The organism is Sphingomonas sp. Leaf231 (genome assembly GCF_001421995.1).
Taxonomy (GTDB): Bacteria; Pseudomonadota; Alphaproteobacteria; order Sphingomonadales; family Sphingomonadaceae; genus Sphingomonas.
Genome location: NZ_LMLS01000002.1, coordinates 331,764 through 446,351, shown reverse-complemented (window position 1 = coordinate 446,351; position 114,588 = coordinate 331,764). Strand labels below are relative to the sequence as shown.

Genomic DNA, 114,588 nt, shown 5'->3' with positions numbered 1-114,588 from the left:
GCGCCATGACGGCACGCTGCGGATGGCGTTCGTCGACCCGCATGATGCGCACGTCTTCGGCACCACCGGTCCGGGCGGAGTGATGCAGACCGTCAAGCACCTGCACAGCCTCGCGCTGGCCGGCTGGATGGGCAATTGGCTGATCGAGATAGCGGCGGGCTGGTCGATCATCCTGGTGGTGAGCGGGCTGTATCTGTGGTGGGGACGCGGGCGAACGGTGGCCGTGCGCGGACGTCCGGGCGGACGCATGTTCTGGCGCGACCTGCACGCCACCACCGGGCTGTTCGCTGGCGGGCTGATCCTGTTCCTTGCGATCAGCGGCATGCCATGGAGCGCGGTCTGGGGACGCAACGTGCAGGCGGGGGTTGCGGGCGCGGGCTGGGGCCGCCCCGCCCCGCCGGCCGGCGACGGCCATCCCGGACATGACCTGCCGTGGTCCATGCAGCAACATGCGATGCCGATGGGCGGCGCCACGCGCATTTCCGCCGACGCCGCACTGACGGCGGCGCAGGCGCGCGGGATGGCGGCGGACTGGACGCTGACCTGGCCGGCGACACCGGGCGCGCCGTATCTGGTCAGCGCGACGCTGGGGCCGTCCGGAGCGGCGCACGTCGTCTATGTCGATGCCGGTGACGGACGGGTGATGCAGGATGCGCGCTTCGGTGATTTCGGTCGTCCGGCGCAGGCGATCGAGTGGAGCGCGGCGGTTCACCAAGGCAAGGAATATGGCGAAGTGAACCGGCTGGTCATGCTGTTCGCGTGCGCCGCGCTGGCGTTGCTGACGATCGCCGCGCCGGTGATGTGGTGGAAGCGCGGGCCGCGGGGCCGCAGCAACCTGCCCGATGCGCGCACCGGAGCGGGGTTGCTGGCGATCATGGCGGTGGCGGGGGTAATCTTCCCGCTGACCGGGCTGACGATGCTGGTCGCGCTCGGCTATGGGCGGATCAGGACGATGCTGGCGACGGCTCAGGCAAGCCGCGCGCGGAACAGCTGCCCCTCCTCCACGATATAGACGATGACGAACGTCGCGACGCCGATCGCCAGATACCCCAGTGTCAGCGGCAGCGTGGTGCCGGCATAGGATTGGCCGATCGCCGATCCGACCAGCACCGCGCCGACGCTGGTGATGAAGCCCTGCACCGACGATGCGGTGCCCGCGATCCGCCCGACCGGCTCCATCGCCATCGCGCCGAAATTGGAGCCGCACAGGCCGATGCACGTCATGCTGAGCGACTGGAAGACCATGTAACTGACCAGCGTTTCCCACCCCAGCCACACCACCGACAGGTGCAACACCGACAACACGATCAGCGCCAGCACGCCGACCTGCGAGATCAGCCGCGTTCCCAGCCGCTCGACCAGCCGGCTGTTAAGGAACGAGGCGACGCCCATCGCCCCGGCGCAGATCGCGAACAGCAAGGTGAAGCGGTCGCCCGCACCGAATTCGTCGACGAACACCTGCTGCGCCGACGATACGAAGGCGATGATGCCGCCGAACGTCAGCGAAGCGGCCAGCGCATAGCCGAGCGAGTAACGGTTGGTCAGCGTCAACCGATAGCTGTCGCCGAGATTGGCCAGCGAGATCGCGGTGCGCCGCTCGACCGGCAGGGTTTCCGGCAGGCGCATCAAGGTCCACAGCAGCACCAGCGCGGCGAACCCGCCAAGCGCGTAGAAGACGAAGCGCCACGGCCCGATCACCAGCAACCCCTGCCCGATCGTCGGTGCGAGGATCGGCACGAGGAAGAAGATCATCTGCGCCACCGACATCGTTCGCGCCATCTGTCGCCCGGAGGCATTGTCGCGCACCACCGCCACCGCGATGACGCGCGTCGAGGCGGACATCAGCCCCTGGAGCACCCGTGCGCCCAGCAGCGCGGTGAAGGTGGTGGAGGCGGCGGCGAACACGCTGGCCGCGACGAACCCGATCAACGTGGCGATCAGCACCGGCTTGCGCCCGTACCGATCGGCCAGCGGGCCATAAAGCAGCTGTCCGACGCCGAAGCCCAGCACATAGGCGGTGACCACCCATTGCCGGTGGTTGGCCGCGCCCACCGACAGGTCGCGCCCGATGTCGGCCAGCGCCGGGAGCATCAGGTCGACGCCCAGCGCGTTGACCGCCATCACCGCCGCGACGAAGACGACGAACTCGCCGGAGCGCATGCCCGCAGGCGCGGCGTGAGGTTTCATGACGTCATGTCCGTGTTCAGTCGAAAGGGCGGTCGATGCTCGATTGCGGCGGGGTGAACCATGCCGCCCCAGCGTCCGTGACGTGAAAATGATCCTCCAGCCGGATACCGAATCGCCCCGGCACGACGATCATCGGCTCGTTGGAGAAACACATGCCGGGCGCGAGCGGGGTGCGGTCGCCGCGGACGAGATATGCGGGTTCGTGGATCGAAAGGCCGATGCCGTGCCCGGTCCGATGCGGCAGGCCGGGCAGGCGATAATCAGGACCAAGGCCTTCACGCACCAGAACGTCGCGCGCAGCGGCGTCGACCGCTTCGCACGGGACGCCCGGCGCGACCGCGGCGAAAGCGGCGGCCTGCGCGGCGTGTTCGATCTGCCAGATCGCGCGCACCTCGTCTCCGACCGGACCGAAAGCGTAGGTGCGGGTGATATCCGAGTGATAGCCCTCCACCCGGCACCCTGTATCCACCAGCACCACATCGCCCTCCGCCAGTTCGCGGTCGCCAGGCAGTCCGTGCGGATAAGCCGTCGCGTGCCCGAACTGGACGATGCAGAACGTGGAGCCGCCGCCACCGATCGCGCGATGCGCATCGTCGATGAAGCGCACCACCTCGCTCTCGCGGATACCGGGGTGCAGGATGCGCGCGGCGGCCGCCTGCACCGCGAGCGTCATCTGCTTGGCCTGGCGTAGCAGCGCGAGTTCGGCGCTCGACTTCACCATGCGGCAGCCGTCGATCGCGCCCGCGCCGTCGATCGTCGTCAGTCCGGCACCCTCCAGCCGTCGCGCCCAGCCGAAGAACAACATCGGATCAAGCGCCAGCGTCGCCCCGCCCGGCAGCGCATCGGCGACCAGCGCGACGGGATCCTCATCTTCCTCCCACAACAGAAGGTCGGCGGCGATCGCCAGTTCGGCCTCCAGCGTGCCGCGCTCGAACGCGGGGCACACCAGCTTCGGCGTCCCCGCCACCGGTAGCAACAGCGCAACCATCCGCTCGCTGGGGCTCCATGGCACGCCGGTGAAGTAGCGCAGCGACGCTCCCGCCTGCACCAGCAGCGCATCGGCACCCGCCTGTGCGGTCAATGCGCGCGCACGATCCAGCCGTGCGGCGCGTTCCTGCGCGGTGATCGAGGGGGCGATGTCCGCCCACGGACGCAGCGCGGCCAGTTCCGCCGTCGGGTTCGATCCGCCAATCGTCATGTCACGCTCCGCCAAAATGGGTCAGCACCACCTGCCGAAGTAGCGGCGCAATAACATAGGTGGTTACCGCTTGTTTACTCCTGCGCCGTTACGCCGTTTCGCAGTAGAAGAGAGAAGGGGCCATGGCATCCAAACCGCTGATCGACAACCGTCGCGAACCACGCATTCCCGCCGAATGCCGCGGGCTGGCGCGACTGGCCGTGTCCATCGAGATCCTCGACGCCTCCGCAGCCGGGCTGAGGGCGCGGACCACCTTGCCGCTGGCGACGGGCACGCTGATGAAACTGTCGCTGCCCGGCGGGTCGGAGCGTCATGCGCGGATCGCCTGGGTGGAGGGCGCGACCTTCGGCTGTGAATTCATGAAGCCGTTGACGCCGCGCGAGCTGCGCGGGCTGGTCGACGCGACCGCGAACGCCGCGCCTTACGCGATCTGCGAGTGACCCCCGCCGCCGTTGTCGCGCCTCTCTGACGACCAGCCGGCGGGCGTCAGTCGAACCGTGCGTGCAGCGCGGTCGACCATGATCGCCGCATCGGGCAGCCGCAGCACGAAGCCTTCGGCCCCCGCCCAATCGGCGTCGTGCATCGGTCGGCCATCGAGCCGCGACCACCGGGCATCGTGCGCGATCGCCGTCGCCGAGAGCGAGGGACAGGCCGCGCGGCGGCGTGCGAGATCGACGACGAACGCCTCCAGTGCCGAGTCGCGCCCCGCCCAGTCGAGCCACAGCAGTTCGTCCTGCGCATAACCATTGTTGTTGCCGCGCTGCGTTCGCCCGAACTCGTCACCCGCGGTCAGCATGATCGTACCATGGCTGGCGAACAGCGTTGCGAGCAAGGCGCGAGCGTCGAGGGCGCGGGCGGCACGAACCAAAGCATCGTCGCTCGGCCCCTCCACACCGTTGTTCCACGCGATCTCACCGGCATGGCCGTCCCGATTGTCCTCGCCGTTGGCGTGGTTGTGGCGATCGGCGAACGCGACCGTATCGGCGAGCGTGAACCCGTCGTGCGCAGCGACGAAGCTGACCCCGCGCGCTTGGTCGCCGAAGACATCGCTCGATCCCATCAACCGCGTCGCGAGCGCGCCCGCGGAACCGTCCCCCCTCCAGAAGCGTCGCACATCGTCGCGGTAGCGGTCGTTCCACTCCAGCCACGCCGCCGGGAACGCACCAAGCTGATACCCACCCGGGCCGACATCCCATGGCTCGGCGATCAGCACGCGGGTGGCGAGCAGCGGATCGGCCGCGATCTCCACGAAGATCGGCGCAGCCGGATCGAAGCCCGGACCGCGCGCCATCACCGTAGCCAGATCGAACCGGAATCCGTCCACCCCCGCCTGCGTGACGAAGTGGCGCAAGGTATCGAGCGCAAGGTCGCGTACGGATGGTCGCGCGAAATCGAGCGTGTTGCCGGTGCCCGCGTCGTTGATGAGGGTGCCGTCCGGCGCGCGCGCATAGGCCGCATCGTCGAAGCCGCGCAGCGACAGCGTCGGGCCGAGCAGGTCGCTCTCCCCACTATGGTTGAGGACGAGATCGAGGATCGTACCGATCCCTGCCGCGCGCAACGCCGCCACCGTCGCGCGCAACTCCGCCATCCCGCCGGGCGCGAGCCGCGGGTCGAGCGCCATCGGCACGACCGGGTTGTAACCCCAGCCGTTGGCAAGCCCGAGCGGAGGCAAGTGGCGTTCGTCGATCCATGCCACGATCGGCATCAGTTCGACCGCACCGACGCCGATCGCCGTCAGGTGCGCAATGACTGCCGGATGCGCAAGCGCGGCGATCGTGCCGCGCTGCGCCGCCGGTACGTCCGGATGACGCATCGTGAAGCTGCGGACGTTGACCTCGTAGATCAGCCCACCGGGCCGGAACACCGGCGGAAGGTCGAGCGGGGGGAGCGGAGCGGACACCACGGCCCTTGGCACCAGGGCGGTGGTGTCGACGCCCGGCTCGCCCAGCCGTGGATCATAGGCGAAGCGACGGTCGAGCGTCACCGCATGCGGGTCGCCCAGCAGCTTCGCCGGGTCGGCGGCGGTACGGAAACCGTACAATGCACCCTCCCCCACGCCGGCGACGTGGGTGTGCCAGCGGTCGCCGTCGCGCACCATCGCGATGCGCCGTTCGACGGCACCGTCGAACAGGCACAACCATATCGCTTCGGCGAGCGGCGCCCGAACCGTGAAGTCGACGCCGCCCGCGACCGGCGTTGCGGTCACGTCACGACGTCGGGATGCTCGCGTCCGGTGTGCCGGCGGACCCCGGCGATCGTGTCGGCGGCGGCGACGATCTCCGCCAGCATCGCACCGGTATCGGCATCGAGATTGCCGTCCACCGGCTCGTACCGCTCCAGATAGACGCGCAGTGTCGCCCCGCTGGTGCCGGTGCCCGACAGGCGGAAGACCACGCGGCTTCCGCCCTCGAACAGCACGCGCACGCCCTGATTGCGGCTGACCGAGCCATCGGTCGGGTCCTCATAGGCGAAATCGTCCGCCGCAGCGACGGTGAGCGCGCCGAACGCGGTACCGGGCAGGTCGGCCAGCTTGCCGCGCAATTCCGTCATCAACGTGTCGGCCGCGGCGCTATCGACGCCCTCATAATCATGCCGCGCGTAATAATTGCGCCCGAATTGCGCCCAGTGATCGCGGGCGATCGCGTCGACGCTCTTGCCGGTCGCCGCCAGGATGTTGAGCCACAGCAGCACCGCCCACAGCCCGTCCTTCTCACGGACGTGATCGCTGCCGGTGCCGGCGCTTTCCTCCCCGCAGATCGTCGCCATGCCGGCGTCGAGCAGGTTGCCGAAGAACTTCCAGCCGGTCGGTGTCTCGAACGATGGGATGCCGAGCGCGTCGGCGACACGGTCCGCCGCCGCGCTGGTCGGCATCGAGCGCGCGATGCCCTTCAGTCCGTTCCGGTAGCCGGGCGCAAGATGCGCGTTGGCGGCGAGCATCGCGAGGCTGTCGGAAGGGGTGACGAACCGATGCCGCCCGATGATGAGGTTGCGGTCGCCGTCTCCGTCCGACGCCGCGCCGAAGTCCGGCGCGTCCTCGGCCATCATCGTTTCGTACAATTCGTGCGCATGGACGAGGTTGGGATCGGGGTGATGCCCGCCGAAATCCTCCAGCGGCGTGCCGTTGCGCACCGTTCCGGGCGCGAAGCCCAGCCGGCGTTCGAGGATCTCGGTCGCATAGGGGCCGGTCACCGCGCTCATCGCGTCGAACGCCATCGTCAGCCCGGCGGCGCGGATCGCGGCGAAGTCGAACAATTTCTCCATCAGAGCGGCATAGTCCGCCACCGGATCGATCACCTCGACGGTCATGCCCTCGACGCTCGTCTCGCCAAGTGCATCGAGGTCGATATCGGCGCAGTCGGCCGCGCGCCATTCGGTGATCGACAAGGTGCGCGCGTGGATCGCATCGGTCACCTTCTCGGGCGCCGGCCCGCCGTTGGCGACGTTGTACTTGATCCCGAAATCCTCGTCCGGCCCGCCGGGATTGTGGCTGGCCGACAGGACGAGGCCGCCGATCGCGCCGCGCCGCCGGATCACGTTCGATGCGGCGGGCGTCGACAGGATACCGCCCTGCCCCACCACCACGCGCCCGAACCCGGCCGCCGCCGCCATGCGGATCGCGGTCTGGATCACCTCTCGGTTCAGATAGCGGCCGTCGCCGCCGATCACCAGCGTCGCACCCGCCTTCCCCTCCACCACGTCGAACACCGACTGGATGAAATTCTCGGCATAGTTCGGCTGCTGGAACACCCGCACCTTCTTGCGCAGGCCCGAGGTGCCCGGCTTCTGGTCATCGAACGGCGTGGTCGGAACGTTATGGATCATGCGGACAGCAGCTCCCGGTAGAGATCGGCATAGCGGCGTCCGCTGGTTGCCCAGGAGAAATCCGCCACCATGCCCGCGCGCTGGAGCGAGGCCCAGCGTTCCGGCATGGCATATATTCGTATCGCAAGTGCGATGGCGCGCGCCAGTGACTCGTGTGTGACGGTATCGAACTGGATGCCGGTCGCCACCTGCGCATCCAGAGCCGCGTCGTTGGCGTGGATCACCGTGTCGGCCAGTCCGCCGGTTCGCGCCACCACCGGCACGCAGCCGTAAGCAAGGCCGTACAGCTGCGTCAGCCCGCAAGGCTCGAACCGTGACGGGATCAGGATCGCGTCGGCCCCGCCCTGCATCAGATGCGACAACGCTTCGTCATAGCCGATCCGCACGCCGACGCGGCCGGGATGACGCTCCGCCGCATCCGCGAAGGCGCGTTCGAGCCACGCATCGCCCGACCCGAGCAGTGCCAGCCGCCCGCCGCCGGCGACCAGCGCATCGACGGTGTCGGCCAGCACGTCCATGCCCTTTTGCCACGTCAGCCGCGTGATGACGCAGAACAACGGGCCGTCGCCCGGCTCCAGCCCGAACGCCGTCTCCAGCGCACGCTTGTTCGCGGCACGCGCGGGCAGCGTGGTCGCGTCATAGCATTCCGCCAGCGCCGCGTCGGTGGCGGGGTTCCACACCGCCGGATCGATGCCGTTGACGATCCCCGACACCTTGTCCCGCCGCGCCCGGATCAATCCCTCCAGCCCCATGCCGAAGTCCGGCTGCACGATCTCCGCTGCATAGGTCGGGCTGACGGTGGTGATCGCGTCCGCCGCCTCCAGGCCGGCCTTCAGGAAGCCGACCCCACCGTAATATTCGACGCCGTCGACCGCGAAAGCGCGATCCGGCAATGCCAGAGATCCGAAGATGCCGGCATCGTAGCGGCCCTGAAACGCGATGTTGTGGATCGTCATCACCGACTTGGCGACCCGCCCGCCCGCCGGAGCGAAGCGCAGATAGGCCGGCGCCAGGCCCGACTGCCAGTCGTGCGCGTGCAGCACGTCGAAGCGGAAGCCCTTCACCGCGCCCGAGGCGAGATCGGCCGCCGCGCGCGAAAAGGCCGCAAAGCGCCGCCAATTGTCGTCCCAGTCGCGGCCAGAAGGATCCCCGTACGGCCCACCTTCGCGCGCGAAATAGCCGGGCGCGTCCAGAACGAGCAGCTTGGCGCCGCCCAGCGTTCCCGACACCAGCCGTGCGGGCGCGCCGAGCAGGTCGGGCCAGTCGTGCAGCACCGCGGCACCCTGCACCGCCGACATCACCCGCGGGTAACCCGGGACGATCGTCGTGACGTTGACGTCATGCGCCGACAGCGCGGCCGGCAGCGCGCCGACGACATCGCCGAGACCGCCGGTCTTGACCAATGGATAGGCTTCGGATGCGACCGACAGGACCGATACGGCCACCATTACAGCTCCAGACGATCGATCATCGGCTGCGTGACCAGGCACACCCCCTTCTCGGTGCGGCGGAAGCGATGACCATCCAGTTCCGGATCCTCACCGACGATCAACCCGTCGGGGATGATGACGCCGCGATCGAGCACCACCTTGCTCAGCCGCGCATGGCGGCCGATCTTGCAATATGGCAGGACCACCGCCTCGTCGAGGAACGAGTGGCTGTGCGCGCGTACCCCGGTCGAGATCAGGCTGCGGTGCACGCTGGACCCGGAGATGATCGTGTCGCCCGCCACCAGGCTCGACACCGCCTGCCCGCGACGGCCCTCGATGTCGTGCACGAACTTGGCCGGCGGCGTCAGTTCCGAATAGGTCCACAAGGGCCACTCGCGATCGTACAGATCGAGCTGCGGCACCACATCGGTAAGATCGATGTTCGCCTCCCAATAGGCGTCGACGGTGCCGACATCCCGCCAATAGGCGGCAGGTTCCTCGGGCGAGCGGACGCAGCTGGCCGAGAAGCGGTGCGCATGCGCGTGGCCGTGCTTGACCAGATAGGGGATGATGTCCTTGCCGAAGTCGCGGTTCGACCCCGGCGTCGCGGCGTCGCGGCGCAGTTCCTCGATCAGCAGCCGGGTATTGAAGACGTAGATGCCCAGGCTGGCGAGCGCGATGTCGGGCTGGCCGGGGATCGACGGCGGATCGGCGGGCTTCTCCACGAAATCGACGATGCGATCCTCGCCGTCGACGTGCATCACCCCGAACGCCACCGCCTCCATCCGCGGCACTTCCATGCATGCCACGGTCACGTCGGCACCGCTGTCGCAATGCTGGCGCAACATGATCTCGTAATCCATCTTGTAGATATGGTCGCCCGCCAGGATGACCATGAACTCCGGCGCACTCTCCGCGATGATATCGATATTCTGGTAGACCGCGTCGGCGGTGCCTTCATACCATTGGAACTCGCTGATCCGCTGCGACGCGGGCAGGATGTCGAAGCTCTCGTTACGCTCGGGACGCAGAAAGTTCCAGCCGCGCTGAAGATGCCGGATCAGCGAGTGCGCCTTGTACTGGGTCGCGACGCCGATGCGGCGGATGCCGGAGTTGATCGCGTTCGACAGGGCAAAGTCGATGATGCGGCTCTTACCACCGAAGTAGACGGCTGGTTTCGCACGCGTATCGGTTAGTTCCTTTAGCCGGCTGCCACGTCCCCCTGCGAGAACATAGGCCATGGCGTCACGTGCCAGCGGCTGACTTCTGCGTTCGTCCACCTCAGGCTCTCCTTCCCTGCATCTTTACGATCTGTTCATTCAACGTTAACAGTGCTGTCACACCGTGGACATCAGAAGCCACGGAACATCGAAGTGCGTGCGTACCAACGACCGAACGTTAGGTAAGAGAGAGGATTTCTGATGCATCCCGCTCATCTGCAGCGCTCCTCCGACGGGCTTATCCGCGGCGTCGCGTGTGCGATCGTGCCCTCGCTGTTCGCGTGGAGTGCGATCTTCATGCTGGTCAGCCGCTTCGGCTGAAGCGCGCTCACGCGACCGGATCCCATTCCAGCATCACCGTCGCCAGCGGCGGCAGCGTCACCTCGGCATGGCCGCCGGTCGCGACGACGCCGCCCAAGTTGCCGAGCCCCGAGCCCCAGTAATCATGGGCGTCGGAATTGAGCACTTCGCGCCAGCGCCCATCGTGCGGCAACGGCACGCGGTACGGCATCCGTGCGACCGGCGTCATGTTGACGATCACCGCGATCGGCGATGCGCCGGGCGCGCTGCGCAGCCAGACGAACACCGAATTTTCGGCATCGTCCTGCACCAGCCAGCGGAAGCCCTCCGGCTCGCAATCGCGGGCGTGAAGCGCGCGCTTCTCGCGGTAGAGGCGGTTGAGATCGCGCACCAGCTTGCGCACGCCGTCGTGCGCCGACGAGTTCATCAGATCCCAATCAAGCGCGCGCTCCTCGCTCCATTCGGCGCGTTGCGCGAACTCCTGTCCCATGAACAGCAGTTTCTTGCCGGGATAGCCCCACATCATCGCATAATAAGCACGTAAATTCGCGAACTTCTGCCAATCGTCCCCGGGCATCTTCGTCAGCATCGAACCCTTGCCATGAACGACCTCGTCATGGCTGAGCGGAAGAACGAAGTTTTCGTCGAAGGCATAGACCAGCCCGAAGGTGATGGCGGCGTGGTGATGCTTCCGATGTACCGGCTCGCGCGCCATGTACTTCAGCGTGTCGTGCATCCAGCCCATGTTCCACTTGAACCCGAAGCCGAGCGCGGTACGCGGTGCCTCGTCATAAGCGGGGGCGGAGACGCCGGGCCAGCTGGTCGATTCCTCCGCGACGGTGAAGGTGCCGGGTTCACGGGCATAAAGCGCGCGATTGGCGGCGCGCATGAACTCCACCGCCTCCCAATTCTCGCGGCCGCCCTCGCGATTGGCGATCCATTCGCCGTCCTTGCGCGAGTAATCGCGGTACAGCATCGACGCGACCGCATCGACGCGCAGGCCGTCGACATGATAGCGCTCGGCCCAGAACAACGCGTTGTTGACGAGGAACGCCGACACCTCGCGCCGGCCGAAATTGTAGATCGCGGTGTTCCAGTCCGGATGGAAGCCGAGCCGCGGATCGTCATGCTCGTACAGCGCGGTACCGTCGAAGCGCGCCAGCCCGTGCGAGTCGGTCGGGAAATGCGCCGGCACCCAGTCGAGCAGCACGCCGAGCCCGGCGCGGTGCGCACCGTCCACGAAGCGCGCGAACCCCTCGTGATCGCCGAAGCGCGCGCTGGGCGCGTACAGGCCCGTGGTCTGATATCCCCAGCTCGGATCATAGGGATGCTCGGAAATCGGCATGAACTCGATATGGGTGAACCCCATCGAGACCGCGTAGGGGATGAGGCGCTCCGCCATCTCGTCCCAGGTCAGGAACCAGCCGTTCTCATCGCGCTGCCAGCTGCCGGCGTGCACTTCGTAGATGCTGATCGGCGTACGGCGCGGATCGACCGACGCCCACGCCTCGCGGTGCGCGGCGTCGCCCCATTCATGGTGCATCGGTGCGGTGGTGAGCGACGCGGTTTTCGGGCGCAACTCCGCCGCGAACGCGAACGGATCGGCCTTCAGCGGCTGAAGCACGCCATCCGGCCCGGTGATCGCGAACTTGTAGCCGCGCCCCGCGCCGATATCGGGCAGGAAGATTTCCCACACCCCGGTATCGTTGCGGCGGCGCATGCCGTGACGACGCAGATCCCAGTCGTTGAAATCGCCGACGACCGCCACGCGACGCGCATTGGGCGCCCACACCGCGAAATGCACGCCCTCCGCGCCCTCATGCACGATCAGATGCGCGCCCAGCTTGTCGTGCAGCCGATAGTGCGTCCCCTCGTTCATCAGGAAATCGTCGGTCGGTCCGAGTACGGGACCGAAGCTGTACGGATCGGTCACCCACCATTCCGCCCCGCCGCCTTGCGCAACGTAGCGCAAGGGTTGCGGATCGCCGTCGATCAGCCCTTCGAACAAGCCATTCTCATCGACGCGGCCCAGCGCGCCGAGCGGCTTGCCATCCAGCGTACAGGCAGTCGCGTGTTCCGCGCCCGGTATCCAGATCCGTGCGAACGTGCCCTCCGGCCCGCTGTGCGGCCCGAGCAGCGCGAAGGGATCCTCGTTGGTGCCGTCCAGCAGCGCATCGATCGCGGCGGCGGGGGGCTTCACTTCACGCCCCAGATCTCACGTGCATACTCGCCGATCGTTCGATCGGACGAGAACCAGCCCATGTTCGCGACATTGAGGATCGCGGTGCGCGCCCAACCGTCACGATCGTTCCAGCGCGCATCCACGTCCCGCTGTGCCGCGGCATAGGCGTCGAAATCGGCTGCCACCATGAACCAGTCATGGTCGTACAGGCCGTTCATGAGGTCGCGGTAACGGTCATGGTCATCCGGGGAGAACACTCCTGACGCGATAGCGTTCACCGCCTGCGCCAGTTCCGCCGAATTTTCGATCACCGACCGCGGCGCGTAGCCACCCGCGCGCTTGGCCGCGACCTCGTCCGCGGTCAGGCCGAAGATCACGATGTTCTCCGCGCCGACATGGTCGCGGATCTCGACGTTCGCGCCATCGAGCGTGCCGATCGTCAGCGCGCCGTTCAGCGCGAACTTCATGTTGCCGGTGCCCGATGCCTCCATGCCCGCGGTGGAGATCTGTTCGGACAGGTCGGCGGCAGGCACCATCCGCTCCGCCAGGCTGACGTTGTAATTGGGCACGAACGCGACCTTCAGCAGCCCGCCTATCGACGGATCGGCGTTCACCCGCCGCGCGACGTCGCCCGCCAGCTTGATGATGAGCTTGGCCTGATGATAGCTCGACGCCGCCTTGCCCGCGAACAGCTTGACCCGCGGCGTCCAGTCACGTTCGGGATGGCTGCGGATCTGATCGTAGAGCGCGACCGTCTCAATGATGTTGAGCAGCTGGCGCTTGTATTCGTGGATCCGCTTGATCTGCACGTCGAAGATCGCCGACGGATCGAGCCGCAGCCCCGTTTCGCCACGCAGATGATCGGCCAGCGCCACCTTGTTCGCGCGCTTCACCGCCATGAAGCGCTGACGGAAGCCCGCATCCGCCGCGAACGGCGCCAACGCGGTCAGTTCCTCCGCATCGTCGGTAAAACGGTCGCCGATCGCCTCCTTGATCAGCGCGGTCAGCGCCGGGTTGCATTCCTGCAACCAGCGACGCGGAGTGATGCCGTTGGTCTTGTTGTTGATCCGATCGGGATAGAGGCGGTGGAGATCGGCGAAGACGGTGGTCTTCATCAACCCGGTGTGCAGCGCGGCCACGCCGTTGACGCTGTGCGCCCCGGCAAAGGCGAGATTGGCCATGCGAACGCGCCGCTCGCCACCCTCGTCGATCAGGCTGACAGCGGCGATCGCGCGGTCATCGACCCCGTCGACCGCGCGGGCGGCACGCAGCACGCGGGCGTTGATTGCGTAGACCAGCTGCATGTGGCGCGGCAGCAGCCGCTCGAACAGCGGCAGCGGCCAGCTTTCCAGCGCCTCGGGCAGCAGCGTGTGATTGGTATAGCCGAAGGTCGCCTGCGTGATCTCCCACGCCTCGTCGAAATCCAGTCCGTGATCGTCGAGCAGCAATCGCATCAGCTCTGCGACCGACACCGCCGGATGCGTATCGTTCAGCTGGATCGCGGCACGATCGGGCAGCGTGCGGACATCGCCGAAATACTGGATGTGGCGGCGCACGATGTCCTGGATCGACGCGGAGGAGAAGAAATATTCCTGCCGCAGCCGCAGTTCCTGCCCCGCCGCCGTGGTGTCGTTGGGGTACAGGACGCGCACCAGCGTCTCGGCGCGCATCTGATCCGCCATCGCGCCCTGGAAATCGCCCTGGTTGAACGCGTCGAGCCGGAACGGATCGAGGCTGCGCGCGGTCCACAGCCGCAGCGTGTTGACGCGGCGCCCGCGCCAGCCGACCACCGGCGTGTCGACCGCCAAAGCCTCGACGATCTCGCCCGGCTTCCACGTGACCGCACCGGTCTCGCTGCCGTGCACCTCACCGCCGAACCCGATGACATAGGCGCTTTCGCGGCGACGGAATTCCCAGGGGTTGCCATATTGCAGCCACGTCTCCGGCAATTCGACCTGCCAGCCGTCGTCGATCCGCTGCCGGAACATGCCGTTCACGTAGCGGATGCCGTAACCGTAGGCGGGCAGGTCCAGCGTCGCGAGGCTTTCCATGAAGCACGCCGCCAGCCGGCCCAACCCGCCATTGCCCAGCGCGGCGTCCGGCTCGATCTCCTCCAGCGCGGCGAGGTCGACGTTCAGTTCGCGCAGCGCGGCCGCCACTTCGTCACGCGCCGACAGATTGGCCAGCGCATCGCGCAACAGCCGTCCGATCAAGAATTCCAGGCTGAGATAATAAACGCGCTTCGCCCCGGCGGCATGTGCCGCCTTGGTGGAGACCATCCAGCGTTCGACGATCTCGTTACGGATGGTCAGGATCGTCGCGGCGAGCCAATCGTGCGGAAGCGCCGCCTGTTCGTCCTTGCCGATCCGGTGGACCAGCGTGTCGACGATATTGAGCGCCAGCGGACCCCGCGATGGCACGGTATCGGTCTCAGTCACGGCCCACCCCCCCTTATTTGTATTAGTATACCGATGCCTAGGCGACCCCCGCCGCACCAGCAACGACTTCGTCGTGCCCTGCCCGTCCGCGATACGCCTGCACGTCGAGCGCTGCGCCGAGCAGGAAGGCGTAGACACTGAGCCACAGCCACGTCAGCGCGACGATGATCGCGCCCAGCGAACCATAGGTCGCGCCGTAATTGCCGAAATTGGCGACATAGACGCTGAACCCAGTCGTCGCGATCAGCCACACCGCCGTGGCGGTGACCGTCCCCGGTGTCGCCCAGCGCAACCGCGCGCCATGCCGGTACGGGCCGAAGCGGAACAGCAACGACGCGCCGGTGATGACGATCGTGGCGAGCAGCAGATACGTGGCGATCCGGATCAGCGCGAGCACCACGCCCGGAAACCACGGGATCAACGTGCCGACGAACGCGACCACCGCACTGGCGGCGATGCCCAGGAAGATCAGCACGATACCGCCCAGCACAATCGCAAACGACGTCAGCGTCCAAATGACGAAGCTGCGCTTGTCCTTCACCTCGTAGGCGACGTTGAGCGCGGTCATCATCGCGGTCGCCGCCTTGCTGCCGCCATACAGCGCGATCAGCAACGCGACGATCAGGCCGAGTCCCTTGCGCCCCTGCGACCCCGAAGTGACGATATCCAGCTGCTGACCGATCAGCGCGGCCACGTCGCCCGGCAGCATCGTGAACAGCTCGCGGATGTCCTGCTGCACCGACTGCGCGTCGGCGAACAGGCCGTAGGTGAACACGGTGACCGCGAGGATCGGGGCGATCGAGGAGATGATGTAGAACGCCGCACCCGCGGCGATCAGCCCGAGGTTGTCGTCGTTGGAGGCGGTATAGGCCGCCTTCATCTGGCCCCACCAGTCGCGACGGAAGGCACGCCACAGGTCGGCCGAGGAAAGATCGATCTTCATTACGGAGGCGAACGCAGCGGCGGCGCGGAGGCTCCCGCGAAAACCGTCTTAGCCGCAATCGAATCGCCGCCGGAGGTCGTCCAGGGCTAGACCGTGAAGCTTTCCCCGCACCCGCACGCGCCCTTTGCATTGGGGTTGGCGAACACGAAGCCGGCGGTGAAATCGTCCTCCACCCAGTTCATCGTCGAACCGATCAGGTACAGGATCGAGCCACCGTCGACGAACAACGTGCCGCCCGCCGTCTCGATGCGTTCGTCCATCGCCTGCGCCTCGGTGACGTAATCAACCGAGTAAGCGAGCCCGGAACAGCCGCGCCGCGGGGTGGACAGCTTGACGCCGATCGCCCCCTCCGGCGCCCTGGACATCAGATCGGCGATCCGCGCCTCCGCGGTCGGGGTGAGCAGCAGCGGCGCGGGGCGCGCACGGAGCGTGGTGGCCATCACAGCATCCCCAGTTCAAGGCGGGCATCGTCGGACATCTTCTGCGGATCCCATGGCGGATCCCAGACCAGGTTCACGTCGGCGAAGGCGATGCCGGGCACCGCCGCGACGCGCATCTCGACTTCGCCCGGCATCGATTCGGCGACCGGACAATTCGGGGTGGTCAGCGTCATCGTGACCGCGGCATGGCCGTCCTCGGTCACCTCGACGCCGTAGATCAGCCCGAGATCGTAGATGTTCACCGGAATCTCGGGATCGAAGATGTCCTTCAACGCGTCGATCACCGATTCGTACAATACGCCGCCCGGTTCGTGCGCGGCATCGCCAGCCGCCGGCTTCTGCGCAAGGAAGCCCGAAAGATAGTCACGCTGCCGCTCCGTGCCGGTATCGACCGCATCGGACACCTGCGCACGCGGCGGCTTGTCGACCGCGTCGACCGTTTCGCTCCTGACGAACTCACTCATCCGAAGATCCTCTTCACTCGATCGATGCCGGCCGCGAGCGCCGCCACGTCATCTGGCCCGTTATAGACCGCGAAGCTGGCGCGCGCGGTCGCCTCCACGCCCAGCGCCGCCATCAACGGCTGCGCGCAATGATGCCCGGCGCGGATCGCGACCCGGCTTTCGTCCAAGATGGTGCCGATGTCGTGCGGATGCACCCCCTCCATCACGAACGAGACAATCCCGGCGCTGTCGTCCGGTCCCAGCACGCGGATTGAACTGACCCGCGACAGCGCGGCGCGCGCCTCCGCGACCAGCGCGGTTTCGTGCGCGTGGATGCGGTCGATGCCGATGTCGCGCACATAATCCACCGCGGCGGCAAGGCCGAGCGCACCGACGATGTGCGGCGTCCCCGCCTCGAACCGGGTCGGCGCGGGGGCGTAGGTGGTCCGTTCGAACGACACGCGGTCGATCATCGATCCGCCGCCCTGATATGGCGGCATGGCATCGAGCAGTTCCGCGCGCGCCCACAACACGCCGATCCCGGTCGGGCCGTAAAGCTTGTGCCCGGAGAAGACGTAGAAATCGCAGCCGAGCGCCGCGACGTCCACCGCTATGCGCGGCACCGCCTGACAGCCGTCGATCAGGATCTTCGCGCCGACGCCGTGCGCGATCTCGCTCGCCTTCGCGACGTCGAGGATCGAGCCGAGCACGTTCGAGACATGCGCGAGCGCGACCAGTTTGTGCTGCGGGCGGATCATCGCGGCCATCGCGTCGAGATCGATGCGGTGGTCGGCGGTCAGCGGGATCACGTCGATCGCTGCGCCGGCCCGCTCCGCCACCATCTGCCATGGGACGATATTGCTGTGATGTTCGAGCATCGACAACAGGATACGGTCACCGGCCTTCAGGTTCACAGCGGCATGGCATTGCGCCACGAGGTTGATCGCCTCGGTCGCGCCGCGCACGAACACGATCTCGTCCGCCTTCGCGCCGATGAAGCTCGCCACCGTCCGGCGCGCGGCTTCATAGGCCAGCGTCATGTCGGCCGACCGCTGGTACACGCCGCGATGCACGGTGGCGTAGGTGGTGTCGTAACCGCGCGCGATCGCATCGATCACCGCCTGCGGCTTCTGCGCGGTGGCGGCAGTGTCGAGATACGCCCAGCCAGCGGGGATCGCCGGGAAATCGGCGACCCTGTCGAGCGGGCGATCGGCGGCGGGGGCCAGCGCGGTCATGCGCGGGCGTCCGCGCAGCGCGCGCGGAAGTTGACAAAGCTCACACCACGTCGCGGCTGGAAACGTGCCCCCGATGTCACCGTCGCGGAACGGCGGCGCAGCGGGAATGCGACATCCGGCATGGCAGCGGACCATGCCACCGCGGGAGCGTGCAGGACAGCGCTCACAACGCGCTCTCCAGCCACGCGTCCGCATCGGCGGCGAAGGCATCGCGAACCGTTTCGTCCGCAATCCGGTCCAGCGCGTCGGCGACGAAGGCACGGGTCAGCAGCGCCTTGGCACGCGGCGCGGGGATGCCGCGGCTCTCCATGTAGAACAAGGCGCGCGCATCGAGTTCGCCGACCGTCGCGCCATGAGCGCACTTCACGTCGTCGGCGAAGATCTCCAGCTCGGGCTTCAGGTTCACCGTGGCGGTGCGATGGAGCAGCAGCCCACGCAGGCTCTGTTCGCCATCGGTCTTCTGCGCATGGCGCGCGACCTCAACCGCGGCGGCAAGGCTCGCCTGCGACTGGCCCGCCGCCACCGCGCGCCACAGCTGGTGCGACTGGCCGTTCGGTTCGGCGTGGCGGACGCGCACCGCGCATTCCTGCTTCAGACGATCGCGGGTAAGCAAGGCACCGCCATATTCGGCATAACCACCCGCACCCGCCAGCGTGATCGCAGCGTCGATGCGCGCGCCCTGATCGCCGGCGACCAGCATCGTGCCGACCAGGCTGGCCCCCTCGCCCAGTTCGGCCTCGTCGCGGATCGAGACGAAGCCGCCGGCCTGCGTCATCCGGACCGCGCGCATCAACCGCGCGGCCCTGCCCAGCCGAATGCGCGTGTTGCGGTTCGACCAGCCCGCGCCGACGAACGTCTCGACGATCTGCGCCGAGGTGTCGTCGTCCAGCACGATCTCGGCGGCGAGGTGGTTCTCCCCTCCGGTGGCGATATGCACGACCTGCACGGGGTGAGCGACCGCCTGTTCGGCAAGGTGCAGCGACCAGCCGTGGCGCGCGCGGTTGCCCAGCGGATGATCGCCGGGCGTCAGATCACCGACGGTGACGCGGTGCAGATCGCTGGCGGCGTGATCCAGCACGCCGTCGACGAACAGCAGCTTCGCGCCGGGCAGATCGAGGAATTGCGCATCGGGGCGGGCGATGGGCGCAAGCGCGGCGGCGGCAGCGATCCCGCCGAGGTCCGCCCATCGCCATGCTTCCTCGCGGGTCGAGGGAAGGTCCAGGGTCACGCGGCAACCTCGGCATAGCCCTGCCGCTCCAACTCGTGCGCCAGTTCCGGTCCGCCGGTGCGCGTGATGCGGCCGTCGGCGAGGACGTGGACACGATCGGGCTGCACGTAATCGAGCAGCCGCTGATAGTGGGTGATGAGCAGCACCGCCTTGGTCGGCTGGCGCATGATGCGGTTGATGCCGTCGCCGACGATGCGCAGCGCGTCGATGTCAAGGCCGGAGTCGGTTTCGTCGAGGATCGCGAACGCGGGATCGATGATGCCCATCTGCACCATCTCGTTGCGCTTCTTCTCGCCGCCGGAGAAGCCGACGTTGACCGGGCGCTTGAGCATGTCCTGCTGGAGGCCCAGCGCGTCGGCCTGCGCGCGGGCGATCTTCAGGAACTCGGCGCCCGACAGCGGCTTCTCGCCGCGGCTGGCGCGTTGCGCGTTGAGCGATTCGCGCAGGAACTGGACGTTCGAGACGCCGGGGATCTCGACCGGATACTGGAAGCCAAGGAACACGCCGGCGGCAGCCCGCTCGTGCGGTTCCTTGTCGAGGAGATCCTCGCCGTTGAACGTGACGCTACCGGCGGTAACTTCGTAGCCGGGGCGCCCGCCGAGCACGTAGCCGAGCGTCGACTTGCCCGCGCCGTTCGGGCCCATGATCGCGTGGATCTCGCCCGCGTTTACTTCGAGCGAAAGGCCCTTGAGGATTTCCTTGCCGTCGATCTCGGCGTGGAGGTTTTCAATCTTGATCATACTGCATACGCTCTCTTAATTCTGATCTGCCGCCGCAACTCGAGATAGAGCAACGCTGTCGACGGAAGCGCCAGCATCCTCACGATTCATCTCCCAGTGGCCCATCCTTTGGCGAGCCTTGAGGAACTCAGTGACAGCGGCACTACGTCGAGACTTGCACGCCGTAAGAGCATGTCGCGCCACCTCTTCAGGATCAGCCTTGATTCGGTTTTCAGAAGCACGTTTCTTTACGCATTCGGAATAGGCATCTAGCGGGTTCAGTACCGCAACACTTGAATTGCCGACGGCAAGAAATAGCGTGGCAAGAAGCAAGCTCATCACCCGACGCTGCCCTCAAGGCTGATCCCGAGCAGCTTCTGCGCCTCGACCGCGAATTCCATCGGGAGTTGCTGCAGCACCTCGCGCGCGAAGCCGTTGACGATCAGCGCGACCGCCGCCTCGGCATCCAGACCGCGCGACATCGCATAGAACAGCTGGTCCTCGCTGATCTTCGACGTAGTCGCCTCGTGCTCGATCTGCGCCGACGGGTTCTTCACCTCGATATACGGCACGGTATGCGCGCCGCACTGATCCGACAGCAGCAGCGAGTCGCATTGCGTGAAGTTGCGGACGTTCTCGGCGGTCGGCGCGACGCGGACGAGGCCACGGTACGTGTTGTCGCTGCGCCCGGCGCTGATCCCCTTCGAGACGATCGTCGACTTCGTGTTCTTGCCGAGGTGGATCATCTTCGTGCCGGTATCGGCCTGCTGGCGGTTGTTGGTGACCGCCACCGAATAGAACTCACCGACCGAGCCGTCGCCCGCCAGCACGCACGACGGATATTTCCACGTGATCGCACTGCCGGTCTCGACCTGCGTCCACGACACCTTGCTGTTGCGGCCCTGACACAGCGCGCGCTTGGTGACGAAATTGTAGATGCCGCCGACGCCGTTCTCGTCGCCGGGGTACCAGTTCTGGACGGTCGAATATTTGATCTCGGCATCGTCGAGCACGACCAGCTCCACGACCGCCGCATGGAGTTGGTTTTCGTCGCGCATCGGCGCGGTGCACCCCTCCAGATAGCTGACGTAGCTTCCCTTGTCGGCGACGATCAGCGTGCGTTCGAACTGGCCGGTATTTTCCGCATTGATGCGGAAATAGGTCGACAATTCCATCGGGCAACGCACGCCCTCGGGAATGTAGACGAAGGTGCCGTCGGAGAAGACCGCGCTGTTGAGCGTCGCGAAGTAATTGTCGCGTTGCGGCACGACCTTGCCCAGCCACTTGCGGACCAGATCGGGATATTCGCGGATCGCCTCGCTGATCGAACGGAAGATCACGCCCGCCGCCTCCAGTTCCTTGCGGAAGGTGGTGGCGACCGACACGCTGTCGAACACCGCATCCACCGCGACGCGGCGCTGCGGGGTCTCGCCGTCATCGACGCCGGCGAGCATCTTCTGCTCCGCGATCGGGATGCCGAGCTTTTCGTAGACGCGCAGGATCTCGGGATCGACCTCGTCCAGCGAACCCAGCTTCGGCTTCGCTTTCGGCTCGGCGTAATAATAAGCGTCCTGATAATCGATCGGCGGCACGTTCAGCTTGGCCCAGTCGGGCGCTTCCAGCGTCTGCCACAACGCGAATGCCTTCAGCCGCCAGTCGAGCATCCATTGCGGCTCGTTCTTCTTGGCGGAGATGTAGCGAACGGTGTCCTCGCTAAGCCCCTTGGGCGCGAAATCCTGTTCGATGTCGGACGAGAAGCCCCATTCATAGGTCTTCGCGACGGCGGCGTGCGCTTCGGCGTTCTTCGTGGCCATGATTATGCCTCAACCTTCATCTGCTGCGCCATCGGCGCGTCTGCGGCGAGTTGCGCCAGCGTGATCCCCGCCAGCGCGCCGCGTACGGCATGGTTCACCGCATTCCAGTGCGGCTTCACCCGGCAATTCCCCTCGATCGCGCAATCGTGCGTGGCGGCGTCGACGCATGAGGTGAGCGCGATCGGCCCCTCGACCGCCTCGACGATGTCGGCCAACGTGATCGACGCCGGGGGACGCGACAGGCGGATGCCGCCGCCGGTGCCGCGCGCGCTGTCGATCAGCCCCGCCGCCGCCAGCCGGCTGACCAGCTTCTGCGCGGTGGGCAGCGGCACGCCGGTTTCCTCGGCGAGCACGGTGGCGTTCTGCCGCGCCAATCCGCCGCAATGCCGCGCGGCCGCGCCGAGCAGCACCACCGCGTAATCGGTCAGGCTCGATAATCTCATGCTTTGCGACGCATCTGTTGCGAGCCACTCTCAAATCGGATCGAATCGTTCCGATTGGCAGATGGCGGCTCGCACAGATGAAATCAACCGCCCCGGGGCGCTCGCGAAAAAAGAGCCCGGCATTGCTGCCGGGCTTTGAAGGAAAGAGACTTCCAACCGGAAGCCCTTCGGGTCGCCATGCCGCTATGACGCGGATTCGGCGCGAAGGATTGGATGGATGCGACGCCGTTCGCGACAAAACTTACAATTCATCCGCGCTTGATCTTGCCCGATGGCGGCGCGAAACGCAGATCATCATGACCGACCTTCTTTCCCGCCTTGCGCGAACGCTCGATCCCGAAACCGCACATATTCTGGCGATCCGCGCGCTGGGCGGATGGGGAACGGCGCGCGCACCGATGGCGCGGCCCATGCCGCGACTGGCGATGCGCGTGGCCGGCATCGACTTCCCGAACCCGGTCGGGCTGGCGGCGGGACTGGACAAGGATGCGCGCGCCGTCACCGGGTTGATGGCGCTGGGGTTCGGATCGGTCGAGGTCGGCACGATGACCCCACGCGCGCAGCCCGGCAACCCCCGGCCACGGTTGTTCCGGCTGGCGGAGGACCGCGCGGTCATCAATCGCATGGGCTTCAACAACGGGGGGCTGGACGCCGGGATCGCGCGCGCCGCCGCTGCCGATCGGCGTGGTGGGGTGCTGGGCATCAACGTCGGCGCGAACAAGGACGCGACGGACCGCGTGGCGGATTACGTCGCCGGGGTGCGCGCCGCCGCACCGGTCGCCGATTACGTGACGATCAACGTCAGCAGCCCGAACACGCCGGGGCTGCGCGACCTGCAGGAGGGCGCGGCGCTGGCCGAGCTGCTGGCGGCCTGCATGGACGTGCGCGGACACACGCCGCTGTTCCTGAAGATCGCGCCCGACCTGGACGCCGCCGGGATCGACGGCGTGGCGCGCGCGGCGATCGACCAGCGTGTCGACGCCCTGGTGATCGGCAATACCACCATCTCACGCCCGGCACTGCGCAGCGCGCATGGCGGCGAGACCGGCGGATTGTCCGGCGCGCCGCTGCGCGGGCTGGCCGCGCGCAAGCTGGCCGAGATCCGCGCGGCGACCGGCGCGCAGGTGCCGTTGATCGCGGCGGGCGGGATCGACAGCGGCGCGGAAGCCTATGCACGGATTCGCGCGGGCGCGAGCCTGGTCCAGCTGTATTCGGCACTGGTCTACGAAGGGCCGGGATTGCCGCGCCGGATCGTCACGGAACTGACGGCGTGCCTGAAGCGGGACGGGTTCGCGAACGTCGCGGCGGCGGTGGGCGCGGGCTGAGTTCACGCCGGCGGGCACCGCGTCACAGGCGGGAGGAGCGCGTCCGACGACGTTACGGTTTGCGTAGCGCGTTCAAGCCGATAGGGTCGGCGCGATGACCAGACTGCTCCTCCGTTTTTCCGCCGTACTGCTGTCGCTGGCCCCGGCCCCGGTCATGGCGCAAGGCGTCGTCTCCGCCGCCGATCCGCGCGCCAGCGCCGCGGGACAGGAGATGCTGCGCGCCGGTGGCAGCGCGACGGATGCCGCGATCGCGATGGTGTTGGCGCTGGGCGTGGTCGAGCCGCAGTCGAGCGGCGTGGGCGGCGGCGGCTTGCTGGTGCATCACGGTGGGCGAACGGGGTTGTTCGACACGATCGACGGGCGCGAAACCGCTCCCGCCGCCGCGCGCGCCGATCGGTTCCTGGCCCCGGACGGCACGCCGTTGCCGTTCGTGCAGGCATGGCCGGGCGGCTATTCGGTCGGCGTGCCGGGCACGCTGCGGCTGGCGGAAGCGGCGCACCGCAATTGGGGCCGGCTGCCATGGGCACGACTGTTCGAACCGGCGGTGCGGCTGGCGGCGGACGGCTTCGTCGTCAACGCACGGCTGGCGGCGTCGCTGAAGCAGGTCGCGCCGGTGTGGAAGGACTTTCCGGCGATCCGCGCGCTCTATTCCATCGACGGGCGCGCGTTGCGGGAAGGCGACACGTTCCGCAACCCGGCGCTGGCGGCGTTCCTGCGCCGCGTCGCGGCCGAGGGGCCGGAGGCGTTCTACACCGGCGACAATGCGGCGGCGGTCGCCAGAACGGTCAGCGATGCGCCGCGCAACCCGGTGGCAATGACCGCCGCCGACCTTGCCGGGTACAAGGCGAAGCAGCGCGCCGGGGTGTGCGGCCCGTACCGCGCCCGCTCGATCTGCGGCATGGGGCCGCCGTCGTCGGGCGGGGTCACGGTGCTGCAGATCCTGGGGATGATCGAGCGCTTCCCGATCGCGCGCTGGGGCAAGGACGATCCGCGCAGCTGGCATGTGATCGGCGAGGCGATGCGGCTCGCCTATGCCGACCGCGATCGGTATCTGGGCGATCGCGACGTCGTGGCGGTGCCGCTGGCGGGGATGATCGACCCGGCGTATCTGCGCGCGCGATCGGGGCTGATCGACGTGCGCCGCGCGCGCGGTCGCTACGAGCCGGGGGTGCCGCCGGGCGCACGCCCGCGCACGCTGGCACCGTCGGGCGAGGTGGCCGGAACGACGCACTTCGTCGCGGTGGACGACGCGGGCGACGTGGTCAGCTGGACCAACACCGTCGAAAGCGCGTTCGGCAGCCAGCTGACCGTCAACGGTTATATCCTGAATAACGAACTGACCGACTTCAGCTTCGCGCCCGAACGCGATGGGCAGCCGGTCGCCAATGCGGTCGCGCCGGGCAAGCGACCGCTGTCGTCGATGGCGCCGACGATCACCTACGATACGCGCGGCAAGCCGGTGTTCGCGATCGGCGCGGCCGGCGGCCGGACGATCATCATGCAGGTCGTGAAGGCATTGGTCGCGCATTTCGACTGGGGCCTGTCCGCGCAGGATTCGATCGCGCTGGGGCAGGTGTTCTTCGATCGCGACGGGCTGGTCCTGGAACAGGGCACCACGGTGGCGGCGGCGATGCAGGCACCGCTGGAACGGCTGGGCCACCATGTCACCCTCGCGAAGCTGGGGCTGAAGGCCAATGCGGCCGAGAAGCTGCCCGAGGGTCGCTGGATCGGGGCCGCCGACCCGCGCAGCCCGGGCAATTCGTTACAGCAATAACGACCACGACAGGCGGCAGGGACATGCCGCGGGAGAGGATATGCGCCGGCTCGAACATTTCCCCAATCTGGTCACGATGTTCTTCACGCGCGCGGCGGAGCGGGGGGAGGCGCCGTTCCTGTGGCGCAAGCAGGACGGCGCATGGGTGGCGACCAGCTGGCGCGAGGCGGCCGAGACGGTCGCGCGGCTGGCCAGGGCGCTGACCGCGATCGGGCTGGAGCGCGGCGACCGCGTGATGCTGGTCGCCGAAAACCGCCCGGAATGGTGCCTGTCGGATCTGGCGATCATGGCCGCAGGCTGCGTGACGGTGCCGACCTACACTACCAACACCGAGCGCGATCACGCGCACATCATCGAGAATTCGGGCGCCAAGGCGGTGATCGTCTCGACGCCGAAACTGGCCAAGGCGCTGATGCCCGCGATCCTGCGTTCGATCCGGCCGCAGATGCTGATCGGGATCGAGCCGATGCGGCTGGGGCAGGCGGTGATCGACATCCACGACTGGCAGACGCTGATCGACGGGCAACCCGCCGATGTGGCGGCGGTGGCCGATGCCGCCGCCGCGCTCCGCCGCGATGATCTGGCATGCATCATCTACACCAGCGGCACCGGTGGCGCGCCGCGCGGCGTGATGCAGCATCACGGCGCGATCCTGCACAATGTCGCGGGCTGTGCGACCGCCGTCAGCGAGGATCTGGGCTGGGGAGACGAGGTGTTCCTGTCGTTCCTGCCGCTCAGCCACGCCTATGAGCATACCGGCGGGCAATTCGTGCCGATCGGCATGGGCGGACAAATCTATTATGCGGAGGGTATCGAGAAGCTGGCCGCCAATATCGAGGAGGTTCGCCCGACGATCATGTTCGTCGTGCCGCGCCTGTTCGAGGTGCTGCGCACCCGCATCTCCAAGGCGATCGAGCGGCAGGGCGGGCTGTCGGCCAGGTTGCTGGCCGCGGCGCTCGACATCGGCGCGAAGCGCAACGCCGGCGGGCTGCGGCTGGTCGACCGTCCCCGGGCATTGCTGGTCGATGCGGTCTTCAAGCCGAAGATCGCGCGAAAGTTCGGCGGGCGGATGAAGGCGATGATCTCCGGCGGTGCACCGTTGACGCCGGAGGTCGGCGTGTTCTTCCAGTCGCTCGGCATCACGTTCCTGCAAGGGTATGGCCAGACGGAAGCGGCGCCGGTGATCTCGTGCAACCGCCCCGCGGCGGGCGTCACGATGGATTCGGTCGGGCCGCCGCTTTCCGATACCGAGGTGCGGATCGCGGAGGACGGCGAGATCCTGGTGCGCGGCGAACTGGTGATGCACGGTTACTGGCGCAACGAGGCGGAAACCGCGCGGGTGCTGAAGGATGGCTGGCTCCACACCGGCGACATCGGCGAGATCGACGGGGGCGGCCGCATCCGGATCACCGACCGGAAGAAAGATCTCATCATCAACGACAAGGGCGAGAACGTCGCGCCCCAGAAGGTGGAGGGGCTGCTGACGCTCCAGCCCGAGATCGGACAGGCGATGATCGCGGGCGACCGGCGGCCGCACATGGTGGCGGTGCTGGTGCCCGATGCGGAATGGCGCGCGGAATGGGCGGCGGCGAACGGCCGGCGCGGGCCGGTGAGCGACGACGATCCCGCCTATCGCGGCGCGTTGCAGGCCGCGGTCGACCGCACCAACGCGATGCTGTCCGTCACCGAGCGGGTACGCCGCTGGATCGTGGCGGACGAACCGTTCGCGATCGAGAACGAACAGCTGACGCCGAGCATGAAGATCCGGCGGCATGTGCTCAAGCAGGTATATGGCGCGCGGCTGGACGGATTGTACGGGGCGAGCGGGTAGGCGCCGGCCGTCACCCCTGGGCAGGCAGGGGCGACGGCCTACTTGGTTGCCGCCGCCGCCCCGGCCGTTGCGCCTCCACCGGCCGCCGCGCCCTTCGGCACCACCGCCATCGTCCAGTCCTTCTCCGGCTTCAGATATTTCGCCGCGCTTGCCTGCAGCGACGCCGGCGTGATCGACGTCATGTCACCGACCAGACTCTGGCTGGCCTCGATCCGCTTGGGATCGAAGGTGCCGCCGCTGGTCTGGAGCAGCCAGAACTGGTTACCCGACGAGGCACGCGCCATATATTGCAGCATCGGCACGATCGTGCGGCGCAGCTCGTCCTCGCTTACCGGGGTGGACACCAGCTCCGCAGCGATCTGGCGGGACAGCTGGAAGAACAGCGGCACCTTGTCCGGCGCAACCTTGCCGATCGCGATCAGACGGCCGCCGCCGGGCTGGCCGACCGGCCACTGGCTCTGCGCGCTGGGCGAGTAGCTGGCGCCCGCGACCGAGCGCAGCCGGTCGAACAGCCGGTCCGCGAACACCGCCGCCAGCACGTCGAGCCGGCGCTGTTCGGCGTGGTCGACCGATCCGCCGCCGGTAGGCCACGCGATCACCGCCGCGGCCTGATTCTCGTCGCCGTCATGGGTACGCATCACCGGCTGCCCGACATGCGCGGGGAAGCGCACCGTGGGGGAGCGCGGGTCGTCGGCGCGGCGCGCTTTGAGCGCGCCGAAGCTCTTGCCGATCGCGGCGATCGCCTCATCCGCCTTTACGTCGCCGAAGACGTCGACCTCGATCGGGCCGGTCGCCAGCAACGGCTGCCACAATTTACGGAACGCGCCCGCATCCAGCGCCTCGATCTGCGCCAGCGTCGGCACGCCCCAGCGCGGGTCGCCGTCACGCAGCAGCCCTTCCAGATCGCGCGCCAGCACGCCATCGGGCGACGAGGACAGGCCGGCATAGCCCGCCAGCATCGCCGCGCGCGCACGCGCCACCGGTGCCTTGTCCCAGCGCGGGGCGGCCAGCTTGGCGGCCATCAGCGTCAGATTGTCGGCATAATCGCCCGGCGTCGTCTGCGCGCCGAACAGGAACGAATCGTCGCCGATGTCGAAATCCAGCCCGATCCGCCGCCCGGTGGTCAGCTGGTCGAGATCGCTCTGGTCCAGCTTGCCGATCCCGCTGGCGACCAGCGCATTGTCCCCCGCCCACGCCGGCGTCGGCTTGTCTGACGGCAGCGCCTGATACCCGCGGCCGAAGCGCACGCGGAGGTAGACGCGTCCCGTTTCGGACGCATTGGGATAGATCAGCGCACGCACGCCATTGGCGAACGTCACCTGCTCCATCGGCGGATCGCCGATGCGGGCCTGCGCCACCGTCTTGCCGGGCTGACCCAGCTTCGGCACGCGCGAGAAATCGACCGCCGCCTGTTGCGTGCGCTTGCCCGCCAGCTTCGACACATCGGCCTTCATCGCCGCCGCCAGCCGCGCCGCCGCGCCGGCATCCGGGGTGCGGGTGTTGACCAGCGCGCGGTTCGCCTCGCCCTTGAACAGGCGATTGGTTGATTCGATCATCGCCGCCGGGGTGAACATCCCCTTGGTGCGGGCCTGTTTCAGGATCTCGTAGCTGGTCTGCGGCCCGGCCACCGTCTCGCGGATGTCGAGCGCGCTGACCATGTCGTCGGCCTGCTTCGCACCCGCCTCCACGCGCGCGGTATCGACGTCGTTCTTCATCGCCGCGTCGAATTCGGCCAGTTCGCGATCGATCTCGCCCTGCGTCGGCGGGTTGGCCATCGCATCCGCGATCACCGCGCGCACGTCCTTGAGCGCCGCTTCCCAGTCCGCGCCGATCGGCACGACATTGGTGAAGGTGCCGTTGGCCGAACGCGACACGTCGTCGAGGTTGACCGACGCCTGGAGGAAGCTGCCCCCGGCCCGCGCGCGCGTTTCCAGCCGCCGGTTGATCAGCCGCATCGCCAGCTGGTCGACCATCCGCTTCTGGTTGAAGACCATCGTGTCGCTCTGGTATTTCCACGGGCGCAGCACCGCGGTGGCGACGATCGCGGGCAGCGAGGGTTCGGCGATCGTCCCGGCGATCGGCTCACCCGCCTTGGGCGTGCCGAAATCGGGATCGGCGGGGTTCGCCCCCTTGCCCTGCCATCCCCCGAAGTTCTTGACGACCAGCCGCGCCGCGACGTCGGGATCGATGTCGCCCGATATGATGACGACCGCGCGCGACGGGCGATACCAATGATCGTGGAAGGTCTGCACCGCCGACGGGGTCGCCGCCGCCAGCGTCTTGATCGTGCCGATCGGCGAGCGATTGGCGAGCGGCTGCCCGGCAAAAAACGTCTCACGCAGCGCATCGCCGTAACGGACCTGCGGCCCCGGCGCCTCGCGCTGTTCCGCCAGGACCGCCGGCCGCTCGGCGGCCAGCCCGGCATCGGTGATCGCCGGGGCGGCCATCATCCCGGAGAAGATCTTGAGGCTTTCGTCCAGCTTCACATCGGTCGCGCCGGGCAGGTCGAGCTTGTAGACGGTCTGGGTCGGCGTGGTCGATGCGTTCGAATCGCTGCCGAAGGTCGCGCCGAACCGCTGCCACACCCGCTTGGCCTCCCCGTCGGGGACGTATTTCGAGCCGCGGAACGACAGATGCTCGATCAGATGCGCGAACCCTTGTTCGGCGTCGGTTTCGTAAAGCGAGCCGGCGTCGATCCGCACGCGCACCGCCACCTGCCCCGGCGGGACCGAATTGCGGCGCACCGCATAGCGCAGCCCGCTGGGCAGCGCGCCGAAATGCCATTGCGGATCGGGCGGGATGTCCGAATCGGCGAACAGCCACGGACGCGTATCGACCGCGATCGGCGCGGCGGCCTGCGTCGGCACGGCCTGGGGCACGACGGGCCGGGTAGCGGCGGGACGGGCCGGCGCCGCGCGGCGTGCGCGCTGCTGCGCGGGGAGCGGCAGCGCGACGGAGACGAGCAGGACGGCGAGGAGCGGCTTCGCGAACGCGCGCGAGGAAAATAGCATGGGGCAAGTGTAGGGACTGCGGCGACGCGCGGCAACGGTCGGCCTGACGAAAGCGCGCGCAGCCACCGCCTGCCTTTCACTCGCCGTCCCGCGCCACGTTATGGCCGCGTTGCATGTGTAGCCGCTGGCCGCTCCACGCCGGCGCGGGCACGAGGAAACGACTGATTCGAAAGCGAATGATCCGATCAGACGGCGCGGTGCGTCACGTCGCAGCCGGGCTCGCTGCCGCCGGCTGCCGCGACGGCGGCGGCAGCGCCGCGCTGGCCCCCGCACCGGGCCGGCCGTGGCTGGTGCGCGTCGGAAAACATCTGCGCGGCACGTTCGACCGGTTGATCGCGGGATCGTCGCTGGTGTCGAACGCGCCGGTGCTCGACGTGCGCGATTTCCCATGGACAGCATTGCTGCGCGATCGCTGGCACGACATCCGCGAGGAGGCGATCCGCGTCGCGCTGGTCGGCGATGCCGCGCCGAGCCTGTCGACCATCTCCCCCGATCACCGCGCGATCGCCGCGCCGGGCAAATGGCGGTCGTTCTTCCTGTGGGGCTATGGCTATCGCATCGACGAGAATCTGGCGCGGTGCCCGCAGACGCGCGAGGTGATCGAACGGGTGCCGGGGCTCGTCTCCGCCTTCTTCTCGATCCTGGCGCCCGGCACGCACATCCCCGAACATCGCGGCGTGTCGAAGGGGCTGGTCACCTGCCACCTCGCGTTGATCGTGCCGCGCGACGGCGACGTGCGGATGCGCGTGCACGACCGGATGGTCCGCTGGGCCGAGGGCGAGACCTTGGTGTTCGACGACACGTACCGCCACGAGGTGTGGAACGAGACGAGCGGCACCCGCGTCGTGCTGCTGATCCAGTTCGAACGGCCGCTGCGTCGACCGGGCAAATGGTTCGCCGACCTGTTCCTGGGCGTCGCGCGCCGCTCCGCGTTCGTGCAGGAAGCGCGCGCGAACGTGGCGCAGTGGAACGCGGCGGTGCACCGGAGCGACGGCTGAGGCGGCACGTCGCGCTATCCGCCACGAAACGATCGCTTTCCGCCGACGTGCTTGATCCGGAGCGCCGCACGCGCCACATCGCCGGCATGTTGATCGAAACCGAAGCCACGCCCAACCCGGCGACGCTCAAGTTCCTGCCCGGCCGCGCCGTCATGGATGCCGGCACGCGCGATTTCGCCACCCCCGAAGAGGCGGAGGCCAGCCCGCTGGCCGACGCGCTGTTCGGGCTGGGCGACGTCACCGGCGTATTCTTCGGGCGCGACTTCGTGTCGGTCACCGCCGCGCCCGGCGCGGAATGGCGCGACCTGAAGCCCGACGTACTGGCGATCCTGATGGATCATTTCACCGCGCAGATGCCGCTGTTCCGGACCGGCGGCGCGGGCTTCAGCGTCCCGTCCGAGGAAGAAACCTTCGCCGACGATCCCGCCGATGCCGACATCGTCGCGCAGATCAAGGAATTGATCGAGACGCGCGTCCGCCCCGCCGTGGCCAACGACGGCGGCGACATCGTCTATCGCGGGTTCGACAAGGGCAAGGTGTTCCTGCGGATGCAGGGCGCGTGCGCCGGCTGTCCGTCGTCCAGCGCGACGTTGAAGAACGGCATCGAGCAGTTGCTGCGCCATTACGTTCCCGAAGTGACCGAGGTCCGCGCGGTCTGACGCCGCCTGCCCTACCCCGATGACGGAGTTCCCGATGGCCGCCCCGATCGACGATGCCGCGCTCGACCAGTTGTTTCGCACCGCGCGCAGCTACAACCATTATCGCGACGAGCCGGTCGGCGAAGACAAGTTGCGCGCCATCTGGGACCTGATGAAGATGGGGCCGACATCGGCCAACCAGCTGCCGGCGCGACTGGTGTGGTGCGTGTCGGAAGAGGCCAAGGGCAAGCTGGCCGACGCCTGTTCCGAGGGCAATCGCGACAAGGTGCGCAAGGCACCTGTATCGGTGGTGATCGGTATGGACGTGGAATTCCACGAACATTTGCCCGAACTGTTCCCGCACACCGACGCCAAGAGCTGGTTCGACGGCAACCGTGAGCTGCGTGAGGCATCGGCGTTCCGCAATTCGTCGCTGCAGGGCGGCTATTTCATCCTCGCCGCCCGGGCGCTGGGGCTGGATACCGGGCCGATGTCCGGCTTCGACGCGGGCGCGGTGGACAAGGCGTTCTTCGCCGAGACCCCGGCGGTGCGCACCAACTTCATCGCCACGCTCGGCTATGGCGATCCGGCCACGCTGCATGGGCGCAGCCCGCGCCCGGCGTTCGAGACGTTCAACCGCATCGTTTGATACGGGGTTCTGACATGACGCGCACGCTGGTGATCGACACCGCGACCGCCGCCTGTTCGGTCGCGCTGTTCGAGGACGGACGGCTGATCGCGCATGCGCACGATGTGGTCGGACGAGGCCATGCCGAGCGGTTGGTGCCGATGATCGCCGACCTGCCGGACGGCGGGCGCGCCGATCATATCCTCGTCGATGTCGGCCCCGGCAGCTTCACGGGCATCCGCGTCGGGATCGCTGCGGCACGCGCGCTGGCGTTCGGCTGGGGCGCGGCGGTGGCGGGATATGGCGCACCGTCGCTGGTCGCCGTCGCCGCGCTGGCCGACGATCCGGCGCCGGTGGTCGTGGTGATGGAAGGCGGGCATGGCGAAGTCTTCGTCCAGGGGTTCGTCGCACCCTTCGTTGCGCTGGATGGCCCGCGTTCGCTGACCCCGGCGGCGGCGCTGGCGATGCTGGACGGGCGGCGCGCGGTCGGATCGGGACTGCGCTGGCTCAACGCGCTCGACACGGCGATCGCCGATGTGGCGACGTTGCCCGATGCGCGCCACGCGCTGCTCCTCCCGGCCGCGGCGCGCGCGCTGCCACCCGCGCCCTTCTACGGCCGTGCGCCCGATGCCAAATTGCCGTCGGCGGCGATGGCGGCCGGCGCATGACGACGCGGGTGCGGCTGATCGAGCTGGCACCGGGCGGCGCGACCGATGCCGAGGTCGTCGACCGCGTGATGGCCGTAGCGTTCGACCCGCGTTACGGCGAGGCGTGGACGCGCAGCCAGTGCGTCGGCATCCTTGCCATGCCCGGCGTGTGGATGACGCTGGCGCGTGTCGACGAGGTGGTGGTCGGCTTCGCGCTGGTTCGCGCGATCATGGACGAGGCGGAACTGCTGCTGATCGCGGTCGATCCGGCGGTGCGTCGCACCGGGGTGGGCGCCGCGTTGCTGCGCGGCGTGATCGCCGAATGCGACGGGCGCGGCGTGGCGAAGCTGCACCTGGAAGTGCGCGCCAACAATCCGGCGATCACATTGTACACCGCCCATGGTTTCCACCACGCGGGGGTGCGGCGTGGCTATTACCACGGGCGCGATGGCGCGACCTTCGACGCGCACACCTACGTGCGGAACCTCTCCGCCGAACGATAAATCGCCATGTTGCGAGTCGGTAGCGCTTTTCGCAACAAGCCCGACGCATTACATGCCGTCCATGGCTCGCAAGATCGATCTCGAAGCGCTGTGTCACGAAAAGGGCCTGCGCATCACCGAACAGCGTCGCGTCATCGCGCGCGTCCTGTCCGAGGCGGAAGACCATCCCGACGTGGAGAAGGTCTATGCCCGTGCCTCCTCGATCGATCCGGGCATCTCGATCGCCACGGTCTATCGCACCGTGCGGTTGTTCGAGGAGGCGGGGATCCTTGATCGTCATGACTTCGGCGACGGACGCGCGCGCTACGAACCCTCCCCGGAGGCGCATCACGATCACCTGATCGATGTCGAGACCGGCAAGGTGATCGAATTCGTCGATCCGGAGCTGGAGCTGCTGCAAAAGGCGATCGCCGAGCGGCTGGGGTTCCGGCTGGTCGATCACCGCATGGAATTGTACGGCGTGGCGCTGCGGCGCGACTGACGTGCGGCTGAACGCGCGCGGCTGGGCACGGCTCGCGGCACTGGCGGTGGCGATGATCGGCGCGCTGGTGCTGCACGGCGCATGGCGTCTGGTGCGCGCGCGGTCGCCGTGGCCGCGCCGGTTTCTCGGCTGGGTGGCGCGGATCGTGGGGGCGCGGGTGCGCGTCGTGGGCATTCCGCTGCGCCGTGACGCGGTGTTGCTGGCCAACCACCTGAGCTGGATCGACATTCCCGCACTGGCGGGGGCGAGCGGCGCGGCGTTCGTCGCCAAGGCGGAATTGCGCGCCGCGCCGCTGGTCGGGTGGCTGTGCACGCTGAACAACACGTTGTTCGTGCGTCGCGGCGACCGGATGGGCATCGACGCCCAGGTCGCCGCGCTGCGCGCCCAGCTGGGCGGTCCACAGCCGATCACGATCTTTCCCGAAGGTACGACCGGCGACGGCGTGACGCTGCTGCCGTTCAAGGCCGGGCTGCTGTCCGCGCTCGTCCCCCCGCCGCCCGGCGTGCGCGTGCAACCGGTGCGGGTCGATTACGGCGACGCGACCGGCGAACTGGCGTGGGTCGGTGCGGAGAATGGCGCGCATCACGCCGCCCGGGTGCTGTGCAGACGCGGCACGTTCGTCGCGACGCTGAACTTCCTGGAGCCGTTCGTGCCGGCCGGCGACCGCAAGGCGATCGCCACGACGGCGCGCGCGCGAATCGAGGCGGCGCGATGAGAATGGCGGTCGTCGCGCTGCTGCTGGCGGGCTGTTCTGGCGAGGACGATGCCGGGCGTCGCGCGCGGCTGGGGCCGAGCCCGACCTTTGCGCAAGTGATGCAGGTCGCCGATGCGAAGGCCGGCGCGCGCCGTTTCGGCCAGTGTGCGGCGTGCCATTCGATCGCGGCGGGCGGCAACGACCGCAACGGACCGAACCTGCACGGCGTGTTCGGCGCGCGGATCGCGCAGAACCGCCCGCGCTTCTCCTATACCGATGCGTTGCAGGCGCAGCCCGGCGTCTGGGACGAGGCGCGGCTCGACGCATGGCTGGCGAACCCGCGCCGCGCGGTGCCGGGAACCAGCATGGCATTTGCCGGCGTCACCGATCCTTTGGCGCGGGCCGACCTGATCGCGTTCCTCCGCGCGCAGCACTGACCGCGCGGCGCGCGGCCGCTCGACTGACGAGCGATCGGCGGCCGCCGGCAACGGCAACCCGCCATCCGATACCGGGCCTGTTCCGGAGGACGGCCACGCGCGGCTGCGCTGGCCAGCGTCACCGGGTTCCGCTAAGGCCCGCGCCATGTCCGCCCCTACGAAGACCCCGCCGAAGACCTTCCACGTCAAGTCGTTCGGCTGCCAGATGAACGTGTATGACGGGGAGCGGATGGCCGAGTTGATGGCGGCGCAGGGCATGGTCGCGACCGACGATGCGCACGCCGCCGACCTGGTGGTGCTCAACACCTGCCATATCCGCGAAAAGGCGACCGAAAAGGTCTATTCGGACATCGGCCGCCTTCGCAAGCACGGCAACGATCCGATGATCGCGGTCGCCGGCTGCGTCGCGCAGGCGGAGGGCGAGGAGATCGTGCGCCGCGCCAAGGTGGACGTGGTGGTCGGCCCGCAAGCGTATCACAACCTGCCCAGGCTGGTAACGGACGCGGCGGCGGGCATGCCCGCACTGGACACCGACATGCCGCTGGCGTCGAAGTTCGGGCAGCTGCCGGCGCGACGCAAGGTGGCGCCGGGGGCGTTCCTGACGGTGCAGGAAGGATGCGACAAATTCTGCACATATTGCGTGGTGCCCTACACGCGCGGCGCGGAGGTGAGCCGCCCGTTCGCGGCGATCGTCGACGAGGCGAAGGCGCTGGTCGATGCCGGCGCGCGCGAGATCACGCTGCTGGGGCAGAACGTCAACGCCTGGACCGATGGCGACGGGCGCGGCCTGCACGACCTGATCCGCGCGCTCGACCGGGTTCCGGGGCTGGCGCGCATCCGCTACACCACCAGCCACCCCAACGACATGGCGCAGGGCTTGATCGACGCGCACCGCGACGTCGAAAGCCTGATGCCGTTCCTTCACCTGCCGGTGCAGGCGGGCAGCGACCGGGTGTTGCGCGCGATGAACCGCCAGCACACGCGTGACGGTTACCTGCGGCTGCTCGACCGGATGCGCGCGGCACGCCCGGACATCGCCTTGTCGGGAGATTTTATCGTCGGCTTCCCCGGCGAGACCGAGGCGGAGTTCGCCGAGACGCTGAGCCTGGTCGATGAGGTCGGCTATGCGCAGGCGTACAGCTTCAAATATTCGCCGCGCCCCGGCACCCCCGCCGCGACGCTGGACGGGCAGGTCGCGGCGGACGTGATGGACGATCGGTTGCAGCGCCTGCAGGCGGCGCTGGGCCGCGATCAGGCGGCGTTCAACGCCGCCTCGGTCGGGCGTGACTGCCGCGTGCTGATCGAACGGCGCGGCAAGCGCGACGGGCAATGGCTGGGCAAATCCCCGTGGCTCCAATCGGTGCACGTCGTCGGGCCGCACGCGATCGGCGAGCTGATCGACGTCACGCTGGTGCAGGCCGGGCCGCTGTCGCTGACCGGCGAGGTCCGGGCGCGGGCAGCGGCCTGAACGCCGCGCGGCGTTTGCGCGCAATGACGCAGGATACGACGATTTCGGCTGTTCGCCGCATGCGACGCCTGCCACACTCGTTGACGATGCCATTGTGCCGACACGCACCGCACCTATCTCGCCCAGGCGGCGATTTTCGTCGCGCGTCGTCCGCTTCCCAAGGAGCCGCATGAGCCGCAAACCCGTTCCCGCCCAGGCGGGCGAGCGTTCCCGCGTCGAAGTCCTGTTCGACCGTCCACAATTGCTGAGCCGCTTGTTCGGTCAGTACGACCAGCATCTGGTGGCGCTGGAGAACCGGCTGGGCGTGTACATCACCGCGCGCGGCAATCGCGTCGGGCTGGAGGGCACCGCCGAACAGGTGGCGCTGGCCCGCGACGTGCTGAACGATCTGTACGCGCGCATCCAGCGCGGCGAGGAGGTGGATACCGGACTGGTCGACGCTTCGATCGCGATGGCGGCGGAGCCGGTGCTGGACGGCATCATCTCGGCCGAGCGCGGCCCTGCCCCGTCGGTGATGATCCGCACGCGCAAGAAGACGATCGTGCCGCGCACGCCGGCGCAGGCGCATTACATGCGCGAGTTGACGACCCACGACGTGATCTTCGCATTGGGGCCGGCGGGCACCGGCAAGACCTATATCGCGGTCGCGCAGGCGGTGGCGCAACTGATCTCCGGCAGCGTCCAGCGGCTGATCCTGTCGCGCCCCGCGGTCGAGGCGGGCGAGCGGCTGGGCTTCCTGCCGGGCGACATGAAGGAGAAGGTGGATCCGTACCTGCGCCCGCTGTACGACGCATTGTACGATTGCCTGCCCGCCGAGCAGGTGGAGCGGCGGATCGCCAGCGGCGAGATCGAGATCGCGCCGATCGCGTTCATGCGCGGGCGGACGCTGGGCGACGCGTTCGTGATCCTGGACGAGGCGCAGAACACCACGCCGGCACAGATGAAGATGTTCCTGACGCGCTTCGGCCAGAACAGCCGCATGGTGATCTGCGGCGATCCGAAGCAGACCGACCTGCCCGGCGGCGTAGCGGCGAGCGGGCTGGCCGATGCGACGATGCGGCTGGAGGGGGTCGAGGGCATCTCGCTGTGCCGCTTCTCGGTACACGACGTGGTGCGCCACCCGATCGTCGGCCGGATCGTCGAGGCGTATGAGGGTGTCGATGGCTGACGCGTCGGTATATTCTTCTTAATTTCGGGATATACGGAGGCGTCGATGGCATCGCTCTACATCAAGGATCCCGAAGCCAAACGATTGGCGGAACGTCTGGGCGCCGCGCGCGGACTGACCAGGACGGCGGCGGTGAAGCTGGCGCTTGCGCACGAACTGGCGCGCGACGATCCGCCCGTGTCGGCGCGGGACGATGTCCGTTCCGTCTTGGAGCGCTTCTGGAAGGACAATCGCTTTGACGAGCCGACCGGGCTGGAGGCGGACAAGGCGTTCTACGACCGCCTGAACGACGAGAATGAAGGATGACGATCCTGGTCGATGCATCCGCTCTCGTCGCTTTGGCGACGAGGGAGGAAGATGCAATGGCTTTGGGAGATCGGCTCGCGCTGCAGGCACACGTCCATTATGGCCGGCGCAGCACCCACCCCGCCCGCCTCAACATGGGCGATTGTATCGCCTATGCCTGCGCGAAGACCCATGACGCCGACCTGCTCTACACGGCCGATGATTCCTCCCATACGGACCTGGCATGATCCATATCGAACTGACCCGCGAAGATCCCTGGCCCGAAGAGGCATGGGAGGATCGTGCGCTGGCGGCGGCGCGCGCCGCGATCGGGCGGACCCCGCACGGCGAGCTGTTGACCACCGCCGCGCATGTCGAGATCAGCGTGCGGCTGACCGGCGACGCGGAGGTGCAAGAGCTCAACCGCCAGTATCGGGACAAGGACCGGCCGACCAACGTGCTGTCGTTCCCGATGGTGCAGCCCGACCTGCTCGATACCGTCAGCCAGAACTCCGACGACGGCGAACTGCTGCTGGGCGACATCGTGCTGGCGCATGGCGTGTGCGCGCGCGAGGCGGCGGAGCGGAACATCGCGACCGCCGATCATTTCACGCATCTGGTGGTGCATGGCTGCCTGCATCTGCTAGGCTATGACCATATGAACGACGACGAGGGCGACGCGATGGAGCAGATCGAGCGCGACGCGCTGGCCGATCTGGGCATTGCCGACCCCTATCTGATTCGCGAGGATTGAACACAGCGGCGATGGCCGAAGACCGAAGTAGCGCCGTGAACGGCGGCGAGCACCATGAGAGCGGCATCTGGACGGGGCTGCGCAACATGATCTTCGGCGAGCCGCGCGAGGCCACCTTGCGCGAGCTGCTGGAGAAGGCGATCGACCGTTACGAGGAAGATCCCGGCCCCGACATCAAGGGCGACCTGACCCCGCTGGAGCGGCAGATGGTACGCAACCTGCTCCATTTCAGCGAGCGCGACGCCGGCGACGTCGGCGTGCCGCGCGCGGACATGATCGCGGTGGAGGAGGCGACGACCTTCGACCATCTGATCCACGTCTTCGCCGAGGCGGGGGTCAGCCGGCTGCCCGTCTATCGCGGCAGCCTGGACCATGTGATCGGCATGGTCCACCTGAAGGACGTGTTCGCGATCCTGGCGGCGGGTGGCGAACGCCCGAGCGAGATCGCGGCGCTGATCCGCCAGCCGTTATACGTGCCGATGAGCCGCGGCACGCTCGACCTGCTCGCCGACATGCGGCAGTCGCGCATCCATCTGGCGATCGTTCTCGACGAATATTCCGGCACCGAAGGGCTGGTGACGATCGAGGATCTGATCGAGGAGATCGTCGGCGAGATCGAGGACGAGCATGACGAGGCGCCCGAGGTGCTGCTGGTGCCGCTGGACGGCGGGGCATGGGACGTCGATGCACGCGTCGAGCTGGACGATGTCGGGCGCACCGTCGATGCGCGGCTGGCCGAGGCGGAAAGCGACGTCGACACGATCGGCGGGCTGACCGCGGTGCTGGCCGGGCGCGTGCCGGAGCCGGGCGAGTGTTTCGACCATCCCAGCGGCTGGCGGATCGAGGTGACCGACGCCGACGAACGCCGCATCAACCGGCTGCGGCTCCACCCGCCGGTGCCGGTGCCGGAGGGCGCGGAGGAATAGTCATGGCGGACGCTCCGCTTCGTCCGCGATGGCGAACGAGGCGGTAGCGCACGACACCGCGACGCCCTACATCGGATGGATGCGCAAACACGTCCTTGCCGTCCTTGGCCTGTTCGTCGCCCTGGGCGTCGCGATCTTCGTTTATCTCGCCTGGCCCGACAAGGCGCGGGTCGATGTCGCCGCCGTCACCGGCGCGCGCCCTAAGATCGGCGAGCCCCGCGAACAGGTGGTGCCGACCGTGCAGACCGCCGATCCGATCGGCTGGAAGGCGGGTGAGGCACCGACGCCGGCCGCCGGGCTGAAGGTCGCGGCGTTCGCCACCGGGCTCCAGCATCCGCGCTGGCTTTACCGGTTGCCTAACGGCGATGTGCTGGTGGCGGAGACCAATTCCCCGCCACGCGACGGTGGCGGCATCAAGGGCTGGGTGATGCGCCACCTGCTCGGCAAGGTCGGCGCGGGCGTGCCATCGGCCGATCGCATCACGTTGCTGCGGGACGCGAACGGCGACGGCGTCGCGGAAGTGAAGACGCCGTTCATGACCGGGCTGCACTCCCCATCGGGCATGGCGTTGCTGAACGGGCAGCTCTACGTCGCGAACACCGACGCGCTGGTGCGGGTGCCGTATCGTGACGGCCTTACGAAGATCGATACGAAGCCGGAAACGGTCGTCACCTATCCCGGTGGCGGCAACCACTGGTCGCGCAACGTGATCGTCGCGGAAGACGGCAAGACGCTGTACGTGTCGGTCGGCTCGGCATCGAACATCGCCGAGAACGGGCTGGCGGCGGAGCGCAACCGCGCGGCGATCCTGCAGGTCTATCCCGATCGCAAGACGTTCCGGATCTTCTCCACCGGCATTCGCAACCCCAACGGCATGGCGCTGGTGCCTGGCACCAACCGGCTGTGGACGGTCGTGAACGAACGCGACATGCTCGGGTCCGATCTGGTGCCGGATTACCTGACTGCGGTGGAACTGGGCGATCACTTCGGCTGGCCGTGGTATTATTGGGGCGGCTATATCGACACCCGCGTCGAGCCGCGCAATCCGGAATTGCAACAATATGCCAAGCGTCCCGATTACGCGCTGGGGCCGCATGTCGCGGCACTGGGGCTGACGTTCGCGAACGAGGCGAAGCTGGGCGGACGGTTCGCGCGCGGCGCCTTCGTCGGCGAACACGGTTCGTGGAACCGCAAGCCGCTGTCGGGCTACAAGGTCGTGTTCGTGCCGTTCGATGCCAACGGCTGGCCGGTGAAGGGGGCCAAGCCGATCGACGTGCTGGCCGGTTTCGTCAACGACGACGGTGAGGCGCATGGCCGGCCGGTCGGGGTCATCACCGACCAGACCGGCGGGCTGTTGGTGGCGGACGATGTCGGCAACGCGATCTGGCGGGTCGCGTCCGCCGGCTGATGTTGCAGTGAGGCGGAACCTGGACCGCTCCGCTCGCCCGCATCACCGTCGCGCCGGCGCAGGCAGGGGCGCATGCCCGTCGCGTGTTGCAAGGCTGATGACCTTGGGCTGCCACTTTTGTGCCCGCTAAAAACGAGGCACGACGCAGCGTAGGCCCGTGCGGCGCAGGGACGACGGCTTGGCGGCAGCGTGCGCGTGATCGACCGAGCGGTACGAACCTGACGCAGGACGTGATGGTCAGCCGCGCGACGCAGTGCCGGACCATGACGCTCTGGATCGCCCCGCTACGCTCGCGGGACGGACAAACGCCATCCACCCCGCTTCGCAGCCATCATGCCAGCAGTTTCGGCCCGTCCTTCTGCAATTTCGCGCGCAGCTGTTCACCGAACATGCCGAGCAGCCCGGGCAGATCGAACAAGGCGTGGACGTTACGCTCGGTTACGTCGAGCCGCACTGCGACCCGCTGCCCCATGCCCTCGACCACGAAGTGCAACGTGTCGCCGTCCCAGCGATGTTCGCTGACATGCCCGCCGGGGATATAACCCGCCAGCTTGCCGAAGCCGCCCTCGATCCGCGTCCGGGCGCCCGCGATGCCCAACTGATGGGGCAGGTCCACTTCGATCGGGCTGGTCATGCCGTCCTCTCATCATGCGTCATGCTGCGGTGATACGCCTCGCAAACGTCATCGTCACGCCTTACGTGGTGCGCAGGCTTGCGACGGCGCGCGCGGCGTCGCAGGAAGCCGTTTTTTCATCGGCGCGAAGGATGCCCGCCCTGTCTGATCGTTCTCCGGCCCGGACGTTGCCGCACCGCTATCCGGCGCTTGCCGCACTGTTGCTCGGTGCCGCGGCGGCGTGCGGGTTCGCGCCGCTCGAACTATGGTGGCTGACGATCGCAGCGTTCGCGGCATGGATCGCGCTGGTCCATGCCGCGCCTACCGTTCGCCAGGCGCTATGGCGCGGCTGGGCGTTCGGGGTCGGGCACTTCACGATCAACGACAATTGGTTCCAGCACGCCTTCACCTTTCAGGACCAGATGCCGCACGCGCTGGGCTATATCGCGCCGTTCGCGCTGGCGCTGTACCTCGCGATCTTTCCCGCGATGGCCGCAGGGCTGGCGTGGCGGGTGCGTCGCCCCCGTGTCGACGCCGCATGGGTGCTGGCATTCGGCGCGGCGTGGATCCTGACCGAGTGGATGCGCAGCTGGCTGTTCACCGGCTACGCATGGGATCCCGTGGCGGTGATGTGGGTGCCGGTACAGCCGGTCGCCTGGCTCGCCACGCTGGTCGGCACCTATGCCTTGTCCGGGCTGACGGTGGCGGCGGCCGGTGCGCTGCTGCTGGTGCCCCGCAAGGCGCGCGCCGTTCCGATAATGGCGATCGCGATGGTTGCGATCAGCGCGCCGCTGCTCAGCTATCGCACGCCCCCTGCCCCGTCCGCCGCCGATGCGCCGCGTCTGGTGGTCGTCCAGCCCAACGTACCGCAGGACCAGCGCGGCGAGAGCGATCAGGCGATGATGCTCGCGCGGCTGCTGCGCCTGTCCGGCGTGCCGGGCGGCGCACCGCGGCTGGTGATGTGGCCCGAAGGAGTGATCCGCGACTTCATCGAGGATGATTATCCGTTCTGGATCTATGGCGACACCAGCCCGTGGCTGACGCGGACGCGGATGGCATCGGTGCTGGGGCCACGCGACATGTTGCTGACCGGCGGCACCGCGTTGCAGTTCGATGCGAAGGGCGACGTGACCACCGCGAGCAATTCGGTGTTCGCGCTCGACGCGCGCGGCCGCATCCGCGGGCGCTACGACAAGGCGCATCTGGTGCCTTACGGCGAATATCTGCCGATGCCGTGGCTGCTCAAGCCGCTCGGCCTGTCGCGGCTGGTGCCCGGCGACATGGACTTCGCGCCCGGCCCCGGCGCGCGCACGATGGCCGTGCCCGGCTTCGGCGGGATCGGGATGCAGCTGTGCTACGAGATCATCTTTTCCGGGCAGGTCGTCGATCCGGCGCACCGCCCGAGATTGATCTTCAATCCGTCGAACGACGCGTGGTTCGGCGCGTGGGGTCCGCCGCAGCATCTGGCACAGGCGCGGCTGCGCGCGATCGAAGAAGGGCTGCCGGTGGTGCGCGCGACGCCAAACGGCATCTCCGCGGTGATCGCGGCGGACGGTGCGTTGCTGGGCACCGTACCGCATCACGTCGGCGGCGCGGTGGTGGTGCCGATCCCGCCCGCGCACGAGGCTACGCTGTTCGCACGGTTGGGCAATTGGGCCGCGTTGCTGATCGGGACGGCGTTGTGCATCGTCGCATTTGCGTTGCGACGCGGTTCGCGATAGACACATAAAGCTATCTTTATATCGTTATCTCCCGGAGCCTCCATGCGTCAGTCGTTCATCTTCACATCCGAATCGGTGTCCGAAGGTCATCCCGACAAGGTCGCGGACCAGATTTCTGATTCGATCGTCGACCTGTTCCTGTCCAAGGATCCGGAAGCGCGCGTCGCCTGCGAAACCATGACCACCACGCAGCTGGTCGTGCTGGCGGGCGAGATCCGCGGCAAGGGCGTGTATGAGAACGACCAATGGGCACCGGGCATCGAGGAAGAGATCGAGGCTGCCGTGCGCGCGACCGTGAAGCGCATCGGGTACGAGCAGTCGGGCTTCCACTGGAACGAGTTCAAGTTCCTGAATGAACTGCATGGCCAGTCGGCGCACATCGCGATGGGCGTGGACGAGAGCGGCAACAAGGACGAGGGCGCGGGCGACCAGGGCATCATGTTCGGTTATGCGACCGACGAGACGCCGGGCCTGATGCCCGCCACGCTTTACTACAGCCACAAGATCCTCGAGCGCATGGCGGCGGACCGCCACTCTGGCGCGGCCCCGTTCCTGGAGCCTGACGCCAAGAGCCAGGTGACGCTGCAATACGAAAATGGCGTGCCGGTGAAGGCAGTGGCGCTGGTCGTGTCGACCCAGCACAGTGCCGACCTGTCGAACGCCGAGGGCCAGGCCAGGCTGCGCGACTACGTCAAGGGCGTGTTCGCGGACGTGCTGCCGGAGGGTTGGCTGCCCGAGGACAAGGCGATCTACGTCAACCCGACGGGGCTGTTCGAGATCGGCGGACCGGACGGCGACGCCGGGCTGACCGGGCGCAAGATCATCGTCGACACCTACGGCGGCGCGGCCCCGCACGGCGGCGGCGCGTTCAGCGGCAAGGATCCGACGAAGGTCGACCGCTCGGCCGCCTATGTCGCGCGCTATCTGGCGAAGAACGTCGTCGCCGCCGGGCTGGCCAAGCGCTGCACGATCCAGCTGTCCTACGCGATCGGCGTCGCCGAGCCGCTGTCGGTCTATGTCGACCTGCACGGCACCGGCACGGTGGACGAAGCCAGGCTGGAGGCGGCGCTGCCGCAGCTGGTGCGCCTGACTCCGAAGGGCATCCGCGAGCATCTGAAGCTCAACAAGCCGATCTATTCGAAGACTGCCGCCTATGGGCATTTCGGCCGCGACGCCGAGGGTGACCTGTTCACTTGGGAAAAGACCGATCTCGCCGACGCGCTGAAGGCGGCGGTGGCCTGATTTGGCAGGCACCGCGCTCCCGGAACGGGAGCACGGTGCCGCCATCGTAGCGCGCGCCCCTCGAACGTCGCGGGCACATCGATGGGTTGCGCCCCCGCGTGCGGCGTAACCGACCGAGCGTTGGCGTAGCAGCGGCCCGTACAGCATAGACCGCGAGCGACGGTGGTCATGCCGCATCGCTGTATGATGCGCCGGGCGGGGAGCAGTGATCGCCTCACCCGCCGGGATATTCGGCTTGGGACGTTTCACTTCGTCTGCCGACCGGCGATAGCTGATCCCCGGATCAGGTTCACGGCGACGCCGGCACGCGCCATTCCGGTAAAGTAACTATCTCCTCCGCGTGGGAGATCGCAGGGCGGCCCGGCCGGCCCCGCGACCCGCCCGCCATCAGCTCGGATGGGCCTCCACCTCCGCTTCGGCGCTTGCTTCCCGCCGGTGTTCGACCAGCCGGCCCGCCGCGTCGATCGCCCAGCTTGCGATACGCTCCGACACCCATCCGATCACCGCGCCGGCCACGACGTCGCTGGTATAATGCGCGCCACGCGCCACCTGCACCACCCCCGCCGATCCGGCGACCAGCTTCGCGACGCCCGCCGCCGCCGGTGCCTCGCGCGCGATCGACTGCGCCACGGCGACCGCGCCGGCGGTGTGCCCGGATGGGAAGGCGTTGAGGTTCGTGTCGCCGGTGCCGTGACCTTTTTCCAGCGTCGGCGACGCGCCGGCCACGTTCGGGCGCGCACGGTCGACGCTGGCCTTCATCACCGTCTTCAACGCCGTCGCGAGCAGGTGGCTGGTCACCATCCGCGCCCCGCTGCGCGCCAATGCCGGGCGGCGCAGCACCGCGCCGATTGCCAGCGTGCCGAGACCGAGGGCGAGCAGCGGCGGCTCATCGGTCGCCTTGGCGACCGGGGCGAGCGCGCGCATCGCCCCCATCGCGGCGAGTGCACGCATCGGGCCGTGCGCGTCATGCTCGTGCTCGGCCGCCGCCCGCAACGCCTTTTTCTTCTTCTTGCCCATCATCGGCTCCGCTGGTTACGGCGTGCCAACGACCCGCATCGCCAATCGGTCCCGCTCAGGACGCGGCGGTATAGGCAGCGAACGGTTCGGACTGCACCATCCGTCCGTCGCGCCACACCTGCACCCCGCCGCCGCCGGTCGCCGGATCGACCGAGGCGAGCACACGGTAGACGTAGCCGCCGTTCGCGAAGTGATAGACCCGTCGCCCGCCGCGCTCCTCGACCAGTCGCCCGCCGGTGATCGTCAGCGATGCGCGCGTGTCGCTTCCGCCCCATGGCCGGTCGACGACGGGAAGGTCGCTGTCGTGATCGTAGCTGCGGTAGACGAAGCCGTCGCGATCGCTGCGCGTCACCTGGACAGAGCGGCTGGCGGTGACGCCCAGCACGCGGGTCTGCGGCGCGAAGCGGCACCCGGTGACGTCGCGTCCCCACGCTACCGAGGTGACGGTCGGCGTGGTCGCGCCGGGTTCGACCATCCCGGGGTTCACCGCATGAATATCGCCGACCTCGCGGCCCGCATCGTTCGTCAGGGGGTAATGGATCTGCCCCATGCCGGGATCGCCGGCGCCGATGCGGACCCGCACCCGGTGGCGCACCAGCCCCGGCTTCGACAAGCTGGTCAGCGTCGCCGCGCGTACGCGGTCGGGGGGTGAAAGCACCAGCACCCGGTCGCGATCCACCGAGTCGCAGACGAACACCGCCGGGGTCCAGCCGCCTTCCCCGTTCAGCATCGAGATCGACCGCTGGCTCGTCATCTGCGACCACGCCGGCGTCGTCGTGCCCAACGTCCCCACGGCCACGGTCACCGCCGCAGTCACCGCCGCACCGCTCCACCACCCACGCATCGCATCCTCCGTTCCGTTTCGCGCGCTGCTGGGCTAGGCGCGCGTGGATGAACGATCCCACAACGATCCGCCGCCTGTACGGCCGGCGTCAGGGCCATGCATTACGCGCCGGGCAGGCGGCGCTGGTCGAGGAATTGCTGCCCCGTATCGCCGTGCCCGAACAGGACGCGCTCGACGCGACCCGGCTGTTCGGCGATGCTCGGCCGTTGCAGGTCGAGATCGGCTTCGGCGCGGGCGAGCATCTCGCCGCGCAGGCCGCCGCCGCACCGGGCACCGGCTTCATCGGGTGCGAGCCGTTCCTGAACGGGGTGGTCGGCGCACTGGGCCATGTCCGCGACGGCGCGCTCGACAATGTGCGTATTCACATGGGCGACGCGCTGGAGGTGGTCGAACGGCTGCCCGACGCCGCACTGGAGCGGGTCTACCTGCTCCATCCCGATCCCTGGCCCAAGGCGCGCCACGCCAAGCGGCGGATGATGAACCACGGACCGCTGGACCTGATCGCCGCCAAGCTGAAGCCGGGCGCCGAGTTCCGGCTGGGCACCGACGATCCGACCTATTGCCGCTGGTCGATGATGGTGATGAACCAGCGTCGCGATTTCGAATGGCTGGCCCACGGCCCCCGCGACTTCCTCGAACGTCCGGCGGACTGGCCCGAAACCCGCTACGAGCGAAAGGCGCGACGGCACGGGCATGAGGTGTGGTATTTCAGGTACGTTCGCGTCTGATCCCTTGGGCGGGGGCAGTTGACGTGGGGAAGAAGTCCGCGACGCGCTCCGCCCCGGGGCGACGATCGCCTTCCCGTTCGGCTGATGCCGCCAGCGCGATCACCCGGGTCGGCCCGCCCCCTTCGACTGACCACGAGGCGACGGCCTGGCGTTCCACTATCGGCACGCGCAGACGTGGACGAACACATGCGAGGGCGATCGGTGCGGGGAAGCACGCAGCCACCATCGTCTTCCGCCTGTGGCCCTGACCCTAATGGGCGTTCGACACGCGCAGTCGCCGGCGGCGTTCCATCGCCTCCATCACCTTGCCTGCCAGGCTCTCGAGCTTCGCCTGCTCCTCCAGGGTCAGGACCCTTCCCGGCTGTGTGCCGATTACGCAGAGCGTGCCGAAGCTCAGCCCGTCCGGCGTCCTGAGCGGTGCGCCAGCGTAGGAGCGGATGCCCGGATCTCCGGTCACGAGCGGATTTGAGGAGAAGCGGTCGTCGGCGGTCGTGTCCGGCACCGAGAAGACGCCCTGCCCTCGGATCGCGTAGGTGCAAAACGAGATCGAACGCGGGGTTTCCGACGGTTCGAGCCCGATCTTGGCCTTGAACCATTGCCTGTTCTCATCAAGCAACGAGATCAGCGCGATCGGCGTGCCGAACGTCTCCGCAGCCTCTCGCACGATGGCGTCGAATTCAGGTTCGTTGGGGGTATCCAGGATACCGTAGCCGGACAGGGCGGCAACGCCCGCCCGGTCCGAATCATCGAGCTGATGGAGAGACATAACCATGGTGTGAATGTGGCGGACGTCGAAGAATTTCCGGTTAACGCGCCGGCCCGTAACAACGGGACGGCACCCCCCCCCCACATACCGCGATCACCAGGTCGGACGTTCTGCACTCCGGCGTTTATATACCGAGTGCCCGGGATCGAGGATCGCCGGGATGCGAAGCTCAAGACGATCGATCCAGGTTCAGCGCATCGGATTAGCCGTCGATTAACCACCCCTAATGTATTCACATCGCTCCCGAAACTCGGTGGAGCGTTGGGGATGTCGCGGGTCATTCCCGTGTCGTGCCGGGCCGGCGATCTCACCAGATCCCGGTTCCACGATGCGTGAATCGAGGGTGGACCGATGACCGAACACCGCTTCACCCAATTGGCTTATTCCATGAAACGTCTTCTCTCGACGGGCGCATCGGTGTCCGCTCTTCTGCTCGCGACACCTGCGCTTGCGCAGAACGCGCCGGGCGATCAGGCCGAAATACTTTCCCTGCTGCGCGCCCAGTCCCGCGAAATCGCCGCGCTCCGCGCGCGACTCGAAGCGGTCGAGAACCAGCCCCGGCACGCAGCGACGACGATCGCGGCCGCTACGCCCGCGGCCCCTGCGACGGCGCCGAAGCAGGCAGCTACCGTGTCATCGACGATCGGCAACGATAGCGAGACCGTGTCGTTCGCACCGCAAATCATCGCCGCCAGCCCGGCCGAGCAGAACGTCACGCAGGCGCGCGCCGCCGCGATGAACCCGTCGGGCGTGACGACCGAGTGGCGTGGCGGGCTGCCGATCTTCCATTCGGCGGATGGCAAGTACACGTTCAAGATGCGCGGCCGCATCATCAATCACGTCAGCTCCACCTTCGGATCGAAGTATGACGCACGCAACATCACGACGACCGGCGCGCGCGCGCTGCGGATCGGCATCGAGGGCGCGATCGGCACGCATTTCTTCTACCAGTTCGAGAACGACTTCGCCGACAACGTGTCCGACGTCGGCACGATGTTCGTGGGCTGGCGCGACGACATCGGACAGGTGTCCTACGACGTCCGTTTCGGCAACATGTTCAATGACCGCAGCTTCGAAGGATCGAGCGGTTCGGATGCGCCGCCGTTTCTGGAACGCAACGTGGTCGCCACGTCGATCATCCCGCAGCGCGGCTTCTACGGCATCGCGTTGATGCCGCGGCTGTTCTGGAAGAGCGGCCACGCGTCGATCACGCTGAGCGGTGACAATGTCGATGCCAGCCAGAGCGTCTCCGACAGCCGCACGGTACTGGCGCGGACCCACTGGAACCCGATCACGACCGAACGCTCGATCCTTCACCTCGGACTGTGGGGCTTCGACGAAAAGCTGGCCGCCGGGCCGGGCACGCTGACCCGCAACACAGTGATCGGCGGCCGTTTCAACAGCCTGCTGCGCGTATCGACCGGGCCCATCGTCGGCGGAACCGGCACGACCGGCTACGGCGCGGAAGTCGGCGGATACGCCGGTCCGGTCTGGGTGATGGGCGAGGCCGGCGAGCGCCACGCGCGCCTGAACGCCGGACGTGACGATCTGGTCACCCGGGCCTGGAGCCTGTCGGGCGGCTGGTTCGTCACCGGCGAGCTGCCGCCCTACAACCCACGCCTGGGCACCTTCGCGCAGCCGCGCGTCCGGCGGTCGGTGTTCGACGGCGGACCGGGCGCGATCGAGCTGCTCACGCGCTACGAGAACCTCGACTTTTCGGGTATCGCGACGGGCGGAAAGGGCTCGGCGGTGACCGCCGGGATGAACTGGTACCTCGACAGCATCATTCGCGTGCAATTCAATCTGATCCACTGGAACACCGAAAACCGCGCGGGCGCGTTCACCGGCAAGGACAATGGCGAAACCGTCAGCGGAGGGATTGGCGTCACGTTCTGATCGACCGGTTTCGGGGGACGGCTGCGCTGCCCCCGGAACTCGGGCAGCCCCGCACGCCTTGAAGGGGGGCTATGCGCGCTGGCGATGCTTTGCCCAGAGTTCGCCGAACATCAGGTCGAAATGACCGGGGCGAAAGCGGTCGAGCCCCGACCCGGGATAGAGCGTGATCTCACCGAACAACGGGGTGCCGCCGACATCGTAGAAATCGACCCGTGCGAAATCATACGGCGCGGCGATCCGCTCCGCGGCGGCGACCATGCGTTCGAAGGATGCCGGACGGGCGATCGGCCGCCGGTCGATCGGGAATTCGAAAGCAACGGGCAGACGATACCAGTGACGGTCGAAGATCACGCGTTTGTGTGCATGTTCGCGGTCGGTGTCGACCTGAACGAACGCGACCTTCCCGCCGAAGACGAACAGCTTGAAGTCGGACGGCACCACGCCGTTCAAGCCGACGAACGGCTCGACCAAAAGCCTCGGCTCGATGCGCGAATACAGCCATTCGTGGAGCAGCGTACCATATGGCCGGCGCAACCAGCGCCGGCTGCGGCGACGCACCTGCTCCCAAATGATCGCCTCGCCGTCGCGCACGAAGATCCGCTGCTGGCTACCATGCGAGGATTTGAGCACGAACGGGCGCGGCCACGCCGGGGTGGCGGGCAATTCGGTGCCCGACCATAAAGTGGGGATGACCCATTCGGGGCCGAGCACGGCCGCAACATGCGCCTTGACCGCGATCTTGTCGGCAAGATCGGGCCATCGCGGATCGCGTTCGTAGAGCTTGCGAACGTGGACGAACTCGCTGAACCGCTTCGGATCGCGCAAGTCCGGCCATCGCCCAAAGCGCCATAGGTAGATCAAGCGCGGCAGTGCCTCCGAGGAAATACGCAGCGCGCGCGCGACGCCGCGCCCGGTATCGCGGGGCAGCACGGCCGAGGGCGGGCGTGTCGTTGCGGAGGGCAGGTCGCCTGCCCCGCGCCGGCGCAGCGCAAGCAGCGACGGCAAATTCTTGTGAGCGTTGCGTGTCATGGCATCGCGGGGTTAGCCACGGCTCGTTGCACATTCGGGACGGCTTCTCTGCCGCGTGCGAGAGGTGCGGATCAGGTCGCCGCCATTTGCCGTTTCGACAATGTCGGGCCGCCGCGTTCCGGACGGCGGATGCAACGGGCGCGGCGTCGACGGTCGGTTGTACCCCGCCAACCGGTGTGACGCGCGCCGGGCGGGCGGGCGGACCCGGCCCGATCGGATCACGCGGTCATCAGCGTCCGTTCCCGCCGGGCGGGGTCGGCAGCCCAGTGCGCGAACTGATCCTCGTCCATCGGTCGCGCGAAGAGGAAGCCTTGCGCTTCCTCACACCCCAGTCGCGTCAGGACGGCGGCGGCCTCGCTCGTCTCCACGCCCTCGGCAACGCAGCGATAGCCCATCTTGTGAGCGAGCCCGATCATCGTTTCCACAAGGACGAAGTCGGGGCCTGCCGGCGCCGTCAGGTTGCGGACGAACGCCTGGTCGATCTTCACGACCCGCGCGGGCAGCCGCTGCAGATAGGCCAGACTGCTGTGTCCGGTGCCGAAATCGTCGATCGCCAGGCAGATGCCGGTTTCGGCCAGCTGGCGAAGAATGGCCAGCGCCTGATCGGGCTGGTCCATGATCGCGCTTTCGGTGAGTTCGATCTCAAGCTGCCCCGGCCGCAGATTGCGCTTCAGCAGCCCCAGCTGGATACGCTCGATCAGGTCGGCCTCGCCGAGGTTCGCCGCCGAGATGTTGACCGAAAGTACGAACGGCGGCTCGCCTCGTGGTCGGCGCTGGAGGTGATCCATCGCGGTATCCAGCACCCATTGGGTCGCCGCCCGCACCAGCGACGTCTGCTCCACCAGCGGAATGAACTCGGCCGGCGATATCTCGCCCAGTCGCGGATGCCGCCAGCGCAACAGCGCCTCGGCACCGATGCAGCGGCCGGTCGCCAGCTCGACGCGCGGTTGGTACACCAGCCGCAACTGGTCCCCGGCCTCGAGCGCGTCACCGAAATCCCTCAGCAAGCCATATTGGCGCTGATGAGCCGTATCGTTCGAGAACGAATAGCGCGCGATCGAGCCATCGGCATGCCGGGCGTCCTGCGCCGCGCTGAAGGCGCCGCGCAGCACATCGTCGGCCGGCACCTCGCCCGTGACGAATGGGCGCATTCCGATCGCGACCGTGGTGACGAACCGCATCGACGACGTGGCCCGAAGCATTTCGAACTTCGACTGGAGAAGCTGCGTGTAGGTTGCGTCGTCGACGTCGGGCGATGACAGGAACGCGAAATGGACGGGGCCGACGTGATAGGCGTTGCGATCCGGACCAAGCGCGTCGCGAAGTCCATGGGCGGCCTCCCGGATCAGGTCGTCCACGCTTGCTCCGCCCATGGCACGGGTGATCTTACTGATCTGATCGTCACGGGCGAGGTCGATGACCACGGCCACCCGCCGTTCGCCGGGATGGTCGCGCGCCAGATCGACGAGGTCGTCGCGGAATTGATTGCGGGTCGGCATGCCGCTGACCGGATCGATCCGTCCGAAGGCGTGCTGCAACTCGATCTGCGCCATGACCATCGCCGCCAGATCGGCGAGCGCGGCGAGTTCGGACGGCGTCGCTTGCCGCGGCTCGGTGCCGAGGACGCACAACGCCCCAAGCCCGTAACCGTCGCTCGTGACGAGCGGGGCTCCGGCATAGAAGCGCGTACCGGCACGGCTCAGCACGCTGTCGGCGTAGCGCGGGTTGGTGAGGAAATCCTCGATCACCACCGGCTTTCGCGCTTCGGCGACCTCGGCACATGGCGCCTTGTCGCGGGGGATGCTGTGATGATCGATGCCGACGCGCGACTTGAACCATTGCCGGTCGCGATCGGTCAACGACACCGCAGCAACCGGCAGCGCGAAGATCTGGCTCGCCATCCGGGTGATGCGATCGAAGCTCTCGCTTGCCGGCGTGTCCAGCAGCTTGAGCTGGCACAAGGCGCCGAGCCTGGCCTCTTCCTGATAGTCCCGCACGCAACGTCCTCCGTCCGGTCGATTTATCACTCGATTCTTAATGGTTCGTCGCCATCAGCCTTTGCGGGGCCGGTGCTGCTTGCCCGGGTGGCGATCGCTGTCAGCGGGCGCCCAGGCTGTCGAACAGGCGGCGGAGGTAGCCGATGTTCAGCCGGCTGCGCGCCATCTGCTGCGGCGTGGCGAGCGCGGCGGCCGGGACGATCACGCCGCGCTCGCTTATCGACACCGACCCACGCTCGACCAACGTCGCCACATGCCGCCTGACGGTTTCGAAGGGCAGCTTCACCTCCGCGGCGACCCGCCGCAGCGATACTGGCTGCCGCTCGGCATCGGGTAGCGGATGGCGCGCCTCCGCATAGCCTTCCGGCAGTTGCTCGTTCGACAGCAATCCGCGCACGTTGGCGGCGATGATGGCCGCCCAGATGCTGCCGGCCGTGATGCTGCCGTGCTGCTCGGTGAACCCCTCCAGGCTGCGCACCGCGAAGTCGACGATCAATCTGGCGACGCGGGCGCTGCTCGCCTCGCACGGGTTGACGGGCAGAGACTGGAAGCCCTGCAGGCGCATCCGGTCGAGCAATGCGCCAAGCGTCGCCGCATCCTGCTCGGCCAGCGAGCCCGGCCCTCCGCAGATCGTCGGGTTCAACGGCACGATGTACCGGTCGCCGGTTTCCTGGATGATCTCGCGCTGGTGGAGCGCGCGGATACGCTTGCGCACGGTTTCGTAGCTAAGCCCCATCGAGGCCGACACTGCAAGGACGCTGGCCGGGCGCCTCCGACCGTTCGGCAGGTCAAGTCCCGCCGTCGTGGGGGGAAGATGGGCCAGATTGGCGCTGATGACCGCTTGCAGGATCACGGTGTCCACGCGATCCACATCCAGCGCGTTCTGCCACCGTATTCCCCGGTTCAACAGAAACTCGCCGATGTGACTGGCAGCCAATCTGCCGAACGCGGGCCTGACGATCAGCTCGTCGGTGTCAGCCAATGCTGTGTCAGCTGCTACCTTCACCGATGCGATCCTGCCCTGCCGCGCCGCGAATTGTTCTTTCGCCGGCCGGCCCGGCTATCGCCGAAGGTCATTGCGAAACCGTGTAGGCACCACAAGAAAATAGAATTTTCCACAATTTTTTCGGAAGTTACATGCTGCAGTACGCCTGCCACGCTCGACTTTGCCGAAGCGAGGCACACCTGCCCCGCGATCGCCACCTTCTCCCCACGATCCGGCTTTAGACGCCGCAGCGGGGCGCTTCCGCCCCACGGACAGCAGGTCGCGCCGTCTGCGCTTTGCGTATGCAGGCGGAGCGACTTGTCCCTGGCCGTTCGCCGGCCGGCACGCGTGACAGCCGGCCCGCCCGGCGGCGCGCGCCTATGGCTTCCTGCCACAATGCGCGCGGACCTGCTGCGCGAGGTCGATCTCACCGCCGACGAGTGCGGCATCGGCGGCGTCGCCGCATCGTCCGTCGGCAACCAGATCGCGGACCCTGCTCGGCAGCAGGCGGGCGCGTTCCGCCTGGCTATCGTAGGCGGAGCGCGTGGCAGCGGATTGCACGGCCTGGAAATCGGCTTCGACCTGCGCGCGCTGCTCAACCATCCGGCGCTGCTCCAGCTCGCTGAAGGTCGGCGGCCTTCCGGTGTTGCAAAGGTAATCCGTCGGTGCGCAGCTCCCTGCGGACACGACCTGCATCAGCATGGCGATGATCATAGCGGTCCCACGATCGCAAGAGGGGACGGCCGTTCGACGCGGCCGCATGCCCCACATCGTGTTCGGGTAACGGCGATACCAGCCCCCGGCATCGCCATCACGGCACCGATGCGCTGGACGGAGCCGAATCGCCACGCGGCGTCGGCTACTTCGTGATCGCGCCCTCCCGATCCCGTGCCGTGAGCGGCACCGAGGCACGGCCGACGCGATCCGCAGGGTCGGTGCTGGACACCGCGTCCGCGGGCGTTCCTTTGCGCGTGGCGTGCAGATGGCGAAGGATCAACGCCAGATCCTCTTCTGTCAGCATACTCGCCGGGTCGATGACGATGCCGCCGGGCATCGGCTCCACCCATGCGGCAAGCCGGTTGCACGCGGCGCCCAGCGCGGGATCAGCGGAGTCGTCGAACGAAGCCATATGCCCGACCTACGCCTGCGCGACCGGAGGGGGCAAGATCACCGCAGCCGAAGCTCGATGATCTGGTCCCAGCTGTTCCCGATCGGCGGAATGCCCGAAAGCTCGATATCGCCGCCCCGCGCTGCGATGCCGATCGGCGTGCCGGCGTCCAGCAACCGCGCAGACGCCACCTTGCCCTTGATAGGCAGCACGACGCGACCCTGGTGCTTTCGAAGAAGATGGACATACACCGTCTTGCCGAGCTGCGTGGTGACGCCCCAGTCACCCGGCGCGGTCGGCCCGCCGCGCGTGTCGTAGATGCTCCTGCCGTTCGCCTTCAGCCACTCGCCGATCTTTTGGAAGGTCTCCAGATTTTCCGGCTGGATCTCTCCGTTGGGCATTGGACCGGTGTTCAGCAGCAGGTTGGCGTTGCGGCCGGCGGCGCCGACCAGTGTGCGGACCAGCGTCTCCGGAGACTTGTACTTGTCGTCCACCAGGTTGAAGCCCCAGCTTCCGTTCATGGTTTCAGCCGTTTCCAGCGGGAGCCGACCGATGCTGGCGGTGCCGCTGTAGCCCATCGAATTCTCGCCGGGCAGATCGCGCTCGAACGTTTGGTAATCCTCGCCGGGGAAGGGCGCATGATGGTGATTGTTGACAATCAGCGCGGCAGGCTGAAGCTGGTGGATAAGCCGGTAGGTGCGGTCGAGCCGCCAGCGATCGCGTAGCGGCGTCTTCTCCTGATCCCACCAGCCATCGAACCAGATTCCGCCGATCGGGCCGTATTGCGTCAACAACTCGCGCAGCTGCGCATCCTGATAGTCCAGGTATTTTTCCCAGTCTCCGGTTTCCGGGCGCCCCGCGGCATGCCCCGTGCGGCCGCGCGGATAGTAATCGGGATGGTGCCAGTCGAGTTGCGAATAGTAGAAGAACAGCTTTACGCCCTGACGACGGCAAGCCGCCGCCAGTTCGGCGATCGGATCCCGCTTGAACGGCGTCGCCTTCACGACGTTATAGGACGACACCTTGCTGTCGAACATCGCGAAGCCGTCGTGATGCTTGCTGGTGATGACGATGTAGCGCGCGCCGGCATCCTTGAACGATCGCACCCAGGCGTCGGCATCGAATGCGACCGGATTGAAGAACCTTGCCAGCCGCTCGTACTTGTCGGCCGGGATCTTGTTGTCCTGCATGATCCACTCGGCCACCCCCGCCGAACCGCTACCACCCAGTTCGCTGTACAGGCCCCAATGGAGAAAGACCCCGAATTTCGCATTCCGGAACCATTCGCGCGCTTCCAGGTTCGCGGTCGCCGGTTCGCCCGTCGTCGCACCCTGCGCCCGTGCGACGTGAGGCAGCGTGGCGGCCGTCGCGACGATAGCTGCAAGGGCGGTCAATCCATGACGAATGCGCATCTTCGTGTCGGCCATACCACTCTCCCGGTTCGCCTGCGTTTTGCGGTCGCGATCGTGATAGCTTGCGCGATAGCGGGTAGATAGTCGGGGGCGCCGGTCGTTGCGCCGGTCGCAGGCCGCCCCTGTCTCCGGGAATGCCGCGCTGCGTGATCGAGAGGAATCATTAACGCTTTGTTAACCAGTTCATGTAACATCCGATCAATAGGCAGCCGTGCGCGGTCGCTCATAAAAAGGGATGAGACATGAAAAAGCATCTTCTGGCAGGTTTGACGCTTTTGGCGGCCGCTGTCGCCACCCCGGCGTCCGCCGCAACGTCGATCGGCGATGTCGTGACATGCGGCGCCGCCAACTTCTCCTGTTCAGAGGAGCAGGCCACGATCGGGGCGGGTGCCGAATTCGGGCTTGATTTCGACCTGCTGGGAACATTGCTGACGGCAGATTTCTCCAACGGACTGCTGACGATCCGTAATGCCAACAATCCCGATTTCGCGGACGGCCTCGGCTTCGGAAACGATTTTATCGTGCAATTCTCCAATGTGACGAGTGCGTTCACCTTCGCCTCGCTCGGCACGATGAGCGACGTCTTCGACTTCAGCGAGTCGAACATCAGCCTCGACGATGACGGGTTCCTGACGCTCGATCTGTCGAACACCAGCTTCGCACCAAGCGGCTCGTTGCAGGTGCGGCTCGATCAGGCACCGTCGCAGGGCGCCGTGCCGGAGCCAGCGACGTGGGCGATGATGATCCTGGGCTTCGCCGTCGTCGGCCATGCGCTGCGCCGCCGGAAGGCCGCTGAGCCGCTGCTCGTACGCGCCTGACGCCACGATCGTCCGGCCCGCCGTCACCTTGTCGGCGCGGCGAGCCGGACAATCGGCACGTGTTCGTTTCTTGCGCCGCGGGACGATACCGCCTCGCGCACCGGAACGGCGAGCGTCGCTTTCGGTTGCCCACACGACGGCAACGCTCGGCGCCCTGAACGCCGTGGCAGATCAGAAGGCTGGCAGCACCCGGTCATGCCCGGTTATGACAAGGGCGTACCGACGCAACGATCCGCCACCCGCCGCTGCCGTCGCGTCATCCGCGCGCGGCCAGCATCGCCAGCAACAGCGTCAACGCACCCAGCCCGCCGGATAGCAGGTGGCGCAATCGACGCCATGCCGGCACTTCCCCCATCAACGATCCGACCATCCGGTCGCCGAGCGGGCTGACCAGCAGCGCCGCCGCCAGCACGATCAGCGGCCCTTGCGGGGCCACGATGCCGAGCAGCCACGGCAGCAGCACCGCCCATCCGACCAGACTGGGCGCGACCGCCAGCGCATAGGGCCACCAGCGCGCGTCGCTGCGGCACAGCGCCTGCATCCACCACATGCCGCCAAGGAACGACAGGATCACCGCGGCATACAGGCCACCGACGATCGCCGCCGCCGCGCCATATTGCGGATCGGCGAGGGCCACCAGCACGCACGCCACCTGCGGCGACAGTCCCGCCCCGCCAAGCACCAGCGGCGGCGCGCGCAGGCGCACGTCGGTCATCGCTCAGACCACCTGCGGTGTCGCGGGCACCGGGCCGATCGGGATTTCCTCGCCGCGCGAGTACGTGCCGACAAGCATGCCCGCCGCCAGCACCCGGCCGCGGATCGCCTCCATCAGGTCGGAGCGCCCGGGATTGACGTCGATCGGCACGGCCTCGCCAAGCGCGAACAGCTGGAAGACGTAATCGTGGCTGCCGTGCCCGGTCGGAGGATCGGGCGGCAACCAGCCTTCCTGGCTGTAGCTGTTGCGGCCGACATCCGATCCATCGAACCCGCCATGGCCGTCCGCCGCGATCGCACCCTCGGGCAGCGCACCATCGCCCGGCGGCAGGTTCCATACGATCGCATGGACCAGCGGATTGGGGGTCGGTGCGTCGGGGTCCTCAACGATCAGCGCCAGCGCCACAGCGTCCGCGGGAACGCCGCGCCATGCCAGCGGCGGCGACACGCCCTCGCCATCCGCGGTGAAGCGTTCGGGCAACCGCGCGCCGTCGGCAAAGGCGATGCTGCTCAGTTCGAGCCGCCGGTCGCCATGGACCGCGCCGGTGACGATGCCATCCTGTAGGATCGCCAGCCGGGCGTGGCCGGCGCGAACGTTATGCAAAAGGCTGCCGAGCCAATGCGGGACGTGTTCGAGCATGATGGTTTCTCCGTTCGCACCAACCGCCGACCGCGCGCGAGGTTGCCGCGCGCAGCCGGCCGTTCGATCACGCCAGCGTGCGGACGTTGGGCTCGCGGTCCCAATACCGCTGCTTGGCGGCATCGACGAACGTCTCCAGATCGGTGACGCCCGCATCCGGCTCCACTCCGGCCTTGTCGAGCAGCGGCTTGGCGGCGGCGTTGTGACCGATCGCCTTCAAATGGCCGAACGCGTCCATCACCCATTGCACCGCAGCGCCTTCCTTCACCAGCTTCGCACACGCCGGCTCCGACAGGATCACCGCGCAGGCATCGACCGTGACGGAGGGCTGGCCGAACAATTGCGCGTCGGCCTTTACGGCGGTGCCATCTGACAAAGGCACCGCGCCGACCTTGGGCGCGATCGTCAGCGGGTTGCCACCGGCCGCCTTCACCGCCGCGATCGTCGCCTCGAACTCCTCGCGGTCGGTGCCCTCCGCAAACAGGATGCCGACGGTGCGACCCTCCAGCGTGTGCTTTTCCAGCGGCCCGCGCACGATGCGCAGCGCGGGCGACGGCGCCATGTCCAGCACCGGCGCGCTGGTCGGCGACGCCGCCGGCAGGTCCATCGCCAGTCCGTCGGCGACACGCTGCGCCAGTTCCTCGTCGACGTTGCGCAGGTTCGCCATCTGCGCGATCCGGATGTGCGGGATCGTCACCTTGCTCAGCTCGAACACGAACGCCGATGCGATGTGCGCCTGTTCGGCCTTGTCCATCGAACGCCAGAACAGTCGCGCCTGCGAATAATGGTCGGCGAAACTTTCGGCGCGGATGCGCAGCTTCTGCCCGCCCTCTTCGGCCGGGAACGTCTTGAAGCCGTTCGGGTCCTCGCGGGGGCCACCGGCCTCGCCCGCCAGATGCAGGCTGTTCGGCTCGTAATTGGCGCGGCCCTTCGGCACCTGCATCTGCATATGGCCGTCGCGCTGCATGTTCATGAACGGACAGCCGTCGCGCCCCTTCGCCTGGTTGATCGGCAGCTGATGCCAGTTGGTCGAACCCAGCCGCTTGATCTGCGTGTCCTGGTAACTGAACAGCCGGCCCTGCAGCAGCGGATCGTTGCTGTGGTCGATTCCGGGGACCATGTGACTGGGGCAGAAGGCGACCTGCTCGGTCTCGGCGAAGAAATTGTCGGGATAACGGTCCAGCACCATCTTGCCGACGATCCGTACCGGCAGCACTTCCTCCGGGATGATCTTGGTCGCGTCCAGCACGTCATAGGGCTGGCTGTTGGCGAACTCCTCGTCGAACAGCTGCACGCCCAGATCCCATTCGGGATAGTCGCCGCGCCCGATCCGCTCGAACAGGTCGCGACGCTGGAAATCGGGATCGGCGCCGGCGATCTTCACCGTCTCGTCCCAGATCGTCGAGGCGAGCCCGGCGCGCGGCTTCCAGTGGAACTTGACGAAGGTGCTCTTGCCCTCCGCATTGACGAAGCGGAAGGTGTGGATGCCGAACCCCTCCATCGTCGCGAAGCTGCGCGGCAGCGTGCGGTCCGACATCGCCCACATGATCATGTGGGTCGATTCCGGCATCAGCGAAATGAAATCCCAGAAGGTGTCGTGCGCGGTCGCCGCCTGCGGATAGCCGCGATCGGCCTCCATCTTGGCGGCATGGATCAGGTCCGGAAACTTCATCGCGTCCTGGATGAAGAAGACCGGGATGTTGTTGCCGACCAGATCCCAATTGCCCTCGCGCGTATAAAATTTCACGGCGAAACCACGCACGTCGCGCGGCGTATCGATCGATCCCGCGCCGCCCGCGACGGTCGAGAAGCGCGTGAACACCTCGGTACGCTGGCCCTTCTTGCCGAACAGGTCCGCACGGGTGATGTCGGCCAGGCTGTCGGTGCACTCGAAGTAACCGTGGGCGGCCGAACCGCGCGCATGGACGATCCGCTCCGGGATACGCTCATGGTCGAAGTGGTTCATCTTCTCGCGATAGACTTCGTCTTCCAGCAGCACCGGCCCGCGCGCGCCGACCTTCAGCTGGTTCTGGTTGTCCGACACCGGCATGCCGTGGTTGGTGGTCAGCACGGGGTGATCGGCATCGGTCGTCTGATGCGTCTCGCCGCCATGGCCGGCCGGGCGGGTGATGGTGTCGGTCATGGGAATCCTTCTCGAACCCGTCGGCGTCAGCCTGCGGTTGCCCTGGGTAAATAACCGGCAGCACAGCGCGGTTCCGCCGAAACGCCATCGCATGGGAATAGGCCGGCTCTGGACCGCTTACCCGTCCGACAGCAACGACCGTACCTTGGACGCCAGTCCTTCCATCGTGAACGGCTTGGTCAGCAGCGCGACGTGCGGATCGAGCTGCCCGCTGCCGATCACCGCATTTTCGGCATAGCCGGTGATGAACAACACCCGCAGCGTCGGGAAGCGCGCGAGCGCCGCGTCCGCCACCTGCCGCCCGTTCATCGCGCCGGGCAGCCCGACGTCGGTGACCAGCAGGTCCGGGCGGATACCACTGTCCAGGATGCGCAGCGCCGCCGCGCCGTCGCCCGCCTCCAGCACGGTATAGCCCAGTTCGTCGAGCACCTCGATCACCAGCATCCGCACCGTCGGTTCGTCATCGACCACCAGCACCGTGGGCAGCCCGAGCGGCGGAGGCGTGCGGTCGAGCGGCAGCGCCATGTCCTCCTCCTCGACCACCGACCCGTGATAGCGCGGCAGATAGATGCAGACCGTCGTCCCCTGCCCTTCCTCGCTGTAGATGCGCACCTGCCCGCCCGATTGCCGCGCGAAGCCGTAGATCATCGACAGGCCCAGCCCGGTGCCCTCGCCCAGCGGCTTGGTGGTATAGAACGGATCGAACGCACGCGCCTGCACCTCCGGGGTCATGCCGGCACCCGTGTCGCTGACGCACAGCGACAGATATTGCCCGGGCGGCAGGTCGCGTGGGCGCGCCGCACGCTCGTCGAGCCAGCGATTGGCGGTTTCGATCGTCACCCGTCCGCCGTCCGGCATCGCGTCACGCGCGTTGATGCACAGGTTCAGCAGCGCGTTTTCCAGCTGGTTGGGATCGACCAGCGTGTTCCAAAGCCCTGCGGAGCCGACCACCTCCAGCGTGATCGCGGGGCCGAGCGTGCGGTGCACCAGTTCCTGCATCCCGGTCACCAGCCGGTTGACGTCGGTAGGGCGCGGATCGAGCGTCTGGCGGCGGGAAAAGGCGAGCAGCCGGTGGGTCAGTGCCGCCGCACGGCGCGTCGCACCCTGCGCAGCGACGACATAGCGGTCCAGCTCGCCGATCCGCCCCTGCGACACGCGGATCTGCATCATCTCCAGCGCGCCGGAAATGCCGGTCAGCAAATTGTTGAAATCATGCGCCAGTCCGCCGGTCAGCTGGCCGACCGCTTCCATCTTGTGCGCCTGACGAAGCTGTTCCTCGACCGCCATCAGCGCGGCGGTGCGCGACTCCACCTCCTGCTCCAGCCGTTCGTTGAGCATCGCCAGTTCGTGTTCGGCACGACGGCGCTCCACCGCGTCGCGGGTACGTTCCGCCACCTCGCGCACGAACGCCACTTCCTCGTCCAGCCATTCGCGTGGTTCGGCATGGTTGAGATACAGCAGGGCGACGAACCCGCCGCGCTCGGTCACCGGCATGTTGATGAACGACATCGCCGCAATGCTCTTCAGTGCGTCGGCGGTTGCGCGGGTACGATCGTCATCGCGCACGTCGGCGATCGTCACGGTCACGCCGTGCTTCAGGTCCTCGATATAGCTGCCATAGTCGCGAAAATGCAGCACCGTCGGCAACGGCGCGATCCCGTCGGCGCAGAATGCCCGTTCAGTGGTGATCGTCTCCGCGACCGGATCGACCGTGCCATAACCGGCGCGGCTGACGTCCAGCGCACGGCCCAGCACGCACGCCGCAGCCAGCGCCAGATCGCCCGCGTCACCCGGATCGCGCAGCCGGTCGCCCAGTTCGACCAGCGCCGCCAGCCGCAACTCGGCGCGTTTGCGCAGGTCGATGTCGAAGCTGACTCCGGGCAGGTGCGTCACGGCACCGCTCTCGTCGCGGTCGACGCGGCCCTGCGCGGCCAGCCAGCGCCAGCGGCCGTTCGCGCCGACCACGCGATATTCCTGCTCGAACGGCTCGCCGGTGGCGATGCTGTGCGCGATCGCGACGCGCACCCGCGGCAGATCCTGCGGCGCGATGCCATTGAAGAACGACGCTATCGGCGCGCCCTGCGTCGCCATGTCCGGATCGACACCGTACAGCCGCGCGAACCCCGGATCGCACGTGACGAGGTCGTTGGTTACGTCCCAGTCCCAGCGTCCGACCGATGAAGCATCGGGCGCGCGCCGCAACGGGGACTGGGGCGTTGAATTGGTTGTTGAAGTATCGGCCATGGCGGGGGGCGAACGCGACAGGTACGCGTCGGTTGCGCCCACCCGCGCGCCGATCCGCTTGACTTTCGCGGCCGGATCGGCCATCTGACGCGGCATCGAGGCGTTGGCAGCGTGATCGGACCTTTCGGGTCCCGGCTCCGCCTCGGTCGTTTTTCACGGGCTTCCCAAGTCACGCGGGGTGTCGATCTTCCCCGCCATTCGTGCGTCCGATCGACGCGCGGGTGCGCCTGTACAGGATTATATTTCCATGTCTTTCGCTCATCTCGGCCTTGCCGAGCCGCTGGTCCGCGCGCTCGAGGCCAAGGGCTATACCGAACCGACGCCGATCCAGCGCGATTCGATCCCGCAGCTGCTGGAAGGCCGCGACCTGCTGGGTATCGCGCAGACCGGCACCGGCAAGACCGCGGCGTTCGTGTTGCCGTCGATCCAGCGGCTGAACGACGCGGGCAAGCGCGTGCTGCCGACGCATTGCCGCATGCTGGTGCTGGCCCCCACGCGTGAGCTGGCCAGCCAGATCGCCGATTCGGCGCGCGCTTATGGCCAGTTCTCGAAGATGTCGGTCGCCACCGTGTTCGGCGGCACCAGCATCAACAAGAACCGTGCCGACATGTCGCGCGGCGTCGACATTCTGGTCGCCACCCCCGGTCGGCTGATCGATTGCGTCGAGCAGGGTTACATCAACCTGTCGATGATCGAGATCCTGGTGCTGGACGAAGCCGACCAGATGCTCGATCTGGGCTTCATCCACGCGCTCAAGAAGATCGTGCGCATGGTCCCGCGCAAGCGCCAGACGCTGTTCTTCTCGGCGACGATGCCGGTCGCGATCCGTGATCTGGCCTCGCAATTCCTGATCGACCCGGCGACCGTGTCGATCAAGCCCGCCGCCACCACCGCGGAGCGCGTCGACCAGTCGGTCGTGTTCTGCAACCAGTCGGAAAAGCAGGCGCTGTTGACGATCCTGCTGCGCGACATGCCGGTCGACCGGGCGTTGGTGTTCACCCGCACCAAGCATGGCGCGGACCGCGTCGTGAAGCTGCTGGCCGGCAACGGCGTCGCCGCCAATGCCATCCACGGCAACAAGAGCCAGCCGCAGCGTGAGCGCGCGCTGGCGCTGTTCAAGTCGGGCGAGGTGCCGATCCTGGTCGCCACCGACATCGCCGCGCGCGGCATCGACGTGTCCGGGGTCAGCCACGTCTTCAACTTCGAACTGCCCAACGTGGCCGAGCAATATGTCCATCGCATCGGCCGCACCGCGCGCGCCGGGCGCAGCGGCGAGGCGATCGCCTTTTGCGCGGACGACGAGAAGCCCTATCTGAAGGACATCGAGAAGGTGACCCGGCAGAAGATCCCGGTCAGCGAACTGCCCGAGGATTTCCTGAAGCAGGCCGAGCAGTTGAAGGCGCAGCGCGTCAAGACGATGGGTGCCGATCCGGCCCCGCGTGAGGATCGCCCGCGCAGCCAGCGTGGACCGGCGCGTCCCAAGGCCAGCCATGCGCCGCGCGCGACGCCGGGTTCGGCGCAGGGCCGCAATTACGCCAATGCGACCGCCGGTGGGGGCGGTGCCCGCCGCAGCCGCGGGGGACGCGGGCGTGGCCGTGGCGGCGCCGCGGCGACCGCGCAGTAAGAAACATGCAGGCGCGGGTCGTGCAGGCCCGCGCCGCCGGCACAGCAGCGGTGCCAGGGCCGGTCGTCGGGCCGCAGCTGGATCAACATCCGGCGCTTCACGGATGCCGGAACGCTCGCCAACGAAGATCGGGCATTCGTCCGGGCGACCGCACTCACGCGATCGCGCGCATTTGCTCCATCCATCCTTCGTTGCGAGCGCAGCGGAGCAAACCAGCGTTCGGCGCAATGCCCTCGCTTCCTTCGCTACGCCCGCCACAGCGGCCCTCGGAAGGGGGGGCGGCTCACTGTCGATCAGCTCCGGCATCCGGGCGGACCGACGCTCCGTCCCTGCCGTCCCGTCACTCCGGATCGCGCGCCGAATGACGGCCGAAGCGACAAGTCGATCCCGCGTGGACCAAGCGCCGCCATCCGGCCCGGCTCACGTCGGACGCGTCCGCTATTTGGCGGCCTTGCGCAATGCCAGCCGGACCAGCGCGTCCAGCGATGCGCCGTCGCCCAGTTCCTCCTCCGCCGCCGCCACCGCCGACGCCGCCTCCGCAGGACGGAAACCGAGGTTGAGCATCGCGGATACCGCGTCCGCCCCGGCCCCGACCGGCAGGACCTGCGCCGCCGCCGCCGATCCGAGGGCGACGCCGCCCACCTTGTCCTTCAACTCGCGCACGATCCGTTCGGCCAGCTTCGGTCCGACGCCGTTGGCGCGCGCCACCGTCGCCTTGTCCTGCGCCATCACCGCGCGGGCGATATCCACCGGCTCCAGCGCGGACAGGATCGCCAGCGCCACCCGTGCACCGACGCCCTGTACCCCCGTCAGCAGCCGGAACCAGTCGCGCTCCGCCGCGCTGGCGAAGCCGACGAGGCGGATGAAATCCTCCGCGACCAGCATCTCGGTGAACAGGGTCGCCGCCTCGCCGACCGGTCCGATCGTCGCCAGCGTCCGCGCCGACGCACCGACCAGATAGCCGACGCCGTGCACGTCGATCACCGCATGGTCGATGCCGGTGGAGGTGAGAATGCCCTTGAGATGCGCGATCATGCCGGCGACGTAGAGCAATGCGAAGGCGGCGTCATCCACCCCGCCGCCATTCCCGCCGATGCGGTCATGGCCGGCGCGGGCATCATCGCCGACGCGACGATCCCCGCCTCAAAGACCCACGCCGTACAGCGCGTGATGCGTCAGTACGTAGAGCGTCCGCCGGTCCGCGCCGCCGATCAACAATTGCAGCGGCCGCTCCGGCACGTCGATGCGCCGCGTCGGCGTTCCGTCGGGCGCGTAGACGAAGATCTGCCCGTTCGCGACGTACAGGTTGCCCGCATCGTCGCGCGCGACGCTTTCGCCGCCGCGCGGTGCCACCACCTTCAGATCGGTGACACTGCCGGCTTCACCGACCAGCCCGCTATAGGTCAGGTTCTCCGACGCGTTGGTCAGCGTCACCCGTGCGCCCTGTACCGCCCCGACCAGTCCATAGGCATCGAGCGTGTCGGACCAGCGCCAGCCGAGGTGATCGTCCGGACCCTGGTTCCACACCCGGAACGCCGGCAACGCCAGCGATCCGTCGGGCGAGACATATTCCTGCGGCTTCGCCTCCCCCAGCTTGGCGGTGAAGAACGCCGAGATCGGCGGGTATTCGTAGGTTTTGGGATCGATCCGGTCGGCGAACTCGCCGTTCGCCCACACATTGACCGGCAGCAGCGTCGTCGCCTTGCCGCGCGTCCGGGCCGGCGTGGGCGCGATCGCGCGCACGTCCGCCGGCCGGGCGGGGTCGATGCTGTACACGCTGCCGTCGCGCCCGGCGGAGGATTGCACCAACAGCCGCCCCGACCGGTCGACCGCCAGATTGACCGGGTCGAGCGGCGCATCGGACACGGTCGTCAGGCCTTCGCCGGGTGAGAAGCCGTGGATGCGCTGGAAGAAGCGGTCGATGAAGTACAGCTTGCCCTTGGCATCCACCGCGCCGCCCGCGATCGAGTAGAAACCGTCCGCCAGCTTCGCGACGCCCGGCGTGACCGGGATCGCGGTCTCGGCGGTGGCGCTGGCCGGGGCGGCGGGGATGTCGAGCTTCGCGAACTCGCGCTCGCGCACCTCCTGCCGCCGGGTCATGTCCTTTATGGCGTTCTCGAACGGATATTTGCTCGCGCGCAGGAACGTGCCGCACCCCTTGGCATCGCAGCTGGCGAAGCCGCTTTCCGCGTTCACGTGCACGTTGCGGAAACGGATGCCGCCGGAATTGAACAGCTTTACCGCCGCGTCCATCGGCTTGATCGTCCGCGTCACGCGATACCCGTGGTAATTGGCGAACAGGATGTCGCGCGAGTTGTGGAACTCGGTCGACACCGCGTTCACCCCGTCGCGCACTTCCTGTTCGGTCTGCGGTGCCAGGAACTCCCAGTTGCGGACGTTATCGAGCACGATCTCGGCGCGGTAATGATGTTCGGCGGACAATTGATAGACATGTCCGGGCGTGCTGGTGTCGGAAACGTGGAAGCCGGCCGAGGCCAGCGTGTTCGGCGACCAGATCGCCGAAAACGTGCCGCCGCCGCCGTCGGTCACCCAGATGCTGGGGTATTGGCCGTCGGGGCGCGCGCGCGGATCGTTCTGGCTGATCGGGCTGCCCCTGGTCAGCACCGTGCCGCCGCCGCCCTGGATCTTGACGTCGTTGACCTCGGACGTCGCGCCTGCTTTCCACAGCAGCGCGGTCGCGCGCCGGTTGATCGCGCCGGTCCACAGCCCCAGGCCGTGGACGATGGCGTTGCCGCCCTTCGCACTTTCGATCATCGCCTTCGCGCCGCCGATCCCGGTGAAGGCCGGCGTCTCGTCGGGCAGATAGACGTGCGTCAGGCTGGGGTGCAGCGCGATCAGCACGCTGTCGGGACGCAGCCTGATCGTGTCGGTCACGCGGTAACGGCCCATCGGCAGATACACGACGCGGTGAGTGTCGATCGCGCGTTGCAGCGCGGCGGTATCGTCGCTGGCGTCGTCGCCCTTCACCCCCAGGTCGCGCGCGTTCGCCCATTCGCGCACCGGCGGCAGCGCGCGGATCGCGTTCGCCGGGCGTTTCGGCACCCGGCCCAGCGTGGTCATCGTCACATCGGTGGCGGTCGCGCCGATGGTGCCGAGGCCGCCCAGTTTCAGCCCGTGCGAGAAATCGGCGACGCGGTAGCGGGCGCCCTTGCCGTCCACCGTCTTCCCGCTGTCGCGAAAGCGCGCGAACACCGGCGTATCGATCGCGATCGCATCGTCGAAGCCGATCTGGGTGAAGGCGCTGTTCTCCTCGGAGATCAGCACCGCGGCGCGCGACACCCGCTCGAACCGCACCTGCTTGCCCCACAGCGAATCGGAATAGCCGCGGTCGATCTCGATCCCGACCGGCGTGTCGCGGATCGCGACGTTGACCAGCGTCAGGTCGACCTCATGCTCCCGGATCGCCGCATCGCGCTGTCCCTGGAAATCCGAATCGATCAGCGTGAACTGCCATGCGGGTGAGGTCTTTTCCGACATGATGCCGTAGCGCCCGCCGTAGAAGCGCAGGTTCTCGAACTCGTTGCCGGCCTGATAGACTCCGGCCAGCCCCGATCCGATGTGGAAATCGACATGGCGGAGATAGCCGTGCTGCGCGACGCGGAAGCGAACGGCGACCGCGCCGGCGTTGCCGGCACCGATGCGGAAATCGATGTTCGACAGCGCGGAATAGAAGGTGCTGGACGTCGCGTCGAAGATCGCCGGGTCGAACGGCACGCTGGTGGGCGGCGGCACCGGTGCCTTGCCGACCCGGTATTGATCCTCGCCGGTGAAACTGACCATCGCGGCGACCCCGCCCGCGAAGCCGGCGGTGTCGTCGCCCAACACGATCTCGGGCCGGGTCCGGCCCACCCCGAACAACCGCACCGCGGTCCGCACGAAGATCGTGCGCGTGATCCGGTACTTGCCCGACGGCACGAAGACGACGCCGCCGTTGCCGCTTGCCGCGGCGGCGTCGATCGCCTGTTGCAACGCGGCGCTGTCGTCCGCCACCCCGTCGCCGGCGCCCTTGACGACGATGGCGCGGGGATCGGCGGGTTGCGTTTGATAGACCGAGGTGGAGGCCGCCGCCGGGGCCGCCAGCGCCGCGGTCAACGCCGCCCCGATCAGCCAACCTGTCCGCATCGCCCGCCTCCCATCGAATTACCGGCTTTTGCTAGCGCTAACAGGCAGCTGCTTCATGCGCGACGAAGGTCGTATGTCGTTTCCCGCCCGCCGGGCAGCGCCGGTCGGCTACGCCTGCAACGGAGCGGACGACGGCATCACGCCGACCATGTCCTGCGCCAGCGCCTGCGCCGCCATCGCCACCTGCGTGCGGTTGCGGACGTTCAGCTTGCGCATCAACGCGGTCATGTGCGCCTTCACCGTCGCTTCCGCGATCCCCAGGTCGAACGCGATCTGCTTGTTGAGCAGCCCCGAATGGACGCCGTGCATCACCTTCAGCTGCGTCGGGGTCAGTTGCGCCACCGCCGCGAGATCCCCGGCCACGGGCATGTCGTGTGCGATCCCTGCCATCCTCTCCTCCCTTCATGCGATCGTCCGCCGCTCCGTCGATTACGGATTCGGTCGGACAAGTTGGACGATATGAACCGTAGCGGAGCCTTCAATCAAGGTGTTAGCGAAAGATTATCGCATAAAGCTGTCCAACAGCCACCACGCGCACCCTCGCCACCGCCGCAAGCGGCCGCTAGGCTCGCCACAACGGGGAGGGGACCGCCGGTGAGCGAGGGACGACTGGCCGACCGCGCCTATGCGGCGATCGTGGGCATCATCAACGACGACGGGCTGAACACCGGCGACCGGCTGCCGTCCGAGGCGCGGCTGGCCGAAACGTTCGGCATGTCGCGCACGATCGTGCGCGAGGCGCTGGCGCGGCTGGCCTCCGACGGCATCACCGAGGCGCGGCGCGGCGCGGGCAGCTACGTCATGCGTCGCCCGTCCGAACGGCTCGGCACCCATTTGCCCATGGATGCGCTTGCCGCGACGCTGGGCACCTATGAAGTCCGCTTCGTGCTGGAGGCGGAGGCTGCGCGGCTGGCGGCGCTGCGTCGCTCGCACGCGCAACTCGACGCGATCGGGGCCGCACTGGAGGCGCTTCGCGTCGCACTGTTCTCGAACGCGCCCGCGCATGACGAGGATTGGCGGCTGCACCGCGCCATCGCGATCGCAACGGGCAATGCCGCGTTCGTGCCGGTGTTCGACCATCTGCACGACAGCGTCATGCGGATCATGCGCGCGGGGGTCGATATCTCCCGCTCGCGCCCGCCACAGGTGATCGACGCGATGATGGAGGAGCATGACGCGATCGTCGACGCGATCCGCGTCCGCGATGCCGATGGCGCGGCGCTCGCGATGCGCTGGCACCTGTCGCAGGGCCGCAAGCGGCTGATGCCGTAAGACGGGCCGGCCGACGCCGCCGGTTATCCGATCATCAGCGTCAACGATGGGCGGTGATCGCCAGCCAGGCATCCACCTCTTCACACAGCACCGCCGGTGCGCGCGCCGCGTCCAGCACCAGTGCCGTCTCGCCCGGCACGGGGCGCTCCAGCGTCGCCAGTTGACTATCGAGCAGCGTCGCCGGCATGTAATGATCCGAACGCGCCGTCATCCGTCGCGCGATCTCGCCCGCCGCGGTATCCAGCAATACGAAGCGTAGCGGCATCCCAGCCGCATGTTCCAGCCGCATACGATAGGCGTGGCGCAGGGCCGAGCACGCAGCCACCGCCGCGCCCTTTTCGCGTGCCGTATCGCCGAGCGCCGCACCCAGCCGGTCGAGCCACGGCCAGCGATCGGCATCGGTCAGCGCCGCGCCCGCGCGCATCTTCGCCACGCTGGCGGGGGCGTGGTAATCGTCTCCCTCCAGGAACGGCGCGTCCCACGCCTTTGCCAGCATCATGCCCAGCGTCGACTTGCCGACCCCGCTGACCCCCATGACCACGATCGCGCGGACGGGGCCGCCTGCCTGTTGATCCACCACGTCTCTCCCGCCAGCGCTTGTGCCGTCGCTATCGCGCGCCGCCCGGTCGCTCGCCAGCGCGACCTTTGTCGCAGGCATCCCGACCTTGGTGGCGGATGACCCGTGAACGCGCGACGCGGTACCATAACGTCGTTCGGAACCCGCCAGCTGCATATGGGCGCGCCCGTCATGGCAGATGGATCATGGCCAAGGCATTCCGCCGCCGTTCGCGGTTTGCCCGCGTTCCACCAACGACGATCCGACGATCGACGCCAACCGGATAAAGGCCCGTTCTGTTTCGATATCGGTGCGACCGTGAACGTCACCAACGAAGTCAGCATGTTCGTGAAGGTCGATAATCTGTTCGACCGTGATCCCGAACCGTCGCCGCAAACCCATACCGGGCTGGACGTCAACCCGGCACCTTACGACATGCTCGGCCGCGTCGTCCGCATCGGCGTGCGCAGGCGCTTCCGACGGCGACCCGCCACGCGTCAACCCTCCCCGGCGATCACGGCGGTCATCCCCGACGGCGACAGGATCTCGATCCAATAGCCGTCGGGATCGGCGATGAACGCGATGTCCTTCATTTTGCCATCCTGTGGACGCTTGCGGAACGGCACGCCCAGTTCCTCGAACCGTGCGCAGGCCGCGGCGACATCGGGCACCGCAATGCCCAGATGCCCGAAGCCGCGCGGCTCCGTATTGCCGTCATGATAGCCGGCGAAGTCGGAGTCGCTTTCGGTGCCCCAATTGTGCGTCAGCTCCAGCGTCGTCTCACGCGTGAAGATGAAGCGCGCCCGGGCGGCCGGATTTTCTGGCACGGTCTCACCCTCGCCAAGATAGGCGAGGAAGAACAGCGAGAAGCGCATTTCCGCGAAGTCGAGCCGCTGCAACAGCGTCATGCCCAGCACGTCGCGGTAAAAGGCCAGCGACGGTTCGGGGTCGCGGATCCTGAGCATCGTCTGGTTCAGTACGAAACCTTCGGTGCCGGGCGTGCGGGGCATGGGTCGTCCTTTCAGGCGAGCGTCAGGCCGACATCGACGTTGCCGCGCGTCGCGTTGGAATAGGGGCAGATCCGGTGCGCGGCGTCGACCAGCTTCTGCGCTTCATCTCGGTCCAGGCCCGGGAGCGCGACGAGCAGGTCGGCGGTGATCCCGAAACCACCCTCGGACCGCGGGCCGATCCCGACGGTGGCGGTGACCGTCACGTCGCCGGGTACCTTCACCTTCAGCTGCTGCCCGGCGACCTTCAGCGCGCCGATGAAACATGCCGAATAGCCCGCAGCGAACAGCTGCTCCGGATTGCTGCCCTCGCCGCCGGCCCCGCCCAGTTCCTTCGGCGTCGACAGCGCAACGTCGATACGGCCATCCTCGCTACGGGCATGACCGTCACGGCCGCCGGTGGCGGAGGCGGTGGTGCTGTACTTCACGTCGACGCTCATGGTCTGCTCCTGTTATCGCGCGAATCATTATCGTAATAACGAGATAGCGCGACCAGCGACGCGCGTCCAGCTAAAATGTATCGCGATAACGAATATCGTGTTACATCGCGCCATGTCCTCAGCCCTTCCCCTCGACGATCAGCTCTGTTTCACGCTCTACGCCGCCAGCATGGCGGTCGGGCGCGCGTACAAGCCGTTGCTGGACGACCTGGGCATCACCTATCCGCAATATCTCGTGCTCCACGCCTTATGGGAGCAGGACGGGCGTACGATCGGCGCGATCGCCGAGCGGCTGGCGCTCGAATCGAGCACGATCACACCGCTGGTCAAGCGGCTGGAGGCGGCGGGGCACGTCGGCCGACAGCGCGATCCGCGCGACGAGCGGCTGGTGCGCGTGACCCTGAGCGACAGCGGGCGCGGCTTGCGCGAACGCTGCGGATGCCTGGGCGAGATGTTGATCGCGCGCAGCGGGATGACGCTGCCGCAGATCGATGCGCTCAACCGCCAGATCGGAGAATTGCGCGCCGCGTTGACCCGGATCGGGTAAGCCGGCGCGGTTCCTGAACGGACCACGCGGCGGCGCGACAAAGTGACACAATTTCGGCGTTCACGCGCGACGGCGCTGCGACATGCCGCGCCTATCTCCTGATCTGTGCCGCCGATGCGGTGCTTGTGCAAAGGAGCGTACGATGAACCGTTTTCACCTGCTGATCGCCGGCCTGGGTCTTGCCGGCGTCACCGTGCCCATGGCCGCCACCGCCGCGCCGCGTCCGTCGATCGATGCGCGCTTCGACCGGCTGGACCAGCGGATCGACCAGGGCGTACGGCGCGGCCAATTGTCGCGTGGCGAGGCCGGTCGGCTGCGCACCCAATATCGCAAGATCGCACGGCTGGAGGATCGCTACCGGCGCAGCGGCGGGCTGTCGGGCTGGGAGCGACAGGACCTCGACCGCCGCTTCGATGCGTTGAGCGCACGCGTCCGCTACGATCGTAACGACCGGCAGGACCGCAACGACCGCCGCTACCGCTGAGGCGCCTCGGCCAGCAGCGCGTCGTCGATCGCGACGGCGCGCTGCCACGCCGGGCGCTGATGCAGCCGATCGAGATAGCGCATGAACGTCTCGCGCTTTTCCAGCAGGCCGAATTGGGTGAACCAGCCGACCATGCCGCCGACGAACACATCGGCGGCGGTGAAGCGGTCGCCCGCGATATGATCGTGCGCCGCGACCGCATGTTCCAGCGTGTCGACCGCGCGGTCGAAGCTACCATAGCCGACCATGCCCTGCTTGCCCTCCGGCACGGTCACGCCCAGCACCTTGTCGACCATCGCCGCTTCCAGCGGCCCGGCGGCGAAGAACAGCCAGCGCAGGTAAGCCGCGCGTTCATTGGCGCGCGGTGCCAGCCCGGCGGCGGGGAACGCCTCGGCCAGATAGGCGCAGATCGCCGCCGCCTCGCTCACCACCGCGCCATCGTGGACGATCGTCGGCACCTTGCCCATCGGGTTCGCCTCCGTCAGCGCGGCGGGCTTGGCGGACCAGTCGATCAGCGCCGTGTCGTAGGGCTCGCCCACTTCCTCCAGCATCCAGCGGACGGTGCGCCCGCGCGACATCGGGTGGGTGAAGAAGGTCAGGGTCACGTGCGTGCATCCAGATGCTGGTGGAGGAAGGCGGTGGTGCGGCCCCATGCCAGGTCGGCGGCGGCCTTGTCATACCGTTCGGCGGAGGTGTCGTTGTTGAACGCATGGTCGACGCCGGGATAATCGAACGCCTCGACCGGCCTGCCCGCCGCCTTGAGCGCCGCCACCCATGGCGCGCCGGTCTGCGCCACGCGCGCGTCCTTGCCGGCGTAATGGAGCATCAACGGCACGGCCAGTCGGGGCGCCTCCGCAGGATCGGGGGCCGGCCCATAATAGCTGACCGCCGCCGCCAGTCCCGGCCCGGCGGCAAGCGCGACCCGGTTGACCAGCGCCCCGCCCCAGCAGAAGCCCACCGTACCGACCCGTCCGGTGCCATGCGACAGCTTCCCCAGCCGCCCGACGGTGGCCACCGCAGCCGCGACCACGGCCTCCATGTCGGCCGTGCCGATCATGTCGCGCGCCACATTCTCGTCGGCGGGGGTGCCGCCCTGCGCCGACAGGAAATCGGGAGCGACCGCGAAGAACCCGGCCAGCGCGATGCGCCGCGCCACATCCTCGATATGCGGTTGCAGCCCGCGGTTCTCATGGATCACCATCACCGCGCCGACCGGCGCGCCCGCATTGCGCGGCGCGGCGAAATACCCGGTCATCCGCGCGCCGCCACCGATCGCATAGCCGCCTTTGCGCGTCACCAAGCGCGGATCGCCCGGCTCGGTCAGCGCGGCGGCGGCGGGCGACGCCGCGATCCCGACAATCAGCGCCTCGGCCGCCGCGACCGATCCGGCGAGCGCCGTCATCTGTCGCAACAGGGTCCGCCGATCGCGATGTTCGTGGGTGAAGGCGTCGTACAGGCCGACCGCCCGGTCGCGCAGGGTGGGATCCATGACGTTTTTCCTCACGATTCGCGGGGGCTGGACCGTCAGCCTAGCGGGAAGCGGCAAAGGGAGGAAGGTCGCGCGTCCTTCTGTCAGCGTACGGTACGGCCGGCGTCATCCCGCCACCGGGCTGGCGCGGTTGACGTGGCGCGGAGGCAGCGCCGATCGCGACCAGCACGCCCGACGTGCGCCGCCCCCTCGGCTGTGGCGACCGAGGGGCGTAAGCGTGCGGACGAACGATGCGGCACCGAAAAGGCGGGAACGGAGGACGAGCGATCGACGGGCCGCCGCGTCCCTGACGTGATCCGCAAGTTCGCTTCTGCTCCGGGCTGCGCCAAATTCAGCAGCCCGAGTGGTGCCCGGCACGGTGCGGGCGGAATTTCCCTGGAAAGAACGTCGGTCGACGCGAACTCCGCGACACCGGTCGCAGGTTATGCCTTCTCCAGCGTGCATTGCAGCGGATGCTGGTTCTGCCGGGCGAAATCCATCACCTGGGTCACCTTGGTCTCCGCCACCTCGTAGCTAAATACGCCGCACACGCCGACACCCTTTTGATGGACGTGGAGCATGACCTGCGTCGCTTCCTCCATGCTCATCCGGAAAAAGCGTTGCAGGCACAGCACGACAAATTCCATCGGCGTGTAATCGTCGTTGAGCATCAGGACGCGATACGGCGTCGGCTTCTTGGTGCGGGTCCGCGTCCGGGTGGCGATGCCGACCCCGGTGCCGTCACCGTCACCGTCGGCATCGTCACGCTGGCCCGCGGCCTTCGGAACATTCAACTGCTGCATGGACACCGCGCGAATATGGCATCGACAGCGGCAAGGGCAAGCCCCACCGCGACGCGAAACGGGGCGGCCGCGTCACCGCGACCGCCCCGTTCGTTGATCGCTAGCGGATCAGCCCGCGGTGCGGAACTTGTCGCCGGCCACCGCCATGCGGTTCTGCAGCGGCTTGGCCACGTCGCCGGCCAGCTTCATCGTCGCTTCGGTCGAACGCGACGCTTCCTTGACCAGCGCGTCGAGCGACGAGCGGAAATAATCCGCCTGGATCTGCATCATCTCGGCCGGCGACTTCACCGATGCCAGCGTCTGGATCATCTGCGCGGTGCTGTCGTAGCGGGCGCGCGCGAAGCTGGCTGCTTCCTGACCCATCGTCTCGATCGCCTGCGCCGCGATCCGCGCCGACTCGACCATCGCCTCGACATTGCCCTTGCCGAATTCGGCCATGTCCTCGGCAACCTTGCGGCTCTTCTCGACCGCGCCGCGGGTCTGCTCACCGACGTTCGCGAACGCGGTCTTGGTCTGCTCCTGCGCCTTTTCGGCGAACGACGTGACGGTCTCGTTCATATTCGCTTCCTTCTTTTCAAAAGACGCCGCGGGAGCGGCGGGTTCGTAAGGGGTCTCGGTGACGGGCGCTGCGGCGACCGGCGCGGTCTGCGCGTCGTCCGGCGTGCCGGTATCGGCTTCCCGCCGCTCGACCGGCTGCTGTTCATCGGCCTGTTGCCGCGAGTCGGCGCTGTCGGGACTCGTCTGCTCGACCACCGGGGCCGGCTCGTTTGGCGCGACGACGGCAAGGATCGACGGAACCTCCGGCTCGGCCGGCAATGGCGGCAACACCGGCACAGCGGGCTTCGCATTGCCCGCCCGCGACAATCCCCGCGAACGGCCCTTTACGGGCGCGCTCGCCTTCTTGCTCTCGATCTTGCCGGTTCCGTCCACCATCCGTGCCCGCTCCGTATTTGCTGCGGTGCACAATAGCGGGTCGTGCAGCCTGTATCAAGCCCTTTTGTGCAGCGCAGCATTGTCAGCGGGCGCGGACGTAGCTGCCCGGCGCATCCTCGATCGCAGGGAGCGCCCCGGTGCCGGGCACGCGCGCGCCATCCGCGGCCACGCTGTCCGGGCCGCGCCCACGCAACCAGTCCGCCCAGTCGTTCCACCAGCTGCCCTTCACCTCGCGCGCGGCGGCGACGAAATCGTCGAGTGACTCGGCGGGCGCATCGCTGATCCAATGCTGGTATTTGTTCGCCGCCGGCGGGTTCACCACCCCGGCGATATGCCCCGACCCCGCCAGTACGAAGCGCTGCGGGCCGCGCAGATGATGGGTTAGCTTCCACACGCTTTCCGCCGGCGCGATATGATCCTCACGCCCGGCCTGGATGTAGGCCGGCGTCCGAACCGTGGTGAGGTCGAGCGGCACACCCGCCACCTGCATCGCGCCGGGCTCCACCAGACGGTTGTCGCGGTACAGATCGGTCAGATACGACAAGTGCCATTTCGCGGGCAGGTTGGTGACGTCGCCGTTCCAGTGCAGCAGGTCGAAGGGGGCGTAATCCTTGCCGAGCAGGTAGTTGTTGGTGACGTAGTTCCAGATCAGGTCGCGTCCGCGCAGCAGGTTGAACGTCATCGCCAGATAGCGTCCGTCCAGATACCCGTTCGGGCTGAGCGTACCGATCATCTTCAATTGTTCGTCGTCGACGAAGTGCAGCAATTCGCCCGCGCGGCTGAAATCGACCTGCGCGGTCAGGAAGGTCGCGCTCGCCACCTTGTCCGCCTCGCCCCGCGCCGCGAGCAGCGCCAGTGTCGCCGCCAGCGTGGTGCCCGCGACACAATAACCCACCGTATGCACGGCCGGCACGTCCAGCAGCGCGCGGATCGTATCGACCGCCTCGATCTGCGCCGCGACGTAATCGTCCCATGCCACGTCGGCCATCGACGCATCCGCCGACTTCCACGACACCATGAACACCGTCACGCCCTGCGCCACCGCCCAGCGGATGAAGCTCTTCTCCGGCGTCAGATCGAGGATGTAGAAACGATTGATCCATGGCGGAAAGATCACCAGCGGCGTGGCCAGCACCGTCTCCGTGGTCGGCGCGTACTGAATCAGTTCGTACAGCGGCGTGCGCTTCACCACCTTGCCCGGCGTCGCCGCCAGGTTGCGCCCGACCTCGAACGCGGTGCCATCGGTGTGGGTCAGCTGGCCCTTCCCGATGTCGGACAGCATGTTGTTCAGCCCGGTCAGCAAATTCTGCCCGCGCGTCTCGATCGTCTTCTCGATCACCTCCGGATTGGTCACGGCGAAGTTCGACGGGCTCATCGCATCCACGAAGCCGGTGGTGGCGAAACGCAGCTGCGCGCGCGTCCGGTCGTCCACCCCCTCCAGCGCGTCGATGCTGCGCAGCATGTGGTCGGCGATCAGGTCGTAGCTCTGCCGCATCCAGTCGAACGCCGGGTTGGCGCGCCATGCCGGATTGGCGAAGCGGCGGTCCTTCTCCTTCGGCCGCTCCGCCGCGTCGGCGGCGGGCGGCGCGACGAACCGCTGCCACATGTCGAGATAGCCGGTCCAGAAATCGCGCGCCTGTTCCGCGACCTGCGCCGGCGGTGCGAGCGGCACGCCCGATTCGAGCATCATCTGCTGCGCACGCCCCATCAACCACGTCCAGTGCTGAAGGTCGGCAAGGTTCGGGGTCGGCGTCTCGTTCGGCGGCTTCTGCTCGGTCACGCGGGCTATCCTCTTCGCACCGGATATAGCGTAACCATGTTGCAGGGCGAAGGCGCGCTCATGGCTTTTTCTTGCCCCGGGGTGCCGCGCGGATGCGATAGCGGGTATAGCGCGCGCACCGAGAGGAGTGCCCTGCCCGTGTCCGACGAATTCTACCGCATGAAGCGCCTGCCGCCCTACGTCATCGCCGAGGTGAATGCGATGCGGGCACAGGCGCGCGCGGGTGGCGAGGACATCATCGATCTCGGCATGGGCAATCCCGATCTGCCGCCGCCGCCGCACGTCATCGCCAAGCTGGTCGAGGTGGTGCAGAAACCCGATGCGCACGGCTATTCGCAGTCGCGCGGCATTCCCGGCCTGCGGCGCGCGCAGGCGAACTACTACGGCCGGCGCTTCGGCGTCGACATCGACCCCGAAACCGAGGTCGTGGTGACGATGGGGTCGAAGGAAGGGCTGGCGAGCCTCGCCACCGCGATCACCGCGCCCGGCGACGTCGTGCTGGCCCCCAACCCCAGCTACCCCATCCACACCTTCGGCTTCATCATCGCCGGGGCGACGATCCGCGCGGTGCCGACCACGCCTGACGAACATTATTTCGAAAGCCTGCAACGCGCGATGGAATTCACCATCCCGCGCCCCAGCGTGCTGGTGGTCAATTATCCGTCGAACCCGACCGCGGAGACGGTCGACCTCGCCTTCTACGAACGGCTGGTGGCGTGGGCGCGCGAGAACAAGGTGTGGGTCCTGTCCGACCTCGCCTATTCGGAGCTGTATTTCGACGGCAAGCCGACCGTATCGATCCTGCAGGTGCCGGGCGCCAAGGAGGTTGCAGTCGAATTCACCAGCCTGTCGAAGACCTATTCGATGGCAGGGTGGCGGATCGGCTTCGCGGTCGGCAACCGCAAGCTGATCGCGGCGATGACCCGCGTGAAATCATATCTCGATTACGGTGCCTTCACCCCGGTGCAGGCCGCCGCCTGCGCCGCGCTGAACGGCCCGCAGGACATCGTCGAGAAGAATCGGGTGTTGTATCACAAGCGCCGCGACGTGCTGGTCGAAAGCTTCGGTCGCGCCGGATGGGACATCCCCGCCCCCCCGGCCAGCATGTTCGCCTGGGCACCGCTGCCCCCGGCATTGCGTCATCTCGGGTCGCTGGAATTCTCCAAGCAATTGCTCAGCCACGCCAAGGTCGCGGTCGCGCCGGGCGTCGGCTACGGCGAGAATGGCGAAGGCTTCGTTCGCATTGCGATGGTCGAGAACGAACAGCGGCTGCGCCAGGCGGCACGCAACGTGAAACGCTATCTGCAGAGCATGGGCGTGAACACGCCGGGCAAGGCGACCGGCTGAGCGACGGCGGACGGGGCGGACCTCTCGCGCTTCGCCCCGTCCGCGCCGACCGCTTTTCCGGGAAATACGGTGCCTATTTGCCACAATCCACCGGGCACCGGCTTTTTTGTGCAACCCAATGTTGCATTACGGCCATATCCGCCCCCATCGTGGTCCCGTGCTGAGACAGTATGAACTGATCGATCGCGTCCTGGACTACGATCCCGACGCCGACGAGGCGATGCTCAACCGCGCCTACGTCTTTTCGGTCAACGCGCATGGGACGCAGAAGCGCGCGAACGGCGATCCGTATTTCAGCCACCCGATCGAAGTCGCGGGCATCCTGACCGAATTGCATCTGGACGGGGAGACGATCGCCACCGCGATCCTGCACGACACCGTCGAGGATACCGTCGCCACCTCCGAGGAGATCGAACGGATCTTCGGCGCGAACATCGCGCGGCTGGTGGACGGCGTGACCAAGCTGAGCAAGATCGAGGCGCAGACCGAGAACGAGCGCGCCGCGGAAAATCTGCGCAAGTTCCTGATGGCGATGTCGGGCGACATCCGCGTGCTGCTGGTGAAGCTGGCCGACCGGCTGCACAACATGCGCACGCTGCACTTCATCCCCAAGCCGGAGAAGCGCCGCCGCATCGCGCGCGAGACGATGGACATCTACGCCCCGCTCGCCGAGCGGATCGGGATGTACGAGTTCATGAAGGAGATGCAGACGCTCGCCTTCGCGCAGCTCGAACCCGAGGCATACGAATCGATCACCCGCCGGCTCGAACAGCTGAAGGAAGGATCGGGCGGGGATCGCATCGCCAAGATCGGCTCGGGGCTGAAGCTGCTGCTCGGCCGCGCCGGGATCGATGCGCAGGTCTCGGGCCGCGAGAAGCATCCCTATTCGATCTGGCGCAAGATGCAGGAGCGCCACATCAGCTTCGAGCAATTGTCCGATATCATGGCGTTCCGCGTCATCGTGCCGGCGATCGAGGATTGTTACAGCGTGCTCGGCCACATCCATCGGCGCTGGCCCGCGGTGCCGGGACGGCTCAAGGATTACATCTCCACCCCCAAGCGCAATGGTTACCGCTCGCTGCACACCAGCGTGATCCACGCCGAGAACCGCCGCATCGAGATCCAGATCCGCACCCCCGACATGCATGCCGAGGCGGAGTTCGGGCTGGCTGCGCATTGGGCCTACAAACAGTCGACCGGCACGGGCAATCCGGTGCGCCCGGACCAGCAGCAGGACTGGATCAAGGATCTGGTCGAGATCCTCGACACCGCCGCCACGCCGGAGGAGCTGCTCGAACACACCCGCATCGCGATGTACCAGGATCGCATCTTCGCCTTCACGCCGAAGGGCGAACTGATCCAGCTGCCGAAGGGCGCGACGCCGATCGATTTCGCCTATGCGGTCCACACCGACCTCGGAGACCAGGCGGTCGGCGCGAAGATCAACAGCCGCGTCGTGCCGCTGTCGACCGTGATCGAGAACGGCGATCAGGTGCAGGTGCTGCGGTCGAAGGCGCAGGTGCCGCAGCCGGCGTGGCTGAAGGTGGCGATCACCGCCAAGGCGCTGGCCGCGATCCGCCGCCACCTGCGCAACGAGGAGCGTGGGCAAACCGTGGCGCTGGGGCGCAAGCTGTACGACGACATCGTCCAGCGGCTGCCCGCGACGCTGGCCGATACCGCGCTGGACGAGGCGCTGCGCCGCCTGAAGCTGCCCGACGAGCCCGCGCTGATGCAGGCGATCGCGCGCCGCACGCTGACCGACGGGCAAGTCATGGAGGCGTTGATGCCCGGATCGGGCGGCGCCGACGTCGCGCACGCCCCGCCGCAATCCAGCGCGATCTCGATCGACGGACTGGCGCCCGGGGTCGCCTACGAACTCGCCGATTGCTGCCATCCGGTGCCCGGCGACCGGATCGTCGGGTTGCGCCGCCCCGATGCCTCGATCGAGGTACATGCGATCGATTGCCGCGTGCTCGCCGACCTCGCCGAGCGCTCGGATGACGAGACCGACTGGATCGACGTGCAATGGGGCAATGCCACGGAGGGGGCGACCGCCCGCATCTCGGTGGAGGTGCGCAACCAGCCCGGCGCGCTGGGCATGCTCGCCACCGTCATCGGGCAGCACAAGGCCAACATCATCAACCTGCGGCTCGACACCCGCGACGCGCAATTCCACACCAACGTCATCGACGTTGAGGTGCATGACGCGCACCAGCTGATGCGCCTGCTCGCCGCGCTGCGCGCCGCCGAGGCGGTCAACGCCGCGGAACGCGTCTGATCCGGCGGGCGTAGCGGCAAACGGCTGCGGCCGCCTGCCACTACGTTCTCCGCGTCAGAACGAACTCCAGTCGTCCTCCGCCACTTCGGCCTTCAACGCCAGGTTCCCGCGCACCGCCGGCATCGCCCGCGGTCGGGGCCGCGCCGCCGCAGGCCGCGTTGCGACGGGGCGCTCCGGTGCGATCGCCGCCACCGCTTCCTCCGCGACGTGGAAGCGGTTGACCTGCCCCTCCAGCGTCACCGTTTCGCTGGTCAGCAGCCGGCACGCCGCGGTCACTTGCTCGACCATCGCCGCATTGGCCTGCGTCGCGCCGTCCATCTCGCCGATCGCGACATTGACCTGCCCGATACTCGCCGCCTGCGCGCCCGCGCCATCCGCGATCACCGCCACGAACCGTGCGATCTCCCCGATCCCGGTCGTGATCGCGCGCAACGACGCGTCGGTTTCCTGCGCCAGTTGCACGCCGCTGCGCACGCGCTGCACCGTGTTGGTGATCCGCGCATTGATGTCACGGGCGGCGTTGGCCGACCGCTCGGCCAGCGCGCGCACTTCGCTCGCCACCACGGCGAAGCCCTTCCCCGCGTCGCCCGCGCGCGCCGCCTCCACGCCGGCGTTCAGGGCCAGCAGGTTGGTCTGGAACGACAATCCGTCGATCAATGCGATGATCTCCGCGATCTCGTTGGACGAACGCTCGATATCGCCGATCGCGGTCATCGTGCGGCCGACGATCTCCTCGCTGCGCCGCACGTCGGCGGTGGCGCGGTCGACCACGCCGATCGCCGCCTGCGCCTGATCGGCGGTGCCGCGCACCGACGACGCGATTTCGGTCACCGCCGCCGCGCTTTCCGCCAGGCTGGCCGCCTGCTGCTCGGCACGCTGCGCCAGATCGTCGGTGGCGGCATGCATCTCGGCGGTACTGGTGGCGATCCCGCCCGCACTGCCGCGCACCGTTCCCAGCGCCGAGGACAGCCGCCCGACGGCGGTGTTGAAGTCGCGCTCCAGCGCGGCATAGGATGCGGGGAAGCCGCTCAGCGTGACACGCAGGTCCGAATCCGCCAGCTTCGTCAACGCGGCGCCCACCTCGGTCATCACGTGCTGCTGCTCGGCATCGGCCTGCGCCTTGGCCGCGGCGGCATCGCGGAAGACCAGCACCGCGCGGGACATGCGCCCCAGTTCGTCGCCGCGATCGGTATCCGGCACCGTCAGACCGTGGTCACCCTTCGCCAGCGTGTCCATGATCCCCGTCAGCCGCACGACCGGACGGGCCAGCGCACGCGCCAGCAACACCGATGCAAACCCTGCCACCGCGCACATCACCAATCCACCCAGCGCCAAGGCGATCTTGCCGGTCGTCAGGGCGGCGATCCGCGCGTCGCGCGCCGCCAGACCGTTCGCCGCTTCCTCGTCCCGCAGCGCGCGCAGCGGGGCGAGAACCGGGGTCACCGTCACCGTCTTGCCGACGGCGCGCAAAGCGTCCTGCGCCGCCAGTCGATCGATTCGCGCATGGGCGATCATCGGATCGCCGACGTCGCGGCGCCAGTCGGCGGCGCGCGCCAGCGAATCGTCAACCCTGGCGCGCGCGGCGGGCACATCGGCGTATAAGGCGCGCAATGCCGCCGCCGCGGTGTCCGCTTGCTCCCGCCCCTCGTGATATTGCTTCAGGTAACTTTCTTCGCCGGTGACCAGAAATCCACGCATCTGACTGTTTTGGCGCAATATTCCGATCTCGACCCGCAGCGTTTGCGTGATGGCGTCCTGCCCGCGCGCACTGACGCCGCTGGTCGCCTCAATCCGCCCCAGGATCGTCCACAGCACCGTCATCATGACCAGCACCGTCAGGATCACTGCACAGAATGCCGCGGCGATTTTCCTACCGATCGGCATGGAAGCAAACATCAGGAATCTCCGGCAAACATTGCAGGCGTTCAATGGTCACGAAATCCGAACAACGGGTTAAGTGACTGACGGAACGATGTGTTGGCGGCGCGCCTGCGGCCATGATCTGTCGAGATGCGACGCTTTCGAGGGTCGGACCGTCGCCGGGACTTCGATCGCGGCATCGCCATCTGCCGCGACGTCGCTGTCCTACCATCCTGTTGCAGCGTAAGGTGGTGGTCGCCATGCACCATCGAGCCGCCCCTGCTGTCGTTCGCCCCGCCTACGCTGCCGCGTCGGCGGTCGAACCAGTCGGTGCGGGTCGTGCGAGTGTCTCAACATTCGCAACATTCGCGCCCGCCAGCGCCTCAACATTCGCAACATTGGCCAGCCCGCTGCCGCGATCGAAACCCGCCGCGCCGTCCCGCATTGTTACCGCAAGGGAGAAATAATCCGTGTTCCGATCCGTGCTGCTCGCTACCGCGCTCGCCACCGCCGCCGTACCCGTCGCCGCCCAGTCGATCTCGGCCAACGACAAGGCCGTCGGTGCAAGGGCGAATCCACAGCTGCTCGCCGAATTCGGCGGCAAATACGCCGGACCACAGGCCGCCTATGTCGAACAGGTCGGCAAGAAGGTGGCAGTGCAATCGGGGCTGTCGAACGCAACGGGCGATTTCAACGTCGCGCTGCTCGACTCGCCGATCGAGAATGCGTTCGCGATCCCGGGCGGCTATATCTACGTCACCCGGCAATTGCTGGCGCTGATGAACTCGGAGGCCGAACTGGCATCGGTGATGGGCCATGAGGTCGGCCACGTCGCCGCCCGCCACTCGGCCTCGCGGAACCAGCGCGCGACCATCGGCGGCGTGCTGGCGGCGGTGGTCGGTGCGGCGGCGGGCAATGGCGCGATCGGGCAGCTGGCCGGCACGGCGGCGCGCAGCGGGGCGCAGCTGTACGTCCTGAAATACGGCCGCGATCAGGAATATGCCGCCGACGGGCTGGGCGTGAAGTACATTACCGCCGCCGGGTACGATCCCTATGCCGCCGCCGACATGCTGGCGCAACTCGACGCGCAGAGCCAGTTGCAGGCCGAGGCCGCCGGCAATCGCGGGCAACAGGCGCCGGGCTGGGCCTCCACCCACCCCAACAGCACCGAACGGGTGCGCCGCGCCGCTGCGCTCGCGAAGGCGACCGGCCGTCCGTTGACCGATCCGCCGCAGGACGTCGCGTTCCTGCGCCGCCTCGACGGGCTGGTCTATGACAAGAAGGAAGCGGGGCGTCGTATCCGCATCGTCGCGGTGAAGCGTGGCGACACGATCGCGTCGCTGTCGCGGCAGATGGCGTACGACACCCTCCAGCGGGATCGCTTCATGACCCTCAACGCCATCGAGGAGGATGCGCAGTTGACGCCGGGGCGGCTGGTAAAGGTCGTGACGCGCGGATGACGCTGGGCTAGACGCCGCTGCCATGCATCGTCCCGCGCTATCGGTCGTCGTCCCCTGTTATAACGAGGAAGCCACGCTGCCGCTGCTGCACGCGCGGGTCTCCGCTGCGGCGCGGGGCGCGGTGGGCGACGATCACGAGATCGTGCTGGTCAACGACGGCTCGCGCGATGGCAGCTGGGCGGCGATGCAGCGGCTCGCGGCGGACGATGCGCGGGTCGTCGCGGTGAACCTGTCGCGCAACCACGGGCACCAGCTGGCACTGACCGCCGGGCTGGACCTGTGCGCGGGCGAGCAGATCCTGATCATCGACGCCGATCTTCAGGATCCGCCCGAACTGCTGGCCGACATGCGGCTGGCGATGGCGCGCGAACAGGCCGATGTCGTCTATGCCGTGCGCCGCAAACGACAGGGCGAGACGCTGTTCAAGAAGGCGACCGCCGCCGCCTTCTACCGCGTGCTGGACCGGGTGACCGACACGCCGATCCCGCTCGACACCGGCGATTTCCGGCTGATGACCCGCCGTGCGCTCGACGCGTTCCTGTCGTTGCCCGAACAGGCGCGCTTCATCCGCGGGATGGTGGCATGGGTCGGCTTTCGGCAGGTGCCCTTCCCCTACGATCGTGCAGAGCGGCACGCGGGTGAGACGAACTATCCGCTGGGCAAGATGGTGCGCCTCGCGCTCGATGCGGTCACCGGCTTCTCGACCGCGCCCCTGCGCTGGGCGAGCCATCTGTCGGTGATCCTCGCGGGCTGCTCGCTGCTGCTGCTGTTCTATATCGCCTGGGGCTATTTCGTCGGCGACCGCGTACAGGGCTGGACCTCGACGATGCTGGTCGTCGTCGTGCTGTCGTCGATCCAGATGTTCGTGCTGGGGATGATCGGCGAATATCTCGGCCGCCTCTACATCGAGGCGAAGCGGCGTCCCTTGTATCTGGTCGCGGACATCGCCGGCACCGCGCATGGCCGCGCGACGCTCGGCTTTCAGGCCGCGCGCACCCGCATCCCCGACGAACAGGTCGCCGGACAGCACCCGGGCGAATAGCCGGATCCCCGCCCGGTCTGGGTGATCCTCAGGCCGCCTCGTCGGCATCCAGACCGTAAGCGGTATGCAGCACGCGCACCGCCAACTCGGTCTCATCCTCGTGGATCAACACCGACACCTTGATCTCGCTGGTCGAGATCGCCTGGATGTTGATGCCGCGCGCGCCCAGCGTCGTGAACATCGTGCTGGCGACGCCGGCATGGCTGCGCATCCCGACCCCGACGACGCTGATCTTGGCGACCCGCGTGTCGTGGATCAGGTCGCCGAACCCGATCGTCCCGCGCGCCTGGTTCAGCGCCTCGATCGAACGCGGCAGGTCCGCGGCGGGCACGGTGAACGTCACGTCGGTCGCGCTGGTGCTGCCGTTATCGCCCGAACCCGCGCTGCGATGCGCGATGTTCTGGATGATCATGTCGACGTTGATGTTCGCGGCCGCCAGCGGCTCGAAGATCGCGGCGACCGAACCGGGCTTGTCGGGCACGCTGGTCAACGTGATCTTCGCCTCGTTCTTGTCGTGCGCGATGCCGGTGATCAATTGCCGTTCCACGTCGCCATTCTCCTTGGAGGCTGCCTCCTCTTCGCCCACGATCATCGTCCCGGGCAGCGTGTCCGCCATCGGTGCATCGTCGCCGGTGAACGACGACAGCACCTGGATACGGACGTTTTCCTTCATCGCCAGCCCGACCGAGCGGGTCTGAAGCACCTTGGCGCCGACGCTGGCGAGTTCCAGCATCTCCTCATAGGTCACCTTGGCCAGCTTGCGCGCGCGCGGCACGATCCGCGGATCGGTGGTGTAGACGCCGTCGACGTCGGTGTAGATGTCGCAACGGTCGGCCTTCATCGCCGCCGCCACCGCCACCGCCGACGTATCCGACCCGCCACGTCCCAGCGTCGTGATCCGGCCGTTCGCCGACACGCCCTGAAAGCCGGGGATCACCGCCACTTCGCCCGCCGACAGGCTGGCGTCGAGCGCATCGGTGTCGATCGTGCCGATCCGCGCCTTGGCGAACGCGTCGTCGGTGTGGATCGGCAATTGCCAGCCCAGCCATGAACGCGCCGGCACGCCGATCGCCTGCAACGCGATCGCCAGCAGCCCGCTGGTCACTTGCTCGCCCGCCGCGACCACGACATCATATTCGCGCGGATCGTACAGCGGCGACGCTTCGCGGCAGAAACCGACCAGCCGGTCGGTTTCGCCCGCCATCGCGGAGACGACCACCGCCACCTGGTTGCCGGCCGCGGCCTCGCGTTTCACCCGTGCCGCGACCGAGCGTATCCGCTCGATCCCCGCCATCGAGGTGCCACCGAACTTCATGACGATGCGCGCCACTGCTGATCCAAACGCCTTGGGGTAGAAGGGGCGTCCTGATAGGAAGCACGCATGACCGACGCAAGCGTAACAACCGCAACCATCCCCGCCATCCCCCACGCCTCGATCGTGGCCGGCGAAGCGGCTCATTTCGGGAAGCTCGCGGCGGAATGGTGGGATCCCAACGGCAGTTCCGCGATGCTCCACCGGTTGAATCCGGTACGCCTGCGGTACTTGCGCGGCGCGATCGACCGCCATTGGGACCTCGACGATCGCAGCTTCACACCGCTGGCGGGCAGGCGCGCGCTCGACATGGGATGCGGTGCGGGACTGCTGGCCGAACCACTGGCGCGAATGGGGGCTCAGGTGACCGCCGTCGACGCAGCGGCGGAAAGCATTGCCGTCGCCCGCCTTCACGCCGCGGCACGCGGGCTGGCGATCGACTATCGCGCCGGGGGAGTCGAGGCCGTGGCCGGTGAGACTTTCGATCTCGTCTGTTCGATGGAGGTGATCGAACACGTCGCCGATCCGCGTTCCTTCATGGCAGGTCTGGCGGCAACCATCGCGCCGGGCGGAATACTGGCGATGAGCACGCCGAACCGCACATGGCTTTCCCGCGTCGCGCTGGTCGAGGGGGCCGAACGGCTTGGCCAGATCCCCCGCGGCACGCACGACTGGGACAAGTTCCTGACCCCGGACGAGCTATGCGAGATGATCGCAGCGGCAGGACTGGAGGTGACCGACGTAACCGGATTGTCGGTCGGCACCAGCGGCTTCGTACTGGGCGGGTCCACGGCGCTGGACTATCTGGTCACGGCGAGCCGTCGCTCCTGAAAATCACCTTACGCTATGAAGATCAGCCGCGCCCCTTGTCCTGCGCGCGGTCGACGAATTGCGCTCCGTTCCGCTGGCATGCTGCGCTTACCACCGGATAGTCCACGTCGGTATTGCGCGCGAGTGCGGCGGGCATCGCTGCCTGGCATTGCTGGACGGTCGCGTAATGCGCCGGCTCGACACGGGCAGTGGCGCATCCTGCGGAAGCGTCGCCGCATCCCATGATCGCCATGACGAAAAAAGCTGCTTCCATCTCAATCTCCGTTGGCTATAGAACGATCGCGTATCCGCGTCGTTCCCGCCGGCACCTGCCCGGAACGGGACGGTTGACGCCCACCGTGCGACGCACGACATGCCGGTCACCTTATGCCCCCCGATACATCGACCTCCTCCGCCGTCGAGCGGCCGTTGCTGCCGACGTTGCGTCGTTTCCTGCCCGATCTGTGGCCGGCCGACGCGCCGGGGATGAAGCTGCGCGTCGCCGGTGCGCTGGTACTGGTCGTGCTGTCGAAGCTGGTGCAGGTCTATGGCGCGCCGTTCGCGTTGCAGGGTGCGGTGGACGGGATGGCCGTGCCGACCACGCCACTGTCGCTCGTGGTGCTGCTGGTGCTGGGCTATGCCGCGGCGCGATTCGGCAGCACGTTGTTCGACAATCTTCGCAACACCGTGTTCGAGCGCGTCGGACAGGAAGCGACCCGGCGGCTGGCGGCCCGCGTATTCCGTCACCTCCATCAACTGTCGCTGCGCTTTCACCTCGAACGCCGCACCGGCGCGGTGACGAAGGTGGTGGAGCGCGGCACCAAGAGCATCGACACGATGCTCTATTTCCTGCTGTTCAACATCGCGCCGACGGTGCTGGAACTGGCTCTGGTGCTCGGCATCTTCTGGGTGAAGTTCGGGTGGCAACTGGTCGCCGGCACGGTGGCGATGGTCGTGCTGTACATCTGGTTCACCCGCCTCGTCACCGATTGGCGCTCGGCGCTGCGTGAGCGGATGAACGAGCTGGATACTGGCGCGGTGGCGCATGCGGTCGATTCACTCCTCAATTTCGAGACGGTGAAATATTTCGGCGCGGAGGAGCGCGAGGCGCAGCGCTACGATCGTGCGATGCGCGCCTATGCCGATGCCGCGGTGGTCAGCGAGAACAGTCTGGCATGGCTCAACGTCGGGCAGGCTGCGATCACCAACACGATGCTGGCCGGCGGCATGGCATGGGTGGCGCTCGGCTGGAGCCGTGGTGCGTTCACCGCCGGTGAGGTCGTGCTGGTGTCGACGTTGCTGTCGCAACTGTTCCGCCCGCTCGACCTGCTCGGGATGGTCTATCGCACGATCCGCCAGGGCGCGATCGACATGGGTGCGATGTTCGACCTGATCGACACGCCGTCTGAGGTCGTCGATGCCCCCGACGCGCCGGCATTGCTCGTCTCGCGCGGCGCGGTGCGGTTCGAGGGGGTCGTATTCGGCTATGACAAGGGCATGACCATCCTGAAGGGCATCGACCTCGACGTGCCGGCCGGAACGACCTGCGCAGTGGTCGGGCCATCGGGGGCCGGCAAGTCGACGCTCGCGCGGTTGATGTACCGCTTCTACGACGTGGACAGCGGGCGGATCACGATCGACGGGCAGGACATCGCGCACGTCGAACAAGCGACGTTGCGCGCCGCGATCGGCATCGTCCCGCAGGATACGGTGCTGTTCAACGACACGATCGGCTACAACATCGCCTATGGCCGCGCCGGCAGCGATCAGGCCGCGATCGAGCAGGCGGCACGCGGCGCGGCGATCGCCGGCTTCATCGAACGCCAGCCGGACGGCTATGCCACGCGCGTCGGCGAGCGCGGGCTGAAGCTGTCCGGGGGTGAGAAGCAGCGCGTGGCGATCGCGCGTACCCTGCTGAAAGATCCGCCGATCCTTATCCTCGACGAGGCGACCAGTGCGCTCGACAGCCGGACCGAGGCGGAGATCATGGAAACGCTGGAGGCGATCGAGCGCGGCCGCACCACCATCGTGATCGCGCACCGGCTATCCACGATCGTTCACGCCGACCAGATCGTGGTGCTGGACGCGGGCCGCGTGGTCGAACGCGGAACGCATGCCGCGCTCCTCGCGGCGGACGGGCTTTATGCGGAAATGTGGGCGCGCCAGGTGCGCGAGCAGGAGGAAGCGCTGGCGGAGGTCTGACCGCACGCTATTCCTCGTCGATCCCGAAGTTCAGCCCGCGCGAGATCGCCGGGTCGGCCACCGCGGTGAGCAGATAGGCGACGAACTGCTTGCCGCGCTGCCACCATCCCGTCGCCGCGCGATAGCCCTCGACCGTCACCTCGTTCGACTGCGCGACCTCGCGATCGACATAGCCGCGGGCGTGCGCCGCGAAGGCGGCATCCTCGATCCGCAGCATCAACTCCAGGTTGATGAACAGGCTGCGCATGTCGAAATTGGCACTGCCGATCCAGGTCGCGTCATCGACCACGTACAGCTTGGTATGCAGCTTGGTGGCCGCATATTCCCAAATGCGCACGCCCCGGCGCAGCAACCCGGCATAGGTGAAGCGCGACGCCGCGATCGTGACGTTATTGTCCGATCGTGCGGCCGTGACGACGCGCACCTCGGCCGCGCGCTTGCCGGCGCGATCAAGCCGGCGCAGCACCGTGGGGCTGGGCGTGAAGTAACCGGCGATGATGTCGATCCGTCGTGCGCGCTTCATGTCGGCGCGGATCGCGCGTGCCCATGGCGACAGGTGGCGTGTCGGACCGCCGATCAGCCAGCGCAACCGACCCTCGCGCTCGCTTCACTGCGCCAGCCCCTTGTTCAGGCGGCGCACCCGCCCGCCCTCGCGGATGCCCGTTTCCAGCGCATCGAAATACCCGGCCATCCGCGCTGCCGCCGGCCCTTCGACCAGCAAGCCGAGGTCGCGCCACGCCTGCTCCGCAGGGGTGCCGAAATAATCGTCCTCGATGTTGAAGCCGCCGATGATGATTCTTGCGTCGGCGCCCTCAGCGTCGGCGAGCGCCAGTTTCTGATGGTTGCGCAGCAGATATCGTCGCCCAAACCGCGGCGAGAACCGGCACACCGATACGCCCGCGCCGCGCAGCGGATCGAAGAACGCATCCTCCTCGCTGCCGAAGCCGTCGACGATCAGCGTCGCCGCCACCCCGCGCCGCGCCGCCTCGATCAGTGCCGCGTTGACGCGTCGCCCGGTCGCATCGTCGGCATAGATGTAATAAAGGATCCGGAGCGAGATGTGCGCGCCTGCGATCAGCGCCAGCAATCCGTCGAGCCGCCGTGGTCCGGTATCCAGCAGCGTCAACCGGTTGCCGTCGACCGTGAACGTGGGCTGCGGCGCTGCATCTTCCATCCCGCTGGAAATGGAGCGTCATACTCCAACCGGCAAGCGCAGCCTTTCCTTGACCGATCGCCGTCCGTCGTCTAGTTGGTCGGGCTCCCCTAAGTTTACCGTCAAGAGGAAACGCGGATGGCGCGCGTCACTGTCGAGGATTGCGTCGACAAGATCCCGAACCGTTTCGATCTGGTCCTGCTCGCCGCCCAGCGTGCGCGGCAGGTGTCGGGCGGTGCTGAACTGACGATCGATCGCGATCGCGACAAGAACCCGGTCGTCGCGCTGCGCGAGATCGCCGAGGAGACCGTGCGTCCCAAGGACCTGCTCGAATCGGCGGTGCAGAGCCTGCAGCGTGTCCAGATCGACGACGAGGAAGAGGCGGACGAGATCGGCAGCCTCGCCGCTTCGGCGGAGGCGCTGCGCCTCACCGCCGTCGCCCCGCCGCGGAACCAGAATCTGGGCGCCGACTACGACGGCTGATCCCGCCGCTTGGCAGCTACCGAAAAGGGCCGGCACTCTTCACGAGTTACCGGCCCTTTTCGCGTCTGCATCATCCCGGCGGCGATTGGCCGCTCGCGCACGGGCGCGGCGCGGCCTCGCGCGGCCCTCCCGACCGCACCTCGAACGAGGCAGTTACCGTGCCGCCCAGCGGATCGCGTTGGTCAGCACCCGGCGCATGTTCGGATCGTCATAGGCGCCCGGTTCATGCCCCAACGCCGAGTAGAAGACCCGGCCCTTGCTGCTCGGGTTGATCCACATGATCGGATGGACACCCATCGTCAGCTTCGCACCGGGCCGATAGCTCGCCTCATCGACGCGTGCGAGTACCGTCATCCCGCGCGACGCCGGATTGCCGGAGAACGAATAATATTCGTCGCGCAGCGTCCACGGCTGGGTGACGCCCGCCATCACCGGATGTTGCGGCTGATCGACCACGATGCGTGCTGGCTGGATATGGTCCGCGTCGCCGGGATGACCGATGAAGGTCGTGCGCAGGATCGTGTCGTCGTACCAACGGCCCTTGTGGCTGTCGTCACCCGCGGCGTGGAGCGCGACCACCCCGCCGCCACGCGCCACGAAGCGCGCGAAGGCGGCGGTTTGCGCCGGCGTCATGAACTCGCCGCTGGCGCTGTTCAGCACCACCACGGCGAACTGACGAAGCTGCCGGTCGTTGAACACCGCAGCATTCTCCGTAACGTAGCTACCACGCCCCAGATCGGCCGCGATCCCGCGCAGCACCGCGTTGGAACGCGGGATGTGTTCGAAATGCCGCCAGCCGTTCGTCTTGGAAACGATCAGCACGGCACCTTTCAGATTCGCGGGGACCATCGGTGCGATCCGGTCGGTCACCGGCGTTGGCAGATGCGGGTTTCCCGCCGCCTGCACCATTGCCAACGTCGCAATCATCGCCAGTGATTTCAGCATCATCCGTCTCCCTGCGCCGTTCCTAGCGCGCGGGCGACGGTGATGCGAGTACCTGTCACGCCGTCAAAGTAATGCGCAATGCGATCCGTTTTTCGCCATGCGGTGCGACCGTGAAGACGCCGGGCTTGTCGCGATACTCGCCCGCGAAGCCGGTCGGGTCGGCAATGCCGTGCCATGGCTCGACGCAGACATAGGCCGCGCCCGGCTTGGTCCACACGCCCAGCATCGGCGTGTCGGGGAAGGCGATGTCCAGCTGCGGCGCGCCCTCCGCGCCATAACGAACCGCCTGCGACTCAACGGGTGCCCACACCAGCGCGTCGTCGGTGAACAGCTGGTCGGCCAGATGCAGTACGCGCCCGTCGAGCGGCGAGCCACGCTCCGCCGTCGCGATCGTGCCGTCCTCGGCGATCACCTTCAGCGAACCCGGCTCATCGGCGGCGAAGACGATGCGGTGATCCGCGCGCGCCTGCCCGAACGGCAACGGCCACGCGAAGGCGGGATGGAAGCCGAAGCTGGCGGGCAGCGGTTCGTCGGCCGGGTTGGCCACCGTCACGTCGACCGCCAGCGTCGCGCCGTGCAGCTCGAATGCCACTTCCAACCGGAACGCGAACGGATAAGCGGCGCGCGTCGACAGGTCGTCGACGAGCGCGAACACCGCCCGCGTCGCGGTGGCTTCGATCACCGAAAACACGCTGCGGCGCGCGAAGCCGTGCTTGGCGATCGGGTAAGCCTGACCATCGACGCGGATCGTGCCGTCGGCGGTCATCCCGACGACCGGAAACAGCAGCGGCGCGCGCCCGGTCCAGAATCGCGGGTCGGCGTCGGTCATCAACTCGCGCCCTGCCGCGTCGGTCAACGACGACAGTTCCGCGCCCAGCGGATTGATCGCGGCGCTCAGCTCGCCGTTCGAAATGCGGACCCACTCACCCACGCAATGTCGCTCCCTGCTTGGCGGCGGCGGCCACCACCTTGTCCGCGATCGCCTTCAGGTCGGCGTCGGTAAAGCTCTTGTCCGCGGGTTGCAGCACCACCTCCAGTGCGACCGACTTGTGCCCTTCGGCGACGCCGGTTCCGGTGAACACGTCGAACACGCGCGCGCGGACGATCGCGGTCTTGTCCGCGCCCTTCACCGCGCGCGCCAGCGCATCGGCGGAAAGGTCGGCGGGCACCAGGAACGCGAAGTCGCGCCGCACGGGTTGCAACGTCGGCGGTGCATAGGCAGCGCGCATGAAGCCCGATCCCCGCTTGCCCGGCATCGCGTCGAGGTACAGTTCCACCGCGACGACCGCGCCCGACAGGTCGAACGCCTTGAGCACCGCCGGATGCACCGCGCCGAACGCCGCCAGCACCGTCTTCGGCCCGAGCCGGAGCGTGCCCGATCGACCGGGGTGAAACGCCGACCCCGCCTCGCCCATCACCTGCAGATTGTCGACCGGCGCGCCGGCGGCGGCGAGCAGCGCCAGCGCCTCGGCCTTGGCGTCATAGGCGTCATATCCCGTCGCCTTGCCGTCGCGCCATCCGCGCGCGCGCTTGTCGCCGGCCAGCACCAATCCCAGCGTCGCGCGCTCGCCCTCCGCCAGATAGCGTCGGCCGATCTCGAACAGCCGCACGCCATCCGCGCCCTGCCGCAAGTTGCGCTCGGCGGCGGACAACAGCCCGGGCAGCATCGACGGGCGCATCACCTTCAGCTCCTCGCTGATCGGGTTGGCCAGCCGGAACGGCGCATCGCCGAACGGTGCGGCCTGCTTCTCGCTGATGAAGCTCCATGTCACCGCCTCGTCCAGGCCGCGGGCGGCGGCGGCGCGTCGCGTGCGACGCTCCAGCCGCTGTTCGGGGGTCGCGGTCGGGCGTGCCACACCGGCCGTGCGCGGCAACGGTACGGGTGCGACCTTGTCGATCCCCTCGATACGGATCACTTCCTCGACCAGATCGGCGGTGCCATCGATGTCGCGCCGCCACGTCGGTGGCGTGACGTTCCAGTCGGCGTCGACCGCGAAGCCCAGCGATGCGAGGATTTCCCGCTGCCGATCCGGGGCGACCGCCAGCCCGCCCAGGGTTTCGGCACGCGCCGGATCATAGGCGTAGCTGCGGGTGCCAGGCGGCGCTGCGCCCGCCCGCGTCACGTGGCTGGCGCTGCCGCCGCAATATTCCAGCACCAGGAACGTCGCGATCGCGAGCCCGTCGTCGAGGAACGCCGGATCCACCCCGCGCTCGAACCGCTGGCGCGCATCGCTGGTCAGCGCCAGCTTCTGGCCGGTGCGCGCGATCGCGTCCGGCGCGAAATAAGCGCATTCGATGATGACGTCGGTGGTCGCCGCCGACACGCCCGAATGCGCGCCGCCCATGATGCCGCCGATGTCGTGCACCGCCGCGTCGTCGGCGATCACGGTCATGCCCTGGGCCAGCGTATAGGTCTTGCCGTTCAGCGCCTCCACCGTCTCGCCCGCCCGCGCCGGTCGCGCGACCAGCCCGCCGGACAGACAGGCCTTGTCATAGACGTGGAGCGGACGGCCAAGATCGACGGTCATGTAATTCGTGATGTCGACCAGTGCCGAGATCGGCTTCTGCCCGATCGCCCGCAGCCGCTTGGCCATCCACTCGGGCGCGGCACCGTTGGTCAGCCCCGACACGCCCTGCGCGAAGAACGCCGGGCAGCCCGCGGCATCCTCGATCCGCACGTCCGGGCCCGGGCCATGTGCGGCGACCTGCGGCACGGTCGGGGCGATCAGCTTGCCCAGCCCGGCGGCGGCCAGATCGCGCGCAATGCCGTGAACGCCCATGCAGTCCTGCCGGTTGGGGGTGACCGACACCTCGATCACCGGATCGCCCAGCCCGGCATAGTCCGCAAAGGCGGTGCCGACCGGCGCATCGGCGGGCAGTTCGATGATCCCGTCGTGATCGTCGCCCAATTCCAGTTCGCGGGTCGAACACATCATGCCGTTCGATTCGACGCCGCGGATCGCCGCGACCTTCAGCACCATGCCGTTGGCGGGCACCGCCGCGCCGGGCTTCCCGAACACCCCGACCAGCCCGGCCCGCGCGTTCGGCGCGCCGCACACCACCTGCAACGGCCCGTCACCGGCATCGACCGACAGCACCTGCAACTTGTCGGCTTGCGGATGCCGTTCGGCGGTAAGGACGCGCGCCACGGTGAAGCCTTTCAACCTGGCGGCGGGATCGGTGACGCCCTCCACCTCCAGCCCGATGCGGGTGAGCGCGTCGAGGATCGCGTCCAGCGACGCGGCCGTATCGAGATGGTCCTTGAGCCAGGAAAGCGTGAATTTCATCGTCTCTACTTCCGTCGCTCCAGCGCCCGCTGGAGCCTGTCTGGGGCGGGCGAACACTCTCCCGCATGGCACCCCGGCACCGGGGTGACGCGACTGGCTCAGGCCGGCGTGCCGACCCCGCCGGACAACGTCGGCACGTCCAGCGCGCTGAATCCGTAATGCTTCAGCCAGCGGATATCGCCGTCGAAGAACGGCCGCAGATCGTCCATGCCGTATTTCAGCATCGCCAGCCGGTCGATGCCGCAACCGAACGCGAACCCCTGCCACTCCTCCGGGTCCAGCCCGCATGCCGCGATCACCTTCGGGTGGACCATGCCGCTGCCCAGCACTTCCATCCACCCTTCCGACCCGCCGATCACGCGCTTGCCCTTCACGATCGAATAGCCGACGTCCACCTCCGCCGACGGTTCGGTGAAGGGGAAGTAGCTCGGGCGCAGCCGCAGGACGATGTCGTCGCGCTCGAAGAACGCCTTCAGGAACGTCTCCAGCGTCCATTTCAGATGGCCCAGCGTGATGCCCTTGTCGATCACCAGCCCCTCGACCTGATGAAACATCGGCGTGTGGGTGGCGTCGCTGTCGGAGCGATAGGTGCGTCCCGGCGCGATGATGCGGATCGGGGGCTTGTTCGCCAGCATCGTCCGGATCTGCACCGGCGAGGTATGGGTGCGCAGCACGCGCGGCGTCTCACGGTCCGCGGGGTCGCTGTCCTCGCGGCCTTCCAGATAGAAGGTATCGTGCATCGCCCGTGCCGGATGGGTTTCGGGGATGTTGAGCGCGCCGAAGTTGTGCCAGTCGGTTTCCATCTCCGGCCCGCTCGCCACCGCGAAGCCGAGATCGGCGAAGATCTCCGCGAGTTCGTCCATCACCTGGCTGACCGGATGTACCGTGCCCGCCGCCGAAGCGTCGGCCGGCAGCGTCATGTCGAGCGCCTCGCTGGCCAGCTGCTCGTCGAGGGCCGCCTGCTCGAGCTGCGCCTTGCGCGCCGCGATCGCGCCCGTCACCGCCTCGCGCAGGCCGTGGATCGCGGGCCCGCGCACCTGCCGCTCCTCCGGCGACAAGGCACCCATCGTCTTCAGCAGCTGCGTCACCCGCCCCTGCTTGCCCAGCGCGTCGACCCGCACCGCCTCCAGCGCGTCGAGCGAGGCGGATGCCTCGATCGCGACGAGCAGGTGGGTTTTGAGGTCGTCGGTGTCGGTCATCGTCTCATCCGTCATGCCTGCCGTCCAAGCGCAGACTCGTGCCCAAGTCCAGCCCCGCGTACATCTCCGCGCGCCCCGATACTGGCCAGGCGGCAAAGGACCGGAACGAAGAAGGGCGCCGGTGTTGCCACCGACGCCCCGCATTACGTTCTCGCGTCAGGTCGCCTCAGGCGGCCTGCGGGAGAGCCGCCTTCGCCTGCGCGATGATGGCGCTGAATGCCGCCTCTTCGTGCATCGCGATGTCGGCCAGGACCTTCCGGTCCAGTTCGACGCCCGCCAGCTTCAGGCCGTGCATGAACTGCGAATAGGTCAGACCTTCCGCGCGGACGCCGGCGTTGATGCGCTGGATCCACAGGCCGCGGAACGTACGCTTCTTAACCTTACGGTCGCGATAGGCGTACTGGCCGGCCTTTTCGACGGCCTGCCGAGCGACGCGGATCGTGTTCTTGCGACGACCGCGATAGCCCTTGGCCTGTTCCAGGATATTCTTGTGCTTGGCGCGAGTGGTTACGCCCCGCTTTACGCGTGCCATATGCTATTCCTCCTCGTCGCTCAGCTAAGGCCGTACGGTGCCCAGGCCTTCACCGCTGCGGTGTCGGCCTTCGACAGCACCTTGGTGCCGCGGTTCTGGCGGATGTACTTGCCGGTGTGATGCAACAGGCGGTGGCGCTTGCCGGCGACGCCGTGCTTCAGAAGGCCGGTGGCCGTCATCTTGAAGCGCTTCTTCACGCCACTCTTGGTCTTGAGCTTGGGCATTTTCATCCTTTCGGCTACGCGATTCGACTGAGACGGCCGCGGCAGCCCTCGATGGCCGGGCCGTCCGTATCCGCCGATCGCTCGGGAAGCGCGCCGCATAACCTCGGCGTCCGCGAAAAGCAATGGCGGGAACCGTCGTCGCTACGCCGGGATTGTACCGCCATGGCAACGACCCCGCCCGCCGACGCGACGCCCGCCCCCCCGCCGCCGCTCCCCCCGGCGTCGGCATCGCCGTCGGCACGCCGCCGACGTGGATGGCGCATCGCCCGCAACGTCGCACTGGGTGTCGTGGCCACGCTGTTCGCGGTCTGGCTGGTGCTGTTCGTCACCAAGGGGCGGTTCCTCAAGCGCCCGTTCGAAAACATCGTCGGCAAGCTCACCCACCGCCCCGTGACGGTCGGTGGCGATTTCCAGCTGTATTTCGCGCCGCTGCGGATCAAATTCTATGCCGAGCGGGTGGCGGTCGGCAATCCGGGCTGGGCGACACGTCCGCACCTGTTCACCGCCGACCGCATCGATTCGCGCATCGCGCCGCTGTCGCTGCTGTTCGGCAAGCGTCGCTTCCACTGGCTCGACCTGACCAACGGCGCGGTCGATCTGGAATGGGACGCCGCGCACGATCGCAACACCTGGACGTTCAGCGAGGACAAGGGCTCGGGCAAGCCGCTCGACCTGCCGCGCATCGATCGCGCCACCGTCACCGGCACGCAGGTCCGCTATGTCGACCCGCGCATGAAGCTGCTGACCGACGTGAAGCTCGACACGATCCGCTCCACCGATGCGCGGATCGGCGCGGCGGTGGGGCTGAGCGGCGGCGGGCAGCTGCGCGACACGCCCTTCACGGTCGCGGCGCGGCTGTTGTCGCCGGATGCGACGGTGGCGCGCGGAAAGAACGAGCTGGTGATGCGCGCCCGCGCTGCGGGCAACACGATCGACGTGGCGGGCACATTGCCCAGCATCGCGGCCGTCGAGGACGTCCCGCTGGCGGTGCGCGCGCGCGGGCGCAACCTGTCGACGCTGCTCGATATCATCGGCGTGGCGTTGCCCAATACGCGCGCCTACGATCTGCGCGCGCAACTGGTGACGCAGGGCGGCGAATACCGCTTCACGCGGCTACGCGGCACGTTCGGGCAGAGCGACGTCGCCGGGCGGCTGACGATCACCAACGCCGCGCGCTTGCATCTCGATTCGGAACTGACCACGCGCCGCCTCGATATCGTCGATGCCGCGCCGTTCATCGGCTACAATCCGGATATCGTCGCGGAGAAGGGCGCAGTGGCGGCAGCCGCGGCGACGGGAGCGGCACCAGCGCGCATCCTGCCCGACGCCGCGTTGCCGGTCGAGACGATGCGGCGCTTCGATGCCGACCTGAAATGGCATGTCGGCGTGGTGCGGTCGCGACGGGTGCCGATTTCGAACATCGACCTCGTGCTCGATCTGGAGCGCGGGCGGCTGGCGCTTTCGCCGCTGACCTTCGCGATGGCGCGCGGCAACGTCGCCACCGACGTGGTGTTCGACACGCGCGAGCGGCCCAGCGCGGTCAGCTACGATATCCGCCTGGCCCCGACGCCGATGGGGCGGCTGCTGGCCGGCTACGGCGTGGCGGAAGCCGGCACTTCGGGCACGATCCGCGGCCGCATCCAGCTGAAGGGACGTGGCGACACGATCCACGATTCGCTCGCGACATCCGATGGACGGATCGCCTTCGTCATGCCGTCCGGCACCTTGTGGACGCGTAACGTCGAACTGGTCGAGATCGACTTGGGCACCTTCGTGCAGAAGATGTTCCAGGCCGAGTTGAAAAAGCCGATCGAGATCAACTGCGGTCTGGTCGCGTTCACCGTTCGCAACGGCATCGCCGGGGCCGATCCGGTCCTGATCGACACCAAGAACAACGTCATTCTGGCACGCGGCGGGTTCAGCTTCCGCAACGAGGCGGTCGATCTCGCCTTCAAGGCCGATTCGAAGAAGTTCAGCCTGTTCTCGGGCCAGTCGCCGGTGGGGATCGGCGGCACGTTCGCCGACTGGCAGCTGAACGTCGTCTCGCCGCAGTTGCTGGCGCGGGCGGGTGCGGGGCTGGGGCTGGCGTTGGTCGGCACCCCGGTTGCGGCACTACTGGCGTTCGTCGACCCGGGTGACGCCAAGGCGGCACAATGCGGTCCGGTGCTGTCGGGGAAGACCGCCGCGGCGCAACGTGACGAAGACGGCAAGCCGCGCGACGACATCGGCAACGGTGCGGCCGGCAAGGTCGAGCCGCCGAAGCGCAAGAAGTTCCTGGGCATCTTCTGACGTGCGCGCCTTCGCCGCCCTGCTCGACGCGCTGATCTACACCCGGTCGCGCAATGCCAAGCTGCGGCTGATCGGCGATTACCTGCGCGATACGCCCGACCCGGATCGCGGCTGGGCGATGGCGGCACTGACCGGCGAGCTGGACCTGCCCGGCGTCAAGCCGGCGGTGATCCGCGCATTGATCGAGTCGCGCGTCGACCCGGTATTGTTCCGGATGAGCCGCGACTATGTCGGAGACACCGCGGAAACGGTCGCGCTGCTGTGGCCCGAACCGGATACGCCGCCCGACGATCCCGTCCCGTTGACCGTCGCCACCGCGGTCGACCGGCTCGCCCAACTGTCGCGCGCCGATGCACCGGCCGTCCTGGCGACGATGCTCGACCGGCTGGACGCGGAGGAACGCTTCGCCCTGCTCAAGATGGCGACCGGCGGGCTGCGGGTCGGCGTTTCGTCGCGGCTGGCCAAACAGGCGCTGGCCGATACCTTCGCGCTCGATGTCGAGGCGGTGGAGGAGGTCTGGCACGGGCTGGAGCCCCCCTACCCGACGCTGTTCGCCTGGGCGGAGGGGACCGGCGAACAGCCCACCGCCGCCGATACGCCGGTGTTCCGGCCATTCATGCTCGCGCACCCGCTCGACGATCTGCGCGTCGATCTTTCCGATTACGTCGCGGAATGGAAGTGGGACGGCATCCGCGTGCAACTGGTGCATGTCCCCAATGCGGACGGCGGCGAGACCCGGCTGTTCAGCCGCACCGGGGATGACGTCACCCGCGCCTTCCCCGACGTTGCGGCGGCCTTCGCCACCCACGGCGTGGTCGATGGCGAATTGATGGTGCGCGGCGACGTTCAGGGTGGCGAGGCGGGCAGCTTCAACGCGCTGCAGCAGCGACTTGGGCGAAAGGTGGTTTCCGCCAAGATGCTGGCGGAAGCGCCGGCGTTCGTCCGGCTCTACGACATATTGTTCGACGGGGCCGAGGATGTGCGCGCGCTGCCATGGACCGCCCGGCGGGAACGGCTGGAGGCGTTCGCAGGTCGGCTCGATCCCGAGCGCTTCGACCTGAGCCGTGTGGTGGAGGCCGATGATTTCACCGCGCTGGAGGGCATCCGGGCCGGTGCGCGCGATGCCGCGATCGAGGGGATGATGCTCAAGCGCCGCGATTCGCCCTATGTCGGGGGGCGACGTGCCGGGCTGTGGTACAAATGGAAGCGCGATCCGCTGACCGCCGATTGCGTGATGATGTACGCGCAGCGTGGCAATGGTCGCCGGTCGAGCTGGTACAGCGACTATACCTTCGGCTGCTGGACCGAGGATGGCGAGTTGCTGCCGGTGGGCAAGGCCTATCAGGGGATCACCGATCAGGAGATCGCGCAGCTCGACCGCTTCGTGCGCCAGCACACGCTCAACCGCTTCGGTCCGGTGCGCGAGGTGGAGAAGACGATGGTGCTGGAGATCGCGTTCGACTCTATCCACGAATCGAAACGGCACAAATCGGGCGTGGCGATGCGCTTTCCTCGCATCGCCCGCATCCGCACCGATAAACCCGCCGCCGAGGCCGATACGCTGGCGGCGCTGCGGCGGTTGGTGACGTAGCGGCCGAATTGTGACAGACGCGCACGATGAGCTTCAACACGTTCGGTCGCGTCTTCCGTTTCACCACCTGGGGCGAAAGCCATGGGCCGGCGCTGGGCGCAGTGGTCGACGGCTGCCCGCCGGGGATCGCATTGACCGAAAGCGACATCCAGCCGTGGCTCGACCGCCGCCGTCCCGGACAGTCGCGCTTCACCACGCAGCGCCGCGAACCCGATCAGGTCCGCATCCTGTCGGGCGTGTTCGACGGGCGGACCACCGGCACCCCGATCAGCCTGATGATCGAGAACGTCGACCAGCGATCGAAGGATTATTCCGACATCGCGCAGGCCTATCGCCCCGGCCACGCCGATTATGCTTACGACGCCAAATACGGTTTCCGCGACTATCGCGGCGGCGGGCGTTCCTCCGCGCGGGAAACCGCGGCACGCGTCGCCGCCGGGGCGGTGGCGCGGCTGGTGACGCCGCAGGTCCGCGTGCGCGCCTGGGTGGAGGCGATCGGCGGCGACGCGATGGACTATGCCGCGTTCGACGATACGCAGATCGACGCCAACCCCTTCTTCTGTCCCGATGCCGCCGCCGCCGCCCGCTGGGAGGTGACCATGGACGCCGCGCGCAAGGCGGGTTCATCGCTGGGCGCGGTGATCGCGTGCGAGGCGACCGGCGTTCCCGCGGGTTGGGGGGCGCCGCTTTATGCCAAGCTCGACAGCGAACTCGCCGCCGCGTGCATGTCGATCAACGCCGTCAAGGGGGTCGAGATCGGCGACGGCTTCGCCGCTGCCGCCTCGTCGGGCGAACAGAATGCCGATGCGATGCGCCCCGGCGAAAACGGCGCGCCCGAGTTCCTCGCCAACCATGCCGGGGGGATCGCCGGCGGGATCGCCACCGGGCAGCCCGTTCGCCTACGGGTGGCGTTCAAGCCGACCAGCTCGATCCTGACGCCGGTGCCCAGCATCACCCGCGATGGCACCGCGACGGAGGTCATGACGAAGGGTCGCCACGATCCGTGCGTCGGCATACGCGGCGCTCCGGTGGTGGAGGCGATGGTCGCGCTCGTCCTCGCCGATCAGGCATTGCTCCATCGCGCACAATGCGGCATGGATTAGAGCGTTTTGCACGGCGCGATCAGGAACGATCGCGCGCGACGCTTCGTTGACGGGCCATTCCACATAAGGAGAGGTTCGATGCGTTCCTATATCGCGATCACGGCGGCTGCCATGCTGCTTCCCGCCGCAGCCATGGCCCAGACGACCGGCGGCGGCGCCGGCGGTGCCGGTGGTGGCACGATGGGTGGCACCATGGGTCAGCCCGGCGGAACCATGGGCCAGATGGGCCAGCCCGGTGGCACGATGGGCGGCACGACGACCGACCCGATGACCACGTCACCGCAGACGACCACCCCTTCGACATCGCAGGATCGGTCGACCACCACCCGCGACTCGCGCCGCACCCGAAATCGCAGCACGACGACGACCGGCCCTGACGCAGTGACCAATTCGCGCACGACGCTCGGCCAGCCGCAGCAGGGTCAGCCGACCGAGTCGACCAACACCCCGCAGCAGCAATTGCCGCAGGGCGGTGCCGCCGGCACCACCACGCAGCCCGGGCCGCGCAACTGAAACAAGAACGGCGGGGTGCGAACCCCGCCGTTTTTCTTTGTCCCGACGTCGAATAGCGTCACTTGGCCCAAGGCATCGCAGTTCAGTCGGCGAACGGATCCCGGACCAGGATCGTGTCGGCACGCTCCGGACTGGTCGATACCAGCGCCACCGGGCACCGGATCAACTCCTCGATACGACGGATGTACTTGATCGCCTGCGCGGGCAGGTCGGCCCAGCTACGCGCCCCGGCGGTCGATCCCTGCCATCCCTCGATCGTTTCATAGACCGGCTCGACCAGCGCCTGATCGGCGGCATGGGTCGGGAAGTAGTCCAGCACCTCGCTGCGAAGGCGATAACCGGTGCAGATCTTCACCTCGTCGAACCCGTCCAGCACATCGATCTTGGTCAGCGCGATCCCGGTGATGCCGCCGACTGCCGCGGACTGGCGCACCAGCACCGCATCGAACCAGCCGCAACGCCGCTTGCGCCCGGTGACGGTGCCGAATTCATGACCCCGCACGCCCAGCCGCTCGCCGGTGTCGTCCTCCAGCTCGGTCGGAAACGGCCCCGATCCGACGCGGGTGGTATAGGCCTTGGCGATCCCCAGCACGAAACCGACGGCGGACGGTCCCAGCCCGGATCCCCCCGCCGCACTGCCGGCGATGGTGTTGGAAGAGGTGACGAACGGATAGGTGCCGTGATCGATGTCGAGCAACACGCCTTGTGCGCCCTCGAACAGGATGCGCTTGCCGGCTTCCTTGGCGACGTTCAGGTCGCGCCACACCGGCCGCGCGAACGGTAGCACGAAGCCGGCGATCTCGCGCAATTCGGCCACTAGCCGTGCGCGGTCGATCGGCGGCTCGCCAAAGCCGGCGCGCAGCGCATCGTGATGCGCCGTCAGTCGATCGAGCTGCGGCCCGAGATCGTCGAGATGCGCCAGGTCGCACACGCGGATCGCGCGGCGGCCCACCTTGTCCTCATACGCCGGACCGATTCCCCGCCGTGTCGTACCGATCTTCCCTGCCCCGCTCGCATCCTCGCGCAGACCATCGAGATCGCGGTGGAACGGCAGGATCAGCGCGCAATTGTCGGCGATGCGCAACGTCTCCGGCGTCGCGGTCACGCCCTGCGCGCCCAGCCGCTCGATCTCCGCCTTCAGCGCCCAGGGATCCAGCACCACGCCGTTGCCGATTACCGACGGCGTGCCGCGCACGATGCCGGAGGGCAGCAGCGACAGTTTGTACACGTTCTCGCCGACGACCAGCGTGTGACCGGCGTTATGCCCGCCCTGGAAACGGACGACCATGTCGGCGCGCTCGGCCAGCCAGTCGACGATCTTGCCCTTGCCCTCGTCGCCCCATTGCGCGCCGATGACTGCCACATTTGCCATGGATGCGATTCCCCGCCTGCCGCTGCGAACCCGCGCGCCCTTCGACAGGACTCGGCACGCGGGCGGTTCAGGAATGTCGGTGGCGCGGGTAGCCGCGCGGTCGCATCAGGTCAACCGGCAGCGGCGCTCGACCGTACGCCGCGCGTCGCCCGCCCTTATAAAGAGCGCGCGTGCCCGTCCGCGAACAGATGCGTGCAAACCTGCGCCTCGGGCGTGTCGCCGGCATCGAGCGCAGCAACCGTCACCCAGCCCGCCGCACGCAACGAAGCGCCATCCGCCGCCGCGGTCCCATATGGCAGGAACAGCCGCCGCCGTGCGCCCGCCGGCTGCTCCCCAACCAGCCGGTCGGCGTAGAGCGAGAAGCCGGTAGCGGTTTCCTCGGCCGCGTTCTCGTGCACCACCACATAGGTGCCGCCGCGACCGATCTCGCCGACCGACGCCCCGCCGAACAGCGAAAAGCCGAGCCACGTCTGATATTCGAAGCCATGCCGCTCGGTCGGGTCGAGCGTCATCGTCACCCCGTCGCCCAGCGCGCCCGCGATCGCATCCAGCCCGTCGAGCCGCGAAGCGAGCACCCCCTCCCGGTCGAACGCACGCATCCGCGCCAGCGCCTGCCCGAACGGGCCGGCGGCCTCGATCAGCGGCAGGTATTCGGGTGCGATCTGCGCCACCGCGCCGGCATCCTTGGCGTCAAGCCGCTGGCGCAGGTCGTCCAGCCGACCGGCATCGACCGGCAACGGACCGGCGGCCAGCGTGTCGACCAGATCGGGCAGCGTGAAATCGATCGATGGTTGCGCGACACCCGCTGCGGCCAGCGCGTCGATCGCGACTGTGACCACTTCCTGCGCGGCGGCGACCGAATCAAGCCCGAACAGTTCCGCACCGATCTGCCGCGTCTCGCGCGCCGGGGACAATTGGCTGGCCCGCAGCTTCAGCACCGGGCCGGCATAGCTCAACCGCACGGGGCGCGGGTGATGCGCCATGCGCGTCGCCGCGATCCTCGCTACCTGCGCGGTCAGGTCGGGACGGATCGCCAGCGTCCGCTGCGACACCGGATCGACGAAGCGCACCGCATCGTGCAACGCACCGGCCTTCAGCCGCGTGCCCAGCGCCTCCGCGAACTCGGCCAGCGGCGGATCGACCCGCTCGTATCCATGTGCATGGATCGCGGCGAGCACCCGCGCCTCGATCGCCGCAGCGGCATCGGCGAAGGGCGGGAGGCGGTCACGAAGACCTTCGGGGAGGAGCGCGGTCATGTCAGCCCTCTGCCGTGCGGGCGGAGGGCTGACAACCATTTCAGAACGACAGGCCCATCGCGGTCTTCACGCCAGGCAGCGCCTTGACCTGCGCCAGCAACCCGGCGTCGACCGGCTGATCGACGCTCAGCAGCAGCACCGCCTCGCCGCCTGCATCGCGGCGCCCCAGGTGGAAGGTGCCGATGTTGACGCCCGCCTCGCCCAGCAGCGTGCCGATCCGACCGATGAAGCCCGGCGCATCCTCGTTGACGACGTACAGCATCGCGCCGGTCAGGTCGGCCTCGACCTTGATCCCGAACAGCTCGACCAGCCGCGGCGCCGAATCACCGAACAGCGTGCCCGCCACCGACCGCTCGCCATCGGCGGTGCGCACCGCGACGCGCAGCAGCGTGTGATAATCGCCCTCGCGCTCGGTGCGGATCTCACGCACTTCCATGCCGCGGTCGCGCGCCAGCACCGGCGCGTTGACCATGTTCACCGTGTCGGTCTGCTGGCGGAGGAACCCGGTCAGCACCGCGCTGGTCAACGGCTTCGGGTTCAGGTCCGCCGCCGCACCTTCGCGATGGATCGAGATGCGGTCGATCGCACCGGTCGCAAGCTGCCCGACCAGCGAGCCGAGCTTTTCCGCCAGCCCCATGTACGGGCGCAGCTTGGGCGCTTCCTCCGCCGACAGGCTGGGCACGTTCAGCGCGTTCGTGACGCCGCCCGACACCAGATAGTCGGCCATCTGCTCGGCGACCTGGATCGCCACGTTCACCTGCGCCTCGGTGGTCGACGCGCCCAGATGCGGGGTGGAGATGAAGTTGGGCGTACCGAACAACGGGCTGTCCTTGGCCGGCTCGCTGACGAACACGTCCAGCGCCGCGCCCGCGATGTGCCCGGAATCGAGCCCTTCCTTCAGCGCCGCCTCGTCGATCAACCCGCCGCGCGCGCAATTGACGATCCGCACGCCCTTTCTGGTCTTGGCGAGATTTTCCGCCGACAGGATGTTGCGCGTCTGGTCGGTCAGCGGCGTGTGCAGCGTGATGAAATCGGCGCGCGCCAGCAGTTCGTCCAGCGTCACCTTGGTCACGCCCAGTTCCACCGCGCGCTCCTCGGTCAGGAACGGATCGAACGCCACGACCTTCATCTTCAGGCCCAGCGCCCGGTCGGCGACGATCGAACCGATGTTGCCCGCGCCGATCAGCCCCAGCGTCTTGGCGGTCATCTCGACCCCCATGAAGCGATTCTTCTCCCACTTGCCGGCCTGCGTCGAGGCGTCGGCCTCGGGCAGTTGGCGCGCGAGCGCGAACATCAGCGCGATGGCGTGTTCGGCGGTGGTGATCGAGTTGCCGAACGGGGTGTTCATCACGACGACGCCCTTCGACGACGCGGCGGGGATGTCGACATTGTCGACGCCGATCCCGGCGCGGCCCACCACCTTCAGGTTGGTGGCATGGTCGAGGATGTCCTTGGTGACCTTGGTCGAACTGCGGATCGCCAGGCCGTCATACTGGCCGATGATCGCCTTCAGCTCGTCGGGGGTCTTGCCGGTGATCTCGTCCACCTCGACCCCGCGTTCGCGGAAGATCTCGGCAGCGCGCGGGTCCATCTTGTCGGAAATCAGTACCTTGGGCATATTTCACCTCGTCGTCCCGGCATCGGCAGGGATCTCGTGCCGCGCGGGCACGCCATGTGGGGAAACCCCGGCCTGCGCCGGGGTAACGGCAATTCGTCAGCCGGCCTTCGCCGTTGCATAGGCCCAGTCGAGCCACGGCCCGAGCGCCTCGACGTCGGCGGTGTCGACGGTCGCGCCGCACCAGATGCGCAAGCCCGGCGGTGCGTCGCGATAGCCGCCGATGTCGAGCGCCGCACCCTCGGCCTCCAGCAGCGAGACCATCTTCTTGATGACGGCCTCATCCGCATCCACCGTCAGGCACACGCTGGTCTTCGACCGCGATGCCGGGTCGGCGGCGAGATGCCCGAGCCAGTCGCGTTCCGCCACGATCCGGTCGAGCGCCGCGGCATTGGCGTCGGAGCGTGCGATCAAACCGCGCTCACCCAGCCCCTTGGCCCATTCCAGCGACCAGATCGCATCCTCGACCGCCAGCATCGACGGTGTGTTGATCGTCTCGCCCTTGAACACGCCCTCGGTCAGCTTGCCCTTGCTGACCAGGCGGAACACCTTCGGCAACGGCCACGCCGGCGTGTAGGTTTCCAGCCGCTCGACGGCGCGCGGGCCGAGGATCAGCACGCCGTGCCCGCCCTCGCCGCCCAGCACCTTCTGCCAGCTGAACGTCGCGACGTCGATCTTGTCCCACGGCAGGTCGTAGGCGAACACGCCGGACGTAGCGTCGGCGAACGACAATCCCTCGCGATCGGCGGGGATGAAGTCGCCGTTGGGCACGCGCACGCCGCTGGTCGTGCCGTTCCACGTGAACAGCACATCGCTGGTCCAGTCGATCGCGTCGAGATCGGGCAGCTGGCCGTAATCGGCACGCACGACGGCCGGGTCGATCTTCAGCTGCTTGACCGCGTCGGTCACCCAGCCTTCGCCGAAGCTCTCCCACGCCAATGCGGTGACCGGGCGCGCGCCCAGCATCGTCCACATCGCCATCTCGAACGCGCCGGTGTCGGAACCGGGCACGATGCCGATGCGGTGCGTATCGGGAAGGTTGAGCAACTCACGCATCAGGTCGATGCAATATTGCAGGCGCTGCTTGCCCAGCTTCGAGCGGTGCGAACGTCCCAGGACGTCGGTCGCGAGCTTGGCGGGGTCATAGCCCGGCGGCTTCGCGCAAGGGCCGGATGAAAAATGCGGCCGCGCCGGTTTGGTGGCGGGCTTGGCCGGCGCAATGGTGGCGTCGGCGGCGTTCGAATCAGTCATGTCTGCCTCTCCTCACAGAGAGCACGCGCGGCGTTGGGACCGCGTGGCCCGTCGACGGCCCTAGCGATATGCCCGGCCCGTGACAACATGGATTATCCGATCACCGTGTGGGGGGCCCTCTTCGTCTCCGTCGCGCTTGCGATATCCGCAGGCCTGTCGCAGACGATTTCCATGCGGAACGCGACGATTGGCGGGGGCATCGCGATATTGCTCGCACTCGCCGCGTGCGGCCGGACCGAGCGTCCCGCCGCATCCACGCAACGCGCGCGCGTCGAACTGCCGTCCGCGCGCCAGACGCGGCAATGCCTCGCCGACCTGCGTGCGCTGGGCGTCGATTTCCAGCCGCTGCCGGACAAGGATTTCGGCGGCGGCTGCGCGCTGACCGGCACGGTCAAGCTGCTCGATATCGGCGTGCCGACCGCGAATCTGGGGGCGGTGCGGTGCGGACAGGCACGCGCCTATGCCGCATGGGCGCGCAACGGCGTGGCCCCTGCGGCCTATCAGATCCTCGGATCGGAATTGTCCCGCGTCGTCACGATGGGCAGCTACGCCTGCCGCAACACCGTCGGCACACGCGGTCCGGCACGTCGCTCCGGCCACGCCATCGCCAATGCGATCGATATCGGCGCGTTCGAGCTGAAGGACGGTCGGCGGATCTCGATCCTGCGCGACTGGAACGCCGCCGATCCCGACGTGCGTCGCTTCCTGCGCACCGTCCACACCTCCGCATGCCGGCGTTTCGGCACCGTGCTGTCGCCCGACTATAACGCCGTCCACCGCGACCATCTGCACCTGGAGGACGACGGCGCGCGCTTCTGCCGCTAAGCTTGCGGCGACCTTCGCGCCGCCCTATCTCGACGCGAATGAGCGATACCCGCGTACCCAGCCGCGTCTTCCCGCGCGCCAAGCAGGATGCAGAGGTCGCCAAGACCAGCATCTCGACCCCGCAGACCGAAAGCCCGGCGTACAGCCTTGCCTTCCAGGACATGGACTTCCTGCTGCGAGAGGATCTGCGTCCGGTCCGCTTCCAGCTCGAACTGCTCAAGACGCAGCTGATCCTCGATCAGGCGCATATCGGTTCGACCTTCGTCTTCTACGGTTCGGCACGCATCCCGGAACCGGCCAAGGCGCAGGCGCTGCTCGATCTCGCCACCGACGACAAGAGCCGCCGCATCGCCGAGCGACTGGTGGCGAAAAGCAAATATTACGACATGGCGCGCGAGCTGGCGCAACTCTGCTCGAACTTCCCGCGCGACGAAGCGGGCAAACGCCACTTCGTGGTGTGTTCGGGTGGTGGCCCCTCGATCATGGAGGCCGCGAACCGCGGCGCGGCGGACGTCCATGCCGAATCGATCGGGCTGAACATCGTCCTGCCGCACGAACAGGCGCCCAACCCCTACGTGACCCCGGCGCTCAGCACGCAATTCCACTATTTCGCGCTGCGCAAGATGCATTTCCTGCTCCACGCCCGCGCGCTGGCCGCTTTCCCAGGCGGCTTCGGGACGTTCGACGAGCTGTTCGAATTGCTCACGCTGATTCAGACCGGCAAGATCGAACCGATGCCGGTGCTGCTGTTCGGGCGCGAATTCTGGGAACGCGTCGTCAATTTCGAGGCGCTGGTCGAGGAGGGCGTGGTGTCCGAACGCGACCTTGGCATCTTCCGCTATGTCGAGAGCGCCGCCGAGGGCTGGGCCGTCGTGCAACAATTCTATCGCGATCGGAAGGCTCGTCGCGAAGCGGAGGGTGCCGCGCCGGCCAAATAGGCACATACGGCGGTCGCGACGCTTGCCCAACATGGCGGGGAAGCGCCGCCGTCAGAACCACCGACACCCAGGACCATCGACATCAGGTGAGGCCGTCATTCCCGATCTGATCCACGGCCGGGCTATGCGGCGGGCCGCGGAATGCCGGCTGAACGGAACGCCCCCTCACCCACAGGCGCTTTAGGCGTGAGTAACGAGCGCCGCCGGCTCATCTACGATCACCGCCGGTTCGCGCTGCATCAACGGCGGCATGCCCAGTCGGCGGATGTCGATCGCGGTCAGGCGATTGAGCAGCACCGTGCCGAGCCGCCGGTCGCGCGTTTCGACCAGGATACCGCCCTCCACCAACCTCAACATCGGCCATTGTACCTCACGTGCGCGCACCCGTGCGCCATCGACCCGGACCAGCGCGATCCGACCGCGACGATCGATCGTCAGCGCCGCCTGCCCGTCGTCGGCGATCGCCGCATCGAAGGCATGAAACCCCGGCAGCGCTTCGGCGACGGCGGTCAGCGCTTCCTCGACGGTGTGGATCAATCGCTCCGTCCGGCCGAAGCCGAACAGCGCCCCCAGCCGCACCGCCGCCTCAGCCGCCGCGCGCCACCGCATCCAGTGCCGGGCGCAATCCGCCGAGGTCGTAGCCGGCCTGCGCCGCCTTGCCGGTCAGCGCCGCGGCGTCGTCGCCCCGCGCGGCGCGCGCCAGGGCCCACAGGTTGCACGATCGCGTGCCCGAGCGACAATAGGCCAGCACCGGCCCGTCCGCAGCCGACAAAGCGGCGGCCATCGCATCGACCTGCGCGCGGGAGAAGCCGCCCGGCGCGATCGGGATCGCGGTATAGGCCAGCCCGGCCGCTTCCGCCGCGATGCGAATCGCATCGCCGTCCGGCTGGCCGCGCTCTTCGCCATCGGGGCGATTGTTGACGATCGCGACATAGCCGGCGGCCGCGATCGCGGGAACGTCGTCGGGGGTGATCTGCGGGGCGACCGCGATCGTTTCATCCAGGGGGCGAAGCATGGCCGCGACCGTAGCAATGTACGTCGCGCACGTCAGCCGGAAACGATCATCCGTGGTTGCGAAGCGTATCGAGGAACGCCTGCCCATAGGCGTCGAGCTTGCGCTGCCCGATCCCCGCGATCCGCCCCAGCGCCATCAACGATGTCGGCCGCAGCGCCGCCATCTCGCGCAGCGCCGAATCGTGAAAGATCACGTAAGGTGGCACGCCCGCTTCCTTGGCCAGCTCGCGCCGGGTGACGCGCAGCGCCTCGAACAACGGATCGTCCGCCGGACTGCCCGCTCCGCCGCCTGACCCGCCACGCCGCCGCCGCTCGCGCTTCGGTGGCTCGACCAGCGGCAGCGTCGCCTCGCCCTTCAGCAGCGCGCGCGCCGCGGGGCCGAATTCCAGCCCACCGTGTGGATTGGTGCGCAGCGCATCCTTCAGCAGCAACGCACGCCCGACCGGCTTCAGCATCGCCGTTTCGTCGCCGGAGACGATGTTCCAGACCGTCAGCGCCTCGTGCCCGTTCATCAGGCTGCGCTCGCTCGACTTGCCGGTCAGCACTTCCTCGATATAGGTCGCGCCGAACATCTGCCCGGTGCGGAACACCGCCGAAAGGTATTTGCGCGCCGTTTCGGTCGCGTCGATCGCCGCAGGGGGCGACAGGCAATTGTCGCAATTGCCGCATGTCTCCGCCGGATGCTCGCCGAAATGGCGCAGCAGGATCGCGCGGCGACACCCCGCCGTCTCGACCAGCGCACCCAGTGCGGCCAGCCGCTGGCGTTCGCCGGGCTGGCGCTGCGCCTCGACCTCGCCGATCCGCTGCCGGGCACGCGCGAAATCCTCCGCACCCCAGAACAGATGCGCCACCGCCGGGTCGCCGTCGCGCCCGGCGCGGCCGGTTTCCTGATAATAGGCTTCGATCGACTTGGGCAGCCCGGCATGCGCGACGAAGCGGACGTCGGGCTTGTCGATGCCCATCCCGAACGCCACCGTCGCGCACATCACCATATCCTCGGACGCCACGAAATCGGCCTGGTTGCGCGCGCGCACCGCCGGGTCCAGTCCGGCGTGATAGGCGCGCGCCGGGCGACCGGTCAGCTGCCCGAGCTGCGCGGCGAGCTTCTCGGTCGCGGCGCGTGTCTGGACGTAGACGATCCCCGGACCCGGCGTGTCGCGGATGACGTCGGCGATCTGCCGCGTGCTGTTGTCCTTCGGACGGATCGCGTAACGGATGTTGGGCCGGTCGAACCCAGCGACGATCATCCCGTCGTGCGGGATGCCGAGCTGTTCGAGAATGTCGGCGCGCGTATGCGCGTCGGCGGTCGCGGTCAGCGCCAGCCGCGGCACGTCCGCGAACGTGTCGAGCAACGGCCGCAGCAACCGATAGTCTGGGCGGAAATCATGCCCCCATTCGCTGACGCAATGCGCCTCGTCGATCGCGAACAGCGCCGGGCGACCCCGCGTCAGCAGGTCGCGGAACTCCGCGGTGGAGGCGCGCTCCGGCGCAACGTAGAGCAGGTCCAGATCGCCATCCAGATAGCGCCCGCGCGTCTCGGCCCGGTTTTCATCGACACTGGTCAGCGTGGCGGCGCGCAGACCCACTGCGGTCGCGGCACGCAGCTGGTCGTGCATCAGCGCGATCAGCGGGCTGACGACCACGCACGTCCCGTCCAGCATCGCCGAGGGCAGTTGATAGCACAGCGACTTGCCGGCCCCGGTCGGCATCACCGCCAGCGTGCGCTCACCCGCCAGCACGCGCGTCACCACCTGCTCCTGCACGCCGCGGAACGCAGGGAAGCCGAAGATGCGGTGAAGATCGGGAAGCGGGTCGCGCGCCATGTTCATCGGTGCACCTAGGCGTGCGGGCGCGGCTCCGCAACCGCAGGGCGGAACGCGCGCGGCGGTCGCGCGTAATGCGCTGACCTCACTTTTCGAAAGCTCGCGATGCGCTTCCGGCCGAATCTCGCCCTGTTCACCTTCGCCACCGCGACGATCCTGTCGGGATGCGAGCGTCGCACCCCCGAAACCGAAAACCGCGCCGACAAGCCGCGTCCGATCGCACCGGCCGCCAGGGGCGTTGACGCGCCACCCGAGGCACCGGCAGCAGCGCGATGACGGTGGAGCGCGTCCGCGACAATCGGTCGGAGCAGGAGTTCACGCTGACGATCGGCGACCATCGTGCGGTCGCCGCCTATCAGCAGGAAGGTGACACGATCGTCTTCACCCACACGGTCGTACCGCCTGAAATCGAAGGCCGCGGCGTCGGCACCAAGCTGGTGCATGGCGCGCTGGACCTGGTGCGCGACCGCGGGCTGAAGGTGGTGCCGCAATGCCGCTTCGTGCGGTCGTACATCGAAAAGCATCCGGAAATGCGCGACCTGCTGGCATAGGCCGCACCGTTCTTCGCCCATGCGGGCGAGGCGATCCGGATCGCCTCGCCCGCCAGCGATATCGCTTATTCCGCCGCGACGCGGCTGCCGTCGGCATTCAGGCCGAGATCGCGTAGCAGCGGCGCCACTTCCGGATCCTTGCCGTTGAAGGCCCGGAACATCGGCGCATACTCCTCGGTGTGTCCCTTGGACAGGATCATGTCGCGGAAACGCTGTCCGTTGGCGCGCGTCAGCCCACCGTGATTCTCGAACCAGGCATAGGCATTGGCGTCGAGCATCTTGGTCCATTGATAGGCGTAATAGCCCGCCGAATAGCCGTTG

At 67.8% G+C, this 114,588-nt stretch carries 105 protein-coding genes and 1 pseudogene (2 of these 106 running past the window's edge); 45 read left to right on the top strand and 61 right to left on the bottom strand.

Going from position 1 to position 114,588, the window contains the following annotated elements:
* Positions 1-1,012 carry the 3' portion of a PepSY-associated TM helix domain-containing protein gene (locus ASE95_RS08360; protein ID WP_082450014.1) on the top strand. It extends 302 nt beyond the left edge of the window, so 1,012 of the gene's 1,314 nt are visible here — the last part of the coding sequence; its start codon lies beyond the left edge, outside the window; it ends in the stop codon at positions 1,010-1,012.
* On the opposite strand, the gene ASE95_RS08355 is transcribed toward ASE95_RS08360, so the two are convergent.
* Positions 967-2,160 (bottom strand): multidrug effflux MFS transporter, encoded by a 1,194-nt coding sequence (locus tag ASE95_RS08355; protein ID WP_056636005.1) that lies wholly within the window; start codon positions 2,158-2,160, stop codon positions 967-969. The two genes, ASE95_RS08360 and ASE95_RS08355, sit on opposite strands and share 46 nt — an antisense overlap.
* 43 nt (positions 2,161-2,203) lie before the next feature.
* On the bottom strand, positions 2,204-3,385 hold the full coding sequence (locus ASE95_RS08350) for a M24 family metallopeptidase (RefSeq protein WP_056634398.1): 1,182 nt from the start codon (positions 3,383-3,385) through the stop codon (positions 2,204-2,206).
* Positions 3,386-3,507: 122 nt separating this feature from the next.
* On the opposite strand from ASE95_RS08350, the gene ASE95_RS08345 reads away from it, so the two are divergent.
* Complete coding sequence (locus ASE95_RS08345; protein WP_056634394.1) at positions 3,508-3,825, top strand: PilZ domain-containing protein; 318 nt, start codon at positions 3,508-3,510, stop codon at positions 3,823-3,825.
* Here the strand turns inward: ASE95_RS08345 and ASE95_RS08340 are convergent.
* From ASE95_RS08340 to ASE95_RS08275, 15 genes are all read right to left on the bottom strand, one after another.
* Complete coding sequence (locus ASE95_RS08340; RefSeq protein WP_056634391.1) at positions 3,807-5,591, bottom strand: glycogen debranching protein; 1,785 nt, start codon at positions 5,589-5,591, stop codon at positions 3,807-3,809. The two genes, ASE95_RS08345 and ASE95_RS08340, sit on opposite strands and share 19 nt — an antisense overlap.
* Entirely contained in the window at positions 5,588-7,207 is a 1,620-nt protein-coding gene (locus ASE95_RS08335; protein WP_056634388.1) for an alpha-D-glucose phosphate-specific phosphoglucomutase, read from the bottom strand. Before ASE95_RS08335 ends, ASE95_RS08340 begins: the two co-directional genes overlap by 4 nt.
* On the bottom strand, positions 7,204-8,652 hold the full coding sequence (gene glgA / locus ASE95_RS08330) for a glycogen synthase GlgA (RefSeq protein ID WP_056636003.1): 1,449 nt from the start codon (positions 8,650-8,652) through the stop codon (positions 7,204-7,206). The genes ASE95_RS08335 and glgA overlap by 4 nt, the downstream gene beginning before the upstream one ends.
* A 2-nt stretch (positions 8,653-8,654) precedes the next feature.
* On the bottom strand, positions 8,655-9,917 hold the full coding sequence (gene glgC, locus ASE95_RS08325) for a glucose-1-phosphate adenylyltransferase (protein WP_082450013.1): 1,263 nt from the start codon (positions 9,915-9,917) through the stop codon (positions 8,655-8,657).
* Positions 9,918-10,185: 268 nt separating this feature from the next.
* Positions 10,186-12,357, bottom strand: a complete 2,172-nt coding sequence (gene glgB / locus ASE95_RS08320; RefSeq protein ID WP_056634383.1) for a 1,4-alpha-glucan branching protein GlgB — start codon at positions 12,355-12,357, stop codon at positions 10,186-10,188.
* Positions 12,354-14,777 carry a glycogen/starch/alpha-glucan phosphorylase gene (locus tag ASE95_RS08315; protein WP_056634380.1) on the bottom strand — a complete coding sequence of 808 codons (2,424 nt, stop codon included), beginning with the start codon at positions 14,775-14,777 and terminating at the stop codon, positions 12,354-12,356. The genes glgB and ASE95_RS08315 overlap by 4 nt, the downstream gene beginning before the upstream one ends.
* 37 nt (positions 14,778-14,814) lie before the next feature.
* The gene (locus ASE95_RS08310; RefSeq protein WP_056634378.1) at positions 14,815-15,720 is read right to left on the bottom strand and encodes a YihY/virulence factor BrkB family protein; all 906 of its coding nucleotides are present in this window, start codon (positions 15,718-15,720) and stop codon (positions 14,815-14,817) included.
* 86 nt (positions 15,721-15,806) lie between these two features.
* Complete coding sequence (locus ASE95_RS08305) at positions 15,807-16,160, bottom strand: HesB/IscA family protein (protein WP_056634377.1); 354 nt, start codon at positions 16,158-16,160, stop codon at positions 15,807-15,809.
* Positions 16,160-16,624 carry an SUF system Fe-S cluster assembly protein gene (locus ASE95_RS08300; protein ID WP_056634374.1) on the bottom strand — a complete coding sequence of 155 codons (465 nt, stop codon included), beginning with the start codon at positions 16,622-16,624 and terminating at the stop codon, positions 16,160-16,162. The genes ASE95_RS08305 and ASE95_RS08300 overlap by 1 nt, the downstream gene beginning before the upstream one ends.
* On the bottom strand, positions 16,621-17,838 hold the full coding sequence (locus tag ASE95_RS08295; RefSeq protein ID WP_056634371.1) for an aminotransferase class V-fold PLP-dependent enzyme: 1,218 nt from the start codon (positions 17,836-17,838) through the stop codon (positions 16,621-16,623). Before ASE95_RS08295 ends, ASE95_RS08300 begins: the two co-directional genes overlap by 4 nt.
* A gap of 163 nt (positions 17,839-18,001) precedes the next feature.
* On the bottom strand, positions 18,002-19,066 hold the full coding sequence (locus ASE95_RS08290; protein ID WP_056634366.1) for a SufD family Fe-S cluster assembly protein: 1,065 nt from the start codon (positions 19,064-19,066) through the stop codon (positions 18,002-18,004).
* Positions 19,063-19,806: a Fe-S cluster assembly ATPase SufC gene (sufC, locus tag ASE95_RS08285; protein ID WP_056634363.1), complete on the bottom strand. Its 744-nt coding sequence runs from the start codon at positions 19,804-19,806 to the stop codon at positions 19,063-19,065. The genes ASE95_RS08290 and sufC overlap by 4 nt, the downstream gene beginning before the upstream one ends.
* Before the next feature lie 15 nt (positions 19,807-19,821).
* The gene (locus tag ASE95_RS17615; protein ID WP_156347937.1) at positions 19,822-20,124 is read right to left on the bottom strand and encodes a hypothetical protein; all 303 of its coding nucleotides are present in this window, start codon (positions 20,122-20,124) and stop codon (positions 19,822-19,824) included.
* Positions 20,124-21,599, bottom strand: coding sequence for a Fe-S cluster assembly protein SufB (gene sufB / locus ASE95_RS08280; protein WP_056634360.1), 1,476 nt, complete (start codon positions 21,597-21,599; stop codon positions 20,124-20,126). The genes ASE95_RS17615 and sufB overlap by 1 nt, the downstream gene beginning before the upstream one ends.
* A 2-nt stretch (positions 21,600-21,601) precedes the next feature.
* Positions 21,602-22,042 carry an RrF2 family transcriptional regulator gene (locus tag ASE95_RS08275; RefSeq protein WP_056634358.1) on the bottom strand — a complete coding sequence of 147 codons (441 nt, stop codon included), beginning with the start codon at positions 22,040-22,042 and terminating at the stop codon, positions 21,602-21,604.
* A 296-nt stretch (positions 22,043-22,338) separates the two neighbouring features.
* Between ASE95_RS08275 and ASE95_RS08270 the strand changes: the two genes are divergently transcribed.
* From ASE95_RS08270 to ASE95_RS08260, 3 genes are all read left to right on the top strand, one after another.
* On the top strand, positions 22,339-23,367 hold the full coding sequence (locus ASE95_RS08270; RefSeq protein WP_056635997.1) for a quinone-dependent dihydroorotate dehydrogenase: 1,029 nt from the start codon (positions 22,339-22,341) through the stop codon (positions 23,365-23,367).
* Positions 23,368-23,461: 94 nt separating this feature from the next.
* Positions 23,462-25,141, top strand: a complete 1,680-nt coding sequence (gene ggt / locus ASE95_RS08265; RefSeq protein ID WP_056634356.1) for a gamma-glutamyltransferase — start codon at positions 23,462-23,464, stop codon at positions 25,139-25,141.
* 40 nt (positions 25,142-25,181) lie between these two features.
* A complete protein-coding gene (locus ASE95_RS08260) occupies positions 25,182-26,972 on the top strand; it encodes an AMP-dependent synthetase/ligase (protein ID WP_056634353.1) in 1,791 nt (596 codons plus the stop codon).
* A gap of 38 nt (positions 26,973-27,010) precedes the next feature.
* Here ASE95_RS08260 and ASE95_RS08255 read toward each other — a convergent pair whose 3' ends face one another.
* Positions 27,011-29,983 (bottom strand): M16 family metallopeptidase, encoded by a 2,973-nt coding sequence (locus ASE95_RS08255; RefSeq protein WP_056634350.1) that lies wholly within the window; start codon positions 29,981-29,983, stop codon positions 27,011-27,013.
* A 176-nt stretch (positions 29,984-30,159) separates the two neighbouring features.
* Here ASE95_RS08255 and ASE95_RS08250 point away from each other — a divergent pair, with 176 nt between their 5' ends.
* From ASE95_RS08250 to ASE95_RS08180, 15 genes are all read left to right on the top strand, one after another.
* Positions 30,160-30,981: an aspartyl/asparaginyl beta-hydroxylase domain-containing protein gene (locus ASE95_RS08250; RefSeq protein ID WP_082450012.1), complete on the top strand. Its 822-nt coding sequence runs from the start codon at positions 30,160-30,162 to the stop codon at positions 30,979-30,981.
* Positions 30,982-31,067: 86 nt separating this feature from the next.
* Entirely contained in the window at positions 31,068-31,640 is a 573-nt protein-coding gene (locus ASE95_RS08245; RefSeq protein WP_056635991.1) for a NifU family protein, read from the top strand.
* Positions 31,641-31,674: 34 nt separating this feature from the next.
* Positions 31,675-32,268, top strand: coding sequence for a malonic semialdehyde reductase (locus ASE95_RS08240; protein ID WP_056635988.1), 594 nt, complete (start codon positions 31,675-31,677; stop codon positions 32,266-32,268).
* A gap of 14 nt (positions 32,269-32,282) precedes the next feature.
* On the top strand, positions 32,283-32,915 hold the full coding sequence (tsaB, locus tag ASE95_RS08235; RefSeq protein ID WP_056634348.1) for a tRNA (adenosine(37)-N6)-threonylcarbamoyltransferase complex dimerization subunit type 1 TsaB: 633 nt from the start codon (positions 32,283-32,285) through the stop codon (positions 32,913-32,915).
* Complete coding sequence (gene rimI / locus ASE95_RS08230) at positions 32,912-33,397, top strand: ribosomal protein S18-alanine N-acetyltransferase (RefSeq protein ID WP_056634345.1); 486 nt, start codon at positions 32,912-32,914, stop codon at positions 33,395-33,397. Before tsaB ends, rimI begins: the two co-directional genes overlap by 4 nt.
* Before the next feature lie 61 nt (positions 33,398-33,458).
* Positions 33,459-33,878, top strand: coding sequence for a Fur family transcriptional regulator (locus ASE95_RS08225; protein ID WP_056634343.1), 420 nt, complete (start codon positions 33,459-33,461; stop codon positions 33,876-33,878).
* Between the two features lies 1 nt (position 33,879).
* Complete coding sequence (locus ASE95_RS08220) at positions 33,880-34,593, top strand: lysophospholipid acyltransferase family protein (RefSeq protein ID WP_235528236.1); 714 nt, start codon at positions 33,880-33,882, stop codon at positions 34,591-34,593.
* A complete protein-coding gene (locus ASE95_RS08215) occupies positions 34,590-35,009 on the top strand; it encodes a c-type cytochrome (protein ID WP_056634340.1) in 420 nt (139 codons plus the stop codon). The genes ASE95_RS08220 and ASE95_RS08215 overlap by 4 nt, the downstream gene beginning before the upstream one ends.
* A 145-nt stretch (positions 35,010-35,154) precedes the next feature.
* Positions 35,155-36,477 carry a tRNA (N6-isopentenyl adenosine(37)-C2)-methylthiotransferase MiaB gene (miaB, locus tag ASE95_RS08210; RefSeq protein ID WP_082450011.1) on the top strand — a complete coding sequence of 441 codons (1,323 nt, stop codon included), beginning with the start codon at positions 35,155-35,157 and terminating at the stop codon, positions 36,475-36,477.
* Positions 36,478-36,646: 169 nt separating this feature from the next.
* Positions 36,647-37,645, top strand: a complete 999-nt coding sequence (locus ASE95_RS08205; protein WP_056634336.1) for a PhoH family protein — start codon at positions 36,647-36,649, stop codon at positions 37,643-37,645.
* A gap of 45 nt (positions 37,646-37,690) precedes the next feature.
* Positions 37,691-37,951, top strand: coding sequence for a type II toxin-antitoxin system VapB family antitoxin (locus ASE95_RS08200; protein WP_056634333.1), 261 nt, complete (start codon positions 37,691-37,693; stop codon positions 37,949-37,951).
* The gene (locus ASE95_RS08195; RefSeq protein ID WP_056634330.1) at positions 37,948-38,178 is read left to right on the top strand and encodes a type II toxin-antitoxin system VapC family toxin; all 231 of its coding nucleotides are present in this window, start codon (positions 37,948-37,950) and stop codon (positions 38,176-38,178) included. The genes ASE95_RS08200 and ASE95_RS08195 overlap by 4 nt, the downstream gene beginning before the upstream one ends.
* A complete protein-coding gene (gene ybeY / locus ASE95_RS08190; RefSeq protein ID WP_056634329.1) occupies positions 38,175-38,684 on the top strand; it encodes an rRNA maturation RNase YbeY in 510 nt (169 codons plus the stop codon). The genes ASE95_RS08195 and ybeY overlap by 4 nt, the downstream gene beginning before the upstream one ends.
* A gap of 11 nt (positions 38,685-38,695) precedes the next feature.
* Complete coding sequence (locus tag ASE95_RS08185) at positions 38,696-39,610, top strand: hemolysin family protein (RefSeq protein WP_056634326.1); 915 nt, start codon at positions 38,696-38,698, stop codon at positions 39,608-39,610.
* Between the two features lie 79 nt (positions 39,611-39,689).
* Positions 39,690-41,018 (top strand): PQQ-dependent sugar dehydrogenase, encoded by a 1,329-nt coding sequence (locus ASE95_RS08180; protein ID WP_056635977.1) that lies wholly within the window; start codon positions 39,690-39,692, stop codon positions 41,016-41,018.
* A gap of 331 nt (positions 41,019-41,349) precedes the next feature.
* Here the strand turns inward: ASE95_RS08180 and ASE95_RS08175 are convergent, their stop codons facing one another.
* Positions 41,350-41,652, bottom strand: coding sequence for a polyhydroxyalkanoic acid system family protein (locus tag ASE95_RS08175; RefSeq protein ID WP_056634323.1), 303 nt, complete (start codon positions 41,650-41,652; stop codon positions 41,350-41,352).
* Positions 41,653-41,783: 131 nt separating this feature from the next.
* On the opposite strand from ASE95_RS08175, the gene lnt reads away from it, so the two are divergent.
* Together lnt and metK are read left to right on the top strand one after the other, a co-directional pair.
* Positions 41,784-43,352 carry an apolipoprotein N-acyltransferase gene (gene lnt / locus ASE95_RS08170; RefSeq protein ID WP_056635974.1) on the top strand — a complete coding sequence of 523 codons (1,569 nt, stop codon included), beginning with the start codon at positions 41,784-41,786 and terminating at the stop codon, positions 43,350-43,352.
* A gap of 42 nt (positions 43,353-43,394) precedes the next feature.
* A complete protein-coding gene (gene metK, locus ASE95_RS08165; RefSeq protein ID WP_056634320.1) occupies positions 43,395-44,594 on the top strand; it encodes a methionine adenosyltransferase in 1,200 nt (399 codons plus the stop codon).
* Between the two features lie 387 nt (positions 44,595-44,981).
* On the opposite strand, the gene ASE95_RS08160 is transcribed toward metK, so the two are convergent.
* A complete protein-coding gene (locus ASE95_RS08160; RefSeq protein ID WP_056634317.1) occupies positions 44,982-45,614 on the bottom strand; it encodes a phosphatase PAP2 family protein in 633 nt (210 codons plus the stop codon).
* A 52-nt stretch (positions 45,615-45,666) separates the two neighbouring features.
* Complete coding sequence (locus tag ASE95_RS08155; RefSeq protein ID WP_056634314.1) at positions 45,667-46,455, bottom strand: hypothetical protein; 789 nt, start codon at positions 46,453-46,455, stop codon at positions 45,667-45,669.
* A gap of 47 nt (positions 46,456-46,502) precedes the next feature.
* On the opposite strand from ASE95_RS08155, the gene trmB reads away from it, so the two are divergent.
* A complete protein-coding gene (gene trmB, locus ASE95_RS08150) occupies positions 46,503-47,183 on the top strand; it encodes a tRNA (guanine(46)-N(7))-methyltransferase TrmB (protein WP_056634311.1) in 681 nt (226 codons plus the stop codon).
* A 250-nt stretch (positions 47,184-47,433) separates the two neighbouring features.
* Here trmB and ASE95_RS08145 read toward each other — a convergent pair whose 3' ends face one another.
* On the bottom strand, positions 47,434-48,033 hold the full coding sequence (locus ASE95_RS08145; protein ID WP_235528235.1) for a GAF domain-containing protein: 600 nt from the start codon (positions 48,031-48,033) through the stop codon (positions 47,434-47,436).
* 303 nt (positions 48,034-48,336) lie between these two features.
* On the opposite strand from ASE95_RS08145, the gene ASE95_RS08140 reads away from it, so the two are divergent.
* Complete coding sequence (locus ASE95_RS08140) at positions 48,337-49,845, top strand: OprO/OprP family phosphate-selective porin (protein WP_056635970.1); 1,509 nt, start codon at positions 48,337-48,339, stop codon at positions 49,843-49,845.
* A gap of 69 nt (positions 49,846-49,914) precedes the next feature.
* On the opposite strand, the gene ASE95_RS08135 is transcribed toward ASE95_RS08140, so the two are convergent.
* From ASE95_RS08135 to ASE95_RS08110, 6 genes are all read right to left on the bottom strand, one after another.
* Entirely contained in the window at positions 49,915-50,874 is a 960-nt protein-coding gene (locus tag ASE95_RS08135) for an ATP-grasp fold amidoligase family protein (RefSeq protein ID WP_082450010.1), read from the bottom strand.
* A gap of 218 nt (positions 50,875-51,092) precedes the next feature.
* The gene (locus ASE95_RS08130; protein ID WP_056634305.1) at positions 51,093-52,871 is read right to left on the bottom strand and encodes a sensor domain-containing phosphodiesterase; all 1,779 of its coding nucleotides are present in this window, start codon (positions 52,869-52,871) and stop codon (positions 51,093-51,095) included.
* 100 nt (positions 52,872-52,971) lie between these two features.
* A complete protein-coding gene (locus tag ASE95_RS08125; RefSeq protein ID WP_156347936.1) occupies positions 52,972-53,877 on the bottom strand; it encodes a hypothetical protein in 906 nt (301 codons plus the stop codon).
* 357 nt (positions 53,878-54,234) lie between these two features.
* Positions 54,235-54,570 carry a hypothetical protein gene (locus ASE95_RS08120; RefSeq protein ID WP_056634299.1) on the bottom strand — a complete coding sequence of 112 codons (336 nt, stop codon included), beginning with the start codon at positions 54,568-54,570 and terminating at the stop codon, positions 54,235-54,237.
* Between the two features lie 145 nt (positions 54,571-54,715).
* Positions 54,716-54,985, bottom strand: a complete 270-nt coding sequence (locus ASE95_RS08115; RefSeq protein ID WP_056634296.1) for a hypothetical protein — start codon at positions 54,983-54,985, stop codon at positions 54,716-54,718.
* A gap of 38 nt (positions 54,986-55,023) precedes the next feature.
* The gene (locus tag ASE95_RS08110; protein ID WP_200918777.1) at positions 55,024-56,391 is read right to left on the bottom strand and encodes an alpha-L-fucosidase; all 1,368 of its coding nucleotides are present in this window, start codon (positions 56,389-56,391) and stop codon (positions 55,024-55,026) included.
* A 227-nt stretch (positions 56,392-56,618) separates the two neighbouring features.
* Here ASE95_RS08110 and ASE95_RS08105 point away from each other — a divergent pair, with 227 nt between their 5' ends.
* Entirely contained in the window at positions 56,619-57,194 is a 576-nt protein-coding gene (locus ASE95_RS08105; protein WP_056634291.1) for a PEPxxWA-CTERM sorting domain-containing protein, read from the top strand.
* A gap of 256 nt (positions 57,195-57,450) precedes the next feature.
* Here the strand turns inward: ASE95_RS08105 and ASE95_RS08100 are convergent, their stop codons facing one another.
* The 4 genes from ASE95_RS08100 to ASE95_RS08085 form a co-directional block, all read right to left on the bottom strand.
* Positions 57,451-57,909: a DUF3429 domain-containing protein gene (locus ASE95_RS08100; protein ID WP_056634288.1), complete on the bottom strand. Its 459-nt coding sequence runs from the start codon at positions 57,907-57,909 to the stop codon at positions 57,451-57,453.
* Between the two features lie 3 nt (positions 57,910-57,912).
* Complete coding sequence (locus tag ASE95_RS08095) at positions 57,913-58,548, bottom strand: YbhB/YbcL family Raf kinase inhibitor-like protein (RefSeq protein WP_056634285.1); 636 nt, start codon at positions 58,546-58,548, stop codon at positions 57,913-57,915.
* Positions 58,549-58,615: 67 nt separating this feature from the next.
* The gene (locus ASE95_RS08090) at positions 58,616-60,691 is read right to left on the bottom strand and encodes a catalase (RefSeq protein WP_056634282.1); all 2,076 of its coding nucleotides are present in this window, start codon (positions 60,689-60,691) and stop codon (positions 58,616-58,618) included.
* A 117-nt stretch (positions 60,692-60,808) separates the two neighbouring features.
* Entirely contained in the window at positions 60,809-63,019 is a 2,211-nt protein-coding gene (locus tag ASE95_RS08085; RefSeq protein WP_327196708.1) for an ATP-binding protein, read from the bottom strand.
* Positions 63,020-63,182: 163 nt separating this feature from the next.
* Between ASE95_RS08085 and ASE95_RS08080 the strand changes: the two genes are divergently transcribed.
* The gene (locus tag ASE95_RS08080; RefSeq protein WP_056634279.1) at positions 63,183-64,559 is read left to right on the top strand and encodes a DEAD/DEAH box helicase; all 1,377 of its coding nucleotides are present in this window, start codon (positions 63,183-63,185) and stop codon (positions 64,557-64,559) included.
* Between the two features lie 438 nt (positions 64,560-64,997).
* Here the strand turns inward: ASE95_RS08080 and ruvA are convergent, their stop codons facing one another.
* The 3 genes from ruvA to ASE95_RS08065 all read right to left on the bottom strand — a co-directional run bounded on the left by ruvA (position 64,998) and on the right by ASE95_RS08065 (position 69,092).
* On the bottom strand, positions 64,998-65,594 hold the full coding sequence (ruvA, locus tag ASE95_RS08075) for a Holliday junction branch migration protein RuvA (RefSeq protein ID WP_056635958.1): 597 nt from the start codon (positions 65,592-65,594) through the stop codon (positions 64,998-65,000).
* Between the two features lie 108 nt (positions 65,595-65,702).
* Positions 65,703-68,702, bottom strand: coding sequence for a glycosyl hydrolase family 28-related protein (locus ASE95_RS08070; protein ID WP_156347935.1), 3,000 nt, complete (start codon positions 68,700-68,702; stop codon positions 65,703-65,705).
* 108 nt (positions 68,703-68,810) lie between these two features.
* The gene (locus ASE95_RS08065) at positions 68,811-69,092 is read right to left on the bottom strand and encodes a response regulator transcription factor (RefSeq protein WP_056634275.1); all 282 of its coding nucleotides are present in this window, start codon (positions 69,090-69,092) and stop codon (positions 68,811-68,813) included.
* A 204-nt stretch (positions 69,093-69,296) separates the two neighbouring features.
* On the opposite strand from ASE95_RS08065, the gene ASE95_RS08060 reads away from it, so the two are divergent.
* Positions 69,297-69,974, top strand: coding sequence for a FadR/GntR family transcriptional regulator (locus ASE95_RS08060; protein ID WP_056634270.1), 678 nt, complete (start codon positions 69,297-69,299; stop codon positions 69,972-69,974).
* A gap of 40 nt (positions 69,975-70,014) precedes the next feature.
* Here ASE95_RS08060 and ASE95_RS08055 read toward each other — a convergent pair whose 3' ends face one another.
* Positions 70,015-70,632: a gluconokinase gene (locus ASE95_RS08055; protein WP_443025447.1), complete on the bottom strand. Its 618-nt coding sequence runs from the start codon at positions 70,630-70,632 to the stop codon at positions 70,015-70,017.
* A gap of 75 nt (positions 70,633-70,707) precedes the next feature.
* Between ASE95_RS08055 and ASE95_RS17610 the strand changes: the two genes are divergently transcribed.
* Positions 70,708-71,088: a hypothetical protein gene (locus ASE95_RS17610; RefSeq protein WP_156347934.1), complete on the top strand. Its 381-nt coding sequence runs from the start codon at positions 70,708-70,710 to the stop codon at positions 71,086-71,088.
* Here ASE95_RS17610 and gloA read toward each other — a convergent pair.
* Positions 71,028-71,540: a lactoylglutathione lyase gene (gloA, locus tag ASE95_RS08045; protein ID WP_056634264.1), complete on the bottom strand. Its 513-nt coding sequence runs from the start codon at positions 71,538-71,540 to the stop codon at positions 71,028-71,030. The two genes, ASE95_RS17610 and gloA, sit on opposite strands and share 61 nt — an antisense overlap.
* Before the next feature lie 11 nt (positions 71,541-71,551).
* Positions 71,552-71,977: an organic hydroperoxide resistance protein gene (locus ASE95_RS08040; RefSeq protein ID WP_056634258.1), complete on the bottom strand. Its 426-nt coding sequence runs from the start codon at positions 71,975-71,977 to the stop codon at positions 71,552-71,554.
* Between the two features lie 112 nt (positions 71,978-72,089).
* Between ASE95_RS08040 and ASE95_RS08035 the strand changes: the two genes are divergently transcribed.
* Entirely contained in the window at positions 72,090-72,524 is a 435-nt protein-coding gene (locus ASE95_RS08035) for a MarR family winged helix-turn-helix transcriptional regulator (protein ID WP_056634254.1), read from the top strand.
* A 142-nt stretch (positions 72,525-72,666) separates the two neighbouring features.
* The gene (locus ASE95_RS08030; protein ID WP_056634252.1) at positions 72,667-73,008 is read left to right on the top strand and encodes a hypothetical protein; all 342 of its coding nucleotides are present in this window, start codon (positions 72,667-72,669) and stop codon (positions 73,006-73,008) included.
* Here ASE95_RS08030 and ASE95_RS08025 read toward each other — a convergent pair.
* The 5 genes from ASE95_RS08025 to ASE95_RS08005 all read right to left on the bottom strand — a co-directional run bounded on the left by ASE95_RS08025 (position 72,999) and on the right by ASE95_RS08005 (position 77,920).
* On the bottom strand, positions 72,999-73,661 hold the full coding sequence (locus ASE95_RS08025) for a glutathione S-transferase family protein (RefSeq protein ID WP_056634249.1): 663 nt from the start codon (positions 73,659-73,661) through the stop codon (positions 72,999-73,001). The two genes, ASE95_RS08030 and ASE95_RS08025, sit on opposite strands and share 10 nt — an antisense overlap.
* Positions 73,610-74,497: a dienelactone hydrolase family protein gene (locus ASE95_RS08020; RefSeq protein ID WP_056634246.1), complete on the bottom strand. Its 888-nt coding sequence runs from the start codon at positions 74,495-74,497 to the stop codon at positions 73,610-73,612. The genes ASE95_RS08025 and ASE95_RS08020 overlap by 52 nt, the downstream gene beginning before the upstream one ends.
* Before the next feature lie 422 nt (positions 74,498-74,919).
* Positions 74,920-75,279: an ATP-dependent Clp protease adapter ClpS gene (gene clpS, locus ASE95_RS08015; protein ID WP_056634244.1), complete on the bottom strand. Its 360-nt coding sequence runs from the start codon at positions 75,277-75,279 to the stop codon at positions 74,920-74,922.
* A 108-nt stretch (positions 75,280-75,387) separates the two neighbouring features.
* Positions 75,388-76,212, bottom strand: coding sequence for a phasin family protein (locus ASE95_RS08010; protein ID WP_056634242.1), 825 nt, complete (start codon positions 76,210-76,212; stop codon positions 75,388-75,390).
* 82 nt (positions 76,213-76,294) lie between these two features.
* Positions 76,295-77,920, bottom strand: a complete 1,626-nt coding sequence (locus ASE95_RS08005; RefSeq protein WP_082450071.1) for a PHA/PHB synthase family protein — start codon at positions 77,918-77,920, stop codon at positions 76,295-76,297.
* Between the two features lie 210 nt (positions 77,921-78,130).
* On the opposite strand from ASE95_RS08005, the gene ASE95_RS08000 reads away from it, so the two are divergent.
* Positions 78,131-79,339 (top strand): LL-diaminopimelate aminotransferase, encoded by a 1,209-nt coding sequence (locus tag ASE95_RS08000; protein ID WP_056634236.1) that lies wholly within the window; start codon positions 78,131-78,133, stop codon positions 79,337-79,339.
* A gap of 157 nt (positions 79,340-79,496) precedes the next feature.
* Positions 79,497-81,617, top strand: coding sequence for a RelA/SpoT family protein (locus tag ASE95_RS07995; RefSeq protein ID WP_056635945.1), 2,121 nt, complete (start codon positions 79,497-79,499; stop codon positions 81,615-81,617).
* A gap of 54 nt (positions 81,618-81,671) precedes the next feature.
* Here the strand turns inward: ASE95_RS07995 and ASE95_RS07990 are convergent, their stop codons facing one another.
* On the bottom strand, positions 81,672-83,513 hold the full coding sequence (locus ASE95_RS07990; RefSeq protein WP_082450008.1) for a methyl-accepting chemotaxis protein: 1,842 nt from the start codon (positions 83,511-83,513) through the stop codon (positions 81,672-81,674).
* Positions 83,514-83,947: 434 nt separating this feature from the next.
* On the opposite strand from ASE95_RS07990, the gene ASE95_RS07985 reads away from it, so the two are divergent.
* Together ASE95_RS07985 and ASE95_RS07980 are read left to right on the top strand one after the other, a co-directional pair.
* Positions 83,948-84,937: a M48 family metalloprotease gene (locus ASE95_RS07985; RefSeq protein ID WP_056634230.1), complete on the top strand. Its 990-nt coding sequence runs from the start codon at positions 83,948-83,950 to the stop codon at positions 84,935-84,937.
* 22 nt (positions 84,938-84,959) lie between these two features.
* Positions 84,960-85,979 carry a glycosyltransferase family 2 protein gene (locus ASE95_RS07980; protein WP_056634228.1) on the top strand — a complete coding sequence of 340 codons (1,020 nt, stop codon included), beginning with the start codon at positions 84,960-84,962 and terminating at the stop codon, positions 85,977-85,979.
* 28 nt (positions 85,980-86,007) lie between these two features.
* Here ASE95_RS07980 and ASE95_RS07975 read toward each other — a convergent pair whose 3' ends face one another.
* Positions 86,008-87,309 (bottom strand): aspartate kinase, encoded by a 1,302-nt coding sequence (locus tag ASE95_RS07975; protein WP_056634225.1) that lies wholly within the window; start codon positions 87,307-87,309, stop codon positions 86,008-86,010.
* Between the two features lie 51 nt (positions 87,310-87,360).
* On the opposite strand from ASE95_RS07975, the gene ubiG reads away from it, so the two are divergent.
* The gene (ubiG, locus tag ASE95_RS07970; RefSeq protein ID WP_056634222.1) at positions 87,361-88,122 is read left to right on the top strand and encodes a bifunctional 2-polyprenyl-6-hydroxyphenol methylase/3-demethylubiquinol 3-O-methyltransferase UbiG; all 762 of its coding nucleotides are present in this window, start codon (positions 87,361-87,363) and stop codon (positions 88,120-88,122) included.
* A 22-nt stretch (positions 88,123-88,144) separates the two neighbouring features.
* On the opposite strand, the gene ASE95_RS07965 is transcribed toward ubiG, so the two are convergent.
* On the bottom strand, positions 88,145-88,375 hold the full coding sequence (locus ASE95_RS07965; RefSeq protein ID WP_056634219.1) for a hypothetical protein: 231 nt from the start codon (positions 88,373-88,375) through the stop codon (positions 88,145-88,147).
* A 113-nt stretch (positions 88,376-88,488) separates the two neighbouring features.
* Between ASE95_RS07965 and ASE95_RS07960 the strand changes: the two genes are divergently transcribed.
* Positions 88,489-90,303, top strand: coding sequence for an ABCB family ABC transporter ATP-binding protein/permease (locus tag ASE95_RS07960; RefSeq protein WP_056634216.1), 1,815 nt, complete (start codon positions 88,489-88,491; stop codon positions 90,301-90,303).
* Positions 90,304-90,310: 7 nt separating this feature from the next.
* On the opposite strand, the pseudogene ASE95_RS18565 reads toward ASE95_RS07960, so the two are convergent.
* Positions 90,311-91,477, bottom strand: a pseudogene (locus tag ASE95_RS18565) (phospholipase D-like domain-containing protein).
* 117 nt (positions 91,478-91,594) lie between these two features.
* Between ASE95_RS18565 and rpoZ the strand changes: the two are divergent.
* Positions 91,595-91,939 carry a DNA-directed RNA polymerase subunit omega gene (rpoZ, locus tag ASE95_RS07950; RefSeq protein WP_056634212.1) on the top strand — a complete coding sequence of 115 codons (345 nt, stop codon included), beginning with the start codon at positions 91,595-91,597 and terminating at the stop codon, positions 91,937-91,939.
* Positions 91,940-92,092: 153 nt separating this feature from the next.
* Here rpoZ and ASE95_RS07945 read toward each other — a convergent pair whose 3' ends face one another.
* The 6 genes from ASE95_RS07945 to rpmI form a co-directional block, all read right to left on the bottom strand.
* Complete coding sequence (locus ASE95_RS07945) at positions 92,093-92,884, bottom strand: ThuA domain-containing protein (protein ID WP_235528234.1); 792 nt, start codon at positions 92,882-92,884, stop codon at positions 92,093-92,095.
* A 55-nt stretch (positions 92,885-92,939) separates the two neighbouring features.
* On the bottom strand, positions 92,940-93,815 hold the full coding sequence (locus ASE95_RS07940) for an aldose 1-epimerase family protein (protein WP_056634204.1): 876 nt from the start codon (positions 93,813-93,815) through the stop codon (positions 92,940-92,942).
* A complete protein-coding gene (pheT, locus tag ASE95_RS07935) occupies positions 93,808-96,171 on the bottom strand; it encodes a phenylalanine--tRNA ligase subunit beta (protein WP_056634201.1) in 2,364 nt (787 codons plus the stop codon). The genes ASE95_RS07940 and pheT overlap by 8 nt, the downstream gene beginning before the upstream one ends.
* Positions 96,172-96,269: 98 nt before the next feature.
* Positions 96,270-97,370, bottom strand: a complete 1,101-nt coding sequence (pheS, locus tag ASE95_RS07930; protein ID WP_056635941.1) for a phenylalanine--tRNA ligase subunit alpha — start codon at positions 97,368-97,370, stop codon at positions 96,270-96,272.
* A gap of 166 nt (positions 97,371-97,536) precedes the next feature.
* Positions 97,537-97,902: a 50S ribosomal protein L20 gene (gene rplT, locus ASE95_RS07925; protein WP_056634198.1), complete on the bottom strand. Its 366-nt coding sequence runs from the start codon at positions 97,900-97,902 to the stop codon at positions 97,537-97,539.
* A gap of 20 nt (positions 97,903-97,922) precedes the next feature.
* A complete protein-coding gene (gene rpmI / locus ASE95_RS07920; protein ID WP_056635938.1) occupies positions 97,923-98,126 on the bottom strand; it encodes a 50S ribosomal protein L35 in 204 nt (67 codons plus the stop codon).
* A 162-nt stretch (positions 98,127-98,288) separates the two neighbouring features.
* On the opposite strand from rpmI, the gene ASE95_RS07915 reads away from it, so the two are divergent.
* The 4 genes from ASE95_RS07915 to ASE95_RS07900 all read left to right on the top strand — a co-directional run bounded on the left by ASE95_RS07915 (position 98,289) and on the right by ASE95_RS07900 (position 103,622).
* Positions 98,289-100,415 carry an AsmA family protein gene (locus ASE95_RS07915; RefSeq protein ID WP_056635936.1) on the top strand — a complete coding sequence of 709 codons (2,127 nt, stop codon included), beginning with the start codon at positions 98,289-98,291 and terminating at the stop codon, positions 100,413-100,415.
* A gap of 1 nt (position 100,416) precedes the next feature.
* Positions 100,417-102,006 carry a cisplatin damage response ATP-dependent DNA ligase gene (locus ASE95_RS07910; RefSeq protein ID WP_056634195.1) on the top strand — a complete coding sequence of 530 codons (1,590 nt, stop codon included), beginning with the start codon at positions 100,417-100,419 and terminating at the stop codon, positions 102,004-102,006.
* 26 nt (positions 102,007-102,032) lie between these two features.
* Positions 102,033-103,109 carry a chorismate synthase gene (gene aroC / locus ASE95_RS07905; RefSeq protein ID WP_056634192.1) on the top strand — a complete coding sequence of 359 codons (1,077 nt, stop codon included), beginning with the start codon at positions 102,033-102,035 and terminating at the stop codon, positions 103,107-103,109.
* A 78-nt stretch (positions 103,110-103,187) separates the two neighbouring features.
* Entirely contained in the window at positions 103,188-103,622 is a 435-nt protein-coding gene (locus tag ASE95_RS07900; protein ID WP_056634189.1) for a hypothetical protein, read from the top strand.
* Between the two features lie 82 nt (positions 103,623-103,704).
* Here ASE95_RS07900 and ASE95_RS07895 read toward each other — a convergent pair whose 3' ends face one another.
* The 4 genes from ASE95_RS07895 to ASE95_RS07880 all read right to left on the bottom strand — a co-directional run bounded on the left by ASE95_RS07895 (position 103,705) and on the right by ASE95_RS07880 (position 109,116).
* The gene (locus tag ASE95_RS07895) at positions 103,705-104,994 is read right to left on the bottom strand and encodes an adenylosuccinate synthase (protein ID WP_056634186.1); all 1,290 of its coding nucleotides are present in this window, start codon (positions 104,992-104,994) and stop codon (positions 103,705-103,707) included.
* A gap of 155 nt (positions 104,995-105,149) precedes the next feature.
* A complete protein-coding gene (locus ASE95_RS07890) occupies positions 105,150-106,250 on the bottom strand; it encodes an ATP phosphoribosyltransferase regulatory subunit (protein WP_056634183.1) in 1,101 nt (366 codons plus the stop codon).
* 40 nt (positions 106,251-106,290) lie between these two features.
* Entirely contained in the window at positions 106,291-107,868 is a 1,578-nt protein-coding gene (gene serA, locus ASE95_RS07885) for a phosphoglycerate dehydrogenase (protein WP_056634180.1), read from the bottom strand.
* 96 nt (positions 107,869-107,964) lie between these two features.
* Positions 107,965-109,116 (bottom strand): phosphoserine transaminase, encoded by a 1,152-nt coding sequence (locus ASE95_RS07880; RefSeq protein ID WP_056634177.1) that lies wholly within the window; start codon positions 109,114-109,116, stop codon positions 107,965-107,967.
* Positions 109,117-109,287: 171 nt separating this feature from the next.
* Here ASE95_RS07880 and ASE95_RS07875 point away from each other — a divergent pair, with 171 nt between their 5' ends.
* On the top strand, positions 109,288-109,941 hold the full coding sequence (locus tag ASE95_RS07875; RefSeq protein ID WP_056635933.1) for an extensin family protein: 654 nt from the start codon (positions 109,288-109,290) through the stop codon (positions 109,939-109,941).
* A gap of 38 nt (positions 109,942-109,979) precedes the next feature.
* The gene (locus ASE95_RS07870) at positions 109,980-110,879 is read left to right on the top strand and encodes an LOG family protein (protein WP_056634174.1); all 900 of its coding nucleotides are present in this window, start codon (positions 109,980-109,982) and stop codon (positions 110,877-110,879) included.
* 180 nt (positions 110,880-111,059) lie between these two features.
* Here ASE95_RS07870 and ASE95_RS07865 read toward each other — a convergent pair whose 3' ends face one another.
* The 3 genes from ASE95_RS07865 to recQ are packed head-to-tail and all read right to left on the bottom strand — an operon-like array spanning position 111,060 to position 113,716.
* Positions 111,060-111,488, bottom strand: coding sequence for a hypothetical protein (locus tag ASE95_RS07865; protein WP_056634171.1), 429 nt, complete (start codon positions 111,486-111,488; stop codon positions 111,060-111,062).
* Complete coding sequence (locus tag ASE95_RS07860; protein ID WP_056634168.1) at positions 111,466-111,894, bottom strand: TIGR01244 family sulfur transferase; 429 nt, start codon at positions 111,892-111,894, stop codon at positions 111,466-111,468. The genes ASE95_RS07865 and ASE95_RS07860 overlap by 23 nt, the downstream gene beginning before the upstream one ends.
* 46 nt (positions 111,895-111,940) lie before the next feature.
* Entirely contained in the window at positions 111,941-113,716 is a 1,776-nt protein-coding gene (recQ, locus tag ASE95_RS07855; RefSeq protein ID WP_056635931.1) for a DNA helicase RecQ, read from the bottom strand.
* A 105-nt stretch (positions 113,717-113,821) separates the two neighbouring features.
* Here recQ and ASE95_RS17605 point away from each other — a divergent pair, with 105 nt between their 5' ends.
* Together ASE95_RS17605 and ASE95_RS07850 are read left to right on the top strand one after the other, a co-directional pair.
* Positions 113,822-113,992: a hypothetical protein gene (locus ASE95_RS17605; protein ID WP_156347933.1), complete on the top strand. Its 171-nt coding sequence runs from the start codon at positions 113,822-113,824 to the stop codon at positions 113,990-113,992.
* On the top strand, positions 113,989-114,267 hold the full coding sequence (locus ASE95_RS07850) for a GNAT family N-acetyltransferase (RefSeq protein WP_056634165.1): 279 nt from the start codon (positions 113,989-113,991) through the stop codon (positions 114,265-114,267). Before ASE95_RS17605 ends, ASE95_RS07850 begins: the two co-directional genes overlap by 4 nt.
* Before the next feature lie 65 nt (positions 114,268-114,332).
* Here the strand turns inward: ASE95_RS07850 and ASE95_RS07845 are convergent, their stop codons facing one another.
* A protein-coding gene (locus ASE95_RS07845) for a M3 family metallopeptidase (RefSeq protein WP_056634163.1) crosses the window boundary here: on the bottom strand, positions 114,333-114,588 show its 3' portion. The gene runs 1,901 nt beyond the window's last position; only the last 256 of its 2,157 coding nucleotides appear in the window; its start codon lies off the right edge, out of view; its stop codon occupies positions 114,333-114,335.

Coding starts and splice junctions, on each gene's coding strand:
- ASE95_RS08100 (WP_056634288.1), bottom strand. CDS start 57,909: ATGACCGACGTGCGCCTGCGCGCGCCGCCGCTGGTGCTTGGCGGGGCG.
- ASE95_RS07870 (WP_056634174.1), top strand. CDS start 109,980: ATGAGCGATACCCGCGTACCCAGCCGCGTCTTCCCGCGCGCCAAGCAG.
- ASE95_RS08160 (WP_056634317.1), bottom strand. CDS start 45,614: ATGATGGGCAAGAAGAAGAAAAAGGCGTTGCGGGCGGCGGCCGAGCAC.
- pheT (WP_056634201.1), bottom strand. CDS start 96,171: ATGAAATTCACGCTTTCCTGGCTCAAGGACCATCTCGATACGGCCGCG.
- ASE95_RS08250 (WP_082450012.1), top strand. CDS start 30,160: ATGATCCGATCAGACGGCGCGGTGCGTCACGTCGCAGCCGGGCTCGCT.
- ubiG (WP_056634222.1), top strand. CDS start 87,361: ATGACCGACGCAAGCGTAACAACCGCAACCATCCCCGCCATCCCCCAC.
- miaB (WP_082450011.1), top strand. CDS start 35,155: ATGTCCGCCCCTACGAAGACCCCGCCGAAGACCTTCCACGTCAAGTCG.
- ybeY (WP_056634329.1), top strand. CDS start 38,175: ATGATCCATATCGAACTGACCCGCGAAGATCCCTGGCCCGAAGAGGCA.
- ASE95_RS08055 (WP_443025447.1), bottom strand. CDS start 70,632: ATGCCTGCGACAAAGGTCGCGCTGGCGAGCGACCGGGCGGCGCGCGAT.
- ASE95_RS08155 (WP_056634314.1), bottom strand. CDS start 46,455: ATGCGTGGGTGGTGGAGCGGTGCGGCGGTGACTGCGGCGGTGACCGTG.
- lnt (WP_056635974.1), top strand. CDS start 41,784: ATGCCCGCCCTGTCTGATCGTTCTCCGGCCCGGACGTTGCCGCACCGC.
- ASE95_RS08345 (WP_056634394.1), top strand. CDS start 3,508: ATGGCATCCAAACCGCTGATCGACAACCGTCGCGAACCACGCATTCCC.
- sufB (WP_056634360.1), bottom strand. CDS start 21,599: ATGGCCACGAAGAACGCCGAAGCGCACGCCGCCGTCGCGAAGACCTAT.
- ASE95_RS17610 (WP_156347934.1), top strand. CDS start 70,708: ATGGGCGCGCCCGTCATGGCAGATGGATCATGGCCAAGGCATTCCGCC.
- ASE95_RS08070 (WP_156347935.1), bottom strand. CDS start 68,702: ATGCGGACAGGTTGGCTGATCGGGGCGGCGTTGACCGCGGCGCTGGCG.
- ASE95_RS08180 (WP_056635977.1), top strand. CDS start 39,690: ATGCGCAAACACGTCCTTGCCGTCCTTGGCCTGTTCGTCGCCCTGGGC.
- ASE95_RS08205 (WP_056634336.1), top strand. CDS start 36,647: ATGAGCCGCAAACCCGTTCCCGCCCAGGCGGGCGAGCGTTCCCGCGTC.
- ASE95_RS08300 (WP_056634374.1), bottom strand. CDS start 16,624: ATGAGTGAGTTCGTCAGGAGCGAAACGGTCGACGCGGTCGACAAGCCG.
- ASE95_RS08270 (WP_056635997.1), top strand. CDS start 22,339: ATGACCGACCTTCTTTCCCGCCTTGCGCGAACGCTCGATCCCGAAACC.
- ASE95_RS08350 (WP_056634398.1), bottom strand. CDS start 3,385: ATGACGATTGGCGGATCGAACCCGACGGCGGAACTGGCCGCGCTGCGT.
- ASE95_RS07965 (WP_056634219.1), bottom strand. CDS start 88,375: ATGGAAGCAGCTTTTTTCGTCATGGCGATCATGGGATGCGGCGACGCT.
- metK (WP_056634320.1), top strand. CDS start 43,395: ATGCGTCAGTCGTTCATCTTCACATCCGAATCGGTGTCCGAAGGTCAT.
- ASE95_RS07915 (WP_056635936.1), top strand. CDS start 98,289: ATGGCAACGACCCCGCCCGCCGACGCGACGCCCGCCCCCCCGCCGCCG.
- trmB (WP_056634311.1), top strand. CDS start 46,503: ATGAACGATCCCACAACGATCCGCCGCCTGTACGGCCGGCGTCAGGGC.
- rplT (WP_056634198.1), bottom strand. CDS start 97,902: ATGGCACGCGTAAAGCGGGGCGTAACCACTCGCGCCAAGCACAAGAAT.
- ASE95_RS07875 (WP_056635933.1), top strand. CDS start 109,288: ATGCGGAACGCGACGATTGGCGGGGGCATCGCGATATTGCTCGCACTC.
- ruvA (WP_056635958.1), bottom strand. CDS start 65,594: ATGATCGCGCATCTCAAGGGCATTCTCACCTCCACCGGCATCGACCAT.
- ASE95_RS08110 (WP_200918777.1), bottom strand. CDS start 56,391: ATGGCCGACACGAAGATGCGCATTCGTCATGGATTGACCGCCCTTGCA.
- ASE95_RS08105 (WP_056634291.1), top strand. CDS start 56,619: ATGAAAAAGCATCTTCTGGCAGGTTTGACGCTTTTGGCGGCCGCTGTC.
- recQ (WP_056635931.1), bottom strand. CDS start 113,716: ATGGCGCGCGACCCGCTTCCCGATCTTCACCGCATCTTCGGCTTCCCT.
- ggt (WP_056634356.1), top strand. CDS start 23,462: ATGACCAGACTGCTCCTCCGTTTTTCCGCCGTACTGCTGTCGCTGGCC.
- ASE95_RS07865 (WP_056634171.1), bottom strand. CDS start 111,488: ATGCGGTGGCGCGCGGCGGCTGAGGCGGCGGTGCGGCTGGGGGCGCTG.
- ASE95_RS07900 (WP_056634189.1), top strand. CDS start 103,188: ATGCGTTCCTATATCGCGATCACGGCGGCTGCCATGCTGCTTCCCGCC.
- ASE95_RS08255 (WP_056634350.1), bottom strand. CDS start 29,983: ATGCTATTTTCCTCGCGCGCGTTCGCGAAGCCGCTCCTCGCCGTCCTG.
- sufC (WP_056634363.1), bottom strand. CDS start 19,806: ATGATCAAGATTGAAAACCTCCACGCCGAGATCGACGGCAAGGAAATC.
- ASE95_RS08335 (WP_056634388.1), bottom strand. CDS start 7,207: ATGATCCATAACGTTCCGACCACGCCGTTCGATGACCAGAAGCCGGGC.
- ASE95_RS08030 (WP_056634252.1), top strand. CDS start 72,667: ATGAACCGTTTTCACCTGCTGATCGCCGGCCTGGGTCTTGCCGGCGTC.
- ASE95_RS07895 (WP_056634186.1), bottom strand. CDS start 104,994: ATGGCAAATGTGGCAGTCATCGGCGCGCAATGGGGCGACGAGGGCAAG.
- ASE95_RS08020 (WP_056634246.1), bottom strand. CDS start 74,497: ATGGATCCCACCCTGCGCGACCGGGCGGTCGGCCTGTACGACGCCTTC.
- ASE95_RS07980 (WP_056634228.1), top strand. CDS start 84,960: ATGCATCGTCCCGCGCTATCGGTCGTCGTCCCCTGTTATAACGAGGAA.
- ASE95_RS08310 (WP_056634378.1), bottom strand. CDS start 15,720: ATGAAGATCGATCTTTCCTCGGCCGACCTGTGGCGTGCCTTCCGTCGC.
- ASE95_RS07945 (WP_235528234.1), bottom strand. CDS start 92,884: ATGCTGAAATCACTGGCGATGATTGCGACGTTGGCAATGGTGCAGGCG.
- rpmI (WP_056635938.1), bottom strand. CDS start 98,126: ATGCCCAAGCTCAAGACCAAGAGTGGCGTGAAGAAGCGCTTCAAGATG.
- tsaB (WP_056634348.1), top strand. CDS start 32,283: ATGACGCGCACGCTGGTGATCGACACCGCGACCGCCGCCTGTTCGGTC.
- ASE95_RS08175 (WP_056634323.1), bottom strand. CDS start 41,652: ATGACCAGCCCGATCGAAGTGGACCTGCCCCATCAGTTGGGCATCGCG.
- ASE95_RS08245 (WP_056635991.1), top strand. CDS start 31,068: ATGTTGATCGAAACCGAAGCCACGCCCAACCCGGCGACGCTCAAGTTC.
- ASE95_RS07850 (WP_056634165.1), top strand. CDS start 113,989: ATGACGGTGGAGCGCGTCCGCGACAATCGGTCGGAGCAGGAGTTCACG.
- ASE95_RS08065 (WP_056634275.1), bottom strand. CDS start 69,092: ATGGCAGGGATCGCACACGACATGCCCGTGGCCGGGGATCTCGCGGCG.
- ASE95_RS08025 (WP_056634249.1), bottom strand. CDS start 73,661: ATGGGGCCGCACCACCGCCTTCCTCCACCAGCATCTGGATGCACGCAC.
- ASE95_RS07990 (WP_082450008.1), bottom strand. CDS start 83,513: ATGTTTGCTTCCATGCCGATCGGTAGGAAAATCGCCGCGGCATTCTGT.
- ASE95_RS08120 (WP_056634299.1), bottom strand. CDS start 54,570: ATGATCATCGCCATGCTGATGCAGGTCGTGTCCGCAGGGAGCTGCGCA.
- ASE95_RS07860 (WP_056634168.1), bottom strand. CDS start 111,894: ATGCTTCGCCCCCTGGATGAAACGATCGCGGTCGCCCCGCAGATCACC.
- ASE95_RS08090 (WP_056634282.1), bottom strand. CDS start 60,691: ATGACCGACACCATCACCCGCCCGGCCGGCCATGGCGGCGAGACGCAT.
- ASE95_RS08135 (WP_082450010.1), bottom strand. CDS start 50,874: ATGACACGCAACGCTCACAAGAATTTGCCGTCGCTGCTTGCGCTGCGC.
- clpS (WP_056634244.1), bottom strand. CDS start 75,279: ATGCAGCAGTTGAATGTTCCGAAGGCCGCGGGCCAGCGTGACGATGCC.
- ASE95_RS17615 (WP_156347937.1), bottom strand. CDS start 20,124: ATGAGCTTGCTTCTTGCCACGCTATTTCTTGCCGTCGGCAATTCAAGT.
- ASE95_RS08275 (WP_056634358.1), bottom strand. CDS start 22,042: ATGAGATTATCGAGCCTGACCGATTACGCGGTGGTGCTGCTCGGCGCG.
- ASE95_RS08005 (WP_082450071.1), bottom strand. CDS start 77,920: ATGGGGCGTGCGCAGCAGATGATGCTCGAATCGGGCGTGCCGCTCGCA.
- ASE95_RS08195 (WP_056634330.1), top strand. CDS start 37,948: ATGACGATCCTGGTCGATGCATCCGCTCTCGTCGCTTTGGCGACGAGG.
- ASE95_RS08305 (WP_056634377.1), bottom strand. CDS start 16,160: ATGGCCACCACGCTCCGTGCGCGCCCCGCGCCGCTGCTGCTCACCCCG.
- ASE95_RS08095 (WP_056634285.1), bottom strand. CDS start 58,548: ATGCTCGAACACGTCCCGCATTGGCTCGGCAGCCTTTTGCATAACGTT.
- ASE95_RS17605 (WP_156347933.1), top strand. CDS start 113,822: ATGCGCTTCCGGCCGAATCTCGCCCTGTTCACCTTCGCCACCGCGACG.
- ASE95_RS08115 (WP_056634296.1), bottom strand. CDS start 54,985: ATGGCTTCGTTCGACGACTCCGCTGATCCCGCGCTGGGCGCCGCGTGC.
- ASE95_RS08185 (WP_056634326.1), top strand. CDS start 38,696: ATGGCCGAAGACCGAAGTAGCGCCGTGAACGGCGGCGAGCACCATGAG.
- ASE95_RS07890 (WP_056634183.1), bottom strand. CDS start 106,250: ATGACCGCGCTCCTCCCCGAAGGTCTTCGTGACCGCCTCCCGCCCTTC.
- ASE95_RS08355 (WP_056636005.1), bottom strand. CDS start 2,160: ATGCGCTCCGGCGAGTTCGTCGTCTTCGTCGCGGCGGTGATGGCGGTC.
- ASE95_RS08215 (WP_056634340.1), top strand. CDS start 34,590: ATGAGAATGGCGGTCGTCGCGCTGCTGCTGGCGGGCTGTTCTGGCGAG.
- rpoZ (WP_056634212.1), top strand. CDS start 91,595: ATGGCGCGCGTCACTGTCGAGGATTGCGTCGACAAGATCCCGAACCGT.
- pheS (WP_056635941.1), bottom strand. CDS start 97,370: ATGACCGACACCGACGACCTCAAAACCCACCTGCTCGTCGCGATCGAG.
- ASE95_RS08225 (WP_056634343.1), top strand. CDS start 33,459: ATGGCTCGCAAGATCGATCTCGAAGCGCTGTGTCACGAAAAGGGCCTG.
- ASE95_RS08260 (WP_056634353.1), top strand. CDS start 25,182: ATGCGCCGGCTCGAACATTTCCCCAATCTGGTCACGATGTTCTTCACG.
- ASE95_RS07960 (WP_056634216.1), top strand. CDS start 88,489: ATGCCCCCCGATACATCGACCTCCTCCGCCGTCGAGCGGCCGTTGCTG.
- serA (WP_056634180.1), bottom strand. CDS start 107,868: ATGCCCAAGGTACTGATTTCCGACAAGATGGACCCGCGCGCTGCCGAG.
- ASE95_RS08295 (WP_056634371.1), bottom strand. CDS start 17,838: ATGACCGCGCTGGCCCCCGCCGCCGATCGCCCGCTCGACAGGGTCGCC.
- ASE95_RS07880 (WP_056634177.1), bottom strand. CDS start 109,116: ATGACTGATTCGAACGCCGCCGACGCCACCATTGCGCCGGCCAAGCCC.
- ASE95_RS08085 (WP_327196708.1), bottom strand. CDS start 63,019: ATGGCCGATCCGGCCGCGAAAGTCAAGCGGATCGGCGCGCGGGTGGGC.
- rimI (WP_056634345.1), top strand. CDS start 32,912: ATGACGACGCGGGTGCGGCTGATCGAGCTGGCACCGGGCGGCGCGACC.
- gloA (WP_056634264.1), bottom strand. CDS start 71,540: ATGCCCCGCACGCCCGGCACCGAAGGTTTCGTACTGAACCAGACGATG.
- ASE95_RS08080 (WP_056634279.1), top strand. CDS start 63,183: ATGTCTTTCGCTCATCTCGGCCTTGCCGAGCCGCTGGTCCGCGCGCTC.
- ASE95_RS08010 (WP_056634242.1), bottom strand. CDS start 76,212: ATGGTGGACGGAACCGGCAAGATCGAGAGCAAGAAGGCGAGCGCGCCC.
- ASE95_RS08140 (WP_056635970.1), top strand. CDS start 48,337: ATGAAACGTCTTCTCTCGACGGGCGCATCGGTGTCCGCTCTTCTGCTC.
- ASE95_RS08240 (WP_056635988.1), top strand. CDS start 31,675: ATGGCCGCCCCGATCGACGATGCCGCGCTCGACCAGTTGTTTCGCACC.
- ASE95_RS08200 (WP_056634333.1), top strand. CDS start 37,691: ATGGCATCGCTCTACATCAAGGATCCCGAAGCCAAACGATTGGCGGAA.
- ASE95_RS08035 (WP_056634254.1), top strand. CDS start 72,090: ATGTCCTCAGCCCTTCCCCTCGACGATCAGCTCTGTTTCACGCTCTAC.
- ASE95_RS08040 (WP_056634258.1), bottom strand. CDS start 71,977: ATGAGCGTCGACGTGAAGTACAGCACCACCGCCTCCGCCACCGGCGGC.
- aroC (WP_056634192.1), top strand. CDS start 102,033: ATGAGCTTCAACACGTTCGGTCGCGTCTTCCGTTTCACCACCTGGGGC.